Origin of the sequence: Caballeronia sp. LZ035 (assembly GCF_031451175.1) — a bacterium.
Lineage (GTDB): Bacteria > Pseudomonadota > Gammaproteobacteria > Burkholderiales > Burkholderiaceae > Caballeronia.
On sequence record NZ_JARUXS010000003.1, the window covers coordinates 624,393 to 720,219 of the forward strand.

88 protein-coding genes and 1 pseudogene (1 of these 89 running past the window's edge) are annotated in these 95,827 nt (G+C 65.2%); 53 read left to right on the forward strand and 36 right to left on the reverse strand.

The genetic code is table 11. The annotated features are described in order from the left end of the window. Positions 1 to 914, forward strand: partial view of a YeeE/YedE family protein gene (locus QCE88_RS25760; RefSeq protein WP_309907642.1) — the 3' portion only. 301 nt of this gene lie to the left of the window's left edge; only the last 914 of its 1,215 coding nucleotides appear in the window; its start codon lies off the left edge, out of view; it ends in the stop codon at positions 912 to 914. 39 nt (positions 915 to 953) lie between these two features. Here the strand turns inward: QCE88_RS25760 and QCE88_RS25765 are convergent, their stop codons facing one another. The 4 genes from QCE88_RS25765 to QCE88_RS25780 form a co-directional block, all read right to left on the reverse strand. After that, positions 954 to 1,823: a type II secretion system F family protein gene (locus QCE88_RS25765; RefSeq protein ID WP_309907644.1), complete on the reverse strand. Its 870-nt coding sequence runs from the start codon at positions 1,821 to 1,823 to the stop codon at positions 954 to 956. A gap of 235 nt (positions 1,824 to 2,058) precedes the next feature. Continuing rightward, complete coding sequence (locus QCE88_RS25770) at positions 2,059 to 3,753, reverse strand: POTRA domain-containing protein (protein WP_309907647.1); 1,695 nt, start codon at positions 3,751 to 3,753, stop codon at positions 2,059 to 2,061. Between the two features lie 115 nt (positions 3,754 to 3,868). After that, positions 3,869 to 5,314, reverse strand: a complete 1,446-nt coding sequence (locus tag QCE88_RS25775) for a collagen-like triple helix repeat-containing protein (RefSeq protein ID WP_309907649.1) — start codon at positions 5,312 to 5,314, stop codon at positions 3,869 to 3,871. A 229-nt stretch (positions 5,315 to 5,543) separates the two neighbouring features. Next, on the reverse strand, positions 5,544 to 5,714 hold the full coding sequence (locus QCE88_RS25780) for a Flp family type IVb pilin (RefSeq protein ID WP_309836266.1): 171 nt from the start codon (positions 5,712 to 5,714) through the stop codon (positions 5,544 to 5,546). Between the two features lie 531 nt (positions 5,715 to 6,245). On the opposite strand from QCE88_RS25780, the gene QCE88_RS25785 reads away from it, so the two are divergent. From QCE88_RS25785 to QCE88_RS25805, 5 genes are all read left to right on the forward strand, one after another. Next, positions 6,246 to 6,500 (forward strand): hypothetical protein, encoded by a 255-nt coding sequence (locus tag QCE88_RS25785; RefSeq protein ID WP_309907651.1) that lies wholly within the window; start codon positions 6,246 to 6,248, stop codon positions 6,498 to 6,500. A 303-nt stretch (positions 6,501 to 6,803) separates the two neighbouring features. Further along, positions 6,804 to 7,127, forward strand: coding sequence for a DUF3649 domain-containing protein (locus QCE88_RS25790; RefSeq protein WP_309907654.1), 324 nt, complete (start codon positions 6,804 to 6,806; stop codon positions 7,125 to 7,127). Positions 7,128 to 7,174: 47 nt separating this feature from the next. Next, positions 7,175 to 8,752, forward strand: a complete 1,578-nt coding sequence (locus tag QCE88_RS25795; RefSeq protein ID WP_309908770.1) for a PepSY-associated TM helix domain-containing protein — start codon at positions 7,175 to 7,177, stop codon at positions 8,750 to 8,752. After that, positions 8,749 to 9,030: a DUF3325 domain-containing protein gene (locus QCE88_RS25800; protein ID WP_309907656.1), complete on the forward strand. Its 282-nt coding sequence runs from the start codon at positions 8,749 to 8,751 to the stop codon at positions 9,028 to 9,030. Before QCE88_RS25795 ends, QCE88_RS25800 begins: the two co-directional genes overlap by 4 nt. A 71-nt stretch (positions 9,031 to 9,101) precedes the next feature. Next, positions 9,102 to 10,271 carry an L-dopachrome tautomerase-related protein gene (locus QCE88_RS25805; protein WP_309907658.1) on the forward strand — a complete coding sequence of 390 codons (1,170 nt, stop codon included), beginning with the start codon at positions 9,102 to 9,104 and terminating at the stop codon, positions 10,269 to 10,271. 10 nt (positions 10,272 to 10,281) lie between these two features. On the opposite strand, the gene QCE88_RS25810 is transcribed toward QCE88_RS25805, so the two are convergent. Together QCE88_RS25810 and QCE88_RS25815 are read right to left on the reverse strand one after the other, a co-directional pair. Beyond that, the gene (locus QCE88_RS25810) at positions 10,282 to 11,406 is read right to left on the reverse strand and encodes a DSD1 family PLP-dependent enzyme (protein ID WP_309907659.1); all 1,125 of its coding nucleotides are present in this window, start codon (positions 11,404 to 11,406) and stop codon (positions 10,282 to 10,284) included. Positions 11,407 to 11,422: 16 nt separating this feature from the next. After that, positions 11,423 to 12,325, reverse strand: a complete 903-nt coding sequence (locus QCE88_RS25815) for a DMT family transporter (RefSeq protein WP_309907661.1) — start codon at positions 12,323 to 12,325, stop codon at positions 11,423 to 11,425. A gap of 189 nt (positions 12,326 to 12,514) precedes the next feature. Between QCE88_RS25815 and QCE88_RS25820 the strand changes: the two genes are divergently transcribed. From QCE88_RS25820 to QCE88_RS25880, 13 genes are all read left to right on the forward strand, one after another. Next, positions 12,515 to 12,820, forward strand: coding sequence for a non-heme iron oxygenase ferredoxin subunit (locus QCE88_RS25820; RefSeq protein ID WP_309907663.1), 306 nt, complete (start codon positions 12,515 to 12,517; stop codon positions 12,818 to 12,820). Positions 12,821 to 12,845: 25 nt separating this feature from the next. Continuing rightward, on the forward strand, positions 12,846 to 14,090 hold the full coding sequence (locus QCE88_RS25825; protein WP_309907665.1) for an FAD-dependent oxidoreductase: 1,245 nt from the start codon (positions 12,846 to 12,848) through the stop codon (positions 14,088 to 14,090). Beyond that, positions 14,077 to 15,369, forward strand: coding sequence for an aromatic ring-hydroxylating dioxygenase subunit alpha (locus QCE88_RS25830; protein ID WP_309907667.1), 1,293 nt, complete (start codon positions 14,077 to 14,079; stop codon positions 15,367 to 15,369). The genes QCE88_RS25825 and QCE88_RS25830 overlap by 14 nt, the downstream gene beginning before the upstream one ends. Next, positions 15,370 to 15,879 (forward strand): aromatic-ring-hydroxylating dioxygenase subunit beta, encoded by a 510-nt coding sequence (locus tag QCE88_RS25835; protein WP_309907669.1) that lies wholly within the window; start codon positions 15,370 to 15,372, stop codon positions 15,877 to 15,879. Positions 15,880 to 15,909: 30 nt separating this feature from the next. Continuing rightward, positions 15,910 to 18,315, forward strand: coding sequence for a xanthine dehydrogenase family protein molybdopterin-binding subunit (locus QCE88_RS25840; protein ID WP_309907671.1), 2,406 nt, complete (start codon positions 15,910 to 15,912; stop codon positions 18,313 to 18,315). Next, positions 18,312 to 19,148: an FAD binding domain-containing protein gene (locus QCE88_RS25845; RefSeq protein ID WP_309907673.1), complete on the forward strand. Its 837-nt coding sequence runs from the start codon at positions 18,312 to 18,314 to the stop codon at positions 19,146 to 19,148. The genes QCE88_RS25840 and QCE88_RS25845 overlap by 4 nt, the downstream gene beginning before the upstream one ends. 19 nt (positions 19,149 to 19,167) lie before the next feature. Continuing rightward, on the forward strand, positions 19,168 to 20,352 hold the full coding sequence (locus QCE88_RS25850) for a 2Fe-2S iron-sulfur cluster-binding protein (RefSeq protein WP_309907674.1): 1,185 nt from the start codon (positions 19,168 to 19,170) through the stop codon (positions 20,350 to 20,352). Between the two features lie 79 nt (positions 20,353 to 20,431). Further along, positions 20,432 to 21,397, forward strand: a complete 966-nt coding sequence (locus QCE88_RS25855) for an amidohydrolase family protein (RefSeq protein ID WP_309907676.1) — start codon at positions 20,432 to 20,434, stop codon at positions 21,395 to 21,397. A gap of 46 nt (positions 21,398 to 21,443) precedes the next feature. After that, a complete protein-coding gene (locus tag QCE88_RS25860) occupies positions 21,444 to 22,196 on the forward strand; it encodes an Asp/Glu racemase (RefSeq protein ID WP_309836284.1) in 753 nt (250 codons plus the stop codon). An 11-nt stretch (positions 22,197 to 22,207) separates the two neighbouring features. After that, positions 22,208 to 23,044 carry an alpha/beta hydrolase gene (locus QCE88_RS25865; RefSeq protein ID WP_309907678.1) on the forward strand — a complete coding sequence of 279 codons (837 nt, stop codon included), beginning with the start codon at positions 22,208 to 22,210 and terminating at the stop codon, positions 23,042 to 23,044. Further along, positions 23,031 to 24,065, forward strand: coding sequence for a 2,5-dihydroxypyridine 5,6-dioxygenase (locus QCE88_RS25870; protein WP_309907680.1), 1,035 nt, complete (start codon positions 23,031 to 23,033; stop codon positions 24,063 to 24,065). The genes QCE88_RS25865 and QCE88_RS25870 overlap by 14 nt, the downstream gene beginning before the upstream one ends. An 18-nt stretch (positions 24,066 to 24,083) precedes the next feature. Continuing rightward, positions 24,084 to 24,707 (forward strand): N-carbamoylsarcosine amidohydrolase, encoded by a 624-nt coding sequence (locus QCE88_RS25875; RefSeq protein WP_309907682.1) that lies wholly within the window; start codon positions 24,084 to 24,086, stop codon positions 24,705 to 24,707. 43 nt (positions 24,708 to 24,750) lie between these two features. Next, entirely contained in the window at positions 24,751 to 26,346 is a 1,596-nt protein-coding gene (locus tag QCE88_RS25880; RefSeq protein WP_309907684.1) for an MFS transporter, read from the forward strand. Between the two features lie 12 nt (positions 26,347 to 26,358). Here the strand turns inward: QCE88_RS25880 and QCE88_RS25885 are convergent, their stop codons facing one another. Further along, on the reverse strand, positions 26,359 to 26,865 hold the full coding sequence (locus QCE88_RS25885) for a MarR family winged helix-turn-helix transcriptional regulator (RefSeq protein ID WP_309836290.1): 507 nt from the start codon (positions 26,863 to 26,865) through the stop codon (positions 26,359 to 26,361). A 396-nt stretch (positions 26,866 to 27,261) separates the two neighbouring features. Here QCE88_RS25885 and QCE88_RS25890 point away from each other — a divergent pair, with 396 nt between their 5' ends. Together QCE88_RS25890 and QCE88_RS25895 are read left to right on the forward strand one after the other, a co-directional pair. Then, positions 27,262 to 28,584, forward strand: coding sequence for an MFS transporter (locus tag QCE88_RS25890; protein WP_309907686.1), 1,323 nt, complete (start codon positions 27,262 to 27,264; stop codon positions 28,582 to 28,584). Positions 28,585 to 28,654: 70 nt separating this feature from the next. Continuing rightward, a complete protein-coding gene (locus QCE88_RS25895; protein ID WP_309907688.1) occupies positions 28,655 to 29,866 on the forward strand; it encodes a benzoate/H(+) symporter BenE family transporter in 1,212 nt (403 codons plus the stop codon). Positions 29,867 to 29,969: 103 nt separating this feature from the next. Here QCE88_RS25895 and tssM read toward each other — a convergent pair whose 3' ends face one another. From tssM to tssH, 10 genes are all read right to left on the reverse strand, one after another. Continuing rightward, complete coding sequence (tssM, locus tag QCE88_RS25900; RefSeq protein ID WP_309907690.1) at positions 29,970 to 33,947, reverse strand: type VI secretion system membrane subunit TssM; 3,978 nt, start codon at positions 33,945 to 33,947, stop codon at positions 29,970 to 29,972. A gap of 93 nt (positions 33,948 to 34,040) precedes the next feature. Then, positions 34,041 to 35,423: a type VI secretion system protein TssL, long form gene (gene tssL, locus QCE88_RS25905; protein WP_309907691.1), complete on the reverse strand. Its 1,383-nt coding sequence runs from the start codon at positions 35,421 to 35,423 to the stop codon at positions 34,041 to 34,043. After that, a complete protein-coding gene (gene tssK, locus QCE88_RS25910) occupies positions 35,420 to 36,766 on the reverse strand; it encodes a type VI secretion system baseplate subunit TssK (RefSeq protein WP_309907693.1) in 1,347 nt (448 codons plus the stop codon). Before tssK ends, tssL begins: the two co-directional genes overlap by 4 nt. Before the next feature lie 11 nt (positions 36,767 to 36,777). Beyond that, the gene (gene tssJ, locus QCE88_RS25915; protein WP_309907695.1) at positions 36,778 to 37,308 is read right to left on the reverse strand and encodes a type VI secretion system lipoprotein TssJ; all 531 of its coding nucleotides are present in this window, start codon (positions 37,306 to 37,308) and stop codon (positions 36,778 to 36,780) included. Between the two features lie 352 nt (positions 37,309 to 37,660). Next, positions 37,661 to 38,143, reverse strand: a complete 483-nt coding sequence (locus QCE88_RS25920) for a type VI secretion system tube protein Hcp (protein ID WP_309907697.1) — start codon at positions 38,141 to 38,143, stop codon at positions 37,661 to 37,663. 29 nt (positions 38,144 to 38,172) lie between these two features. Further along, positions 38,173 to 38,709, reverse strand: a complete 537-nt coding sequence (locus QCE88_RS25925) for a hypothetical protein (RefSeq protein WP_309907699.1) — start codon at positions 38,707 to 38,709, stop codon at positions 38,173 to 38,175. After that, the gene (locus QCE88_RS25930) at positions 38,706 to 39,068 is read right to left on the reverse strand and encodes a tlde1 domain-containing protein (RefSeq protein ID WP_309907701.1); all 363 of its coding nucleotides are present in this window, start codon (positions 39,066 to 39,068) and stop codon (positions 38,706 to 38,708) included. Before QCE88_RS25930 ends, QCE88_RS25925 begins: the two co-directional genes overlap by 4 nt. A 20-nt stretch (positions 39,069 to 39,088) precedes the next feature. Then, complete coding sequence (tssC, locus tag QCE88_RS25935) at positions 39,089 to 40,591, reverse strand: type VI secretion system contractile sheath large subunit (RefSeq protein ID WP_309907702.1); 1,503 nt, start codon at positions 40,589 to 40,591, stop codon at positions 39,089 to 39,091. A 75-nt stretch (positions 40,592 to 40,666) separates the two neighbouring features. Then, positions 40,667 to 41,206 carry a type VI secretion system contractile sheath small subunit gene (tssB, locus tag QCE88_RS25940; protein ID WP_309907704.1) on the reverse strand — a complete coding sequence of 180 codons (540 nt, stop codon included), beginning with the start codon at positions 41,204 to 41,206 and terminating at the stop codon, positions 40,667 to 40,669. A gap of 51 nt (positions 41,207 to 41,257) precedes the next feature. Further along, positions 41,258 to 43,957, reverse strand: coding sequence for a type VI secretion system ATPase TssH (gene tssH / locus QCE88_RS25945; protein WP_309907707.1), 2,700 nt, complete (start codon positions 43,955 to 43,957; stop codon positions 41,258 to 41,260). A 706-nt stretch (positions 43,958 to 44,663) separates the two neighbouring features. Here tssH and QCE88_RS25950 point away from each other — a divergent pair. From QCE88_RS25950 to QCE88_RS25970, 5 genes are all read left to right on the forward strand, one after another. Continuing rightward, a complete protein-coding gene (locus tag QCE88_RS25950) occupies positions 44,664 to 45,320 on the forward strand; it encodes a TagK domain-containing protein (protein WP_309907709.1) in 657 nt (218 codons plus the stop codon). Continuing rightward, positions 45,317 to 45,835: a type VI secretion system baseplate subunit TssE gene (gene tssE / locus QCE88_RS25955; RefSeq protein ID WP_309907711.1), complete on the forward strand. Its 519-nt coding sequence runs from the start codon at positions 45,317 to 45,319 to the stop codon at positions 45,833 to 45,835. The genes QCE88_RS25950 and tssE overlap by 4 nt, the downstream gene beginning before the upstream one ends. Positions 45,836 to 45,926: 91 nt before the next feature. Continuing rightward, the gene (gene tssF, locus QCE88_RS25960; RefSeq protein WP_309907713.1) at positions 45,927 to 47,822 is read left to right on the forward strand and encodes a type VI secretion system baseplate subunit TssF; all 1,896 of its coding nucleotides are present in this window, start codon (positions 45,927 to 45,929) and stop codon (positions 47,820 to 47,822) included. Continuing rightward, the gene (gene tssG / locus QCE88_RS25965; protein ID WP_309908771.1) at positions 47,822 to 48,928 is read left to right on the forward strand and encodes a type VI secretion system baseplate subunit TssG; all 1,107 of its coding nucleotides are present in this window, start codon (positions 47,822 to 47,824) and stop codon (positions 48,926 to 48,928) included. Before tssF ends, tssG begins: the two co-directional genes overlap by 1 nt. Next, positions 48,925 to 49,977 (forward strand): type VI secretion system ImpA family N-terminal domain-containing protein, encoded by a 1,053-nt coding sequence (locus QCE88_RS25970; RefSeq protein ID WP_309907715.1) that lies wholly within the window; start codon positions 48,925 to 48,927, stop codon positions 49,975 to 49,977. Before tssG ends, QCE88_RS25970 begins: the two co-directional genes overlap by 4 nt. A 24-nt stretch (positions 49,978 to 50,001) precedes the next feature. Here the strand turns inward: QCE88_RS25970 and QCE88_RS25975 are convergent, their stop codons facing one another. Then, positions 50,002 to 50,184, reverse strand: coding sequence for a hypothetical protein (locus QCE88_RS25975; protein ID WP_309907718.1), 183 nt, complete (start codon positions 50,182 to 50,184; stop codon positions 50,002 to 50,004). Between QCE88_RS25975 and QCE88_RS25980 the strand changes: the two genes are divergently transcribed. The 7 genes and pseudogenes from QCE88_RS25980 to QCE88_RS26010 all read left to right on the forward strand — a co-directional run bounded on the left by QCE88_RS25980 (position 50,156) and on the right by QCE88_RS26010 (position 56,741). Next, on the forward strand, positions 50,156 to 50,656 hold the full coding sequence (locus tag QCE88_RS25980; protein WP_309907720.1) for a hypothetical protein: 501 nt from the start codon (positions 50,156 to 50,158) through the stop codon (positions 50,654 to 50,656). The two genes, QCE88_RS25975 and QCE88_RS25980, sit on opposite strands and share 29 nt — an antisense overlap. Next, positions 50,653 to 51,756 (forward strand): non-hydrolyzing UDP-N-acetylglucosamine 2-epimerase, encoded by a 1,104-nt coding sequence (gene wecB / locus QCE88_RS25985; protein ID WP_309907722.1) that lies wholly within the window; start codon positions 50,653 to 50,655, stop codon positions 51,754 to 51,756. Before QCE88_RS25980 ends, wecB begins: the two co-directional genes overlap by 4 nt. 716 nt (positions 51,757 to 52,472) lie before the next feature. Beyond that, positions 52,473 to 53,855 carry a hypothetical protein gene (locus QCE88_RS25990; protein WP_309907723.1) on the forward strand — a complete coding sequence of 461 codons (1,383 nt, stop codon included), beginning with the start codon at positions 52,473 to 52,475 and terminating at the stop codon, positions 53,853 to 53,855. Between the two features lie 117 nt (positions 53,856 to 53,972). Further along, a pseudogene (locus QCE88_RS25995) lies at positions 53,973 to 54,186 on the forward strand (glucose-1-phosphate thymidylyltransferase); the annotation flags it as partial. Further along, positions 54,171 to 54,722, forward strand: coding sequence for a dTDP-4-dehydrorhamnose 3,5-epimerase (gene rfbC, locus QCE88_RS26000; protein ID WP_309907725.1), 552 nt, complete (start codon positions 54,171 to 54,173; stop codon positions 54,720 to 54,722). The pseudogene QCE88_RS25995 and the gene rfbC, both read left to right, overlap by 16 nt. Next, positions 54,719 to 55,618, forward strand: coding sequence for a dTDP-4-dehydrorhamnose reductase (gene rfbD / locus QCE88_RS26005; RefSeq protein ID WP_309907727.1), 900 nt, complete (start codon positions 54,719 to 54,721; stop codon positions 55,616 to 55,618). The genes rfbC and rfbD overlap by 4 nt, the downstream gene beginning before the upstream one ends. Positions 55,619 to 55,757: 139 nt before the next feature. Beyond that, positions 55,758 to 56,741, forward strand: coding sequence for a LacI family DNA-binding transcriptional regulator (locus QCE88_RS26010; RefSeq protein WP_309907729.1), 984 nt, complete (start codon positions 55,758 to 55,760; stop codon positions 56,739 to 56,741). 9 nt (positions 56,742 to 56,750) lie between these two features. Here QCE88_RS26010 and QCE88_RS26015 read toward each other — a convergent pair whose 3' ends face one another. Both QCE88_RS26015 and QCE88_RS26020 read right to left on the reverse strand, forming a co-directional pair. Continuing rightward, positions 56,751 to 57,491 (reverse strand): enoyl-CoA hydratase/isomerase family protein, encoded by a 741-nt coding sequence (locus QCE88_RS26015; RefSeq protein WP_309907731.1) that lies wholly within the window; start codon positions 57,489 to 57,491, stop codon positions 56,751 to 56,753. 41 nt (positions 57,492 to 57,532) lie between these two features. Beyond that, on the reverse strand, positions 57,533 to 58,849 hold the full coding sequence (locus tag QCE88_RS26020; RefSeq protein ID WP_309907734.1) for an MFS transporter: 1,317 nt from the start codon (positions 58,847 to 58,849) through the stop codon (positions 57,533 to 57,535). A 272-nt stretch (positions 58,850 to 59,121) separates the two neighbouring features. Here QCE88_RS26020 and QCE88_RS26025 point away from each other — a divergent pair, with 272 nt between their 5' ends. Beyond that, a complete protein-coding gene (locus QCE88_RS26025) occupies positions 59,122 to 60,000 on the forward strand; it encodes an isocitrate lyase/PEP mutase family protein (protein WP_309836317.1) in 879 nt (292 codons plus the stop codon). A gap of 49 nt (positions 60,001 to 60,049) precedes the next feature. After that, positions 60,050 to 60,835 (forward strand): carboxymuconolactone decarboxylase family protein, encoded by a 786-nt coding sequence (locus QCE88_RS26030; RefSeq protein WP_309907736.1) that lies wholly within the window; start codon positions 60,050 to 60,052, stop codon positions 60,833 to 60,835. Here the strand turns inward: QCE88_RS26030 and QCE88_RS26035 are convergent. Further along, complete coding sequence (locus QCE88_RS26035; protein ID WP_309907738.1) at positions 60,807 to 61,505, reverse strand: GntR family transcriptional regulator; 699 nt, start codon at positions 61,503 to 61,505, stop codon at positions 60,807 to 60,809. The two genes, QCE88_RS26030 and QCE88_RS26035, sit on opposite strands and share 29 nt — an antisense overlap. A gap of 101 nt (positions 61,506 to 61,606) precedes the next feature. Between QCE88_RS26035 and QCE88_RS26040 the strand changes: the two genes are divergently transcribed. From QCE88_RS26040 to QCE88_RS26050, 3 genes are read left to right on the forward strand one after another with little or no spacing between them, the layout of a single operon-like run. Further along, positions 61,607 to 62,917, forward strand: a complete 1,311-nt coding sequence (locus tag QCE88_RS26040) for an MFS transporter (RefSeq protein ID WP_309907740.1) — start codon at positions 61,607 to 61,609, stop codon at positions 62,915 to 62,917. A 22-nt stretch (positions 62,918 to 62,939) separates the two neighbouring features. Continuing rightward, on the forward strand, positions 62,940 to 63,896 hold the full coding sequence (locus QCE88_RS26045) for a D-2-hydroxyacid dehydrogenase (RefSeq protein WP_309908773.1): 957 nt from the start codon (positions 62,940 to 62,942) through the stop codon (positions 63,894 to 63,896). A 24-nt stretch (positions 63,897 to 63,920) separates the two neighbouring features. Further along, positions 63,921 to 65,315 (forward strand): MFS transporter, encoded by a 1,395-nt coding sequence (locus tag QCE88_RS26050; protein WP_309907743.1) that lies wholly within the window; start codon positions 63,921 to 63,923, stop codon positions 65,313 to 65,315. Positions 65,316 to 65,481: 166 nt separating this feature from the next. Here the strand turns inward: QCE88_RS26050 and QCE88_RS26055 are convergent, their stop codons facing one another. Continuing rightward, positions 65,482 to 65,766 carry a hypothetical protein gene (locus QCE88_RS26055; RefSeq protein WP_309907745.1) on the reverse strand — a complete coding sequence of 95 codons (285 nt, stop codon included), beginning with the start codon at positions 65,764 to 65,766 and terminating at the stop codon, positions 65,482 to 65,484. Positions 65,767 to 65,955: 189 nt separating this feature from the next. Between QCE88_RS26055 and QCE88_RS26060 the strand changes: the two genes are divergently transcribed. Then, positions 65,956 to 66,435, forward strand: coding sequence for a hypothetical protein (locus QCE88_RS26060; RefSeq protein WP_309907747.1), 480 nt, complete (start codon positions 65,956 to 65,958; stop codon positions 66,433 to 66,435). Positions 66,436 to 67,036: 601 nt separating this feature from the next. Continuing rightward, positions 67,037 to 67,792 (forward strand): class I SAM-dependent methyltransferase, encoded by a 756-nt coding sequence (locus tag QCE88_RS26065; protein ID WP_309907749.1) that lies wholly within the window; start codon positions 67,037 to 67,039, stop codon positions 67,790 to 67,792. Here the strand turns inward: QCE88_RS26065 and QCE88_RS26070 are convergent. From QCE88_RS26070 to QCE88_RS26115, 10 genes are all read right to left on the reverse strand, one after another. After that, a complete protein-coding gene (locus QCE88_RS26070) occupies positions 67,765 to 68,238 on the reverse strand; it encodes a hotdog family protein (RefSeq protein WP_309907751.1) in 474 nt (157 codons plus the stop codon). The genes QCE88_RS26065 and QCE88_RS26070 overlap by 28 nt on opposite strands. Then, positions 68,232 to 69,038, reverse strand: coding sequence for a beta-ketoacyl synthase chain length factor (locus QCE88_RS26075; RefSeq protein ID WP_309907753.1), 807 nt, complete (start codon positions 69,036 to 69,038; stop codon positions 68,232 to 68,234). Before QCE88_RS26075 ends, QCE88_RS26070 begins: the two co-directional genes overlap by 7 nt. Then, entirely contained in the window at positions 69,035 to 70,243 is a 1,209-nt protein-coding gene (locus tag QCE88_RS26080) for a beta-ketoacyl-[acyl-carrier-protein] synthase family protein (protein WP_309908774.1), read from the reverse strand. The genes QCE88_RS26075 and QCE88_RS26080 overlap by 4 nt, the downstream gene beginning before the upstream one ends. A 65-nt stretch (positions 70,244 to 70,308) precedes the next feature. Then, positions 70,309 to 71,031 (reverse strand): class I SAM-dependent methyltransferase, encoded by a 723-nt coding sequence (locus tag QCE88_RS26085; RefSeq protein WP_309907755.1) that lies wholly within the window; start codon positions 71,029 to 71,031, stop codon positions 70,309 to 70,311. A 588-nt stretch (positions 71,032 to 71,619) separates the two neighbouring features. Further along, the gene (locus QCE88_RS26090) at positions 71,620 to 72,441 is read right to left on the reverse strand and encodes a polysaccharide deacetylase family protein (RefSeq protein WP_309907757.1); all 822 of its coding nucleotides are present in this window, start codon (positions 72,439 to 72,441) and stop codon (positions 71,620 to 71,622) included. Continuing rightward, complete coding sequence (locus tag QCE88_RS26095) at positions 72,438 to 74,840, reverse strand: MMPL family transporter (protein WP_309907759.1); 2,403 nt, start codon at positions 74,838 to 74,840, stop codon at positions 72,438 to 72,440. Before QCE88_RS26095 ends, QCE88_RS26090 begins: the two co-directional genes overlap by 4 nt. A gap of 5 nt (positions 74,841 to 74,845) precedes the next feature. After that, positions 74,846 to 75,439: an outer membrane lipoprotein carrier protein LolA gene (locus tag QCE88_RS26100; protein WP_309907762.1), complete on the reverse strand. Its 594-nt coding sequence runs from the start codon at positions 75,437 to 75,439 to the stop codon at positions 74,846 to 74,848. A 4-nt stretch (positions 75,440 to 75,443) separates the two neighbouring features. Beyond that, on the reverse strand, positions 75,444 to 76,424 hold the full coding sequence (locus QCE88_RS26105; RefSeq protein ID WP_309908775.1) for an acyl-CoA synthetase: 981 nt from the start codon (positions 76,422 to 76,424) through the stop codon (positions 75,444 to 75,446). Positions 76,425 to 76,444: 20 nt separating this feature from the next. Next, positions 76,445 to 78,112, reverse strand: coding sequence for an AMP-binding protein (locus QCE88_RS26110; RefSeq protein WP_309907764.1), 1,668 nt, complete (start codon positions 78,110 to 78,112; stop codon positions 76,445 to 76,447). Between the two features lie 20 nt (positions 78,113 to 78,132). Continuing rightward, the gene (locus tag QCE88_RS26115) at positions 78,133 to 78,783 is read right to left on the reverse strand and encodes a hypothetical protein (protein ID WP_309907767.1); all 651 of its coding nucleotides are present in this window, start codon (positions 78,781 to 78,783) and stop codon (positions 78,133 to 78,135) included. 469 nt (positions 78,784 to 79,252) lie between these two features. Between QCE88_RS26115 and QCE88_RS26120 the strand changes: the two genes are divergently transcribed. From QCE88_RS26120 to QCE88_RS26145, 6 genes are all read left to right on the forward strand, one after another. Then, positions 79,253 to 79,513 carry a phosphopantetheine-binding protein gene (locus QCE88_RS26120; RefSeq protein ID WP_309907769.1) on the forward strand — a complete coding sequence of 87 codons (261 nt, stop codon included), beginning with the start codon at positions 79,253 to 79,255 and terminating at the stop codon, positions 79,511 to 79,513. Between the two features lie 117 nt (positions 79,514 to 79,630). Then, the gene (gene fabG, locus QCE88_RS26125; RefSeq protein WP_309907771.1) at positions 79,631 to 80,347 is read left to right on the forward strand and encodes a 3-oxoacyl-ACP reductase FabG; all 717 of its coding nucleotides are present in this window, start codon (positions 79,631 to 79,633) and stop codon (positions 80,345 to 80,347) included. 42 nt (positions 80,348 to 80,389) lie between these two features. Beyond that, positions 80,390 to 81,718, forward strand: a complete 1,329-nt coding sequence (locus tag QCE88_RS26130) for an NAD(P)/FAD-dependent oxidoreductase (RefSeq protein ID WP_309907773.1) — start codon at positions 80,390 to 80,392, stop codon at positions 81,716 to 81,718. Next, on the forward strand, positions 81,715 to 82,575 hold the full coding sequence (locus tag QCE88_RS26135; RefSeq protein WP_309907775.1) for a MipA/OmpV family protein: 861 nt from the start codon (positions 81,715 to 81,717) through the stop codon (positions 82,573 to 82,575). Before QCE88_RS26130 ends, QCE88_RS26135 begins: the two co-directional genes overlap by 4 nt. Then, entirely contained in the window at positions 82,568 to 83,383 is an 816-nt protein-coding gene (locus tag QCE88_RS26140; RefSeq protein ID WP_309907777.1) for a lysophospholipid acyltransferase family protein, read from the forward strand. The genes QCE88_RS26135 and QCE88_RS26140 overlap by 8 nt, the downstream gene beginning before the upstream one ends. Positions 83,384 to 83,445: 62 nt before the next feature. Then, the gene (locus QCE88_RS26145) at positions 83,446 to 84,222 is read left to right on the forward strand and encodes a glycosyltransferase family 2 protein (protein WP_309907780.1); all 777 of its coding nucleotides are present in this window, start codon (positions 83,446 to 83,448) and stop codon (positions 84,220 to 84,222) included. Positions 84,223 to 84,660: 438 nt separating this feature from the next. Here QCE88_RS26145 and QCE88_RS26150 read toward each other — a convergent pair whose 3' ends face one another. Genes QCE88_RS26150 through QCE88_RS26160 form a run of 3 tightly spaced genes read right to left on the reverse strand, consistent with a single transcriptional unit; the run spans position 84,661 to position 86,892 of the window. After that, positions 84,661 to 86,025, reverse strand: a complete 1,365-nt coding sequence (locus QCE88_RS26150) for a HAMP domain-containing sensor histidine kinase (RefSeq protein ID WP_309907781.1) — start codon at positions 86,023 to 86,025, stop codon at positions 84,661 to 84,663. Continuing rightward, on the reverse strand, positions 86,022 to 86,762 hold the full coding sequence (locus QCE88_RS26155) for a response regulator (RefSeq protein ID WP_309907782.1): 741 nt from the start codon (positions 86,760 to 86,762) through the stop codon (positions 86,022 to 86,024). The genes QCE88_RS26150 and QCE88_RS26155 overlap by 4 nt, the downstream gene beginning before the upstream one ends. Beyond that, a complete protein-coding gene (locus QCE88_RS26160; protein WP_309907783.1) occupies positions 86,749 to 86,892 on the reverse strand; it encodes a hypothetical protein in 144 nt (47 codons plus the stop codon). The genes QCE88_RS26155 and QCE88_RS26160 overlap by 14 nt, the downstream gene beginning before the upstream one ends. A gap of 367 nt (positions 86,893 to 87,259) precedes the next feature. On the opposite strand from QCE88_RS26160, the gene QCE88_RS26165 reads away from it, so the two are divergent. The 5 genes from QCE88_RS26165 (at position 87,260) to QCE88_RS26185 (ending at position 91,570) form a co-directional block, all read left to right on the forward strand. Next, on the forward strand, positions 87,260 to 87,532 hold the full coding sequence (locus QCE88_RS26165; protein WP_309907784.1) for a hypothetical protein: 273 nt from the start codon (positions 87,260 to 87,262) through the stop codon (positions 87,530 to 87,532). Positions 87,533 to 87,573: 41 nt separating this feature from the next. After that, positions 87,574 to 87,993, forward strand: a complete 420-nt coding sequence (locus QCE88_RS26170) for an organic hydroperoxide resistance protein (RefSeq protein ID WP_309907785.1) — start codon at positions 87,574 to 87,576, stop codon at positions 87,991 to 87,993. A gap of 69 nt (positions 87,994 to 88,062) precedes the next feature. Beyond that, complete coding sequence (locus QCE88_RS26175) at positions 88,063 to 88,977, forward strand: LysR family transcriptional regulator (RefSeq protein ID WP_309907786.1); 915 nt, start codon at positions 88,063 to 88,065, stop codon at positions 88,975 to 88,977. A gap of 122 nt (positions 88,978 to 89,099) precedes the next feature. Next, positions 89,100 to 90,338, forward strand: coding sequence for a YbfB/YjiJ family MFS transporter (locus tag QCE88_RS26180; protein ID WP_309907787.1), 1,239 nt, complete (start codon positions 89,100 to 89,102; stop codon positions 90,336 to 90,338). Next, complete coding sequence (locus tag QCE88_RS26185) at positions 90,335 to 91,570, forward strand: MFS transporter (protein WP_309907788.1); 1,236 nt, start codon at positions 90,335 to 90,337, stop codon at positions 91,568 to 91,570. Before QCE88_RS26180 ends, QCE88_RS26185 begins: the two co-directional genes overlap by 4 nt. Positions 91,571 to 91,647: 77 nt before the next feature. On the opposite strand, the gene QCE88_RS26190 is transcribed toward QCE88_RS26185, so the two are convergent. Continuing rightward, complete coding sequence (locus QCE88_RS26190; protein ID WP_309907789.1) at positions 91,648 to 93,111, reverse strand: hypothetical protein; 1,464 nt, start codon at positions 93,109 to 93,111, stop codon at positions 91,648 to 91,650. A gap of 275 nt (positions 93,112 to 93,386) precedes the next feature. Between QCE88_RS26190 and QCE88_RS26195 the strand changes: the two genes are divergently transcribed. Further along, complete coding sequence (locus QCE88_RS26195; RefSeq protein ID WP_309907790.1) at positions 93,387 to 94,730, forward strand: hypothetical protein; 1,344 nt, start codon at positions 93,387 to 93,389, stop codon at positions 94,728 to 94,730. Positions 94,731 to 94,735: 5 nt separating this feature from the next. Next, positions 94,736 to 95,827, forward strand: a 1,092-nt coding sequence (locus QCE88_RS26200) for a DUF6531 domain-containing protein (protein ID WP_309908777.1), incomplete at its 3' end; no start/stop codon positions are given.

Below are 95,827 nucleotides of genomic sequence, written 5' to 3' on the forward strand. Positions count from 1 at the left end.
TGTTCGGCATGCCGGTCACGGGACTGGTGTCGCCGGCGGGGACGTCGGTGGTGGTGGGCGCCTTCCTGTTCGGCATCGGCATGCAACTCGGCGGCGGCTGTGCGTCGGGCACCCTGTACACGGTCGGCGGCGGCAGCACGCGCATGATCGTGACGCTGGTCGCGTTCGTTGCCGGGTCGGTCATCGGCACTGCGCACATGCCGTTCTGGACCTCGCTGCCGCAATTGCAGCCCGTGTCGATCGTCAAGACGTTCGGCGCAGGCCCGGCGCTCGCGCTCAACTGGCTCGTCTTCGCGCTGATCGCCGCACTGACGGTGGTGATCGAGAAGCGCCGTCATGGCAGGCTCGTCGCGGCGCACGTGCAACCGGCGCACACGTCGCCGTGGCTGCATGGTCCGTGGCCGATGATGGCGGGCGGCATCGCGCTCGCCGTGCTCAACTTCGCAACGCTGGCGCTGTCGGGAAGGCCGTGGGGTATCACGTCGGCGTTCGCGCTGTGGGGCGCGAAAGCGGCGGCACTGATGGGCGTCGATACCGCGAGCTGGCCGTACTGGATGAGCAAAGCCAACGCGGCCGCCCTGGCAGCGCCGATTTCACGCGACGTCACGTCGGTGATGGATATCGGCATCGTGCTTGGCGCCATGCTCGCCGCCGCGCTTGCGGGCCGCTATGCGCCTGTGTGGCGCTTGCCGCTGCGCTCGCTGGTGGCGGCCATCGTCGGCGGCCTGCTGCTCGGCTATGGCGCGCGGCTCGCCTATGGCTGCAACATCGGTGCGTATTTCAGCGGCATTGTTTCGGGCAGCCTGCATGGCTGGTTGTGGCTCGTCGCTGCGTTCTTCGGCAATGTTCTGGGCACGCGCCTGCGCCCCTGGTTCGGCCTCGAAGTGGAACGCGTGCGGCCGACTTCCTGCTGATTGTTTCTGCAAGCGCGGCCGTCTCTGTGGTCGCGCGTCTCAGTCGTCCTGCCGCGCCTGGCGAAACAGCAAATACGCGCCGATTCCCTGCATGAGGACCGTGGCGTAGACGAGCTTCCTGTCGAGCATGTCGGTCCACATCGAGTCGAAATATTCCGGATTGAGCGCGATGACGGCGCAGCCGAACACCACCGGTAACAGCGCGGGCACCCATGCCAATGCGCGGGGAGCGGTCGGCGCGCGCTCGTCCGGTTCAAGGTCGCGCAGGGTCGACGCCATGCGTTCGAGCACTCGCTCCGAGCCTCCACCGAATTTCATCGAGACTTGCAACACCGCGCCGATCAGTTCAAATTCCTGAACGCGATAGGTACGCGCGGCGGTCGCCAGCGCCTGATCGATGTCCGCGTCGATGCGCAAATGTGGAACGACTCGTTCCAGACATGCGGAAAGCGGCGCCTGCATGCTCGCTGCGGCCGCCTGGAACGCGGCCGGAATACTGTGACCCGTATCGACCCGGCGCGTGATCCCTTCGAGGAACGCAGGCAACTGGCGCACGATATGCCGCTGGCATTGCCGCGCACGCCATGCGAGCCATGAGTAGCATGTCAGCGTCGAGGCCGTCAGCGCGAGGGCGGCCGCCAATGATGCATCCTGCGTGACGCAAAGAATGGCGATTGAACCGGTAATGAGCGCCCAAAGCGCCAGCGCCAGACAGGGATGCCGCACGTTGGCGCGCTGCATCAGATCGTCGAACTCGCGCAGCAGGTACGCCGGCGACGCGATACAACGTCCGAGGATGCGAGTCGCGAGTCGCGCGTCGTGCCTGAGCGCGCCGCAGACCCCCATCATGACGGCGCTCGCCGCGCACAGCATGGCGAGCGTGAAGACCAACACGATTCCAGTGGGCACCGAAGCCTCCGGCAAATGAGCAGCGGCCCGAAAGCGGGCGTTTTGTGTAGTCGATCAGGCTGCGGTACACGTCTCCCCGAGGTCGCGTGTTTCACCGTGAAGCAAAGCCTGTCGATCGGGACGATACCGGCGATCGTCTCCGCGATCTGTTTTCTCACGCTCATTTCCGCGCGCCGAAATTCGGCGTTTCCCGCCAGCTCGAGCGAGGTGGCGCAAAACGCCGGGACGGGTCCGCTCAATACAACTGATACGAGAACGTCGCATTGACGCGCGGACTGCGTGACGGGCTTTCGATCGGCGCGTCGCCGATGGCCCGCGCCAACGACAAATCGATGCTGTAGTGCTTCGCATCCGACACCCGAAAGCCCACGCCCACCGACGACAGCCGGCGCGGACTCGGCGTGCCGCCATGCAGGTAGACGCGCGCGGCGTCGATCGACGCATACGGCGTGAGTGATTTCAAATAGGTCCATTCGAGCGCGATCGGACGGTTGACTTCGAACGACGCGCCCCAGCCCGAATCGCCCGATACCTCGCCCGGCTGATAACCCAGCGCGAAACGTTGGGCGCCGAACGCAATCTGCTCGGATGTGGGCAGCGTGTCGGGCGAGAACTGACCTGTCATCGACACGACCGAGCCGATCTTCCAGGGCCATTCATTGGTCTGCGAGAAGCTCGCGCCGGTGCGCAGGAATGTGAGCGACACCGGATTCGTCAGCGCCAGTCCCGAGATATTGGTTTCAGCCGTCTTCGAGGCGCCGAGGATGTTCATCGCCTTCGCCACATTCAGGCTGGCACGGCGCGTCATGCCGGTGTCGATGCCCGTGTAGTCGAGCGACAGTTGCGCCACGCGGATCTGCGATCGGTTCGTGAGCTGCGGATTGCTTGCCACCGCCATGTTCTTCAGGCGATCTTCGTCGTGGGTCGCATAGACGCTCGCAGTGCCGAGCAAGCTGCGCTTGTTGCTGAGCACGAACGGATAGACCGCCGAGAAGGCGAGCTTGTCGTTGATGACCGTGCGTTCGATGTACGACGGCAGTCCCGGGTTGTCGACCGGATGACCGTAGTAATGCGAGGCGTCCACCTTGAAGGCGAAGCCGTCGGCGCCCACGGGCACCATCGCGTTGACGCCGTAGTAAGTCTGATCGTTGCGTCCCGGGGGCGCGAGCGCGGATGCGGTGATCGATTCGCCCAGACCGAGCAGGCCGTTCTCGGTTGCGCTGAAAATGCCCTGCACGCCCGGATGATTTACGTCGATGCCGCTCGACAGATTGAAACGCTTGCGCGTGACGTTGAGTTCGAGGGTGGTCTTGCCATCGGTGTTCTGCGGCGGCGCGATGGTCGCGTCGATCTTCGCGCCGGGAATCATGCCGAGGAGGTTGATCGTGCGCTCGAACGTGCTCTGACGAAGCGGGCGGTCCGCGGCGATATGCTGCACGACCGCGCGAATCCGCTTTTCCAGGTTGCCGGGTTCACCCTTGATCCTGATGTCGGCCACGTAGCCTTCGACGATCGTCACGCGCACGACGCCGTTCTCGAAGGTCTGCGCGGGCACGAACGCAAACGACAGCGCATAGCCCCGCTCCTTGTAGAGTGCGGTGACGCCGTTGGCCGTCTCCATCAACTGCGCAATCGTGATGTCGGTGCCGACCAGGCTCTTGAAGCGTTGCGCGACTTCCTCGAAAGGCAGGGACTTCACGCCCTCGATCTGGATCGATTGCGGCGTGATGTGCCGCGCGAGCAGATCCTGGAGTTGTTGCTGCGGCGCCTGCACCTGAACCTCGATCGCTGGCGCGCGTGCCGGCGCATTGACCTGAGGCAGGGCTTCGAGCGGATTGCCGCCGACACTCGTGCGCGGCGCGTTCTGCGCATGCGCGGCCTGGACGAACGCGAGCGTCGCCGCGAGTGCGGCCGCTTTCCAGTTGAACATTTTTTTAGCTTGGATCGTGATTGATTTTTTTTGCAACGCACGGCCCGGGCGCCGCACATCGAATGCGTCATGCAGCGTTCGATGTGAGGCGCCCGGGCCGCTGTGCGCCGTTGCCTTACTTCTTGATTCCGCCGCCGCCGAGGACGCTGCCGAGCGTCGACGTCAGGCCGCCGAGCAGGCCCGTCGAGCCGCTCGTGCCGCCCGTCGTGGTGCTCGCCGTGAGTGCCGTCGTCGCCGAGACAGTAGAGGTCGTCGTCGTGGTCGCGGTTGCCGGGACCGGCGCGGCCATCGTCATGGGGGCGGTCGTGGCCGGCGCCTTCACGCCGGTCGTTACCGTGTTGACGAGCGACGTGACCGGCGCGAGGGCGCCCGCCAATGCCGTTGATCCCGTCACGGCCGACACCGCACCATTGACAGCGCCCGTGACGGCGCCGAGCACCGGCGCCGTGCCGGTTGCCGTGGTCACGCCGGACAGCACGCCGCTGACCGCGGCAGGCATCGAAGTCGCCGGCGTGCCGCCGACGAGCGTGCCCGCCGATGCCACCGTGGTGCCCGTCGCCGAGACGAGCGAGCCGACGCCGGATGCAACCGGATTGCCGCCTGAGGAGAGTTTCTGTCCGCCGCTGACGAGGCCCGCGCCGACGTTCGACAGCAGCGTCGAGACGGGCGCGCCAAGACCCGTCGCGGCGCCGACGGTCTGCGTCGTCGTGCTGACGAGGGAGGTGATCGGCGTGATGGTCGTGCTGACCTGTTGCGTCAACTGCTGCACGGGGGCGCTCGTGAGCGCGGTCGTCAGATTGCCGCCCAACTGGTTCACGCCCGTGCCGACGCCGCTGACCAGCGCGCCGACCGGGGTCGTCACGGCGGCGAGCGGGGCGAGGGCGCCGCTGTTCAGGCTCGTCACGGCGTTGCCGCCGCTCGTGACCGCGTCGCCGACGCGCTGCACGACGCCGCCGACGCTCGCCACGGTCGTGCCGACCGGATTCGTCGTCGCGCCGATCGAGCCGATGCCGTTGCCGACGCCATTGCCGAGCGTCGTCACAGCCGCGCCCAGGTTCGAGACCACGCCACCCAGGTTCTTCGTGGTGTTGTCGCCAAGACCGGTCAGCTTTGTGTCGCCGAGCGCGTTGCCGAGATCCGTCACCGTGCCGCCCGCGGCCGTCACGATGTTGCTCGTCTTGTCGACGACCTGCGCGATCGGTTGCGCTGTCGGTCCGGTCTTGATGACGGGCGTACCGCCGCCGTCGCCGCCGGTGTCTTTGCCACCGTCGCCGCCGTTATTGGCAGTGGTCGTGACCGGCGTCGTCGGCGTACCCGGATTGGTGCCGCCGGTGCTGGTGCTGAGCGTTCCGCCGTTGCCCTCGGTGCTGGACGTGTCGCGTGCGCCGGAAGCGGATGAGCCATCCGCGCCGGTGGTGCTGGCCGTATGATTTGCCGTTCCGCCAGTCGATTTGTTGACGGAGCCTGAACCGCCGCAGGCCGAAAGTGCGAGAAGTGCCGCCACAGCCCCGGCCAGGGCGGTCATGCGGATGGTTTCGCTATAAAACGTGGGTGTCTTCATTTCTCAGATATCTGTTTATTGTTTGCTGCACCGATTTCTTCCCGGCATACGCTGAAAAAACGGCGGACTGCGTAAAAGCACGAATATCAAGACCAGTCGGATCCTTAATGACGTGCTGAGATAACCGCGCGCTCCTGTGCGATTGCGACAGGCGAGCGCGGTCCCCCGCGACTTGTAATCGCGGTTTGCCCGAAGGCGAGTTAATTACCGGTAGGCGCTTTAAAGCGAATCAAACGCTTTTTAACGCGGTGGAGATATTCTGGAAGGTGCTTTTGAGCTGATCGGCCACGCCGCCCACGGCAGTCATGATGCCAAGAGCCAGCACACCGGCAATGAGTCCGTACTCGATGGCGGTGATGCCGCGTGTGTCCGCGAGATAGCGTTTGAAGACGCGTTTCATGATTTTCCTCGGTTCTTTCTGATCGCCGGGTCATCGGCCAGAGATTCACGCGCCGGACTTCTCCATCTTCTCTCGAAGACGGGTCCGATATGTAAGGCGTTTATCGCTGGCCGTTGACTGGCGTCTGCTCTCAGGTTCTGTTTTAAATCTTCCCGTGTGCCCGGGTGCAAAGCCCCATTCAGCATTTTTCCGGAATGTGTTCCGGTAAAAAATAGAACAGGTACTTCTTGAGCATGATATCGGCCCGCTCTTCCCTGGCCTGAGCCCGGCTTTAACGAATCTTTAATCTTTTTTTTGCACGAAGTAATTTCTTCTTCCTGGTGCAGAGCCCGTGTGTGAATAGTTAGGGTTTTCCGACTTGCCTTTCTGCGCGAAGGATTCTAGGAATTGGGAAATCGAGACGTTCGACGAACAGGGCTCGCCATTTGCAAGCGGGCAAAGGCAGCGCTCGCCTGTACAGCTCGCGGCTCACCCGCTCACCCGCTCACCAGATCACGAAGCAAACCGAAGGCTTGTGCGAAAATGCGATCCATGAACAAGACGACGTTCCTCATCCTTCCGCTCGTGCTCGCTGCGCTCAGCCCCCTCGCTCACGCCAGCGTCGCGGAGGGCGCCCACGAGTTCAAGGAAGACGTCAAATCGGCCGGGCGACAAACCGGTCATGCCGCGCGCGATGCGGCCCACGCCATCGGCCAAGGTGCGAAATCGGCGGGGCACGCCGTCGCAGACACTTCGAAGCGCGGCTACCACGCCACCAAAAAATGGATCTCCGGCGATAGCGAATAGCCCGCGTCGCCCGAGCGCTTCATTCCGGTTTTTAAGCGTCGCTTGACAAGTCTCGACGCGCGTTAATAATAAGCGTTATCATTTAGGCTGCTTCCTGGCTCATCGGGCCGGAGCCGGACATCGCGCGTTTTCGTTACGGCGCAGCGCATTCGGCGAGCGGCGACATCAGCAGTTTCAGTCACGCATCCGGGCTCGATCGACGCCCGAACACCATCACTCACGGCTTTGATACCGCGCAAAGCGATCCGGCGTCCCGGCTCGCTTTGCGCGGGCGCAGTGACGCACAGCATCTGAGGAATTGACTTGAGAACACACGCCACGGCGGGCAGGACGGGACGTCCCGCAGCAATCGGCAAGTACGGGCCGCTGATCTCCCGCATCGTTGCCGCCATTCTGGGCGGCTATGCACTTGCCTCACTGACCAGCGTCGCGGCGCTTGTTCTGCCCATGAGCAAGCCGCAGGCGGTGCTCACCGGCATGCTCGCGAGTTTCATCGTGTATGTGTGCGCAGTGATCTGGGTGTTCGCCGTGCGCAGCGCGCGGCGGGCCTGGGGCGGTTTGCTTGTCGCGGCGCTGCCTTTGCTGCTTGCGTCGTGGAGCGTGTGGTCCGGAGGAAGCGCATCGTGAAACACACGCATGACGCGAAACCGCGAGCACGCGGCATCCGCCAGACCATGTCGGACCTGCATACATGGGCCGGTTTGCTGGCGGGCTGGATTCTCTATGCCATGTTCCTGACCGGCACCGTCAGTTACTTCAAGGACGAGACCTCGCAATGGATGCGCCCCGAGCAGCCGCATCAACAGAACCTGCCGGATCCTGCACAGGTCGCGCAACGCGTGACGACAACTCTCGGTTCGATTGCCGCAGGCAGCCCGCAATGGAGCTTTGGATTACCGGATGAGCGCACCAGCGTGATCGACTCGTTCTGGCGCGCGCCGCCCAAGGCGAACGGCAAGCGCGCATTCGAAGAGGCGAGCTTCGATCCCGCCACGGGCGAGCGCAGCAGCGCGCGCAAGACGCTCGGCGGCGAATTTTTTTATCGGTTTCATTTCCAGTTTTATTACATGCCGGTGCTATGGGGCCGCTGGCTCGCAGGCGTGTGCGCGATGTTCATGCTCGTCGCGATCGTGAGCGGCGTCATCACGCACAAAAAAATCTTTACCGATTTCTTCACGTTTCGTTGGGGCAAGGGCCAGCGTTCCTGGCTCGACGCGCATAACGCGCTCTCGGTCTTCGGCCTGCCGTTCCACGCGATGATCACCTACACCGGCCTCGTCACGCTGATGGCGATGTATATGCCGTGGGGCGCGCAGACCGCGTTCAAGACGCCGGCAGAACGTCAGGCGATGATGTCGCAACTGAGCGCGTTCATCCAGCCCGGCAAGCCTTCCGGGCAGAAGGCGGCGCTTGCGCCCGTCGATGCAATGGTGCGCGAAGCCGAAGCGCGCTGGGGCCGCGACAAGGTCGGCCGCGTGACGATCACCAATCCGGGCGACAGCACGGCGCGCGTGGCGGTTTCGCGCGGCGAGGCGCAGCGCGTGTCGATGAGCCCGCAGTACCTGCTCTTCGACGGTGTGAGCGGCAAGCTCATCGACGTGAAGGACAGCGTCGGCGGCGCGGCTGAAACGCGCGGCGTGCTGTACGCACTGCATCTCGGACGCTTCAGCGATCTGCAGTTACGCTGGCTGTATTTCATCGTGAGTCTCGCGGGTACGGCGATGGTCGGCACCGGGCTCGTCATGTGGACCGTCAAGCGCCGTCAGAAGCTGCCCGATCCGGCGCGGCCTTACTTCGGCTTCCGGCTGGTCGAGCGCCTGAACATCGCGAGCATTGCGGGACTTTCGGTGGCCATGACGAGCTTCCTGTGGGGCAACCGGCTGCTGCCGGTGGGGATCGCCGCGCGCGATGAAGCGGAGATCAATGTGTTCTTCACGGTATGGGCCGCCACCTTGCTATACGCAGTGATGCGTCCGGCCAAACGCGCGTGGATCGAACTGCTATGGCTTGCCGCCGCGCTGCTCGCGTTGCTGCCCGTGCTCAATGCGCTGACCACGGACCGCCCGTTCTGGCGCAGTGTCGCGCAAGGCGATTGGGTCTTCGCGGGATTCGATCTCATGATGCTGGCCTTCGCGCTATTGCACGCCGCGTTGGCGCTGCGCGTCATGCGTCATCGTCCGCGTGTGAAGGCAGCGCGAAAGGAAGCGCCTGCGCGCGTGACGACCGTTGAACGCGAAGAGGAGAATGCATGATGCATCTCTTGACCTTCCTGTTCTGCCTGTTTGCTTTCGCATGTCTGGCTGCCTCAATGGACCGCCACCAGCAAGCCGTATGGCACCGTGAATGGTCGCCGCGAACGTCACGTGGCTTGCGCGTCGCGGGATGGTGCGGGCTCGTGCTCGCGTTGCGCCTGATCGTCGATCAGGACGGATGGGGGCTCGGTCTCGTTCGTTACAGCGGCTTGACAAGCCTGGCCGCAGGACTCGTGTTCGGCTCGCTCATCATGTGGCAGAGGCGCGCTGCGCCTTGACAGTCCCCGCATGCCTTCCTAGCATCAAGCGGTACTCGAAGAATCCACCCTGATACACGAGGAGACGCTTGATGAAGGATCGGGATGCGCACCGCACGATGCGTCGTCGCGTGCTGGCTTCACTGGGCGCGGGCACGCTTGCGACGTTAGGCTTTGAGCAAGCGGCGCACGCCGCTATGCCAAGGCTGGAAACGGTGGCCACCTTCGACGATGACTTCCGCCTGGTGGGCATCGGCGCATCGAAGCAGGGGCGCGTGTTCGCGACCGCGCCTTCGTCCGTCAAGCGCTCGCGCTACAGCATGGTCGAGGTCGATACGAACACTGGCGCGCTCACACCCTTTCCGGATGAAAGCTGGAACGTCTTCAAGCCCGATGAAGACGGTGCACATCAGTGGATCTCACTCCAGGCGCTATGGGTCGATGAGCACGATCATCTCTGGGCGCTCGACTCGTCATTGCCTTCGGTGGACCAGACCCGTCAGCCGCCGAAACTTGTCGAGTTCGATCTCGCCACGCGCAAGGTCGTGCGTCAGTTCGATTACGGCCAGCTCGTCACGCCCAAGGATTCGCTTAACGATATTCGTGTCGATCACACGCATGGCTTTGCGTACATCAGCAATGCGGGCAATCAGGGCGGTGTGGTGGCCACGAACCTCAAAAGCGGCGCTTCACGCCTGCTGCTGGCGGGCGATCGTTCGAGCGTGTCGGATCCCGCGCAACATCTGATGTTCGGCGACCAGCCCGCGCGCAAGCTCGACGGCAGCGTGCTGGTGCTGCAAACCGATGGCATAGCGCTGTCTCCCGAACGCAAGTGGCTGTACTACCGGCCGCTGACGGATCATCACTACTGGCGCATCGAGACCGCTGCGCTCATCGACGAAACGCTGCCGGCCGAGGCGCTCGCGCAGCGCGTGCAATATCTCGGCGACGGCGCGCTGACCGGCGGCCTCATCATGAGTCCAGCGGGCGTGCTGATTGGCGGCGATCTCGAGAAACGCACGGTGGTCGGGTTCGATGTGATCGAGCGCAACGGCAAGCCCGCGCTCAGGGAGCACACGCTGGTGGGCAAGCATCGCGAGCTGTCATGGGCCGATGGTTTCGCGTACTCGAACGGCTACTTCTACATCGCGGATTCCCATCTGCACGAAACCAATTTTTCCAACGGCTATCCGCGCGAAGGAAAATTTGCAATCTTTCGCGTGCGCTTGCCGAAGCAGCCTGCGCACGGTCTGGCAGGATGAAGTCCTGCCCTCACCAGCCGTGAAAACGCGGCCATACGGCGGTGCTTCCGTCGCTCGATAGCGCGTGGTACTCGGGGTACTGGGCGCCGGTCGCGCAAGCGTGATTCGGCAGGATGCGCAGCTTCATGCCGATGGGAAAACGTCGCGTGAGATCATCGGCTGAGGAGACGGCGATGATGCCGTGCTCCTGATTCGCGCCGACCACTTCGCAGCCCGGCAGCGGCGTCCCATCCAGCGCGCAGGCCAGACCATATCCGAAGTCGTGCGTCTGCTTCGACGTGCCGCGGTCACGACTCATCGCCATCCACCCCGCATCGACGATGACCCAGCCCTTGTCGGGCTGATGTCCGATGACACTCGTCAGCACGCTCAACGCAATCTCGTCCGTCGTGCATGCGCCGACATTCGCCATCACCAGGTCGAAGAACACGTAGACGCCCGCGCGCACTTCATCGACGCCTTCGAGATGGGTCGCGGCGAGCGCGGTCGGCGTGGAGCCGATGCTCACCGTCCTGCAAGCGATGCCCGCTTCACGGAGACGTTCGGCCGCGCGCACGCAGCCGTCGCGCTCCTGAGCGGCCAGTGCGGCGAGCGCGTCGGGCTCGTTCAGTTCATAGCTGGAACCGGCATGCGTCAACACCCCGCCGACCCCGATGCCACCTTCCTGCAAGATGCGGCCGATGTCGATCAGCGCGTCGTCTTCGGGTGCGAGGCCCGAGCGGTGGCCGTCCGTGTCGATCTCCAGCCAGACCTCGAACGATGCGCCTTCCGCTTTGCAGTATTCGACGATCGCACGCGCCGCCGCGGCGTTATCCGCGATGATCTTCAGATCGCAGCCGCGCTGCCTGAGCGCGCATGCGCGCGGCAGCTTCGCGGGCGCGATGCCGACCGCATAAAGAATATCGGTGATGCCGGCCGAGAAGAATTGTTCCGCTTCCTTGAGCGTCGACACCGTGATGCCGCGCGCACCCGCCGCAATCTGCGCGCGCACGACATCAAGGCACTTCGTGGTCTTCACATGCGGGCGGAAGCTGACGCCGAGCGCGTCCATGCGCGATTGCATTGCAGCGATATTGCGCTGCATCCTGGCGATATCGATGATTGCCGCGGGTGTGTCGAGTTGAGCGAGTTGCATGATGTTCGTGAAAGTGTCAGGCGATGGGACCTTCGGGCAGCTTGCTTTGCCACGCCACGGCGATCGCGCTGCCGACGAACAACGCGATACCCGCAAGCGACAACGGCGCGATCGTCTCGCCCCACGCCAGATAGGCGAAGAGCGCGGCCCACACGATGCTCGTGTAGTTGAAGGGCGCGAGCGTGCCGGCGTCCGCGCGGCGAAATGCAACGGTCATCAGGACCTGTCCGGCGGTGGCAAGTGAGCCGAGCAGGGCCATCAGGAGCAGCGCGTCGAGCGTCGGCGCTTTCCAGCTGAATGGAAGTGTCGCGGCCATGACGACCGTACCCACCGTGGTGAAGAACAGCACCGTGGTGCGGGAGTCGTCGCTGGCGCGTATGCGCTTGATCTGGATGATCGACAGCGCGCCGCACAATGCGCTCATGATCAACAGCGCCGGGCCGAGCCAGTTCGATTCACCGCCGCCCGGACGCACGACCAGCAGCACGCCGGCGAAGCCGATCATGGCCGCTATCGCCGCGCGTGGCGTGAGCCGTTCCTTGAGCAGGAAGGGCGCGAGCACGACGACCAGCAGCGTCTCCGAATACGCGATGGCCACCGCCTCGCCGAGCGGAATATAGGGCAAACCCGCAAAGAAAAATCCGGACGCGCCGAGCAGCGTCAACGCGCGCCACATCTGTCCCCGGATGTCGAGCCGCCTGACGCGCTGGATGAGCGAGCGCTCGCCGATGCAGCACATCGCGACGGCCGGCACGAGACCGAACAGCATGCGAAAAAAAGTCAGTTCGTTTGCCGGATAGTGCAACGCGACGGCCTTGGCCAGCGTATCCACGATGGCGAAGCAGAGCATCGACACGAGGATGTATCCGATGCTCGCAAGCGGAAGGTGTCCGGCGCGGGTGGCGACAGTCGAGGGCATGACGCGTGAAGTCGTGACAGAACCCTGAATCATCGCATGACGGCATCGCACACGTTCCGGTCCGCGCCGTTCCGGTTTTTTCCGATACGGGAAAGCACTATTTTTGATCAGCTTGACTCGCAGAAAAGTCCTGCTAGGATACCTTCATCAGATTCGTCAGCATACTGAACATATCGGAAGGAGCGACAGATGGCTCTCAAGTACGCGGCAAAGTTCGCCGACCTCGTGGAAGACGAGCCCCTCGGCGTGACGATCGGCGAGGAACGCATCGCGCTCTATCTGCTGGACGGCGAAGTGCATGCCACGCACAACGTCTGCACGCATCAGTTCGCGCTGTTGAGCGACGGCTATATGGAAGACGGCTGCATCGAATGTCCGCTGCATCAGGGGCGTTTCGACATCCGCACAGGCGCCGCGCAGTGCGCGCCCGTCACCGAGCCGCTCCGTGTCTACGGTGTGCAGGTGGAAGGCGGCGAGATCTTCGTCGATCTTTGAACCACGCGAAGCGGAGCCGCGAATCATGACCCAGACGGTATTGATCATCGGTGCAGGGCAGGCTGGCGCACGCGCGGCCGAGGCGCTGCGCACGCACGGCTTCGACGGCCGCATCGTGCTGGTCGGCGATGAGGCGCACGCGCCCTATGAAAGGCCGCCGCTGTCTAAAGACGTGTTGACCGCGCAGACCGATGCAGACTGCTTCAAGGGGTGGGTGCATCCGGCGCAGTTGTATGCGGACGCACGCATCGAATGGATCAGTGACCGCGTACAGCAACTCGATCCGCAACGTCACGTCGCGACGCTGGAGCAAGGCGGCGAACTGCGCTACGACCACTGTCTCCTGACGACAGGCGGGCGCGCGCGCCAGTTGCCCGGCATGCCCGAAGGCCCGCATACCTTCTATCTGCGCACACTCGACGATGCCATGCGCCTGCGCACACGCCTTGCGGACGCGCGTTCCGCGGCGGTGATCGGCGCCGGCTTCCTGGGGCTCGAATTCGCCGCCAGCGCACGCAGCCGTGGACTCGATGTGAGCGTGTTCGAATCGGCGTCGAGCTTGTTGAGCCGCGCGTTGCCGCCAGCGATGGCAGAACGCCTGCGCCTGAAGCACGAGGATCACGGCGTGCGCTTCTTTTTCGACGCAAAGCCGCTGTCGTTGCAGGCGCATGCAACGAACGTGCAAGTCAACGACATGTCATTCGACTTCTGCGTGATCGCCATCGGCCAGGAACCGGACGATGCGCTCGCACGGGCCGCAGGCATCGCGACGGACAACGGCATCCGTGTGGATCGCCACTGCCGCACATCCGCGCCCGATGTCTACGCCGCCGGCGATTGCGCGAGCTTCCCATACGGCCTGACGGATCGCGCGGTGCGCCTCGAATCGTGGCAGAACGCGCAGGAACAGGCGGTCATCGCAGCACGCAACATCGCGGGCGAGTCGGTCGCCTACGCTCCGACGCCATGGTTCTGGACCGATCAGTACGACTGGAACATCCAGATGCTCGGCTGGCCGGGCATCGGCGTGGAGCAATGGATCGAACGCGCGAGCGCGGACGGCAAGACCGTGCTGATGGGTTTGCGCGAAGGCGTCATCGTTCAGGTGCTCGCCATCAATCAGGGCGGCGAGTTGCGCGCACTCCGGCGGCTCGTCGAGGACGCATTGCCGGTGGACGCGAACGTGCTGTCCGACCCCACGATCAAGCTGCGTCAGCTCGAACGGCTGATTCGCTCAACACAATCGGGAGATCAAGGTGTACTCGTCTGAAACGGTCATCGGGGTTCATACACCCCAAACAAAAAATCCTCCGATCGAAGGGCTCGCATGGCCCGAAGAAGGGCTGCAGTGTATCCCCGACTGGGTGTACACGAGCGAAGCGGTCTACACGCGCGAAGTGGAACGGATCTTTCATGGACGCACCTGGAACTTCGTCGCGCTCGAAGCGGAAGTGCCGAATGCGGGCGACTACAAGCGCTCCTATATCGGGCCCACGCCGGTGGTGGTGTCACGTGCCGAAGACGGTTCGATCAACGTCTTCGAAAACCGCTGCGCGCATCGCGGTGCGGAGTTCTGCCGCCATAGCCGCGGCAACAACAAGGAATTCGTCTGTCCGTATCACCAATGGTCGTACGACCTGAAGGGCAATCTTCAGGGCGTGCCGTTCCGGCGTGGCGTCAACAAGCTCGGCGGCATGCCGAAGGACTTTCGCACCGATGAGCACGGCCTGCGCAAGCTCGCCGTCGCGACCCGCAACGGCGTGGTGTTTGCATCGTTCACGCATGACATGGAGCCGCTCGAGGACTATCTCACGCCCGAGATCCTCACGGACTTCGACGCCGTGTTCAACGGCAAGAAGCTGCGCGTGCTCGGTTTCTACAAGAACGAGCTGCCGTGCAACTGGAAGATGTATCACGAGAACCTGAAGGACCCGTATCACGCGACCCTGCTGCATTCCTTCCTCGTCGTGTTCGGCCTGCTGGTGGCGGGCAACCGCTCGGCGATGGTCGCGGACAGCAAGTACGGCATTCACGGCACCATGGCCTCAGCCAAGAGCGACACGCTCTACGCGACCGTCGACGAAGACAAGAAGAAGGAGATGCGTTCGTTCCATGACGGCATGGTGTTGCAGGACGAACGCTTCCTCGAATTCGTCAAGGAGTTCGATTCCGAATGGTCCGTGACGATGCAGACCATCTGGCCCAATCTGATCGTGCAGCGCGAGATGAACACGCTGGGCGTCCGCCATATCGTGCCGAACGGCCCGAACAGCATGATCATGCTCTGGACCATGTTCGGCTATGAAGACGACACGGAAGAGATGGTGCGTCACCGTCTGCGCCAGGGCAATCTGATGGGCCCGTCAGGTTTTCTCGGTCTCGAAGACAACGAAGCGATGAAGTTCGTTCAGGAAGGCGTGCGCCGCTCGGTGACCGACCGCAGCATCATCAAGCTAGACGGCGACAAGATCGGCACGGCGGACAACCTGATCTCCGAGGCGGCCATTCGCGCCATGTACAAACACTATCGTGAAGTGATGGAGTTCTAGATGTTGCCAGGATTCGAGAAACAGCCCATTGCGCACGACAAGGCGCTGATCGCACGCGCCGCGGTGGAGGACTTTCATGCCGAGTATTGCGCGGTGCTGGATAGCGGCGATATCGAGCGCTGGCCCGAGTTCTTCACCGAGAACTGCCTGTATCGCGTGACCGAATACGAGAATGCTGCGAACGGCTTTCCGGTCGGGCTCGTGTATGCGGAAGGCCGCAACATGCTGCGCGACCGGGCCGTGGCCATCTCCCGCACGCAGATGTTCGCGCCGCGCCAGATGCTGCATTTCGTGTCGAACGTGCGCATCCTGAACGCGACCGATGAAGAGATCGTCGCGCAGAGCAACTACATGCTGTTGCAGACGCTGGTGGAAGGCGCGACCACGCTGCATCAGGCGGGCAGGCTTTTTGACCGCTTCGCGCGCAATGGTAACGTGCTTCTGCTGAAGGAAAGGCAGGCGGTGTACGACACGGCGATGATCGCCAACGACCTGGCTTATCCGGTCTGAACTTCAGTGCCGATCCGGGAGAGTGCGCATATGAATCACACGGAAAATACGGAAGCACCCGTCGAGACTGGCGGCGTCGGCGCGCGCGTCAGGCGTCGAGAAGACGAACGGCATCTGCAAGGCAAGGGCAAGTTCGTCGCCGACTACACGTTTCCCGATCTGCAGGAGGTCGCGTTCCTGCGCAGCCCCGTGGCGCATGCGCGCATCGTGCGTATCGCCAAGCCGGAGCGCTACGCACAACAGGTGATCCTGCGCGACGACATGCAAGGCGCGACCGATATCGTCGCTGACTCCAGCCTGCCATCGTACAAGCCCTCGTCGCATCCGCCGCTTGCTTCAGGCAAGGTGCGCTTCGTCGGTGAGCCAGTGGCGATGTGTTTCGCGAAGACGCGTGCGCAGGCGGAAGACATCGCCGAGGAAATCGAACTCGATCTCGATGAACTGCCGGCCTTCGCCAATGCGTTCACGGCGCGCGAGCGGACCGACATACGCGTGCACGATCACTGGACGGACAACCTTTTCCTCGACCTCAAGGCGGACGTCAACTTCGACGAACTCTCCAGGAACGCGCCCATCGTCGTGAAGCAGAAAGTGGATCTCGCGCGTCAATGCATGGTGCCGATGGAAGGCAAGGCCGTGCTCGCGTACTGGGACGATACGCATGGGCAACTCGTCGTGATTACGTCGACGCAGGTGCCGCACATGATTCGCACGGTGCTGTCGCAGTGTTTGGGCATCGACCATGCGCAGGTGCGTGTCATTTCGCCCGACGTGGGCGGCGCGTTCGGCTACAAGTGCGTGCTGCAGCAGGAAGAGCTGTGCATCGCGTGGCTGGCGCTCACTTTCCGGAAACCGTTCCGTTTTATTGAAGACCGCCGCGAGCATCTGATCGCCGGTGCGAATTCGCGTCAGCACCACTACGAACTCACCGCCTACGCCGATGAAACCGGCCGCCTGCTCGCACTCGATGCCGAACTGCTGATCGATGGCGGCGCCTATTCCGCGTGGCCCTTTACCATCGGACTGGAAACCGGTCAGGCGCTCGGCAATCTTCCGGGACCGTACGATTTCAAGGGTTATCGCTGCCGCACGCAATGCGCGGCGACCAACAAGCCGGGCTTTCTTCCGTATCGCGGCGTGGCGCGCACGGGCGTGTGCTTCGCGATCGAACTGACGATGGATGCGATTGCGCGTGCGGTCGGGCGCGAGGCGTGGGAAGTGCGTCACGACAATCTCGTGCGCGGCGCGGATATGCCTTACACGAACGTCGTGAAGAAGCACTACGACAGCGGCGACTTCCAGGAAAGCCTGCGCCGCGCGGTCGAGCAACTCGACGTGCCGAAGTGGCGCGCGCGTCAGCAAGCGGGCGAGAAGGATGGGCGTCTCGTCGGCGTGGGCTTTGCGACTTTTACTGAACAATCCGCGCACGGCACGGCGGTGTTCGCATCGTGGGGCCTGCCAGTGGTGCCAGGCTACGATCTCGCGACGGTGCGCATCACGGCAGACGGCGGCCTCGAAGTGCGCGCGGGCATTCACTCGCATGGCCAGGGCATGGAAACGACGCTCGCGCAGATCGCAAGCGAGGTGCTCGGCGTGACCCTGCAGAAGATCAAGGTCGTACACGGCGACACAGCGCTGACGCCGTACTCCACCGGCACCTATGCATCGCGGAGCATCGTCATGGCGGGCGGCGCGGTGGCCGCGACCTGCCGCGAGCTCGTGCCGCGCCTGCTGTTCATCGGCGCGCATTTGCTCGGCGAGCCGCAGGACGCGGTCCGCTTCGAGCAGGGCGAAGTGATCGGCACGCAAGGCCGTGTGTCGATCGGCGAGATCGCGGCCGCATGGTATCTGCGTCCCGAGCGGCTGCCCGCCGGCGTGAACCTCGCCGGTCTGGAGGCGACGCAAGGCTTCAAGCCCAAGGTGGACACCGGCGCGTTCAGCTACGCAACGCATGCCGCCGCCGTGGCGGTCGATCCGAAGACGGGCCATGTCGAGATTCTCGATTACGTGATCGTCGAGGACTGCGGTCGCATGATCAACCCGATGGTGGTCGAAGGACAGACGATCGGCGGAACGGCGCAAGGTATCGGCACCGCGTTCTATGAGGAAACGCTCTACGACGACAACGCGCAGCCGCTGACCTCCACGCTCGCCGACTACATGCTGCCCGGGCCGACCGAATTGCCGCCGCTCAGGATCATTCACATGGAAACGCCGTCGCCTTATACGGAGTTCGGCGCAAAGGGCGTCGGCGAAGGCGGTGCGATTGCTCCGCCCGCCGCGCTGTTCAACGCGGTGAACGATGCGCTCACGCCGCTCGGCGCGACTGTATCGGAGACGCCACTCACGCCGCGCCGCCTGCTGTCGGCGATCGAAGCCGCTCGAGTCAAGAGCCAGGCGAAGCGCGAGGAACTGAGTCAGGAGGTGGCGGGATGAAAGCCGCTGCGTTCGATTATGTGAGACCCGCGTCCCTGCCGGAAGCGCTTCGGGAATTGAGTGACGCGAAGCCCATCTCCGGCAGTCAGTCGATGGGACCGATGCTGAACTTGCGCCTCGCACGTCCGTCGCGGGTGATCGATGTATCGCGCATCGCTGACCTGCGCAGCGTGACCGAGAGCGGCGACTTCGTGCGCGTCGGCGCGGCGGTGACACATGCGGAGATCGAGGACGGCAAGCACGAACTGCTGCGCCATCCCTATCTGCAATACGTGGCGAGCGGCATCGCGTATCGCGCGATCCGCAATCGCGGCACGATTGGCGGCAGTCTCGCGCATGCCGATCCGGCGGCGGACTGGCCACTCGCGCTGTCTGCGCTGGATGCACGACTGGAATTGGCGAAGGCAGGCAGCACGCGGCAAGTGCGCGCGAGCGGCTTCATGCTCGGCGCCTTCACGACGCTGCTCGAAGAGGGCGAAATCATTACCGCGGTGCTGCTGCCGAAGCTGGCGCCGACGTTGCGCTGGGGCTACTACAAGCTGTGCCGCAAGACTGGCGAGTTTCCCCATGCCAGCGCGGCTGCCGCGTTCGATGCACGCTCGGGACTCGCACGCGTGGTGCTCGGCGCGCTCGATGGGCCGCCCGCCGCGCTCGATGAACTCGCGCGCCAGATCGCCCAGCGCGGGCCGTCCGCCGTTACAGAAACCGCACTCGCGCAAGCGGTGGCCGGTGCGATGCCCAACGCCGACAGCATCGACCGCTCGATCCATGCCGCCGCGTTGCAGCGCTGCCTGGCGCAAGCGCTCGGCGACGCCAGCACCACTCAAGCCTAGAAGAGACTGAGAGACTGCAATGTCCGTCATCGAACTCACCATCAACGACCGTTCCGTGCGCAGCGACGTGGAGTCGCGCGTGCATCTCGGCGACTTTCTCCGTGAAACGCATCACCTCACGGGCACGCACCTCGGCTGCGAGCATGGCGTGTGTGGCGCATGCACCGTGCTCGTCGACGGCGAGCCGGTCCGTTCCTGCATCACCTTCGCCGTGGCATGCGATCAACAAAAGGTGCGCACGATCGAAGGCTTCGACGATGACGAACTGATGCGCCGTCTGCGCCGTTCGTTTTCGATTCATCACGGGCTGCAATGCGGTTACTGCACGCCGGGCATGCTGATCACGGCGCGCGATATCGTGCGACGTTTTCCCGACGCCGACGAAGCGCGCATCCGCCTCGAACTCTCGGGCAACCTGTGTCGCTGTACGGGCTACATGGGCATTGTCGCAGCGATCAAGGCGGTGCTCGCGGATCTGAAGGAGAACCCGATCGCGGATGCACCTGCCGCGCGCAAAGTGGTTAGCGATGCAACCATCGCCGCGCCCGCATTCGAGACTTTCGCGGCTGCGCCCGCCAGCGCGCCTCAAGCTGCTGCGCCCACGGCGGCGACCGTCAACGAACCCGCCGGCACACAGCGCAAGGGCTGGACCGCGATCGACGACAGCTTCGTCGTGCCGTTCCCGCTCGATCAGGTCTGGACCTTCATGGGCGATCTGCCTTCCGTCGCGCGCTGCCTGCCGGGCGCGGAACTGCTGGATCACGACGGCGAGTCGCTGAAGGGCAAGATCGCGATCAAGTTCGGTCCGATGTCGGCGAACTTCGCCGGCGCCGCACGCCTTGAACGCGATGACGCCGCGCATCGCGCGGTGATGCGCGGCGCGGGGCAGGACAACATCAGCCGCTCGCGCGCCAATGGCGACGTCACCTACGCCTTGTCCAGCGAGGCGAACGGCGCGCAGACGCGCGTGGCGGTCACGCTCGAATACATGCTGCAAGGCCCGCTCGCGCAGTTCTCGCGCTCCGGGCTCGTGAAGGATTTCGTGCGGCGCATGATCGCGGACTTCGGCGCGCGCATCACGGCACAACTCGGCGGCGGCGATGCGCCGGAAGCATCGGCAGCGTCGGCCAAGTTCAATGCGGGCGGTCTCGTCTGGAGCGTGATCTGGAGCCGCATCAAACAGCTTTTCGGCAAGAGCGATTGAACGGGACATGACCGGCCACGCACCGGTTTTTTCGATCATATCGTCAGCCTACTGATCAAATAATCCATTGAGGTTCTACATGAGCAAGCGGATTCGCAAGATCGCCCTGGAAGAACATTTCAGCACGCCGGGCTTCCAGGGATATTCGAAGAGCTTCACGCAGCACATCGCGCCCGACGTGCTGCGCGATCTCGCGGCGCGCCTGAACGATTTCGACGAGCAGCGCATCGTCGAAATGGACCGCGCCGGGATCGACTACACGATCCTCTCGCAAACGGGTCCGAGCGTGCAGGGCGAGCCCGACGCCGCGCTCGCCATCAGCCGCGCGCAGGAGAGCAACGACTTCCTGGCCGCGCAGATCGCGCGGCATCCGGCGCGCTTCGGCGGCTTCGCCACCTTGCCGATGCACACGGCTCAGGCCGCATCGAATGAACTGACCCGCGCGGTTCGCGAACTCGGCTTCAAGGGGGCGCTGGTCAACGGCCATACGCTCGGCGTCTATTACGACGACCGCGCCTACGACCCGTTCTGGGCGACGATGCAGGAACTCGACGTGCCGCTCTACCTGCATCCCACCGACGCATTCGTCAGCCCGCGCGTGCTCGACGGTCATCCGGAACTCACCGGCGCGACCTGGGGATGGGGCGTCGAAACCGGCAGCCATGCGTTGCGCCTGCTGTTCAGCGGCGTCTTCGACCGCTTTCCGAAGCTCAAGCTCATTCTCGGTCACATGGGCGAGGGCCTGCCTTATCTGCGCTGGCGCTTCGACAGCCGCTTCGCCGTGTACTCGCACGGCTTGACGCTGGAACGTGCGCCTTCGGAATACATCGGCACGAACATCCTCATCACGACCTCGGGCGTGTGCTCGGCGCCCGCGCTCATGGGCGCGATCGGCGAAATGGGCGCGGAGGCGGTGATGTTCTCGGTGGACTACCCGTACGAGTCGACGGCCATTGCGGCGGACTTCATCGAACAAGCGCCGCTGGACGATGCCACGCGCGCGCTCGTCTGTTACGGAAACGCGGAACGCCTGTTCCGCCTTTGATCGGTCGCAAGCAATCAAGCAATCAATCAAGCACAGGGAGCAGTACATGACGAAGCCATACCGTATCGGCCAGATCGTGCCGAGTTCGAACACGACGATGGAAACCGAAATCCCCGCGATGTTGCTCGCGCGCCAGTCGATCCGGCCCGAGCGCTTCACGTTTCATTCGAGCCGCATGCGCATGAAGAAGGTCGTCAAGGAAGAGCTGGCGGCCATGGATGCGGAGTCGGACCGCTGTGCCGTCGAGCTGTCCGATGCGCGCGTCGATGTGCTCGGTTATGCCTGCCTCGTCGCGATCATGGCGATGGGACACGGCTATCACCGCGTGTCGCAGAAGCGCCTGCACGAGCGCACGGTTGAAAACGGCGGCGATGCGCCGGTCATCACGAGCGCGGGCGCGCTGGTCGATGCGTTGCAAGTGATCGGCGCGAAGCGTGTCGTGGTGGTCGCGCCGTACATGAAGCCGCTGACCGAACTCGTGGTCGACTATATCCGCAACGAGGATTACGAAGTCATCGACTATCGCGCGCTGGAGATTCCGGACAACCTCGAAGTGGGCCGCCACGATCCGAGCCGCCTGCCCGAGATCGTGATGTCGATGCGTTATCAGGAAGCCGATGCCATCGTGTTGTCGGCGTGCGTGCAAATGCCGTCGCTGCCGGTCATTGCGAAGGTCGAGGCGTTGACGGGCAAGCCGGTCGTCACGGCAGCGGTCGCGACCACCTATGCGATGCTCAAGCAACTCGGTCTCGAAGCCGTGGTGCCGGGCGCGGGCGCGCTGCTGTCGGGCGCTTACTGAGCGAGGCGTATATGTCCACCTTCGTCTGCGGCGCGAATCTTCACGCCAACGGTATCCGCCAGCATTATCTCCGTTACGGCGGCGAGCGCGCCGGGCGCGATCCGGTCATCATCGTGCCGGGCATCACGAGCCCGGCTGTGACCTGGGGATTCGTTGCGGAACATCTCGGCCAGATCTTCGATACATATGTGCTCGACGTGCGTGGCCGTGGATTGTCATCGGCATCAGACACGCTCGACTACAGCCTCGATGCACAAGCCGCCGATCTGATTGCATTTGCAACTACCTTGGGTCTGAAACGCTACAGCGTGCTGGGCCATTCGATGGGCGCGCGCATCGGCATTCGCGCCGCACGATCGGCGCCCACGGGCATGATGCGGCTCGCGATGATCGATCCGCCGGTGTCGGGTCCGGGACGGCGCCCGTATCCGTCGCAATTGCCGTGGTACGTCGATTCGATCCGCCAGTCGCGCGAAGGCATGGGCGCACAAGCGATGCGCGCGTTCTGCCCGACGTGGACCGAGGCACAGCTTGCATTGCGCGCGGAATGGCTGCATACCTGCGATGAACGCGCGATTCGCGCGAGCTTCGAAGGCTTCCATACTGACGACATTCACGCCGATCTCCCAAGCCTGAAGATTCCCGCACGGCTGGTGACGGCGGGACGCGGCGACGTGGTACGCGACGAGGATGTCGAGGAAATTCGCGCAAGCGTGCCGCAGCTCGAACACACACGCGTGCAGAACGCCGGCCACATGATTCCGTGGGACGACGAGGCCGGGTTCTACGCGGCGCTCGGCGAGTTCCTTGGTGCGTCCGTTCAAGGAGGCCGTCATGCCAGTCAGTGACTATCAAATGGTCGATGCCTGGACCCGGGTTCTGAAGCTTTCACGTCTCGAGGCCGGGCAGACCGTGACGATTCTCACGAGCGCGTCCACGCATCCGCAGACGCTCGCCACCGCGTTGATCGCGACGCAGGCGCTGGGCGCTATCGTGAACCGTCTCGACTTGCCGCCGGTGAACGGGGAGAAGTCCTTGAGCCGCGATTCGCTTGCGTATCTCGGCACGACGCCGCTCACGGGCAATCGCGCCGCTATCGCCGCGCTCAAGGAAAGCGATCTCGTGCTCGATCTGATGACGCTGCTGTTCTCGCCCGAGCAGCTGGAGATCCTCAAGACCGGTACGAAGATCCTGCTGGCCGTGGAGCCGCCCGAAGTGCTCACGCGCCTGGTGCCGACCGAAGGCGACCGGACCCGCGTGCTCGCGGCGCAGGCGCGCATTGCGCGCGCGAAGAAGATGCACATCGTGTCCGCGGCAGGTACGGACTTTCATTGTCCGCTGGGCGAATTCGAACCGATCGCGGAGTACGGTTTCGTCGATGAACCCGGCCGCTGGGATCACTGGCCGAGCGGCTTCGCGCTGACTTTCCCGGACGATCGAACAGCGCATGGACGCATCGTGATCGATCGCGGCGACATCCTGCTGCCGCAGAAGCGCTACGTGCAGGACGGCATCGAACTGACGGTGGAGGGCGGCTATGCGACGCGCATCGAAGGCGGCATCGACGCGCAATTGCTGAGCGAATACATGGCCACTTTCAACGATCCCGAGGCTTATGCGATCTCGCATATCGGCTGGGGTCTGCAACCGCGCGCGCATTGGTCGGCGCTCGGTCTCTACGATCGCGAGGCAACCATCGGCATGGATGCGCGCGCGTTCGAAGGCAATTTCCTGTTCTCGCTCGGACCGAACAACGAAGCGGGCGGCAGCCGCACGACGACCTGTCACATCGACATTCCGCTGCGGCACTGCGACGTCTTCCTTGACGGCGAGGCAGTCGTGCGCGACGGCGTCGTGCTCGATCGATAAATCACGAAAGGACCCCACATGTCCCACGATATCGAAACCTATCAGCGTCAGAGCTTCGGCACGACGCTCGAGCCGAAAGCGCCGTTCGGTCTGTTGATCGTCGATCTGGTGAACGGCTTCGCGGATCCCGAGGTGTTCGGCGGCGGCAACATTCCGCAGGCCATCGAGAACACCGTGCCGCTGCTGGCCCATGCGCGCGCGAAGGGCTGGCCGGTGGCGCACAGCCGCATTGTGTTCGCCGACGATGACGCCGATCACAACATCTTCACGATGAAAGTGCCTGGCCTGCTCACGCTGAAGGAGGCGGCCCACAACAGCGCAATCGTGCCGCAACTGACCCCACGCGACGGTGAACTGGTCGTGCGCAAGACCGTGCCGTCCGCGTTCTTCGGCACGCCGCTCGCGGCATGGCTGACGCAGCATGGCGTGCGCACGCTGTTGATCGCGGGTGCGGTGACGAGCGGTTGCGTGCGTTCGTCCGTCGTCGATGCGATGCAGTACGGCTTCCGTCCGTTCGTGCTGGCGGATTGCGTCGGCGATCGTGCGATCGGGCCGCATGACGCGAACCTGTTCGACATGGCGCAGAAGTACGCGGCCGTGATGAAGCGCGACGAAGCCCTGGAGCTGCTCAAGGGACTCTGATCGTCCGCATGGACGGCGCGCACGTCAACCGCTTGGGATCGACATGGACACCTCTGTTTCCGGACAGTCGCACCGCTCCGTCACGCGTCACGAGTTCACGCTGATCGTCGCGTCTTCGTTCGGCGCGCTGCTCGAATGGTATGACTTCTACATCTATGCGGCGCTCGCGGGCACGTTCGGCGCATTGTTCTTCCCGAGCGGCAACGATACCGTGGCCTTCCTGGCGAGCCTCGCCACCTTCGGCGCCGGCTTTCTCGTGCGGCCGCTCGGCGCGCTGTTCTTCGGCCGGCTCGGCGACCGCATCGGCCGCAAATATACGTTCATGGCGACCATCGTGCTGATGGGTGTCGCGACGATCGGCGTCGGACTGCTGCCTTCGTACGAGCGCATCGGCATGCTGGCGCCGGCCTTGCTCGTCGCGTTGCGGCTGTTGCAGGGCTTCGCGCTCGGCGGCGAGACCGGCGGCGCGGCCACCTATCTCGCGGAGCATTCGCCGGCCGAACGGCGCGGTTTCTACACGAGTTCGCTGCAAACCACGGCCACGCTCGGATTGCTGGCATCCATTGCTGTCGTGAGCATCAGCCGCGCGGCCATGGACGAAGCCGCGTTTCGCAGCTGGGGCTGGCGCATGCCGTTCCTCGTCTCGATCGTCCTGCTCGCGGTCTCGGTCTATCTGCGCACGAAGCTCGCTGAATCACCCACGTTCCGCGACATGAAACGCGCCGGGCGGCTGTCGACGTCGCCGATCGGAGAAAGCTTCGGCACGTGGGGCAATCTCAAGTATGTGCTGATCATGTTGTTCAGCACGGCGTCGGGTGTCGGAGTCGTGTTCGGCACGGGCCATTTCTATTCGATGGTCTTCCTGCAAAACACGCTCAAGGTCGCGCCGAACACGGTGAATCTCTTTCTCGCCATCGCGCTGATCGGCGTGTTTCCGTGCTATCTCGTGTTCGGGTGGCTGTCGGACCGCATCGGACGGAAGTGGATCATGATGCTCGCGTGCCTGCTGCTCGCCGCGACCACCCAGCCGATCTTTCACGCGCTGACGCACTATGCGAACCCGGCGCTCGAAGCCTTCCAGAAACAGGCACCTGTCACCGTCCGCGCCGACGATTGCCGCTTCACGCTGTTCTCGGCTCCGGTGACGGACTGCGACCGCATCCGGGCGTTCCTGAGCGCGTCGGGCGTCTCGTATGAGCAGGCGCGGCCGGCGGCGGGCGAGGGCGCATCGACGACGATCGGTGCGCGCGTGGTGCACGGCAGCGACCGTCCCGCGCTGGAGCAGGCGTTGATCGCGTCCGGCTGGTCGCCGCATGCGGATCCCGCCCGCATCGACGCACCCATGGTCGTCTTCCTGATGTGGCTGCTGCTGCTCTATCTCGCGATGATCTACGGCCCGATGGCGGCGTTCATGGTCGAGCTGTTTCCCGCGCGCATCCGCTACACCTCGCTGTCATTGCCGTTTCACTTAGGCTCCGGCTGGTTCGGCGGCATGCTGCCTTTCGTGGTGTCCGCGATGGCGGTGGCGCGCGGCGACGTCTACTTCGGGCTCTGGTATCCGGTGGTGATTGCGCTGGTGTCGTTCGCGGTCGGCGTGCTGTTCGTGCCCGAGACGTTCCGGCGCGACATCACTCAGTGACGAATGCAGAAGTCAGTCGAAGTGCTTGAGCGAAGTCCGGCCGTACTGATTGTTTCCCTCGACGAGCTTCATCATCATGCGCACGAAATGAACGCGATCTTCGGCACTCAGCGGTTCGAGAAACTTGACCTGAGCCTGGCGCATGCTGCCGTACATGTCCTTCATCGTGCGGCGGCCCTTCGCGGTGATGTTGGCGAGCTTCAGGCGGCCGTCGTGCGGGCTCGGCTCGCGCTTGACCAGGCCGCGTTCCTCGAGACGGCGCAAGACGTCCGCCATGGTCGTGCGATCGACGCCGACCTCCGCGCACAGCGAAGTCTGGTCGAGGCCGGGACGTTCGCTCAAGGTGGTCAGCAAGCCGTATTGCACCGGCGTGATGGCGAAATCCTTGCAGCACTCGAAGAAGAGCGCGATGTGAATCTGGTTGAGCCGCCGGATCAGGAAGCCCGGGCGTTGCCACAAATGTCCGGTCTCGATGCCGCTGTCGGCGACGGCCGCTTTTTTCTCGGCTGCGGTGCCCATCCTTTACCTTTTTCGAAGAAGTTTCGTCACACGGGAGTGTAGCGTTCGGACGCGGAGTCTGTCACAGGCGCGGTCACGAGCATGCTTGTACACGGTGCCCGATGCACCGCATCAGGGACCACGACGGTCGCGTCGATTGTAGGGGCAATCATGCTTGCGCCGCCATTTTTTTCCGGATACAAAGCTATCAATCAGCGTACTGACGAAATGCGTTGAGTTGCATTGCAGCAAGTCGATGATGGATGTCGGAACACGAAGTCAATAGAACGGCGCGTCGTGCAATGATCGGTGCGACTGGTTCATGTGCAGCGTCCCGCAATGCGCATGAATGGTCAGCATGCTGATCAAATGGCGAATGCGTTGAACATCACCTCACCCAGTGCCTTGGAGTTTCACATGAGTTCTACCCCTGTAAGGACGGACGACGTCGCCATCAAAGGGCGGTCGATGTCAGGCAACGATATCAAGACGCTGATGCTGGCGTCGCTGGGCGGTGCGCTCGAATACTACGACTTCATTGTCGCGGTGTTCTTCACCAAGCTGCTCGCGACGGTGTTCTTTCCGCCGCAGACGCCCGAGTGGCTCGCGCAGCTCGAAGTGTTCTGCATCTTCGCGGCGGGCTATCTGGTGCGGCCGATCGGCGGCATCTTCTTCGCGCACTTCGGCGACCGTATCGGCCGCAAGAAAATGTTCGCGCTGAGCCTGTTCCTGATGGCCGCGCCGACGCTGCTCATCGGCCTCCTGCCGAGCTACGCGATGCTCGGCATGGCCGCGCCGCTGCTGTTCCTGTTGTGCCGGGTGCTGCAGGGACTGTCGGTGGGCGGGGAAGTGCCGGGCGCGTGGATCTTCTGTTCGGAACACGTGAGGCGCGACCGCATCGGGCTCGCGTGCGGCCTGCTGATGTCGGGGCTATGCACGGGCATCCTGCTCGGCGCGCTGTCGGCGAAGTTCCTGATCGGCAACATGGATCCGGCCGAACTCAAGACCTGGGGCTGGCGCGTGCCGTTCATCGCGGGCGGCATTTTTGGCCTGATTTCGGTCTATCTGCGCCGCTATCTGCAGGAGACGCCGGTGTTCGAAGCGCTGCGCGCCAAGCGTGAGGCCGATGCGCGCCTGCCGCTCGCGGTCGTGCTGAAGGAGCATCGCGGCGCGGTGGTCGTCTCGCTCTTGGCCACGTGGGTCTTCTCGGGCATCTTCGTGCTGTACTTCCTGTACACGCCGACCTTCCTCCAGACGCAATTCCACTTCGCGCCGAAGGACGTCTTCACCAACAACTCGTGGTCGATCTTTGGCCTGATCCTCGGCAGCACCTTCGCCGGATGGGCCGCGGACAAGATCGGCGGAGGGCGCGCGTATGCCATCGGCAGCGTGGCGATGCTACTCGTGACCGGCGCGTTCTATCTGAGCCTGAATGCGGGCAGCACGTCGGTCTGGGCGTTGTATATCGCCGGTGGCTTCCTGATCGGCACGATCACGCTCGGGCCGTACATCATCGTGAAGAGCTTTCCGGCGGAAGTGCGCTTCACCGGCTTCGCGCTCTCGTACAACACGGCCTATGCCATCTTTGGCGGCACCGCGCCCGCCATCGCGTCCTTCATGGTGGGACGGCAGGGCATGACGATGGCGCCCGCATGGTACATTGCCGCGTTGTGCGTGCTCGGCGTGATCATCGGCCTCGTCTGGCGCGCGCCGGTGCACGCCGAAGCGGCCGCGCACTGACGCACGGCCTTGATCCCGTCGCGGTCTTGCACGCTTCCGGTGCGAGACCGCTTGCGCAAGAGCATTCTCCATGTCCGTTGGCGACACAAGCGGCAATAGCGGCGATCACGGCCTCGGCCGCTCGTGGCTTCTCTATCTCTCACTCGCGTTCGCGAGCATGAGTTTCTCCGCGACCGGCCCGGTCGCCATCATCATCGCGGCGTCGCGTGAAGGCGGCTTGAGCTTCGCGCAGACGTCATCGTGGCTGTTTGCGTCGATCGGCATCAACGGGCTCGCCAGCATCGCGATCAGCTGGAAGACGCGCCAGCCGCTGCTGTTTCTATGGACGATTCCCGGCGCGGTGCTCGCCGCACCGGTGATCGCGCAATACGGTTTCGGGGCCGCCGTCGGGACCTATCTGGTGTGCGCGGCCGTGCTGCTCGTGCTGGGTGTGACGAACCTCGTCGGCCTGCTCGACCGCTGGGTGCCGATGCCCATCGTCATGGCGATGATCGCCGGGCTCTTCCTCAAGTACGTGCTGGCCGTGGTGCATTCGACCGTGGCCGCGCCGCTCATCGGCGGCTGCATGCTGCTGTGCTTCTTCGGCCTGTTGTGGCTCGAACGGCGCAACGCGGCGCCGATCCCGCCGCTGATCGGCGCGATGCTGGCGGGCGCCGCCGTGCTCTTCGCGACCGGCTTCAAGCTGCCGAGCCACAGCGGCGGCGCGTGGCTCGCGACGCCCGCGCTGATCGTGCCGCGCTTCGATCTTCACGCCATCTCGCAACTGCTGCTGCCGCTGCTCATCACCGTGCTGTTCGTGCAGAACGCGCAGGGCATCGCGGTGACGCGCGCATCGGGTTATCGGACGTCGTTGCGCCTCGTGACGCTCGTCAGCGCGGCGCTCACGGCGATCACCGCGCCCTTCGGCGGCTGTCCCTCGGTGCTGGCCGGGCCGAGCAATGCGATCCTGGTGTCGGGCGGCACGCATGGACGGCATTATCTCGGCGCGTTGATGGCGGGCGTCATTTGCGTGGCGATCGGCGTGTGCTCGACGGCTTATGTGTTCCTTCTGACGAGCCTGCCCGGCGCGTATATCGCGATCCTCGCCGGACTGGCGATGATGGGCGTGCTCGAAAAGTCGTTCGTCAGCGCGTTCCGGTCGGCCTTGCCCTTGAGCGCGATGATCGTGTTCGTCGTCACCTTGAGCGATGTCACCCTGCTGGGCGTGGGCGCGGCCTTCTGGGGCGTGGTGGCCGGTTGTCTGGTGTATTACGCGATCGAACAGCCGCGCCAGGCAGATTGACCCGGAAGATGCTGCGCCAGCCTAAGGCCGCGATCAGCAGGCCTCCGGGCAATCGACACCGCGCGGGGTCGGGACACGTTCCCGGTCTTGCAGGGGCTCGTGCTCAAGGCGAGGCCGGCATGGTCGAAGCCGCCGGCAGTCCGGGCGGCGGACCGCTGTCCGCGAGGTCGAACAGCGGGACAGCGGCAGGGCAATGAAAGGCCGTGAGCAGGTCGCTCGTCAACGGATTGGCGAGGCTGCCGGTGCTCGCGATATCCAGCGCCGCCTTGCGCCCATCGAAATCGAACACGACGCGCACGCGTCCCGGCGTCGCAGTCGGCACGATCTGGCCGCGTCCGAGCAGGCGCATCAGCGCCCACGGGCCGTCCACCGAGAGCGTCGAGGTGTCTGCCCGGATCCGCGGGCTCGCCGTGAGTTCGACATGCACGCCGCCGCGCGGTCCGGGCCACGCGATGCGCAGCGGCGTCACCGGGCCGTGCTGATACAGCATGCCTTGCCCGTCGATGTCGATCGCCAGGCTCAGGATCGTGGGATCCAGCTCGGGCACGCGCACGTCCGCTTTCCAGGCAATCTGCTTGCCCTGTTCGCCGAAGAAGACCTGACGGATCGCCAGCGCGCGCTGGAAAGGCGCGAGGTCCGGGCCTTGCACGGGCGCGGTGGAGCCGGGCAGGGTGCGGTAGCGCCAGGGCTGTGAGGACGTATCGACGAAGGGCGCCAGGTTCTTCGTGAAGAAGTCGTCGAGCAGGCCGCCTTGCGCGAACATGCGCGTGAAATCGTCGATGCTGATATCGCGCGCGCTGTCCCGCACGAACGGATAGTTGCCTTCGACGGCCAGCCGGCACGCGTCGCCGACCACCGCCTGCGTCTGGCGCGACAGCAGTTGCCCGACGCCCTGGTTCACGTCGCGCGATCCCTGCAAGGCGAGCGCCTGCAACACGGCGCGAAACGGCGCGGGCATGGTGTCGGCGGCCATCTTGAGCTTCGCGGAGGCGTCGTTCGGCGGCGGCAGGCCGTTGTTCGCGAGCGCGCTTTCGGCGATGGTCAGCGCCGTGTAGGTGTCGTTGAGCAAAGTGGCGACGCCGTCGAGTCCTGTGCGGCGTGCCTGCGGTGCAGACGGTGCATCGTGTGCCGCTCGCGCCGGCGTGTCCGGTTGGACCTGCGCCTCGCCCGTCACCATCTCGCGCAGCGCGGCGAAGCGGTCGTCGACGAGTTCGCGCTCCACGCGTTCCTGCGCACGCATGCCGAATCCCTTCGCCTTGCCTGCGAACGCGGCGTCCGCCTGATCGAGCAGTGAACGCTTTTCCTCCGTCAGGCTTTGGGTGAGCGTGGTTTCGCGCGCGGCGGCGAATGCCAGTCGCGCGAGCGGCGAGTCGGGCGCCGCGAACTGACGCATGATCTGCAAGTTGAAACCGGCACTCGATCCGGTCACCGGACGAATATCCGCCAGGAACGCGCTCCAGTGCTGCTGATATTCCGTCAGATACAGGCGGCGGATGGCGTCGGTCAGCGCATCGTCTCCGCCGCCGGCGGCGCTCACGAATTCAGCCGTTTTTTTTTGAGCTTCGCGTGCGCCACCGGTCCAACCCGCGAGATACGCCCGGCCCATGACCCAGGCGTCGTCGTCGCGTGCGATCTTGAGGAATTCCGCCAGGCGACGGTCGAACAGGGCGCGGTAGCCATCGAACGTGAAGAGGCCCGGCACGCCGCGCGAAAGCGGTTCTCCGCTCGCGCGCGTGAACGACATGCCCGCCTGCGGCCCCACCGCGCGCAGCAGCGTGAAGTCGTCCGGAGCGTCGTCCTGCATCGCGGCCTTCGCGCGGTCATAGAGCCGTTGCGTGCCGTTGCTCTGGTCGAGAAAGCTGCGCGCGCGCTCGATCAGTGCGTCATTGCGGATGAGCGGCGACTGAACGACGCGCTGCCCCGCGAAAAGCCGGTCGAGATGATCCAGCATCGACGCACGGCCGCCGTAGGCCGATGCGCTGTCCGTTCTCGACCAGTCGTCGAGCACCCAGGCCTTGATTTCGCTGCCCTTGGACTTCGCTGGCTCGTACAGCATCAGATAGACCCGCAGCGCGCCGTAGGCGGCCTTCGGATCCTGCCGCGCGATGGCCTGCGCGATGACCGCCTCGACGCGATGCACGATCTGCGGCAGCAGCAGGCTGGCTTCGAGGGCGCGATAGGTGGCGCCGCTCGCATCGACGATCTGGGGCGCCACGTACAGCCCATAACGATAGCTTGCGTCGGGATGAGCGAGATCGAGGCCTGTCCGGGCGGGCAGGTGAAGGGCGTCGGTCAGGGCATCGGGCACGCCGTCCGGCCTGGGCTCGCGATACAGTTGCGCGACCTTCGCGGAGAGCGCCTGGGTCTTGCGCATGACGGCTTCCAGATAGTTGCTGTTGTTGCCGAAGCTTTCGACCACGGCGACGGCCAGCCAGGTGAACAGCAGCACCGCGAGCGCATGGCCGATCAGCCGCAGCAGGCGGAAGCGAACCTCCCAGCGCAGGTTGGGCTGCACCAGATGCGCTTCGGGCAGGATCACCTTCCTGAAGACATCGTGCAGGAAGTAACTTCGGTTGCCGGCCGGACTCGCTGACGTGGGACGGCCCGGGAGCTCACGTTCGACACCGTCAGCCAGACGCCGGGCGATCGTCGCGGGTTCGGCCGGCAGCGGGAGGCCCTCTTGCGCCGCGCTCGTGAAATACACGCCGCGCAGCATCGCGTGACGTTCGGTGTTGTCGTAACGCGTGCCGGTGAACAGCCGCGCGAAGCACTCCGCAAGCGGCGCGGCGAGCGCGGCGAAGGCCTCGGGAAAGGCCACGAGACGGCGGCGACGGTCCAGGTCGAATTCGTCTTCGAGGCGCGTGTTGAGGCCGTCGGCCAGACGCGCCGCCAGCAACGCGAGCTCTTCGCGGCAGCGCGCTTCGGTCGCCGGCGACGCGACCGGCAGCGTGAAGCCCCAGATCTGCGCGCGATGTTCCTCGGTCAGCGCGGCAAAGTAATCGGCAAAGCCGCTCAGGCGGTCCATCTGCGTGACGATCAGATACACCGGAAAGCGAATCCCGAGCGTGCGGCGCAGGTCCGTGAGCTGCGTGCGGAGGGCGTCGGCTTCCGCTTCGCGCAGGGTGGCATCGGCGGCGGTGAGCAGGTCGAGCCGGATCGTCAGCAGCGCGCCGTTGATCGGTGCGCGCGGACGGTGGCGGCGCAGCATTCGCAGGAAGCCCAGCCATTCCTGCGTGTCGGTTTCGCGCTGGCTCAGTTCATTCTTTTTGATGCCGGGATACAGCGGCGCGACGGTCGCGGTCCGTGTCTCGCCGGCCAAAGTCAGCGGGCGGGAGGACTGGCCTGGACGCGTGTAATAGCCCGGAGTGTCGATGCACAGGGCTTCGTCGGTGAGCCACCAGTCGACGGCAGGATCGGCAGCCGCATCCGGGCGCGCCTGCCGGAGCGCGACGCCCGCAGGCACCGGGAGGCCGGCGTTGAGCAGTGCGCGGGTCTTGCCCGAGCCCGCCGAACCGAGCGCGATGAACCAGGGCACCTCATACAGATAACGGGTGCGCTGGAACAGACGGGCGAAGCCGCCCGCGCGCGTGCTCTTGAGGCTCTCCAGCAGGGTCCTGAAACTCGTTTCGAGTTGCTGGAGCCTGGGGTTCGCGGGCGATTCCTGTTTGTTGCCGAAAGCGAGTGCGCGGCGCAGGAACTGTTCGTCGCTGCGCATGCGGCACCAGATGCGGTACAGCAGCCAGCCCACAAAGACCGCGACGACGGCGGCAATCGCGACGATGCGCGCGTCCGTGGACGCGAACGGTTTCTTCTCGCCGAAGCTCAGCAGCGGGGCGGCATGCCAGATGAGCAGGCAGAGCAGCGCGCCGAACACGACTGCCAGCGACCCGTGCCTGAGCCGGAGCAGCGCGCCGCACAAGATCAGCGCGATCACGATCACGCGCAACGCGACGCTTTCGAGCGGCTTGAGTCCGCCGAACGCGAAGTACGGCCCGATGAACCATACGGCCAGCACGAGCAGCAGTAGCGCGATGATCGCGAGAAACATGCGTGAAAACAGGAACGACAACAGCTTCTTCATTCTTCGGGTCCACTTCTTCAAGTCCGGCAGCGACGATTGCGACGCTCGGCGTGATGGCTCGCGCGAGTGCAAGCGGGTGCGCCGTGAGGGCCGTTACGGCACGACGGCGATCTCGACGCGCCGGTTCAGCGCGCGTCCCGACGCCGTACGGTTGTCGCCGAGCGGACTGGATGCGCCGCGGCCGACCGCTTCCAGCCTTCCCGCCGGGACGCCGGCCGCCTGCAGTTGCTGGACGACCTGCGTGGCGCGTTCGAGCGAGAGCGCGTCGTTGGAGCCGTAACGGCGGCTGCGGATGGGAAGGTTGTCGGTGTAGCCGGTGACCGTGACGCGGCCGGGAACCCGGGCCACTTCTCCGGCAATCTTTGCGATGAGCGGGTTCATCGCGGCGTTCACGTCGATGCCCCCCGGCGTGAACATCGCGTCGCCCCGGAAGGTCACGGTGCTGTGTCGGGCATCTTCATCGACGCTCACCATGCCGGCTGAAATCTCGTTCGTCAGCAGTTCGCGCAGGCGTGGAACGCGCGGCGCGGGCGGCGGCGTCATGCGGCCGATGTCGATGATCTGCGTCTCGAGCGAGGCGCTTTCGTTGAGCAAGTGATATTTGAACCAGCCGAACAGGCCAAGCAACGCGAGTCCGAGGACGGCGAAACTGATCCATGCGGGGAAGTTCCATAAGGACAGGCGTTTGCCGCGGGCGCTGGAGTTGGCGTGGGGGGAGAGGGCGAGGGGGAGGGGGGCACGGGTTTGCTGAAGCTGGTTGAACAGACTGCGGCGGATTTCGTCGTGCTTGCGCGCGCCGTCTGCGTCCTTTGCATACATGCCTATGAAACCCAGGTTGAGAACCCGGTAGATAACTTCGATCAAGTCCAGGTATTCGTGAGGTTCCGCTGACAGACGGCCGATGAGGTAGAAAATCTTTTCTCCACCATCGCGATCTGCGTGGAACTTCGCCGCCAGAGCTTCATTGCTCCACATCGCGCCGATGAACTTCTTGCCCCATGGGGTTTTCATGGCCGCTTCATCAAGAGCGGTACATAGGCAATAGCGCGCACCGAGCATGTGGTCGCGCCGGATATTGGCCTGTTCGCACAGGCGCTGAAAATCGCGCACTTCGTCCTCGAGCAACTGCCGAAACGCCCTCATTTCGGTTTGATCGAGGTCGTCGGGCATGTCCGCGAGCGCGCGCAGAAGTGGACGAGCCGCTTCGAGCAATGGATTACGCGCCGCGAGAATCACACGCAGACGTGCCGCGGGGACTTCGCCTGGTGGTATGCGGCCCATGAGACGTTTGAGCGCTTCGGCTTCTGCTTTTGCTTTTGCCTTTGCCTCCGCTTCCGCTTGCTTGTCCGGAGCCAGTTTCGCGGACGTCTCATTTTGCCGCAATGCCTTGTCAGTATCCGTCGTGGTATCAGCGTGTGTAATTTTTTGCCTCCCGATGCCTGCACTAAGTTCTTCCCGCACCTGCCGCTGCTTCAACCGCGCACGCCCCACAACTGAAGCTGCAAACCAGGAAAATCGCCTGCGACGTGCAGCGCGATGCCGCCATGTTTCTCGACGACACTCCAGAGCGGCCCGCCGCGCGCGATTTCGAAGTAGACGAAGCCCGTGTTGAAGGGAATCTGGCGCGGCGGTACCGGCAGGCTTTGCAGCGGAATGCCCGGCAGATGCGCGCGCACCAGATCGGGCAGACGCTCGGACGGCCCGACCTTGGCCTGGGACGCGAAGCGGTCCGCCAGCGCATCCGGCGGCATGTTGGCGAACACGGCGAGCACCACGGCGGAGAATGAACGCATTTCGCCCGGATCGACGACGGCATTGCTCACGCCATAGCCCGCATCATCGAGCGGAATACGCTGCGCGCTGCGCACCAGCACCGCGTTGAGCAGCCACTGCGTGTCTTCGACGATCGGCCGCAGACACAGATGGGGCGTTTCATGCCGATACGGCGGATGCGTGTCGAGCGGCCGACGCGTGGCTGGCCGGACATAGGTGGACAGTTCGCCGGCCATGCTCAGCAACAGCGCATAAAGCTCCGCCGGCGACGTGGTCGGCACGCGGCGCAGATGCTGCAACAGCGGTTCATAGCGATTGAGCGTCTGCAACAGCAAATAGTCCGATACTTCGGCCACGGAACCTGCTTGCCCGTCGCTGCCAGTGAGCCGCTTCGCGAGCTTGTCGGCGCGCATGTGGAGCAGATCGTGGACGTCGCCGAGCCAGGTGGTCAGCAACGCGCTCGCACCGTATCCGCATACGGGCGGGACGAGGGACTCGTCCAGTTCGATACTGCCGTCGGCGCGCAAGGACTTGACGCGTGCGAGCGGCAAGCCGATCCAAGCGCCGGTCATCTCCTTGCGGGGCAACAGGCGCACGCGCAGGTTCGACAGCTGAACGGTCTTGGATCCCAGCCCGGTTGAATTGGCATCGCGCAAGTCGGCGGCGAACACGGAATGACGTGCGAGCGAATCCGCCGCATCGTCGAAGGTAGTTTCTTCGCCGTTGGGCACGCGCACCGGCACCGCAAGGCAGATCTCCTGTTCGAGATGCTCCTGGCGGATGGTCAGCGGCGCGGGCGGGGGCGTGCTGCCGGGCATGTCGAAGGGCGTGCCGTCGGCGAACAGACCGCTCGCCGATTTCACGATGACCTTGCCGAGCGCGAGCGCCTCGGAATCGATCGCATAGTGCGAGAAACCGAAGAAGAACGGTGACAGCGGCGCGGCGCGCTTGTGCGCGAACTGTTCCAGATACCGCTCCTGTTGCTGGAACAGTTGCGGACTGAGGAAAAGGCCTTCGCTCCAGGTGACTTTGTTGTGCCAGCTCATGCGCTAGGTACTCATTCGTTGTGTGGCTGGTTGCCGGGTGAGGCGCTCGAAGGGGCGCGCGATGGATTGCTCGCCAGAGGGTCGCTGATCCGGATGGCATCGGTATCGAGGTCGATGGCGAGCTGCAGTTTCGGTGCGCGCCGGTACCATGCCGCCGGCGGTGTGGCGGGCAGCACGGTTGTCGCGCGCCACACGGCGTGGGGCAGGTCGCGGTACGCCGCGAGCACGCCCAGCGCCGTGCTGGCACTCTGGGCGTTGCGCGCGATGCTCCTGCTTTCGCCCGGCCGCAACATGAACTGGTCCCGCACCACGAGATCTGTCGCGAGCACGGTCTTGTCCTTGTCCTGAAGCGATTGGAAATCCGCCTCGTTGAATGCGTCGACACTCTTCAGTTCGTACACGCGCACGAGAATGGGCGCGGCGCGTTTCTGGTCGTCGGGATTCACCGTCGATGACGCGCGAATGGCCAGGTCGAGCTTCAGCGGCTCGCGTCGGGGCGGGGCGTCGGAGCTTGCGCAAGCGCCGAGTGCAAGCGCGCACATGAGCGTTGATAAGAGCGAGCACACGGACGAAGCGCCGGACGAAGAACCGGACGAAGCACTGGACGAAGCGCCCGACGAAGCACTGGACGAAGCGCCCGACGAAGCACCCGACGAAGCACCCGACGAAGCACCCGACGAAGCACCGGACGAAGCGCCCGACGAAGCACCGGACGAAGCACCGGACGAAGCACCGGACGAAGCACCGGACGAAGCACCGGACGAAGCACCGGACGACCACGCGGGCGCGGCGACGGATCGGATGAAACGAGTCGGCGGAAGTCGCATGAATGGCGTGCAGGTCGGAACCCGATGCGTGTGCGCCGGGTTCCGTGTGGAAAGGCGTCAGGTTCGTTCAGGCTTCCTTGTTGCCCTTGATGTCGAATGCCGCCGTGACGGCTCCGCCGCTGCCGCCCTGGGCGTTCTGCACGATGTACTCCTGCTTCACCTTGGAAAACGCCAGGCGCACTTCCTCGCGGACACCGTTCTCGCCATGGGAGCCCGAAGGCTGCACCTTGGTGACCATCACGTCGCTCATGGTGATCTTCAGATATTCGAGCGGATTGCCGCCCGCCTTGCGCACGGTGAGGACGGCCTGATCGATGTGCTTGCCGGTCAGGCAATACTTCATCAGGTTGGGACTGGCGCGATCCATCAGATGCTCGAAACTGAGATCGTCGACGCTTGCCTTGCCCGCGCCGCCGCCACTGCCTGCATGCATCATCGAATCCTGCGAGACGCGCCAGCCCCAGCTCGCCACTTCGATTTCGCTCTTGTGCGCGGCATCCTGGGACTCGCCGTCGATACCGTTGATCTTGATGAAGATGTCTTGTGCCATGGTTCTCTGTTCCTTGAGGTTGGAAAGGGTTATTGAAGCTGCGTCGGGCTCGTTTCGAGCAGCCGCTGTATGTACGCGAGTCGGTCCAGGCAGGGGGCGCGCCGGACCGCATCGCCTTCCGGCACGTCCGATACCGCTGGAATCGTGCGGTCCAGATAGGCCTTCACCTCGCCCGGCGCCGGCTCGATGAACGGCGCGCCGCACACGGCGGAAGTGCCGATTACCGGCCCGTCGTCGAGCACGCGCAGGACGGCCGCAGGATTCTTCGGCAGCGCCGTGGCAAGCGCGATGGTCAGGCCGATGGAAGCGCTCGCGTCTGTGCCCTGCGCGAGCCGGGGCGCGAGTTCGACCCAGGCCGCGTTGCCGGTGGCGATGCTGTCGAGCACCGCATCGAACTGACCGTCGCGGTCGAGCGAGGCCACGGCCGGTCGGGCGCCTTGCGTCTCGATCTCCCCGGCGATGCGCGCAGCGTCCGGCGCAACCTGAGCGCTGGCGCATGCGGAGGCAAGCAGCACGCAAGCGAAAGACGCAGGCAGTCTGAGTTTGAGCAACAGGAATCGCATCATTGGACGATCAATCCTCTGTCTGCGCTCCGGTTGATCTGTTCGCGCACGGGCCGCCCGAGAATCACGCATCCGGTGGATGCCGTGTGTTCCAGGTTGTCGCCGTGAATCATGAAGGCGGATCGTCCGAAGGTCGTGGTGCCGACTTCTGGCGTGAGGTCCATCGAGACGGCGCCTGTGCGTACCGAATGACGCGCATTGCCGATCCGATAACTGCCTCGCGGAATCGGGCCCACGTTTCGGATGTTTTCCATGACGGGGTTGTTGCGCCCGTCTCCTGCGCCGGAGTAGCCGTTTCGGGCGACGATGTTGCCGTCCGGGTCACTGAGCGTGCCGGTGGTGCGGGTATAGGTCCAGGGCATGACGGTTTCTCCAGACTGATTCAGGCGGTTTCCTTCACGGAAGGCAGACGGGCGACGAGCCTCAGCGATACCGTCAGTCCCTCGAGCTGGAAATGCGGACGCAGGAAGAACTTCGCCTGGTAGTAGCCCGGGTTGTCCTCGAGATCCTCGACGACGACCTCGGCAGCCGCGAGCGGACGGCTGGCCTTCGTGTCCTGCGAGGAGTTGGCGGGGTCGGCGTCGACGTAATTCATGATCCAGCCGTTCAGCCACTGCTGCATTTCCTCGCGTTCGCGGAACGAGCCGATCTTGTCGCGCACGATGCACTTCAGGTAATGCGCGAAACGCGAACACGCAAACAGATACGGCAGACGGGCCGAGAGATTCGCGTTCGCGGTGGCGTCCGGGTCGTGATACTCCGCCGGCTTTTGCAGCGATTGGGCGCCAATGAACGTGGCGTGGTCGGTGTTCTTGCGGTGGATCAGCGGGATCAGGCCATTCTTCGAGAGTTCTGCTTCGCGACGGTCGGAAATGGCGATCTCGGTCGGGCATTTCATGTCGACGCCGCCGTCGTCGGTCGGGAAGGTATGGCAGGGCAGGCTGTCCACCGTGCCGCCCGACTCGACGCCGCGAATCAGCGAACACCAGCCATACAGCTTGAAGGAGCGGTTGATGTTCACGCCCATCGCATAGGCGGCGTTGGCCCAGGCGAAGCGTTGATGATCCGCACCGTCGGTTTCCTCTTCGAAATCGAATTCGTCGACCGGATTGCTCTTGGCGCCATAGGGCAGGCGCGCGAGGAAGCGCGGCATGGCCAGGCCCACATAGCGCGCATCCTCGGTGGTGCGCAACGAGTTCCACGGCGCGTATTCGAGGTTCTGCGCGAAGATCCGGGACAGGTCGCGCGGGTTGGCGAGTTCCTGCCACGATTCCATCTGCAGGACAGCGGGCGAAGCACCCGAGATGAAGGGCGTGTGCGCGGCCGCGGCGACCTTGGCGATCGACCCGAGGAGGTCCACGTCGGGCGGTGTATGGTCGAAGTAGTAGTCGGCGACGAGACAGCCATACGGCTGGCCACCCAGTTGCCCGTACTCCTCCTCGTAGATCTGCTTGAACAGCGGGCTCTGGTCCCACGCAAGCCCCTTGTAGCGCTTCATCGTGCGACGCAGGTCGTTCTTGGACACATCCATGAAGCGGATCTTGAGGCGCTCGTCCGTCTCGGTGTTCGACACCAGATGATGCAGCCCGCGCCAGGCCGATTCCAGTTGCTGAAAATCGGCGTGATGCAGGATCAGGTTGATCTGCTCGGAAAGCTTGCGGTCGATCTGCGCGATGATGGCTTCAATGCTCTTGTAAGCGTCGTCGCTGATGGTGAGCGTCTGCTGCAAGGCCTGCTCGGCCAGCGTCTGCACGGCCTGTTCCACCGCCTCGCGCGCGGCCGCCGTCTTGGGGCGGAACTCGTGATTCAGCAGGGCGGAAATGTCGCTGTGGGCGAACGGGGCTGTCGGGGCGGCTGCGCTCGCCTGGACCTGGTTGACTGTCATGACGGGTCTCTGTCGTGTCTCGGTCGGGTTCGGTGTGCCGGAGCCGCGCGTGCGCGCGATTCATCCGGCGGCGGATCAGTTCAGCGTGGCTTCAATGGCGTCCGGCGCGCTGTCGGCGGCCGGCTTCGGCGCGGCCGTGAGGGACTTGAGCAGCGCCGGGTCGCGCAGAAGCGCGTTGACGAGTGCTTCCGCGCCGGATTTGCCGTCCATGTAGGTTTGCAGGTTGGCAAGCTGAGTGCGTGCCTCGAGCAACTGGCTCAGTGCGTCCACCTTGCTCGCGACCGCAGCAGGCGAGAAGTCCTCGATGCTTTCGAAGGTCATGTCCACCATCAACTGGCCCTCGCCCGTAAGCGTGTTGTGCACGGGGAACGCCACACGCGGCTTGATGGCCTTCATGCGCTCGTCGAAGTTGTCGATATCGATTTCCAGGAGACGCCGGTCCGCCACGGCCGGCAGCGGTTCGACCGGCTTGCCGGAGAGGTCCGCGAGCACGCCCATGACGAAGGGCAGTTCAACCTTCTTCTCGGACCCGTAAAGCTCGACGTCGTATTCGATCTGTACGCGTGGCGGGCGATTGCGCGCGATGAACTTCTGGGAATTATTGGCCTGCGACATACGTGCCTCCGTGATCTAAAGAGCGGTGGAATGGTTGGATAACGTTGAGCGCTAAGCGGTGTACGCGACGTCCGCAACCTGCGACGGCGCGGTGAGCGCGAAGACGATGGCCTCGGAAGGGTCGAGCAGCGGATCGCCGACGTCGACGTCGATTCGCGTGATCGGTCGCTGCGCTGACATCGCGTCGAGCCACAGCCCGGACAGACGTGGCAGCACGTGTTTTTCAATGAAGCCGATAAGCACGCGCGCACCGGTTTCCTGCACGAGACAGCGGCTGACGATGTAGTCCGTCAGGCGTTCGCTGCAGACGAGCGAGATGCCGTGGCCTTCCGCCATGCGGCATACGACGCGATTCAGATGCAGCCGCACGATGACGGCAAGCGACGCTTGCGCGAGCGGCCGGTAAGGCACGACGGTCACGCGGCCGAGGAATGCGGGCGGGAAGGTCTTCAGCAGTTCGGGGGTGAGCGCCGTCTGCAATGTGTCCTGATCGGGCGCATGCGCGGGGTCGGCGCACAGGCTCGCGATGCGTTCCGCGCCGGCATTGGTCGTGAGCAGAATGGTGGTGTTGCGGAAGTCGATATGACGCCCGTCCGCGTCTTCCATGTAGCCCTTGTCGAACACCTGGAAGAACATCTCGTGCACGTCGCGATGCGCCTTCTCGATCTCGTCGAGCAATAGCACCGCGTAGGGACGGCGCCGCACCGCCTCCGTGAGCACGCCGCCCTCGCCGGAACCGACGTACCCCGGTGGCGCGCCCTTGAGGCCGGAGACGCTGTGCCCTTCCTGATACTCGCTCATGTTGATGGTGATGAGATTCTGCTCACCGCCGTACAGCGCTTCGGCCAGCGCCAGCGCAGTTTCCGTCTTGCCGACGCCGGATGGCCCGGCGAGCAGGAACACGCCCACCGGCTTGTGGGGATCGGCAAGCCCGGCGCGCGCGGTCTGGATGCGTTCGCCGATGAGGGCGAGCGATGCACACTGACCGATCACGCGCGCCGCCAGCGTGCCGGACAGCGCGCGGATGGCCATGATTTCGTCGGTGACCATGCGGCCCACGGGAATGCCGGTCCAGTCCGAAACGACCGCTGCCACGATTGCCTCGTTCACCTCCGGAAACACGAGCGGCGTTTCGCCTTGCAGTTCGTGCAGGCCCTGTTCGAGCTGGCGAAGTTCGGCGGGCGTGGGACGGCGTTCGGCCGAAGCCGCGTCGGGGACCGGCGTCAACGCCGCTTCGCGGGCACTGACGAGCGCTTCCGCCGCGGCGGACTGCGCCTGCCAGTACGCTTCGAGCGCGCGTTGCTCGGCCAGCAAGGTATCGATGCGCGCGCGTGCCTCTTGCATGGCGCGCCCCGACTCCAGGCCGATACGCGCCTCTTGTTCGAGGAGCTCGAGTTCGATTCGTGCGGCCTGCAAGCGCTCAGTCAGTTGCAGGAGTTCACGCGGCGGCGCTTGCTGTGAGAGCGCAACGCGCGCGCAGGCGGTATCGAGCAGGCTGATCGCCTTGTCGGGCAACTGGCGTGACGGGATATACCGGTGCGAGAGTCGGACCGACGCGCGGATCGCTTCGTCGCGCACGATCACGCGATGATGACGCGCGAACATCCCGGCAAGCCCGCGCACCATCTCGATTGCCGCGGCTTCCTGCGGTTCGCCGACCTGCAGGACCTGGAAGCGCCGTGTGAGCGCCGGGTCTTTTTCAATATGACGCTTGTATTCCGCCCAGGTCGTCGCGCCGATGATCCGCACCGCACCGCGCGCCAAGGCGGGCTTGAGCAGGTTGGCCGCGTCGCCGGTGCCGGCCTGGCCACCCGCGCCGACCAGCGTATGAATCTCGTCGACGAACAGGATGACCGGCACGGGCGATTTTCTTGCTGCTTCGAGCACGCCCTTGAGGCGGGCCTCGAATTCTCCCTTCATGCTGGCGCCCGCCAGCAGCGCGCCCACATCGAGCGACAGCAGGCGGACATCGGCCAGCACGCCTGGCACGTTGCCGCTTGCGATGGACAGCGCGAATCCTTCGACCACGGCGGTCTTGCCGACGCCAGCCTCGCCGGTCAGCAACGGATGATTCTGACGCCGGCGCAACAGGACGTCCGTCAGTGTGCGGATTTCCTGGTCTCGGCCGCTGATGGCGTCGATTTCGCCGCTGCGCGCAAGCGCGGTGAGGTCAGTGCAATACTGTCCGAGCGCGCCTTCAGGGGTTGCGCTCACGGCTTGTGACGCCTCGCCCGGCAGGGCTGGATTGAAAGCGCTGCCGTCGTAGGGCGGGTCGGCGGCCTCAGGCGAGCCGGCAGCCCATGAGGCAAAGGTTTCGTCGAGGTTCTCGGAGGGAAGACGCATGAACTCCCGTGATACCGCCAGCAGCTCCCGCCGTAATTCCGGCGTGCCCGCAAGCGCCGCCAGCAGCCACGCGCCACGAATGCGCTGCTCCTTGCGCCCGAGCGTCGCGATCACCCAGGCGCGTTCGATCGCCATCTCGACCGGGTGTGAGAAATCGCTGATGGAACTCGCACCCGCCGGAAGTGAGCGCAGTGTGCGCACCAGGTCCTGTTCCAGCGTCTCGTACTCGATGCCGGCATGCCGGACGATCCGATGCAGGTCGCTGTCGGTCAGTTGAAGCAGTTGATGAATCCAGTGCGCCAGTTCCACATAAGGATTTCCGCGCAACTTGCAGAACGTGGTCGCGGACTCAATGCCGCGAAACAGCGTCACACCCAGTTTTCCGAATAACGTCTGGCGAGAAATCATTTTCGTACGCGCGCCTGATTCACGCCCGTGAATGTTCGTTCAGGGCGTAAGTTGAGTTTATGTTTTATTTCCAGTCCGAATAAAGACAGGTGCCGGTGCAATCCTTGTCTTCTGGTTCGGAGTCGATGTTATGAAGCCAATCATGAATTTCGATTCTGTAAACGTCAAGCCGGCCTTATGGCTCACCTTATCCCAATTATTCGGATGACAGAAAGCAGCGTATTAGCTTGTGGGGCCGTTAAATCGACTAATTTAATATTTAAAATCAATGTGATATTCATATATTGCCATGCCGGCCGCAGCGGCCTCTTGTCAGCGCGAGCAGCAAATGCCGATTGAGTAAAATCCTAATTTGAGGATTTTCCGAATGGTAGATGGTACAAAAAATCACAATCAAGCGATGCCGAATATTCCGATTAAGCTGAATCGAGGTTTTGAGGTCTGGACAGACATATTCGATTCGTGCGCTAATTCTCTTAATCGGGAGCAGGCTGAATTAAAAGACTGTTCAGGCTAGTTTTAACCTGCGGATATTTCTGCGGGCATCAAGGCGCGCCACCCCGGCGGTGAGCGCGCGGAGGGTTATCGAATGCGGTTTGAATTACGCTTCAGGCGTCGCTCTTCCATGCGCGAATGCGTGGAGCCCACGTTATCCGCCGCGCCGTCGCCTTCACTCGGCCGCTCGGAATCGGGAGGTGGTGCGTGGATGGACGGGGTGCAACCAGGTGTCGACACGCGCGCTTTCGTTCCGGTTCGCAAGGACGGCGATCTCGACGCGGCGCGGAAGGCAGCATCCGCAAGGTCCACGCTTTCCGCGAGTTCCGAAGCAAACGCCCTGATCGCCGCCTTGCACACGGGTTATTACGAGGCACTTCATTCAGCGCGCGGTCAGGCCGGTGGCGCGTGGGAGGCGGCGGTGGCAGTGTCCGATCCCGGGCATCAGGAGGCCGCGTCATCCGAAAGCGGCAGCGCCGGTGAAGAGATTGACACGGAATCGATCAGTGCGTTCCTGGGTGAGGCACAGCGCGTCGAAGAAGCTTTCGGCCCGCTGAACGACACGCTTGCGCCAGGCGACGTGGACATGAGCATTCCGCCCACGCCGGAAATCTTGCGGCTCTTCGCGCCGGCCGAGCATAACGGCGATCACGGCGATCACGGCGGTGACGCCCATCACGCCAGCCATGCGCATGCGCCGCCCCGCAGGTTTACGGCGCCGCCCGCGCTTGCGCGTCGCGAGCATCATGCACTCGCCCTCGACAGCTGGTTGCCCGACCTTCACGCCGTGACCGAACGGAACGCCGCCTGCACCGTCAGCGACTCCGGCGCGCGTACGCCGGACCTGAGTTGCGAGCAGCCGGCATGAGCGAAGCCAGGCCGCCACGTCGCGCCGAAAGCCATCTGCTGCCTACGCTGATCGATCGCCTGCGCGACGACGCCCCGCAGCGTCAGGCGGAAACGCCTGGCGAGTACACAGTGACTCGCGCGCAACTCCGCGACATCATCCAGCGCGACTTGGCCTATCTGCTGAACGCGACCAGTCCCGGGGCGCTGATCGACGCCGTGCGCTACGCGCATGTCGCGGCCTCGACGGTCAATTTCGGCGTGCCGCCGCTGGCGGGCGCCTTCGTCGCGTCGCGTCAGTGGGCGCACATCGAGAAAGCCGTCAGGGTGGCCATCGTGCGCTTCGAACCGCGCCTGCTACCCGAGTCGCTGCGGATCGTGCCGCGTGTGCAGGGCGAGCGCCTGGCACGGCATGGCGAAGTGGCCTTCGAGATTCACGGTCTGGTGCAGGCCGAGCCGTATCCGCTCGAATTCATGGTGCAAAGCTCGCTTTGCCTCGAGTCGAGCCGCCTGCTGGCCTCCTCGAAGCAAACCTGAGACTGCTCCAAAACCGAACCGAACCGAACCGAACCGAACCGCCGAACCGAACCGAACCGAACCGAACCGCCGAACCGATACCGAACGCCGCATGGACCCGCGACTCCTCGATTACTACAACCAGGAACTGATCTATTTGCGCGAGAGCGCAGGGGAATTCGCGCAGGCTCATCCGAAGATCGCGCGGCGTCTGGGACTGCAATCCGGCGAAATGACCGATCCCTACGTGGAACGCCTGATCGAGTCCTTCTGCTTCATGTCCGCGCGCATGCGCCTCAAGCTCGACGCGGAGTTTCCACGCTTCACCCAGCGCCTGCTCGAGGTCATCTACCCGAACTACGTGTCGCCGACGCCTTCGATGGCCGTCGTGCAGATCCATCCGTCGGGTAGCGCTGGCAATCTGAACGACGGACCCGTGTTGCCCCGCGGCACGACGCTGAAGACCCGCAAGGCCGATGGAGAAACCACGTGCTGTACGTTCCGCACGAGCCAGGACGTGGTCCTGTATCCGCTGGAGATCGTGGACGCGCGGCTGACCGGCGTTCCGCCCGATATCCCGCGGCTCGACCGGTACGTGCCCGGGCAGGCGCAGATTCGCGGCGCGCTGCGTCTGCGCATCCGCACCACGGACAAGTCGAACATTGCCATGCTGACGAAGCTGGACCGCCTGCCGGTCTACCTGGCGGGCGACGAAACCGTGGCGTCGCACCTGTTCGAACTCGTGCATGCGGCAGGCATCGTGTCGATCGTCGGCGAGCCGGGCCACTTCGGCGACGCGAGCCAGCCATTCGCCGCGGTCCAGACGAACGCCGTGGCGCACGAGGGACTTGGGCTCGATCAGGGACTGCTGCCGCTCACGTGGTCGAAATTTCATGGCCATAACCTGCTGCACGAATACTTCGCGTGCCCCAGCCGCTTTCTGTTCTTCACGCTCACCGGCCTGAGAGAAGGGCTCGCCCGGACTCGCGGGCAGGAAGCCGAAATCGTCGTGCTGCTCGACCGCGTGTCCGGCCAGCTGGACAATCTCGTCGACGCGGCGCGCTTCGCGCTCTTCTGCACGCCAGTCGTCAATCTGTTTCCAGACAGGCTGGACCGCATCGACGTCTCGGCCGCCGACACCGAAATCCACCTGGTGCCGAAGCGCCTGGCCCCGCTCGACTACGAGATCCATTCGGTCGAGCGTGTGTATGGGCGTCAGTCGGCGTCTTCGAAGCGGCTCGAATTTCGCGCGCTCTATCAGACGCTCAACCACGACGAAGGCAATCACGGACGGTATTTCTCCGTGCGCCGCGAACGGCGTCTGTTGTCGGACAAGACCCGGCGCTATGGCACGCGCACGTCCTATATCGGCAGCGAGACCTTCGTTGCGCTCGTGGATCAGCACGAGGCGCCGTATCACGAAAACCTGAGGCTGCTCGAAGCCGATGCCTGGCTGACCAACCGCGACTTGCCCCTGCTCGTGCCGCGCAATGGCGTGGACGACTTCGCGCCGCTCGAGGAGAGCAGTGCGCCGGTCGACAGCATCGGCCTGATCCGGCGGCCGAGCGCGCCGCGTCCGCCCTGCGCGGAAGGCGAGATCGCCTGGCGGCTGATCCGCCAGTTGAACTTCAACTATCTGCCGCTCGAGGCGCTCGATCACCGGCCCGGAGGACAAGGCCTGCGCGACATGCTCAGGCTCTTTCTGGGCAGTCACGACGTCGAACAGCACCGGCAGGTGGAGAGTCTCATCGGCGTGAAGACGAACGCCGTCACGCGCAAGCTGCCCGGCAATGGGCCGCTTGTGTTCGGACGCGGCATCGAATGCCGGCTGACGGTGGACGAAAGCGGCTTTTCCGGCGCCAGTCCTTATCTGTTCGGCCTGATCCTCGAGCATTACCTCGCGCGTCACGTGTCCATCAACTCGTTCACGCAAACGGAACTGGTGTCGATGCAGCGCGACCGCATCATGCGCTGGCCGGTCCGCATGGGCACACGCGGGGTGGCGTGATGGAGCGCAGGCCGTCCACGATGCTGTTGCGCGAATCGGCCCTGTCGGCGGCGCTGCTCGAACGCCTTCAGAACGAGCCTTGGCGCTTCGGTTTTCTCGCGCTCGTGCGCCGGATCAGCGCGGACACGCGCATTCATCCGGTCGGCACCGCAGCGCGTCCGGGCGCCGAACCGTTCCGGCTCGGACAGCAGCCTAGCCTGGCATTCGCACCGCGCGAGATTGCGAGCGTCGGTGAAATTGACGGCCGTTTGCATCTGCGCCTGTTCGGACTCGGCATGCTGGGGCCGAACGGGCCGTTGCCCATTCATGTCACCGAGATCGCGCGCGAACGCGAGGAAGCCCGGCGCGACTCGACCCTGAGCCGCTTCCTCGATATTTTTCATCATCGCTATCTGACGCTGCTGTACCGCGCATGGAGCAAGGCGCAGGCAGCGGCCGGACTGGACCGCGCGGACGACGAAGCCTTTTCGTTTTATGTGGCGTGCCTGACCGGGCAGGAGCGCGGCGAGATCGCCGGGCGACGCTGGCCCGCGCATGCGCATCTGGCCGCTTCCGCCAATCTGGTGCGCGAGGCACGCAATCCCGACGGCCTGCGCATGACGCTCGAACATTACTTCGGCGTGCCGGTGAGTCTCGACGAATACGTGTTCCACTGGGTCAAGGTCGAACGCGAGGAACAGACCCGGCTGGGCTTGCCGAGCCCGGCGTCGGTGATGGGTGACGGCGCCATGCTCGGCGAACAGGCGCCAGACCGGCAATTCCGCTTCCGGATCGTGATCGGGCCGGTGGGAATCGACGAATACTTGCGCTTCACGCCGCAGGGCGCGGCCTTGCCGGAACTCGTCGATATCGTGCGCAGCTTCGTGGGCCGGGAGTTCCAGTGGGAACTCGTGCTGCGTATCAGGGCGGACAGTGCGCCTTGCGCGCGAATCGGCAGCAACGAGCAACTGGGTTGGTCGGGCTGGCTCAATTCTTCGCCCGACGGCGAGCCCGTCACCGGAATGCGCTTCGATCCCGAAGACTACGCGGGGCAGGTCGAGCCGAGCGTCGCGGGCATGCACGGCGGGGCAGCGCCGAGCGGTTCGCCGATCAGGAGAACATCATGAGCAAGAAGCCCGGATCGACGTCGCCACCGGACGCGCAAGACGACTGGATGACGCCGCTCGACCCCGCCGCACCGTGCGGCGTGGACCTCGAATACGACCCCGAGTGCGTGGTGCTGTTCGCTCAGGCCGTCGCGCGCGCCGATGCCCAATACGGCGACTTCGTCGGCACGGCGGAGCCGGTCAACTGGAGCGAGATCGAACGCGATTGCCGCCGGCTCATGCGGCGCAGCAAGGATGTCCGTCTGGCGGTCCTGTTCACGCGTTGCCGCACGCGGCTGGCGGGCGCGCGGGGGCTCGCGGAAGGACTCGGCGTGCTGTCGGCGTGGCTGACATCTTATGGCGAGACGATTCATCCGCAAACGGGGGTGGATGAAGACCGGGACGCCGCGCTGGAGATCCGCATGAACGCGTTGCAAACGCTGACCGATACGAACGCTCTGCTTGCCGATGTGCGGGATATCGCGTTCGTGCGCTCGTCGGTGGCGCGTTTGCAGGTACGCGACGTCGAGCGCGCCTTTGCGCAGCCGAGACCGAGCGACGCGTTGTCGGCGCAATCCGTGACGCAGCAACTGCGCGATCTGCGCATCCGGCAGCCCGACGTGCTGGCCGGTTTCGATCTGGCGCTGCACAGCCTCGGCCTCATCGATGCATGGAACCGCGAGCAGCTGGCCGCGTTCGCAGCCGATCTGGCGCCCTTGAAGCGTGCGCTTGAACGGGTGGTCGGCGAGGGGCCGGTTGAGCGGGCAGGGATGGAGGCCGACGAACTCAAGGAGCCCGACGAACCCAAGAAGGCCGCGCAGGCGTCAAACCCGGCAAAGCCCGCCACGCCACCCGACGACCCGCACAACGAAAGCACATTGGCGGGACGCGACGCAGCGATGCACGCCATTCGCGATGCCCGCCACTGGTTCGAAGCGCATGAGCCCAGCAGTCCGATCCCCGTGTTGTTGCGCCGCGCGGAACGGTTCGTCGGCAAGCGCTACGGGGAAGCTGTGAAGGCTATCCCCGCTGCCGTGCTCGCCGAGTGGGACGCGGAAGAGTCGCCCTAGCGGCGTGCATGCCGGATCCGGTCTTCAACGGGACGCGCGGAAGCGGTCGGCGGTCGATGGCCGATGGCCGCTTGACAAGCCCAGCGGCATCTCGGTTAGCGCGCCGCTCGACAAGCCCTTCAGCGGCATCTCGGTCTGCGCGCCGCTCGACAAGCCCATCAGCGGCATCTCGGTTGGCGTGCCGCTCGACAATCTCACCAGCAGCATCTCGGTCTGCGCGCCGCTCGACAAGCCCTTCGGCGGCATCTCGGTCTGCGCACCGCTCGACAAGCCCATCATCAGCATCTCGGTTAGCGCACCGCTCGACAATCTCACCCGCAGCATCACGGTCCGCATGCCGCTCAACAAGGCCACCCGCAGCATCTTGGTCTGCCTTTATGTGACGAATCTTCTTCCGTCGACGCCAATGCTTCTTTCGCCCATTTTCTATTCGCTGGATAATCTCTCACGAAATGCGCTGACGTTCATCGTCGAGCAGACGCGGGTCGTGCTGGTGAAGAGCGGCCTGTCGGATTTCACGGGCGTTGGCTCGTATAGTGTGGGGATCATCATCTTCGCGCGACTGTGCCTCACCTGTTTCCATAAAGCGCAGAACGCGCAAAGCACGCGAAGGTTTCCCGAACCCACTCCAGTCCTCAATCCCACTCATCACCAAGCTCTTTTTTCGGAATCGTCGTGAACAAACGCAAGATCTTAGTCACTGTCGGGACGCGTCCCGAAGCCGTCAAGATGGCGCCGCTGATCGGGCGGCTGCAGAAGGAAGACTGGGCGGAATGCCGCGTGCTCGCCACCGCCCAGCATCGCGGCATGCTGGACCAGGTGCTCGACCTGTTCAAGATTCACGCGGATGTGGACCTCGACATCATGCAGCCCAACCAGTCGCTGCCCGAACTGACTTCGCGGCTCATCACGCGGCTCGACCAGGTTCTCGACGTGGAGAAACCCGATGTCCTGCTCGCTCAGGGCGACACCACGACCGTGCTGACGGCCGCGCTCGCGTGCTTCTACCGGCGCATTCCGTTCGGCCACGTCGAAGCGGGGCTGCGCACCGGCGACCTCGACAATCCGTTTCCCGAAGAAATGAACCGCGTCGTCGCGAGCCGGCTGGCGCGCTGGCATTTCGCGCCGACGCAAAGCTCGCGCCAGAACCTGTTGCGAGAGGGCGTGGACGATGCCTCGATCTTCGTGACCGGCAACACCGTGATCGACGCACTGCTCGACGTGGCCAGCCGCTGCGACGGCGAGGCGCCTTATCAGGGCGAGCGTCGCCTGATTTTGGTGACGTCGCATCGCCGCGAGAATTTCGGTGAAGGGTTTCGCAACATCCTGCGCGCGATCAAGGCGGTCGCGGACGCCAACGAGGACACGCACATCCTCTATCCGGTGCATCCGAATCCCAACGTGCGCGATCCGGCGTACGAACACCTGGGCGGGCATCCGCGCATCACGCTGTGCGAGCCTTTGGCCTACCTGCCGTTCGTCGCGGCGATGAAGCAGGCCTACCTGATCCTGACCGATTCGGGCGGCGTGCAGGAGGAAGCGCCCGCGCTGGGCAAGCCGGTGCTGGTCATGCGCCGCGAGACCGAGCGTCCCGAAGCGGTCGAGCATGAAGTGGTGAAGCTCGTGGGTACGGACCATGACGAGATCGTATCGAGCGTGCAGCGTCTGCTCGACGACCCGGCCGAGTACAAGCGCATGGCGCGCGGCGTGTCGCCTTATGGCGACGGGCTGGCGTCGGGACGTATCGTCGATGTCCTCAAGCAGTATTTCGGCGCGTAGGCGCACCGCAGACGTATCCGCATGGTTTGGTGCGGGTGGGCGGGACACGGCGGCTCACCCATCATCTGCGCCACCCTCCGGAGATCGTGATCATCCGGTTGGTGACCAACCTATCGGCAACGAGAAGCGCCTGACGACGCACTGTTACGGCATCGCTGACGGCGCCCTGCTTGGGCGAATGGTTGGAACTGAGCATGGCCGCGTCCTGCTGCGCGATGCTGCCGCGCAGCCCAGACTGGCGTTGAGGGCCAGTCAGCAAGGACTACGGCATCGGCTTCCGTGGACACGACGACCATTGCCGGCTGGTAGAATCGCCGGGGTCATGCGTCGCCCGCGCGGAAGACGCGTTCGTGCCGCACTGTCTCTCCGCATCCTTCAACACGCAGGGCGAGGAGCGGATGCTCGCTTGCTCGCGACGAACAAGACTGTCCATGAGGCCAAGTGAGGCCTCGTGGATGCCGCACAAGTCACGCGAGCGTGCCACGGTCTAGGCAGCCGCGGTCTGCATCGCGCACTGCACGGATTCGAAGCGGCTCGCCCGCCTGTGCAACCCGCCGCACCCCGCCGCAACCTGCCGAAGGCCAGCGCTGCGTGCGTCGGCTTCGCACTTGATCCATGTCATTCGGGCGTTGAGCCAACCCGGGTCCGGGGCCGGCGCCCGCCTGCGACTATCCGGCGCGCGCTGACGCGCCGGCCATCAGAACGGAGTTTCAAACATGCAGGTCTGGTCCCGCACAGCCTCGGGAGAAGGGCGCGCCACCTTGCCCATGATCATCGGCGTCGCGTTCGTTGCTTTCCTCATGACAGGCTTTTATCTGTCGTACGCGCACTCTGCCTGGTTCTTCCAGGACGACTTTGGCTTCATCGAACATTATGCGGCGGAGGTCAAACTCCCACAGCTGTGGGACTTCACCAACTTCGGCCGCTTCGTCACCCGCAACGTCTACTGGCACTACGGCCAGCAGCTGTTCGCGCTCGACGCGCAGTATTTCTATCTCTTCAATCTCTTCTGCATTGGCGTGACGAGCGTGCTGGCCGGGCTGATCGTCTCGCGCGGCCATGATCGCTTCGCGGGTGTCGTGGCGGGCCTGTTCTACTATGCGCTGCCCGCGACCGCCGCGGCCTACGTGTGGCTGTCGAACTCGCAGCATCTGATCGGCCATCTGTTTGTGGTGCTGTTTGTCTATCTCTTCGTGAGCCGTGCGCCATCCGCTGATGGCCGCACCCGCTTCGGCACCCTCCTCGCGCTGCTGATCGTCCTGACGCTCGGCTACATGTCGAACATCTTCATGTGCATGGCGGTCAGTCTGCCCATCTGGATGCTGGTCGCGGATGCCCGGCACCGCCGGGACTGGCGCAACTATGTGGTGCCCCTGGCCGGCATCGTCTTGTTCGTCATCTTCTATCTCAAGCTCAAGGCACAGCAGTCGGGCGCGTATGGCACGTCGTACAAGCCTTCGGTTTTTTGGGAGAACGCCGCCTACTATTTCTACGGCAACGCGTCGCGGGTCGTGTGGTCGATCGCGGTGGTGGCCGGCGCGGCGTTTTCATGGGCCAAGGGCAGGCTGTTCACGGCATGGCTGTTTCTTGCCTCCCTCGCGTTCTTCCTGCCCTTCGCGTTCCTGGTCCACCAGCGCTACGAACAGTACGGCGATCTCGCGCAACTGTTCTTCCTGATGGCCGCCCTGTGCGCGCTGCACGAGTCGCTGCCGGCGCGGCGCGTGAATCTGGCGCGCTGGATCGCGGTGGCGGCGTTGTTGTTCGTCTTCGGCGCGGCATTTCGCGGCCCGATCGCCTATTTCAGCCGCGAGCCTTATGGCGCGGGCGTGCGTGCCGACATCGAAACGCTGCGCAACTATGATCGCGCTCATCCGGAAGTCTCCGTGTATTGCTTCCGTCCGAGCCAGGCAACGGTCAATACGTCAGGTGTGAAGACCTGGGATATTCCACCGGAATGGTGGTTCTCGGGCTTCGGCATGGCCTATACCGTATTCGTGAATCATGGCAAGACCTTCAGGCTCGCGTCCGGACCGGAAGCGCCCCCATGCGACGTCACGTTCCTGCTCGACAACGGACACGTGCGGATTCCCGCGAACTGATGCCGCGCGGGCCAGGGCAAGCGTCCGTCGCACGGTGCGCGGTAACATACGAACCCGCGCGCCAGACCGGTACTTCGCAAGGCGAAAAGCTTGAGGCGTGCATGGCATGGCGCTTCGGCCTGGCTCGACACCGCCACGCATGATTCGCTGATCGAAGCCGTCACGTTGCAGAAGCGTCAGGCGCTCGTTGCATGTCCGGGAGGAGATCGCCTTCCGCCGCTGGATCGAGGAAGAAACCTTGCTCGCGCTCGCCCGGCCGCTCGCAAAGAACGCGTACGGACACGCTCTGCTCAATCTACCGAAGGACCCATTCGCATGGCCATCAGCGTAACCGCCACGGCGTTGCCCGAAGTCAGGATCATCGAACCGAAGGTCTTCGGTGACGCACGCGGCTTCTTCTACGAAAGTTTCAACGCCCGCGAATTCAGCGAACTCGTGGCGCCCGGCGTCGAGTTCGTGCAGGACAATCACTCGCGCTCGGCCCGCGGCGTGTTGCGCGGCCTGCATTATCAGATCGAGCATGCGCAGGGCAAGCTCGTTCGCGTGGTGGAAGGCGAGGTGTTCGATGTCGCCGTCGATATCCGCAAGCATTCGCCGAACTTCGGCAAATGGGTGGGCGTGACGCTCTCGGAAGCGAACCATCGGCAATTGTGGGTGCCGCCGGGCTTTGCACATGGCTTCGTGGTGCTGTCGGAGTCGGCCCAGTTTCTCTACAAGACCACCGACTACTGGTATCCGGAACACGAGCGCAGCCTCGTCTGGAACGACGAGATGATCGGCATCGAATGGCCCATCGACTTCGAGCCGATCCTCGCCGCAAAAGACCGCGACGGCAAGCGTCTCACCGACGCGGAGTGCTACGCATGAGCGCACCCTTCCTGCGCACGATTCTGCTGACCGGCGTGAACGGTCAGGTCGGATACGAACTCGCGCGGACCTTGCAGGGTCTGGGGCGCGTCGTGGCGCTGGATCGCCAGGCGCTCGACCTGCGCGATCTCGACCGAGTGCGCAACGTGATGCGCGAGATGCGGCCGGCTATCGTCGTGAATCCCGCTGCCTATACGGCCGTGGATCGCGCGGAAGACGAACGCGACGAAGCGCATCATCTCAATGCAGCCTTGCCCGCGCTGCTCGCCGAGGAATGCGCCCGCGCGAATGCGTGGCTTGTACATTACTCGACGGATTACGTCTTCGACGGCACGAAGGGCACGCCTTACGAGGAGACCGACGCTGTCGCTCCGCTCAACGTTTACGGCGCAACCAAGCTCGCCGGCGAACAGGCGATTGCGGCCAGCGGCTGCCGGCATCTGATCCTGCGCACGAGCTGGGTCTATGGCGCGCGCGGCGCGAACTTCATGCGTACCATCCTGCGGCTGGCGGAGCAGCGACCGGAACTGACGATCGTCGCGGACCAGTTCGGTGCCCCGACCTGGAGCCGGAGCATCGCCGAACTCAGCGCGGGCATGCTGAGCCAGATTGCGCACGCGGAACGCACCCAGCCCGGCTCGGCCGATGCGCTCGGCGGTCTCTATCACCTGACCAACGGCGGGCGGACCTCGTGGTGCGAGTTCGCCGGCGAGATCCTGCGCGTGTGGGGCAAGACGGAACAGACCCGCGTGACGCCGATTCCGGCCAGCGCCTATCCGGTGAAGGCCCGCCGGCCGGTGAACTCGTGCCTGTCCAACGCGAAGCTCGCGGCGATCTTCGGCCTTGCCGCGCCCGACTGGCGGCATGCGCTCGAACTGTGCGCGCAGCAGACCTGATTCCCGCCTGCATCGTCATCCAGTAACATGGCCGCACGGCGCACAGTGCGGCCGGTTCAGGCGCGGACATGACCTTGTCTCGCGCCGCCTCAGGAGCCAGATCAGGGTGGGAAGAAAAGGAGCGACTCAGGCGACCTCGATGAAAGACGTCGCGCGTCTCGCCGGCGTATCGACGATGACCGTTTCGCGCGCCATGCGCTCGCCGGGCAGCGTGTCGCCACCCGTGCTGGAGAGCGTGCGCGCGGCCATCGAGGCGAGCGGCTATGTGCCGAACCGCATCGCGGGCAGTCTGTCGTCCAATCGCTCCACCGTGGTCGCGCTCGTCGTGCCGAGCCTGCGCAACGCGCTCTATGCCGAAACCATCAAGGGCATATCCGAAGTGCTCACGCGCAACGGCCTGCATCTGATGATCTCCGACAGCGGACTCGATCTCGAAGAAGAAGAGAAGCTCGTTGCCGAATACATCGCGATGCGCGTCTGCGGCGTGATCCTGCACAACACGAAGCACACGCCGCGCACCGTCACCATGTTGCGTAACAACGGCATTCCCTGCGTGGAAACCGGCAATCTCAGCAGCGATCCCATCGACATGGTGGTCAGCTACTCGAATCATGCCGCGGGCAAGGCGATGGCGCGCCATCTGCTCGACCTGGGCTACCGGCGCTTTGCGTTCGCGAGTCTCGCGGTGGCAGGCAGCGACCGGCTGCGTCAGCGGCGCAACGGCTTTCTCGCGGAACTCAAGCGCGCGGGGGCGGGCATTGCGCCGGGGCTCGTGCTCGAAGTGGAGCCGGGACTCGAAAGCGGTTCACGCGCGCTGGCGCGCATTGTCGAACAGGAGCCTTCGGTGCAGGCCGTGTTCTTCGCCGGCGACGTGCTCGCCGCCGGCGCCGTCTTCGAATGCCAGCGGCGCGGGATCGCGGTGCCTGGACGCATCGCGGTAGCCGCATCCGATGACAACGAGCTGATGCAGAACATCGTGCCGCCCATCACCACGGTCGCGTTTCCGCGCTATGAGATCGGCGTGCGCAGCGCGAGCATGATCGTCGCGCGGACCAAGGGGGTGACGCTGGCGGTGTCGAGCGTCGATGTCGGTTTCGAAGTGATCCAGCGCGGCAGTACCTGAGCGCGCTGTTTAACCCAGCCCGCTCTCGTCCATGGCCTTCAGCGCCGCGATCAACGCGAAGCGCGACTGCTCGACCGCCTCGTTCGGATTGCTGCAACGCGTGTTGTAGTAGAGATCGCGGCCGAGGCTCACGATATCGCGATTCCATTGCGCCGTGCATCCCGCCAGTTCGATAGCACGCTCCAGCACGGTGTCCGCCGGCACGATCTCGTTGACGAGATGGAACTGCTGCGCCTCCGCCGCGCTCAACAGCCGTGCGCGATAAACCATGTCCCACAGCACCTTCTTCGGCAGACTGTCTTTCACGATGGCCAGCGCGAGAAACGGAAACAACCCGTGCGCGATTTCCGGCAGGCCGAAGGTCGCGCCTTCTTGCGTGACCGCGAGATCGCACGCGGTGAGCAGGCTGAAGCCGCCCGCATGCGTGGGGCCGTTGTTCGCGCAGACTAGCGGCTTGCCGACGCGCGTCATCGCGCGTTCCATGTCGCTGAACGCGCGCGCGAAGCCGAGCCGTCCTTCGCTCGTGCCGCCCGCGCTCATGTAGTCGCCGCCGGTGCAGAACACCTCGCCGTGGCCAGTGAGCACGACACCGCTCACCGACTTGTCGATGCGCGCCGCCTCGAACGCGCGCACGGCCTGTTCGGCCATGGCCTGCGTGACGCGATTGTTTTTGTCGGGCCTGCACATCGTGAGGATGCGGACGCTGCCGCGGTTGTCGATTTCGATCGTGCCTTCCTGCGCTGCATTCATAGCGGGTTTCCGTTTGAGTGGTCGATGGGAAGATGGAAGCGTCAGCCGCGCGCCTCGCGAAGCGCCTGCGCGGCGTCCTGCATGTTCGCGTCCTGGCGATAGTGCCGGCTGACCACGGCAAGAATCAGCCACGCGATCACGCCATACGCGCCGATGGCCTGCAATCCGCCCGCCGTGCTGCCGGTCGCGTCCTTGATGACGCCCACGACGTAGGGCGCGGCGAAGCCCGACAGATTGCCGAGCGAATTGATCGCCGCAAAGCCGATGGCCGCGACCGCCGGTCCGAGCAAGCCGGGCAGCAGCGCCCAGAAGACCGGCAGCGCCGAGAACACGCCGAACGAAGCGAGGCACAGCAAGGCGAGCTTCAGCGCGGGCACGGCGACGAGTGTCGAGCCGACCAGCCCGACGATGCCGAGCGCCATCGGCAGCAACACATGGAAGCGTCGTTCGCCATGACGGTCCGAGCGCCGGCTCCACCACATCATGCCGAACGCGCCGACGGCAAACGGAATCGCGGCGACGATGCCCACCTGCATCAGACTCAGATGGAACTCGCGCACGATCTGCGGCAGGAAGAAACTCAGGCCGAAGTTGATGCCGACAATGCCGAAGTACGCGGCCGCCAGCATCAGCACGAGCGGCCGTTTGACGATGTTGAAGAAGCCGTGTTCGTTGAACGCGACGCTGCGCTGGCGTTCCGCATCGAGCGTGGCATTGAGCCACGCGCGTTCGTCGTCGGCGAGCCATTCGGCTTGCGCGGGGGAATCGCGCAGCACTTTCAGCACGACGACCGCGAGCACGAGCGAGGGCAGCGCCTCGGCGATGAACATCAACTGCCAACCCTTCAGGCCGAAGACGCCGTCGTGGCTCAGCAGCCATCCTGAAAGCGGCGCGCCGAACACGCTGGCGAACGGCATCGCGGCCATGAATACGCCCACTACGCGGCCGCGATGACGCTCCGGCACCCAGTAAGTCAGGAACAGGATCACGCCAGGAAAGAACCCCGCTTCGGCTGCACCGAGCAGCACGCGCACGATGTAGTAGCTCCATGGCCCGGTAATGAACGCCGTGGCTCCTGACAGGATGCCCCACGTGAGCATGATGCGCGCGATCCAGCGGCGCGCGCCCACGCGCTCGAGCGCGAGGTTCGACGGTACTTCGAAGAAGAAGTAGCCGATGAAGAACAGTCCCGCGCCGAGGCCGAACACGGTGGAAGAGAACTTGAGATCCGCGCTCATGGTCAGCGCGGCGAAACCGACGTTGACGCGATCGAGGAACGAGATCACGAAACAGATGATGAGCAAGGGCACGAAGCGGCGCGTGACCCGGCGCATGGTTCGCGATTCGATGTCGGACATGGGCTTGTCTCCTGAGGGCGGCCGGGCGCTTTGGGTTCGGCTTTGTGCATGCATTATCGCGAGCGAGCGGTGTCTTCGAGGAATAGGGGAATACCCTTCGAACCCGTTTCATATAACCCGTTTTATGGATTCAAGGCATTGATATTTAACGAGAAAATTAAATGTACCCTGGCGTGATATCGATATCAAAAACTTGCCCGCGCATCTTGCCTCAATGGCTGAGTTATCGATATCATGAAACCTCGTCATTCACGCAAGCAGGGGAGAAGACCTTGAACCGTTCCGCCCAATTTCGCGAGTTGCTCAAATCCCCGCCGTTCGTGTGCCTCGGCGCACACGACGCCGTCACCGCCATGCTGGCCGAACAGGCCGGCGCGAAAGCCATCTATGTGAGCGGCTTCGCGGCGTCGGCCATCGTCGCCGGGCAGCCCGACGTGGGCCAGCTCACGCAGACGGAAATGTTCGATCACATCCGCCGCATCTGCCGCGTGACCAAGGTGCCGGTCTTCGCCGATGCCGATACCGGTTACGGCGGCGTGCTCGATTGCCAGCGCACCATCAAGCTGTGGGAAGAAGCGGGTGCATCGGTGCTGCATCTGGAAGATCAGGCCGTACCGAAGAAGTGCGGGCACTTCGCCGGCAAGCAGCTGGTGCCGAAGGAAGAGATGCAGCAGAAGCTCGCCGCGATGCTGGCCGCGCGCACGGATCCGAATTTCTTTATCGTCGCGCGCACCGATGCGATCGCGGTAACGGGTCTGAACGACGCCATCGAGCGGCTCGAATCGTATGCCGCGATCGGCGCGGACGGGCTGTATGCCGATGCGCCGGAAAGCATCGATCAGATGCGCGAGTTGATCCGTCGTCTCAAGCCGCTCGGCAAGCCGATCCTGTTCAACATGGCGCGTTCGGGCAAGAGCCCGTATCTGTCGCTGAAGGAAGTGCACGAGATCGGTTTCGACTACGCACTGTGTCCGATCGAACCCATGTTCGCGATGCACAAGGCCGTCAAGGAAATGATGGAGATCTTCATGCGCGAAGGGTCCACCAATGCCGTGGCGGACCGCCTGACCTCGTTCGAGGACTTCAACAAGTTCGTGGGTCTCGACAAGGCCGTCGCGGAAGAGGCGCGCTACGCGAACATCGGCCGCTGATCGTCCGGTGTTATCGGGCGCCAAGACGCCCGCCAAGCCTGGAGGAGACATGCACATCAAGGACCGCATCAGGCATTTTGCCGCTCAGGGCGGGACCTGGAACGCCTCGCTCGATGCGCTCGCGGAGACGGCGCCCGAGTTCATCGACGCGTGGCTCGACTTCGCGGGCAAGCCGCTTCGGCACGGACCGCTCGCACCGAAGACCAAGGCGCTGATCGGTCTTGCGCTCAATGCGGCGATGACGCATCTGCACGAAGACGGTATCCGCGAACACCTGCGCCGGGCGCTCGAACACGGCGCGACGCGGGAGGAACTGGTCGAAGTGCTGCAACTGGTCAGCGTGATGGCCGTGCATGCATGCACGCTGGGCGTGCCGATCCTCGCCGAATGCCTGGCGCTCGATCCGCATCAGGCCGACGAACTCCAGCGCAGCGACGCACGCCGCGACGCCTTGCGCGCGGAGTTCGAGGCCAAGCGCGGCTACTGGAATCCGCTGTGGGAAACACTGCTCGCGCTCGATCCGGAGTACTTCAAGGCCTTCATCGATTTTTCGGTGGCGCCGTGGCTGTCGGGTGCGCTGGAGCCGAAGGTCAAGGAGTTCGTGTATATCGCGGTGGCGGTATCGGCGACGCATCAGTTCGCGCCGGGAACGCGCATCCACATGAAGAACGCTTTGGGGTATGGCGCGAGTGCGGCCGAACTGCTGGAAGTGATGCAGCTTGCCAGCGCGATGGGCATTCAGAGCTTCACGGTGGCGTGGCCCTTGCTCGACGAAGCGATCGCGGAGCATGCGGCGGCGGACGCGTTCAGACCTGATCGAGGCGGAAGTCCCTGAGCGTGTCGAGCTGCTTCTGCACGCCGCGCGCGCGATGTTCGCGAAACAGGCGTTGCGCGGTATCGGCATCGGCGCGGGCGAGCGCGGCGACGATCTCGCGATGTTCGCCCGCCGATGCATGCGGTTTCGGCCCGAGCTTCAGCGTGATGAAACGCACGCGATGAATCTGGTCCCAGTACTTGCGCACGATCTGTTCGAGCCGCGCGTTGCCGCACAGTTTGAGCAGATGCAGGTGGAAGGCTTCGTCGGCGGCGGCCCAGGCTTCGAGATCGTCTTTTGCGAGCGCGCGGTCCATGGCGACGCACGCGCGTTCGAGCGCTTGCAGGTCCTTCGCGGCGGGCTTGCGCGTGGCGACGAGTTCCGCGGCGGTCGCTTCGAGGCTGGTGAGGATCTGATAGATCTCGCGCATGTCCGCGACGGATACCGGCAACACGCGCATGCCACGACGCGGCACGAGTTCGACCAAGCCTTCGTCGCGCAGACGCACCATCGCCTCGCGAACCGGCGTGCGGCTCACGCCGAAGGACTCGGCGAGATCCTGTTCGGTGGCGTAGGCGCCGGGGCGCAGCGCGTTGTCGAGAATGCGCGCGCGGATCTGCGCGAAGACGGTGTCGGAGGAAGTCGTGCGGGAAGAAGGAAGGGCGGTCTCGTTCGCTGGAGTCTTCGGCATGGAGGTCGCTCGATGATGATGCGCGCTGTCGCGGGCGTGCCAGGTTGAACGCATTATAGCCAGCGTGTTCACGCTGCATGACGATGTTCCAGGAGACCTGCATGGATGAACTCGAAGTCCGCACCATGCGCCGGGTGCTGCGGCGCTATGTGCCGCTGTTGATTGTGTGCTTTGTCGTGTCGTTTCTCGACCGCGTGAACATCGGCTTCGCTGCACTCACGATGAATCGCGCGCTCGGTTTCTCGGCGACGACCTTCGGCATCGGCGCGGGCCTGTTCTTCATCGGCTATGTGATTTTCGAGGTGCCGTCGAACCTGATTCTCGAAAGGGTCGGCGCGCGCCGCTGGATTGCGCGGATCATGCTGACCTGGGGCGTGCTGTCCGCCTGCATGGCCTTCGTGCAGGGACCGGCGAGCTTCTTTACGTTGCGCGTGCTGCTCGGCATCGCCGAGGCGGGGTTCTTTCCCGGCATCATGCTGTACTTCACGTACTGGATTCCGGGCGCGTGGCGCGCGCGCGTCGTGAGCGTCTTCATGGCCGCGATGCCGTTCGCCAACGTGTTCGGTTCGCTGTTGTCGGGCTGGTTGCTCGGACTCGACGGCGTGTTCGGCCTGCATGGCTGGCAGCTGATGTTCATCGCGGAAGGTTTGCCGGCCGTATTGCTCGCGTTCGCCGTGCTCGCCGTGTTGCGCGATACGCCCGCGCAGGCGCAGTGGCTTGCGGCGGACGAGCGCGCATGGCTTGCGAACACCATCGCCGCCGAACGCGCCCGCGTGCCCGCCGCGCCACACGGCGGCTGGAGCGCAGTGCGCAACCCGGTGATCGTCGCGCTGGCGCTGGCGTATTTTGGCATCAACCTGTCGATCTTCGGACTGAGCTTCTTCCTGCCACAGATCGTGCGCGAGTTTCATCTGAGCCTGTCGATGGTCGGCGTGGTCGCGGCCATCCCGTTCTTCATCGCCGGGTTCGGCATGATGTGGTGGGGCAGGCGCTCCGACCGTCACGACGAACGCCGCTTCCATGTGCTGCTGCCGATGGCGCTCGCCGTCATCGGACTCGGCGGCTCCACGCTCGCGGCCGCGCCGGTCCTCAAGCTCGCTTGTCTCTGTCTCGCGGCGTTCGGCACCTTCTCGGCGGTGGCGATCTTCTGGTCCACCTTGCCATTGCTGCTCGGACCTGCGGTCGCGGCCATCGGCTTCGGCGCGATCAATTCGTTCGGCAATCTCGCGGGCTTCACCGCGCCCTATGCGATCGGCGTCGTGAAGGACGCCACCGGTCATTTCGACGCCGGCATCCAGCTGATCGCGCTGTACGGCTGCTTTGCGCTTGCGGCGCTGGCGTGGGCCATGCGCGGCCGGCATGGCCGCACCGGAAACGACGCGAACGAACTCGCCGCCACCGAGCGTCCCTGATCCACGAACCTCAATGACATCGATGAACATCGTCTTTCTCGACCGCGCCACCCTCGCTCCGCAGACCCGCTTGCGCCGTCCGGATTTCGCGCACGTGTGGCGCGAGTATCCGGCGACTGCCGCGCATGAAGTCGCCGAACGCATTCGCGATGCCGACATCGTCATCACGAACAAGGCGCCGATCAGCGCGGCCGCGCTCGACCACGCGCCGCGCGTGAAGCTGGTGGCGGTGGCGGCGACCGGCACGAACGTCATCGACCTGGAGGCGTGCAAGGCGCGCGGCATCGCTGTCTCGAACATTCGCGACTATGCGCGGCACACGGTGCCCGAACATACCTTCGCGCTGATTTTCGCGTTGCGGCGCAGTCTGATCGCGTATCGCGAGTCGGTGCGCGCGGGCCGCTGGGAAGAGAGCGGCCAGTTCTGTTTCTTCGATCACCCGATCCGCGACCTCGCCGGCTCGACGCTCGGCGTCATCGGCGATGGCGCGCTCGGACGCGCGGTGGCCGCACTGGGACAGGCGCTCGGCATGCGCGTGCTGATGGCGGCGCACAAGGGCCGCGAAGGCATGGGTTCGCTGTACACGCCGTTCGACACGGTGCTGCGCACGAGCGATGTCATCACGCTGCATTGCCCGCTCACGCCCGCGACGCGCAACCTGATCGACACGCCGGAGTTCACCGCGATGGAGCGCCGCCCGCTGCTCATCAACACGGCGCGCGGCGGGCTTGTCAACGAGCATGCGCTGGGGCCGGCGCTGCGGGAAGGGCGGATTGCCGGCGCGGGCTTCGACGTCGCGACGTCCGAGCCGCTCGCCGCCGAACACCCGTTCCGCGCCTTGCTCGACCTGCCGAACTTCATCCTGACGCCGCACGTCGCGTGGGCCAGCGAGGAGGCCGTGCAGGCGCTGGCCGATCAGTTGACCGACAACCTCGAAGCGTTCGCGCGCGGTGCGCCGCGCAACCTCGTCATCGTCTGACAGACACCGTTTCCGGAGACCGACATGCAGGCTGACACCCGTATCGGCGCACGCCTCGACAGCGTGCCGCTGTCCCGCTATCACTGGAAGTTGCTCGCGTTGATTGCGGCGGGCATGTACTTCGATTCGTTCGACATCTACATTGCCGGCACCGTGCTCGCCGCGATGATCAAGAGCGGCGAGTCCACGCTGCAACTCAACGCGACTTTTGTGTCGGTGACCTTCATCGGCATGATGGTGGGCGCGTGGCTGTCGGGCGTGATGGGCGACCGCTACGGACGACGCTTCTGCTATCAGTTCAATCTGCTGATCTACGGTCTTGCTTCCATTGCGGCGGCGCTCGCGCCCTCGATGACCTGGCTCATTTTCTTCCGGCTTGTCATGGGCATCGGGATGGGCGCGGAGATCGTGGTCGGCTACGGCACACTGAGCGAGTTCATTCCGCCTGCGTGGCGCGGCCGCTTTGGCACGATCGTCAATCTCATCATCAACTCGTCGCTGTTTCTTTCGACGCTGCTCGGCTGGATGATCGTGCCGCATTACGGCTGGCGCTGGATGTTCGCGATTGCCGGCGTGGGCGCGCTGGTCGCATGGTTCCTGCGCAAGCGCATGCCGGAATCGCCGCGCTGGCTGGCGTCGAAAGGGCGCGAGCGCGAGGCGCTGGCTGTGGTCGAGTCTATCGAGGCGGCTTGCGGGGTGACGGCTGCTGTGTCGCCTCCGGTTGCGCGTGAGAGCGTGCCTGAGGCGAGCAGCCGCCTGCGCGATTTGTTCGCGCCGGGCATGCGGGCGCGGACCATCAGTGCAATCACTGTGCTCGTGGTGCAGTTCGTCGCGCAGTTCGCGTTCGTCAGCTGGATCCCGACGTTTCTTGTCAAGGAAGGTCATACGATCTCCAGTTCGCTCGGGCTGACGGCCATCATGTTCGCGGGCGGACCGGTTGGATCGCTCATCGCGTTCCTGTTGACCGAGCGCATCGGGCGCAAGTGGGGCATCGTCGCGTTCTCGCTGATCTGCGCGGCGCTCGGGGTGGGTTATCCATTCGCGCAATCCGAAGTCGTGATCGCCGTGCTCGGGTTCGCGATCACCGCGTGTCTCTATGTGCTGTCGTCGTTCACGATCGCCAGTTATGTGCCGGAGCTGTTTCCCACTGCATTGCGGCTGCGCGGCACGGGGCTCGCGAATACCATCGGGCGCGCGGTCAGCATCGCGCTGCCGTATGCCGTGGCGGCGGCGTATGCGGGTACCGGCATCGCGGGCGTGCTGACGCTGATCGTCGGGACGCTGATGGCGCAGGCGTTGATCGTGGGGATGTTCGGGCCGGAGACGAAGAACCGTTCGCTAGAGGATATTTCGGTGGGGACGGCGGCGGCGGCGCGGGAGCATGAGGAAGGGATGGGGGCGTTTGAACGGGGCAGGTGAGGTGCTTGCGTCGGCAGAACGCAAGCGAAGCGGACAGTCCGAAGGCTCCGTCACTCACGGTACGCGGCATGGCATGGACGCCAGGAGCATGAATGCGATTCTTTCGTGGCTTGCCTGAGTGCGGTGCTTCTGCTTCTCTTCACTGACTTAACAATTCGGAATTTAATCATTCCGTTGCAGTGCCGGATGCAGCAGGCTCGATAGCTTCGATCAACGAGGCTTCGAGCAAACGATGCAGACATGGCACCTCACCCATCCGGTAGAACGTCGCCTGATGGCGGTGCATGAAGATTGGTTGCGCTTTCGCAGTAGGCTGCGCGCGTGTCTTTTCTATGGGCCAGCGAACTTTCGTGCGCTTGATTGTGGCCTGTGGATCGATCCGGCACTGCGCGCGAACAGCAATGTTCAGCATGTGGCGCAGCAGGCGCTTGGCCGCGTTGGTATTCTCCACCGACACCGCAGCGAACTTACAGCATGTTTTTGAACACGTCCCGCTTGGCGTCGATTATGGCCTGTTCAATTGATCTCGCGTATTGACAATAGTATCGATCCCGGTCGAGCATTTTATGACGATGCAGTTTCATGGGGGCGGAGCTGGCTCAGGGAGAACGGGTGGGAACATCTTTTGGAGTAAGTCAGGATGCGAGTTAAGGACATTATTGATTTATTGGAGGGCGGCGCAAAGTCCGATCCGAAGCAGGGGGATTGCTTTGTCATGCACTTGAGAGGAGTCGGCTTCATTCCCGGACTCGTTGTAAAGGATGACTTCAGATATGGGAAGGAAGATCTCTTGTTGATCTATATTTACAATGAGTTCGGTACAAAGAAAAACGCGAAATTCGAGAGGAATAAAAATAACCTGCTTGTTCCTCCCGCGCTCGTGACCAAGCTGGATTGGAGAGCGAACGGCGGATTTGAGAATGTGGCCTGCTCCCAGGAGGGAATGGATGTCTTTGACGATCACTGTTTTTTCGATGATCTGAGAATGCGCTACATTAACGAAGAAAAGAAGGTATGCGAAAAATTCGAACCATGTAGCATTTATGCTATTTCGAATGTCGGAGCGGAAGCTGTAGCCATTTATGAGAAACTTAATCCCGATATCGATGTTGTCGAATAGATGACGTTTCGATGAAAAGGGGGCGCTGAAATGGCCTTTCATTTGTTCGCTCAGCGGCAATACCAGCTGCCCCTGTTCAAGGGCGATCCTCACACGCTGCCTCGGTGCAAAGCCGGTTGGCTCAATTCACGGTCCCGTGCGCTCGATTGATGACGCAATGGCCTCGGACTGAATGCCATCATGTTGGCGGACGGCTCGACCATCGCAAACCTGCTGACCGAACGCGGCGGGCCCTGACCGGGCATCGTCGCGGTCTCATTGAGCTGTGGAGCGTCATTGGCAGGCGGTCAGCATTGTGTTTCTGTATGCCGTCGCCAATCCAACGCCAATCACGCTCGGCCCATCTCGAATTCACGCGCGCACGCTGCCCCGTGCCTCAAGGCGTGCCCGGCTGGAAAGCTCAGGCAAGAACCGCAACGCGACGTGTCGGACCAAAGTCCAAACCCCCATTTACGCCACCCCGCTCAACCGCGATACTCCCTTGTCGACCCTTACAGCGGATCTCTCTTCATGATTCTCATGACTCAGTCGCTGCAACTGCGTGATCATCAAACGTGCGCGCCGGCCATCGCAACGAAGGCCATGCCGGGCCCCGACCACCATGCGTGAACCCTCCCGCCCCGAAGTCCCGCACGAACCCCTTACGGCCTACTACCCCGACGAATCCAATCGCCGCACCTGGCTGCGCGGCATGTTCGACCGCACCGCGAGCGACTACGACGCGATTGAACGCGCGATGGCTTTGGGTTCCGGCCCGTGGTATCGCAACCGTGCGTTGCGCTCGGCGGGCCTCAGGCGCGGCATGCGTGTGCTCGATGTCGGCATGGGAACGGGTCTCGTCACAAAGGAGGCCGTCGCGATCACCGGCGACGCAGCGCTCGTCACCGGCGTCGATCCCAGTCCGGGCATGGTCGGCCACGCGCAGTTGCCGGTTGGCGTGGAGACGCGCATCGGCAGTGCCGAACAGTTGCCGTGCGATGACGCCTCGTATGACTTCCTGAGCATGGGCTTCGCGCTGCGTCACGTCAGCGACCTTTCCTGTGTGTTCGATGAATACGCGCGCGTGCTCGCGCCGGGCGGCCGCCTGTGCGTGCTTGAAATCACGCGCCCCGAACATGGCCTGGGCCTCGCGGCGCTGAAGTTCTACATGCGCGGCGTGGTGCCGCTGATCGCGCGAGTCGTGGGGAAGAAGGGGGAGAGCGTCGAGCTGATGCGCTACTACTGGGACAGCATCGAAGCCTGTGTGCCGCCTGCGACCGTACTGGCAGCGATCCGCGGCGCGGGTTTTATCGACGTGCGCCGCGAGGTGGAACTCGGCATCTTCTCAGCCTATTGCGCAGTAAAGCCAGCGACCTGACCCGCATCGAGAATCACAGCAGCGCGGCCGCTCAACAGCGGCCGCCCGGCGCATTGCACGCTGAAGCGATACAGCACGGTGTTCTCATCCCCACCGATACGCTCAGCCTCGATATCGAGCGGCGCGTCCAGCGCGTCGAGCCGATCGACGAACATCTCCACGCCGCGCACGCTCGTCAGCAGCCCGGCGCGCGGACGCTGCCCGTGCTCCGTCCCGACCAGCGCACCGTGCGTCGCCATGGCCTGCGCCGCGTATTCGATGCCGCACACCGACGCGAGCCGGTCCTTGAAGCGCAACGGGTTATCGGTGGCAAGGTGGCTCGTCGCCGTGCAGCGGATGCGCTCCGCATCCCATGCCACGACGGACTCCAGCAAGCACATCGCGCCGTCGTGCGGAATGCGCGCCGCAATATCGTCGCGGTTCAAGGTTTGAGCAGCAGTCAACATATCGATTCGACCGCCACGGCAAGCGGCGTGTCGTCGAGATAGTCGAGCACCACGCTCGCGGTCCGCGAGGCGGCGATCGCTTCGAGCAAAGGCAACGCCCGCGCCGCCGGATTCGACGTGCGCAGCGCTTCCAGCGCGACATCGGCGAGCGCGGACACGGACCCGGGCGCCGCGCACAGCCGCGCCTCGATGCACGCCAGCGAGCGCTCGCTCCGCTGCGGCGCGAGCACGAGCGCAACGCCGAAGGCATCGTCGATCGGCCGCACGCTGCGCAACGGTTCCGGGTAATCCGTGTCGTAGGCGACGAGCAGGGTCGCCACGCCATCGACGCTCACTTGCGCGAGGCCCTCCAGCAGCCCCGCCGCGAAGCTGCCGTCGTACGCGCACAGCACGTTCGACGCCGCCATCGCGCGCGTCGCGATGCTCCAGTAGCCGGCCGGCGCGTTGTGTACCGAATTGTGGAAGCGGGTCGGCGAGAGTTGCGGCTCGTCGCTCGCGAGGGTTTCGCAGATCGCGTGAAAATTGCCGCCATCGCCGCCGGATGCCGCGAACACGGCCGCGAGCGTCGCGGCGTCGCGGCCGCTCTGCGCCACCGCTTCATGCGCGGCGGCGAGCGCTGCGCGCACCACCGGCCCCGTTCTCCGACGTTCGGCGGACGGCAGCCCGGCTGGCGCGGGCAGCGCAGTCCGGGCGGCGTGCAGGGCGGCGCGATGCGTCAGCACCTCCGCGGCCTGCGGCCAGTCCGCGAGCCCCGGCCCGATCACCCCGATCCCTTCGATATACGCGCGCAGCGGAATCATGCCGATCCCCCTTCTCGCGCGCCCACTCCAAACACCAGGCTGCAATTGGTGCCGCCAAAACCGAACGAGTTGGACAGCACCGCGCCCAGCGGCGCGTGGCGCGTCGCCGTCACGTAATCGAGACCGAGCGCCGGGTCCGGTTCGGTCGTGTTCGCGCCCGCCGGGATCATCTGATGCCGAAGCGCCAGCGCCGCAATGACGGCTTCGAGCGCGCCCGCCGCGCCGAGCGTATGCCCCGTCGCGCCCTTGGTGGAACTGCACGGCACGCGGTCGAACACGCTGTTCATCGCGAGGCTTTCGGCGGCGTCGTTGCTCGGCGTCGCGGTGCCGTGCAGGTTCACATAACCGATGTCGCGCGCATCGAGCCCGGCGCTCGCCAGCGCCTGTTCCATCGCCATGCGCGCGCCGAGACCCTCCGGATGCGGCGAGGACATATGATGCGCATCGCTCGTTTCCCCGATGCCCAGGAAGCGGATCGCTTGAGCGCCGGCCTCGGGGGTATCGCGTTCCAGCAGCCCGAAGGCCGCCGCTTCGCCGATGTTGATGCCGTTGCGATGCAGATCGAACGGCCTGCACGGTCCCGGCGCAAGCAGTTCGAGCGAGTTGAAGCCATAGAGCGTGGTGAGACACAGCGTATCGACGCCGCCCACCACGGCCACGTCGATGAGGCCGGTATCGAGCATGCGCCGCGCCGACCCGAACACCTTCGCTCCCGACGAGCACGCCGACGATACCGACACCGCCGGCCCGCGCACGCCGAAATACGCGCGCACGAAGGCGGCGAGAGAGAACGGATTGTGGGTGGCCGCGTAGTTGAAGTCGGCGGGCAGCGCGCCGGTGAGCGGGTCGCGGCGCTGATAGGCGAGTTCGGTTTCGAGGATGCCCGCCGTGCTCGTGCCCATGAACACGCCGACGCGCGCCGTGCCCACCCGCGCGATGGCTTCCCGCACGCGCGCATCGAAGGCGTCCTGCGTCAGCGCGATTTGCGCGAGCCGGTTGTTGCGGCAGTCGAATACGGACAGATCAGCGCGGACGGGTTCGTCCTCGATGCCGGCGACACGGCCGGTGTACGTATTGAGATCGGCCCCGTCGAAGTCACATGGGGCGAGTCCGCCGCGTCCCTCGACGAGCGCGGCGCGCGTCGCCTCGAGGCCGCGTCCCGCGCAACTCGTGGCGGTGAAGTGCGTCAGCAGAAAAGGGTTCACTACGAGCTCGGGCATTCAGAATTCGATGAATTGTAACAAACGCCCCGTCGTGAGCCGGGCGGCGCTCAGCGTTGGAGGCGGGCGATCATCAGGCGATTCGCCTCGTGCGCGCCGTCGCCCATCGGACGCGTCGTCACGTGAAAACCCAGCGCATCGAGCAGGGCCAGCCATTGCGCCTCGCTGCGGCAGGTGAGGCCGTTCGCGCGGCCGGAGCGCGCAATCTGCATGCCGAAATCGACGGCGCGATCGAGGCCCGCCCGCCAGCCGGCGGCCGCGTCGCTGACGCGCAGCAGCAGCACGCCGTCCGCCGCGAGACTTGCGCGGATGCGGCGCAGGATCGATTCCTGGGCGTCGGCATCGACGTAATGCAGCACGTCGCACGCGACGATCACGTCCGCTGGCGGAAACGGCGCGGCGCGGATGTCGTCGCAGACGAACTGCACGCGCGTCTGATGCGCCCGCAAGCCGATGCGCGCACGTTCGATATCGCGCGGCGTCAGCTCGATGCCATGCAGCGAGCCCAACAGCGGCGGCGCGGGCCAATGTCTGGGCCATGTACCGGGAGCGCCATCGCGATGCCATGCATGCGCGGCCATCAGCCACGCGGCCAGCAGACCCTGGCCGCTGCCGAGATCGAGAATGCGCGCGCCGTCCGGAATCAGGCTGTGCGCGAGCAGGTGGCCGAAGAACGGATCGTGCCGCAGCTTGGCGGCCGCGAAATGCCACGCGAAGCGCCCTGCGGCGCGAAAGGGACGACGGGCTGTCTCGATGAGCTCGGCCGGGACCATGCGGGACTCGATGAACGATGGGCCCGTGCAGTCTACGCGATCGCCTCGCGCAAGGTGACGGTCGCGAGGCCGCGTGCGATGGCGGCGTGCATGACCGATGGGCCCGTGCGATCTACGCGATCGCCTCGCGCAAGGTGACGGTCACGAGGCCGCGCGTGGCGGCGGCGTGCATGACCGATAGGCCCGTGCGGTCTATGCAATCGCGGCGCGCAAGGTGACGGTCGCGATGCGCGTGCGATGGCGGCGTGCATGACCGATGGGCCCGTGCGGTCTATGCAATCGCGTCGCGCAAGGTGACGGTCGCGATGCCGCGTGGGATGGCGGCGTGCATGACCGATGGGCTCGTGCGATCTACGCGATCGCCTCGCACAAGGTGACCGTCGCGAGGCCGCGCGCGATGGCGTGCATGACCGATGGGCTCGTGCGATCTACGCGATCGCCTCGCACAAGGTGACCGTCGCGAGGCCGCGCGCGATGGCGGCGTGCATGACCAATGGGCCCGTGCGATCTACGCGATCGCCTCGCGCAAGATGACCGTCGCGATGCCGCGCACGATGGCGGCGTGCATGACCAATGAGCCCGTGCGATCTACCCAATCGCCTCGCGCAAGGTGACGGTCGCCAAGCCGCGCCCGGCGGCGGCGCGGAGCACGGTATCGAGCGTGGCGAGGATGACCGGTGCGCCGGACGCATCGCGGGCCGCGTGGCCATCGTGCAGCAGCAGGATGTCGCGCGGTGCGAAACCGTCCAGCAGCCGGCGCGCGACGAGCGCCGCGTCGCCGGTGCGGGTGTCGAAGCCGCGCCGCGTCCAGCTGGCGAGATGCAGGCCGAGGCGGCACAGCACCGGCTCCAGGAACGGATTGCGCAAGCCGGCCGGGGCGCGGAAAAACAGCGGCCGCGTGCCTGCGATCTCGCCCAGCGTGTCCTGCGCGGCTTCGATCTCGCTTCGCATCGCGCGCGGCCCCAGCAGCGAAAAATCATGCCGATGCCGCTGGCTGTGGTTCTCCACCGCATGCCCGCGCGCGACGATCTCCCGCACGATGCCCGGATGTTCGCGCGCCCGTTCGCCGATGCAGAAGAAGGTCGCGCGGGCGTGATGCCGGTCGAGCAGGTCGAGCACGCGCGGCGTGACGTCAGGAGAAGGCCCGTCGTCGATGGTGATCGCCACGCACGCGCCGGCCGTGTCCGGCAGTGTCGTCCAGTTGTGGCCGAGCAGCGTGCTGCGCGGCCAGAGTCCCGCCGCCGTCAGCGCCAGATGCGAGGCCACGACGCCGCCCGCCGCCCAAGGCCAGCTTGCGGGCGCGGCCAGCAGCGCCGCCAGCGCGCCCGCATGCACGGCTGCCGCGCCGCCGACGAGCGGCGCAGGCCGCCAGCGGCGCGCCTGCCCAGGCGGTGCAATCCGAAAACTCATCGCCGGGACTCCGGACGCGGCGCGAGAATCGCCGAGAACAGCAGCGCGAGAATCGCGCCGGGGCCGACCGTGAGCCCGAAGGTTTCGAGCATCGACACATGGGACAGCGCAAGCAGGCCGAAGCCTAGCACCGTCGCCAGATTGGCAATCAACAGCGAGACGAGCGTCTGCGGCGAAACGGCGCCGCGGTCGCCGTGTGCCCGGTAATTGAAGAACAACGCGTAGTTCGAGCCGACCGCGACAATCAGCAGCATGCCGATCAAATGCAAAATCGTCAGCGCCTTGCCCGCCGCCGCCAGCCCGGCGATCACGACGATCACCGCCGCCACCAGCGGCGCCAGCGTGCGGGCCGCGCGCACCGGCGAGCGCAGCGCGAGCACGAGCAGCACGACAATCGCCGCGAAGCCGCCCAGCGAGAGCCGGATGTCCTCGTGCACATAGTTCTGGTAGAGCCGGTCGGCCTCGGCTTTCATATCGACGAACAGCGCGTCCGGCACGTGCGCCTCCGCCAGCGCCGCGCGAATCCGCTGCGCCTGCAGGTCCGATTCCGCGGCGGCGCGCAGCGGCAGCATCGCGGTCCAGCGGCCGTCGTGTCCGGTGAGGAGCGAATCGACGGCCAGCGCCATCGACGTGCCTTGCAGGTCGGCGCGCCGCAATGGCGGCTGGGTGCGGGCCGTGTCGACATCGGCGATGAACGGCTCGAACACCTCCGGCCTGATGCGGATGGTCTGCTCGCGCAACGCGGCGGCGAGCCGCGTGCGCAGCGTGTCGGCGGGCGGCAGGCTCGCGATGCGCGCGCGCTGCGCGGCCTCGCTCGGCAGGTAGCGCGCGGGGCTTTCGAAGCCTGCGATCACGCGTGCATCGACGAGCGGCTGCAAGCGGCGCGCGACCATCTCCGCGCGTTCGAGCGCTGCCTGCTCCGTCGCCGCCGACACCACCACGAGATAACGCACGTCCGGCGCACCGACATCCGCGCGCAGGCGGGCATCGAGATCCTGGCTGGCCTTCGGCACCGGACTCAGTGCCGCGAGTTCCTGGCTCCACAGGCCGTGGCGCTGCATCAGCAGCACGGCGAGCGCGGCGACCAGCAGCACCGCAAGCGCGCCGCGCAGCTTCGAGGCGCGCGCCGCGCCGCGCGCGAGCAGGTTGCCGAGGCGCGAGACATCGCGGATCGCGAAGCCGGCCGGCAGCAGATAGGGCAGCACGAAACGCGTGACGATGCCCGCCGTCGCCAGGCCGACGATCGAATACAGCCCGAGCTGCACGAGGCCCGGAAAGCCCGAGAAGAGCATCGACGCGTAGCCGCAGATCGACGTCAGCACGCCCAGGCGGATGGTCGGCCAGAAGCCCGCGACCCAGTCCTTGAGCGACTCGCGCCGGCCGCCGAAACGCATGCCGGCCGATTGCACGAAGAGGTAGATGGAATAGTCGACGGCCTCGCCGATCAGCGTCGTGCCGAAGCCCAGCGTCAGTCCATGCACCGTGCCGAACACGAGGCTCACGGCGGCGACCCCGGCCGCGACGCCTGTCAGCACCGGCATCAGGCCGAGCAGCAGGGTAGGCAGCGAGCGGTACACGGCCAGCAGCAACACGACGATCAACGCGATGCTCGCCGCCGACAGCCAGCGTACCTCGCGCATGATGGTGTCGCGGGTTTCGACGGCGAACACGCCCGGTCCCGTCAGCAGCAGCCGATACGGCGACGCCGCCGGCGCAGCCTTTTGGAAAGCGTCGCGCAGGGCGCCGAGCGCGGCGGCCTGCGCGTCGGTGTCGGAGCCGGCCGCTGAAGTCTGCGCGAGCAGCACGGCGCGCCGGCCGTCGCGCGAGGCCCATGCGCCATCTTGCAGCGGCGGCTGCGCGCTGCTGTCGAGCTGACTCACGAGCGCGGTGACTTCGCCGGTCGGATCGTGCGGCAGCAGGTCTTTCGCCATCATGCCCGCCGACGATTCCAGCAGGTCGAGGCTGCCCGCCAGCGCATCCTTCAATCCTGTCTCGCTGAAACGCTCGGGCGTGACATCGGGACTCAATTGATAGCGATGCTCGAACACGAAGCGCTCGTCGCGCGCTTGCGCGACCGGCTCGCCGTTGTGAATCGCGGAGAAACGCGGGTCTTCGCGCAGCGTGCCCGCCAGCTTGCGCGACACCTCGGCGCGCCCGGCCGCGTCGCCGCCCTCGATGCCGACGAGAATCAGCCGCGACACCAGCCCGTCGCGCAGTTGCTCGACCAGCACGCGTTGCTGTTCGCTCGGCGTGCGCGGCAGGAAAGCGGAGAGATCGGCGGAAAACTGCGTGCGCGCAATCACGCCCGCGCATGCCGCGAGCAAACACAGCCAGAGGATCACGGCGGGCTGGCGCAGCACCCGCCACACCGCGACGAGGCCGCGCGCGCCCGAGGACATCGGCGTCAGTGGGAGGAGGCGTCTTGCAGGCGCATCAGCGAATGATCGCCGTCGGCCTGCCTGATCTCGACCCGTGCCAGCGCCGCGCCGGTTCCGGCCAGCGTGATCTCGCTGACTTTCTTCTGCATGCGCGAATCGATCGGCACGAGTGTCAGCGTCCAGTCGTTGCCCTTGCCCGTTACCGACACCCGGTACGCCTGTTCCAGCGCGAAGCGATTGCCGGCGAGCGTCGCGCGAATGCTTTCGATGAACGCGCCCAGCTCCGGGTAATTGCGCAGCGGAATGGTGACGGTATGGCCGTTGCGATCGACGGTGAGCATGTCGCCATCGACGACCAGGTTCTCAGGCTTCGGACTGACCGTGTGCTTTTCCAGATGATCCGGCGCGACGAACACCAGTTCGCCCGACGATTCGAGCGGCTCCTGCGCGATCTTCAAATAGCGCGTCTCCGTGAAATGTGCGCGGCCCGACTTCTTCGCGCCGAGCGTGTTCATCAGGCGGTCGAGCGTCCATGCGGAAGCGGGTGCGTCGGCGGCGGTGGCGAGTGAGGAAGCGCCGCACACCAGCGCAGCGGTCAGGGCCGCGATCAAAACTCGCATAAGCTCAGGAATCCCGTGCGACTTCCGGCACGCAGGCGTCGGACGCCTTGGCCGCGCGGGCCGCGCGCTGCGGCGCGGACGCCGCATTGGCCTGCCAGAAGTCGAAATAGTTGAACCAGTTGTACGGCGCCGCCCGGCAGTACTTCTCCAGCAGGGCCACGTAACGCGTGAGCGCGGCATCGACGGCGGCGGCGCGCTCGCCGCGCTCCACCTTGGAGAAATCGGCAAGCGTTTCGAAGTGGATATCGTAGCGATTGCCGCCGAGATACAGCCCCGTCATGAAAACGACCGGCCGCCTCAGCACCGCGGCCATGTGCAGCGGGCCGAGCGGAAACGCGGCGGGCGCGCCGAGGAAATCGCGTTCCTTGAGCGTGTCGCCGGCCTCGCGCAGCGTGCGGTCCGCCAGGATGCCGACCAGGCTGCCCGCGTCGAGCCGCTCGCGCACCTTGAGCATCGCGTCCACCTTGCCGAGGCCGATTACGTCGTGATGCGCGGCGGGATTCACGGCGGCGAGGATCGCGTTGATCTTGCGCGCGTTCTCCTCGTACATCGTGATGGCGATTCGAATGTGCGGCTGTGCCCGGCCAATGGCCCGCACCACCTCGAAGCTGCCGAGATGCGCGCCCATCAGGAACGCGCCGCCGCCGTCCGCGAGCGCGGCCTCGACGTCCGCGACGCCGTGGGTGCGGATGTCGAACAGGTCGAAGCGTTCGTTGAGCAGGTAGATGCGGTCGTGAATCGTCGAGGCGAACGAGAACACATGCCGATAACCGTCGCGCCAGCCTGCATGGCGCCCGAGCGCCCGGTTCAGATAGCCACGCGATGCGCGACGCGCCGCCGGGGAAAACAGCACGAAATAGGCGGTGATGAGCCGCAGCAGCACGCGCCCGGCGCGGCGGCCGAAGCGCAGCGATATCCACGTCATGAAGCGCAGCAACGCAAAGTTGCTGCGTTCCTGGCGCTCGGCCCAGTCGTCGCGATTCATGCGGGCGCGCTTCATGTCGGTCACGGCGCGGAAGGTGCGGACGGTGCGGTGAGCGAGCCGCTCGCCACCGCACGCGCGCCCGCGCGGATCGTGAAGCGGATCGCGCCGCTCGCCGCCGTTTCATACGCGACGTCCAGCGCCTCGCCCGGCGCTACCGGGCTCAGAAACTTGGCCGAATCGATCCGGCAGGCGTCGAAACGCTGTCCGAGCGCGCTGCCGAGCGCATCGAGCGCGTGATCGAGCAGCACGACGCCCGGCACGATCGGACGCCCCGGAAAGTGCCCGGCAAGCGCTGGATGGCCAGGCGGCACGGAAAACGACAGCGCCGCGCGCCGCTCGCGTTCCTGTGCGACGAGTTGCGTCAGCACGTCGCGCGGCAGCTTGCCGGTGGCGTTGCGCGGCAGCGAATCGAAGAACAGCAGCGGACGCGGCATGAACGCGGCGTCGATGCGTTCGCGCAGCGCGCGCTGCAACTCGGCCGCGTCGAGCTCCGGCGCGACCACGAGGGCCATCAGGCGGCGCACGGGTTCGTCGTCACTATGGGTGTCGTCGGGCATGTGGAACACGCCGTCGATGACGCCCGGGATCGCATTCAGCTGATGATTCAGGTAAGCCAGGGACGTGCGCTTGCCCGCGATGTTGATCAGGTCCGCGCGCCGTCCGTGCAGCAGGAAAAACGCGCCGTCGATGAGTTCGAGCGCGTCGCCCATCGGCACCGGCGTCTCGACGTGTCCGCCCGAGGCCCACATGGTGGTGTCGCCGTTGTCATCGGCGCGCGGCGTCAGCGTGACATCGGGGAACAATTCCCACGCCGCTCCGCGCGAGGTGCGGCGCGTCGCGATCTGGCCGGTTTCCGTGCTGCCGTAGATTTCCATCAGCGGCGCGGCGAGCCGTGCTTCGGCGTCCAGCGCCAGTTTCTCGGAAAGCGGTGCGGTGGCGGACAACACCAGTGCGGCGGGCGGCAGCGGCGCTTCATTCGCGAACAGTGCGCGCAGGTGAATGGGCGAACTCACCAGCACGCGCGGTTCGGGCACGGCGGCGAGTTCGGCGCGGATATCGACGGGATAGAACGGCTGGCGGTTGCTGAACGCAAGGCCGCCGAGCAGCGCGAGCAGCACGGTCGATTCGAAACCGTACATGTGCTGCGGCGGCACCGTGCCCACCAGCGTGGCGGGCGTGCCGTCGAGCAGACCGAGGCGCGCCGCCGCCGCGCGCACGTTCTTCACCAGGAAGCCCCAGGTCTTGCGATGCGGCACCGGCGCGCCGGTCGAGCCCGACGTGAACACATAGGCCGCGACGCGCGCGCCGTCGATCATCGGCACGTCGGCATCGCTGTCGTCGGCGGGCGCGGCGTCTTCCGGATAGCGCATGCGCGGCAGGTCGATCGCGCAGTCGTCGCTGTCGTGAAGGCAGAACGCGTCCGGCGCGAACGACGCCAGTGCGCGCACCATTTCGGGCGTGTGTGTGGACGGCAGCAGGCTGATGCGGCCCGATATCAGCGTCGCGCACAGGCTCACGGTGAAGCGGTAGCGGTCGGCGCAGACATTGAACACATGCCCGCCCTCGGGCAGCGCGGCGGCCACGCGGCGCACGTCGGCGAGGAACGCGCGGACGCTGACGGGCGTACCGTCGCGCCAGGCGAGCGTCTGATCGGGCGATGCGTGAAAAACCAGCGGAAAGGTCTGCATGAGTAACGGGCCCGGCGGGATCATGGCGCGCCGCGGCGCATCTGCGTGGACTGGGAATACGCGTGGACGGCGTCCATGATGCTCGACGGCTTCATGCCCGGCAGCGCGATGCGTCTGCACGCATATTCGACGACAAACATCAGTCCGACGAGCGGCAGCGCGAGATAGTTCGCGAACGTCGACCACGTGACGATGGACGCGCACGCGAACAGCACGGTGGAAACCAGCGCGGTGGCGCTGAAGAACAGCGTCCAAGCCAGCGTGACATGGCGGGTGTAGCGCATGACGCGCGGCTCGATCCGGCCGTGGACCAGCGTGGCGAACTGGGTGCAGAGCGGCTCGCGGCCGGCCGTGAGCGTACGCCCGAAGGTCCAGGCGAGCGCCAGGTTGAAGCCCGCGTGCTCGATCCACAGGCCCCAGCCGAAGTGATCGACGAGCGGTGCGCGTCCGAGCCACAGCGCCACGCCGGCCAGCGCCCAGAGCGGCAGCAGCCAGGCGCGCGCCCTGGAACGCGCGGCGGCGTTGAGAAGAATCAGCGCGAGCGGTGCAAGAACGAGCGCCAGTCCGATGCCGTGCGCGCCCGGCGTAGACACCGCGTAATGCGCGGCGCACTGGTACGCGACGATGCCGGCCACGACGCCCGCCGTGCGCAGGACGCGGGCGGCCTTCACCGGCCGGACTCCGGCGAGGGCGGCATCGCAAGCACCATCGGCAGCGAGCAGGCTCGCGGAAGAAAAAGAGTACGCACCATGAATTGCGGCTGCGGCGTTGTCGAAAACGCCCGTTTGTTGAACAAAAATGCGGCAGTCGCCTGCCTGACGCTTATTTTCTCGTGCGGGTGCGCGCCCGGTCTGTAACCGATTGTTCGATGCTCTTACAACCGTCGGACGGGCCGGATTCTACCCTACGGCCACCCGCGCCCGGCCCCGCATGGAAATCACTGATTCTTCTCAGAAATTTCGTGTAGGGAGCTGCCGCACGAGCAGTTACCTTTCCTACTAGGCGTCCCAAGGGGCTTCGTCTAGAATTTCGCGAACCGCAATTATCTCGAAATCAGGCCGCGGGAAGCGTGCGCAAGCGCGCGGGGCATCACCGCCGGGCGGCCTTTGGCGCGTTTTTTCGCGCCGCTCTGTCAATACGATGAACGAACTGGAAAGAGAGCTGGCCGAGCTGATCGTCGCCGATTTGAATCTCGAAGACGTCGATCCCAAGGCCGTATCGGCCGACACGCGCTTGTATGAAGAAGGTTTCGGGCTCGATTCCATCGACATTCTCGAGATCGCGCTGCTGATCTCGAAAAAATACGGGTTCGAGCTGCGCTCGGACAATCCCGACAACCAGAAGATTTTCGCCAGCCTGGGCGCGCTCGCGGCACACGTCGCCGCGCATCGCACGCGCTAGGCCGCGTCCCGGCCCCCAGCCTTTGGCACGGGCGCCTTCACGCGGCTGAAATCCAGGGCGTCGAGACTGGACGGCGCAATCAACCAGCGGAGTGCAATCGATGACACAAGCCGAGCCATGCGCGCGCTCGTGACGGGCGGCAGCGGCGCCATTGGACAGGCCATCAGCCGGACGCTGGCTGCCGCGGGGCACGAAGTCTGGGTCCACGCGCACGGCGGCATCGGGCGGGCCGAAGAGTGCGTGCAGGCGATTCGCGCGGCGGGCGGCACGGCGCAGGCCATCGCCTTCGACGTGACCGACCCCGACGCCGCCCAGCAGGCCGTCGAACGCATCCTGGCGGACGGGCCGGTGCAGATCCTGGTGAACAACGCCGGCATCCATGACGACGCGCCGATGGCCGGCATGACGCGCCAGCAATGGAAACGCGTCCTCGACGTCACGCTCGACGGCTTCTTCAACGTCACCCAGCCCCTGCTCCTGCCGATGATCCGCACGCGTCACGGACGGATCGTCAATCTGTCGTCGGTGGCGGGGTTGATGGGCAATCGCGGGCAGGTCAACTATGCGGCGGCGAAGGCCGGGCTGATCGGCGCGACGCGGGCGCTGGCGCAGGAACTGGCGTCGCGCGGCATCACGGTCAATGCCGTGGCGCCCGGCGTCATCGATTCGCCGATGCTCGGTGCAGCTTTTCCGCCCGAGCGCATCAAGCAGCTGGTGCCAGCGCAGCGCGCGGGCACGGCGGAGGAAGTCGCGGGCATGGTCGCGTACCTGGTGTCGGACGCGGCGGCCTATGTCACCGGGCAAGTGTTGTCGATCAATGGCGGGATCGCCTGAAGCGGCGCATCCGGCAAAACGAGACCAAAACAAGGAGCGTGGATGACTGAAGCGACGCAGGCCTGGGACGTGGCCGTGATCGGCGGCGGACCGGCTGGATCGACAGCGGCGACGCTGCTCGCCAAGCGCGGCTATCGCGTGCGCGTGCTGGAGAAGGCGCGGCATCCGCGCTTTCATATCGGCGAGTCGCTGTTGCCCGCGAACCTGCGCCTGTTCGAGCAACTCGGGGTAGCCGACGAGGTCCGCAGGATCGGCATGGTCAAGCTGGCGGCGGAATTCGTGTCGCCGCAGCACGACGGCCGCATGCAGCGCTTCCTGTTCGCCGACGCCTGGGACAAGTCGATGCCGAGCGCCTATCAGGTGCGCCGCTCCGAACTCGACGACATCCTGCTGCGCAACGCGGCCCGCCACGGCGCGGAAGTGAGCGAAGGGTGCCGCGCCCGCGAGGTCGTGTTCAACCCGGACGGTGCGAGCGCCACCATCCACGCGGAGCACGACGACGGCCGCAGCGAGACCGTGCAGGCGCGCTTTGTCGTCGATGCTTCCGGCCGCGACACGCTGCTCGCCAATCACTTCAGGACCAAGCGCCGCAACGAGCGGCACAATTCGTCCGCGCTTTACGCGCACTTCCGCCATGCGCAGCGCAACCCCGGCGAGAACGAAGGCAACATCACCGTGTTCTGGTTTGAGCACGGCTGGTTCTGGTTCATTCCGCTCGTGGACGGCACGACCAGCATCGGCGCGGTCGTGTGGCCCGCGTATCTCAAGCAGCGGCCAAAGGGCACCTCGGTGGAAGCGTTCTTTCGCGACACCATTGCGTTGTGCGCGCCGCTCGCGGAACGCCTGAAGGACGCCGAGCTCGTCAGCGAAGTCCACGCCACCGGCAATTATTCGTACACCGGCGAGATGACGCACGGACCGAACTTCCTGTTGCTCGGCGATGCCTTCGCTTTCATCGACCCGGTGTTCTCCTCCGGCGTGATGCTGGCGATGCAAAGCGCCTTCGCGGGCGCGGAAGCCATCGATACGGCGCTGGCGCATCCGGCGCGTGCCCAGGCTGCGCTCGCAAAATTCGACCGCGATGTGCGGCATGGTCCGCGCGAATTCTCGTGGTTCATCTATCGCATGACGTCGCCGACGATGCGCAATCTCTTCATGGGCCCGCGCAATCCGCTGCGCATGAAGGAGGCGCTCCTGTCGCTGCTGGCGGGCGACATCTTCGGCAAGACGCCGATCTGGCATTCGCTGCGCGCGTTCAAGGGGATCTATTACGTTTCGGCGGCAATCGACTGGCGCAATTCGCTGCGCGCCTGGCGCATGCGGCGCCGCAACCTGAGCGAAGCGGAGCACATGGAGCGGCCGGCCAATTGACCTCGCCGACCGTGTTCCGTCCCGCGCGTCTTGCCTGGCTCTCGTTGCTCGTGACGGCTTCCGCCGCCGCAGCCGACGAAGCGCCGCCGCCCTCCAAGCCGCTGTGGGAAGTGGGCGTCGGCATGGGCGTGGCCGCGTTTCCGCACTATCCCGGCTCGGACCAGACGCGCGCGTGGGTCTTTCCGTTTCCGTACATCGTCTATCGCGGCAAGTATCTGCGCGCCGATCGCGACGGCGTGCGCGGCCAGCTGCTCGATACCGACCGCGTGAATTTCAACATCAGCGTGCTCGGTTCGCTGCCCGTGTCGAGCCGCGACGACAACGCCCGCGCCGGCATGCCCGACCTGAAGCCGACCATCGAGGTCGGGCCTTCGGTGGAGGTGCATCTGTGGCGGTCGGCGTCGCGAGACATGCAGCTGGACCTGCGCATGCCGGTGCGGCTGGGCATCACGCTGGAGTCGTCGCCGAAGACGGTCGGCTGGCAGTTCACGCCGAACCTGAACCTCGATTTCACCGACGTGGGCCACGTCTCCGGGCTGCATGCGGCCGTGTTCGCCGGCCCGATGTTCGCCGACAGCAAGTACAGCGACCACTACTACACCGTCGCGCCGCAATACGCGACCGCCGCGCGTCCGGCCTTCCACGCCAGCGGCGGTTATGCCGGCTCGCAGGCGCTGGTGTCGATGTCGCGGCGCTTCAGCCGTTACTGGGTCGGCGCGTTCGTGCGCTACGCGAATCTCGCGGGCGCGCATTTCGACGACAGCCCGCTCGTGCGGCAGAAGAGCGTGCTGTCGGGCGGCATCGCGGTAGCGTGGGTGTTCGGGCAGTCGTCGAAGATGGTGGCGAGCGATGAGTGACGCGCAGCGCAAGATCGGCGGCGCGGGCGCCCGCATCACGCCGGGCGGCGCGCTCGAATGCGCGTGGCAATGCGTGGCGTTCTATTTCGCGCTGCTGGTGCTGGCGCTCGTGTGTCTCGCGTGGTGTCCGCTCGCGTGGCTGCTGCGGCGCGTGCTGTCGGCCGCTGACGGGCGGCTCGTGGGCCGCGCGGCCGTGCAGCGCGTCTGGCATCTGTATTTTGTCCTGCTGCGCTCGCTGGGCGCGTGCCGTTTCGATCTCTCGGCCCTCGATGCGCTCGCCGGCCAGCCGGCCATGATCCTCGCGCCGAACCATCCGTGCCTGCTCGACGCGCTGTTGATTGCGTCGCGCGTGCCGGACACCTGCTGCGTCATGAAGGGCGATGTCGCGGGCAACGTGTTCCTCGGGCCGGGCGCGCTGCTCGCCGGTTATATCGTCAACGACTCGCCGGTGGGGCTGGTTCGCGCCGCCGTCGGCGAATTGCAGCGCGGCAGTCCGCTGCTGCTGTTTCCCGAAGGCACGCGCACCGGCACCGGCCTCGGTTCGGTGAATCCGCTGAAGGGCGGTATCGCGCTGATCGCGGCGCGGGCGCAGGCGCCGGTGCAGACGCTCATTATCGAGACGGATTCCGGCTTTCTCGGCAAGGGCTGGCAGATTTTCCGCAAGCCTGCGCTGCCGATCACCTACCGCGTGACGCTCGGCCGCCGCTTCGCGCCGCCAGGACGCGATCACGCCGCGCTGCGAGGCTTCATCGCCGAACTGCAGCGTTTCTATGCGGGCGAACTTGACTCGCACCGTCCACGGGGCTGAACGGCAGGACCGGCCGCAGCCGTTAAAATTCGTCGCATCCCGTTCCGTTCGATTTTTTCTCAATGCCTTCGTCACACGCATCGTCCACGCATCTCGTCCTCATTCCGAGCTACAACCCCGGTGTGAAAGTCGAGGAAACCGTGCGCGGCGCGCGCGAGCAATGGAATCCGGTGTGGGTCGTCGTGGACGGAAGCACCGACGGCAGTGCAGAGCGACTGACACAGATGGCCGAAGCCGATGCGGGCTTGCGCGTGATCGTGCTGCCGGAGAACCGCGGCAAGGGCGCGGCGATTCTCGCGGGGCTGGAGGAAGCGGCTCGGCTGGGCTTCACTCACGCGCTGACGATGGACTCCGACGGCCAGCATCCCGCCGCGCTGATCCCGCGTTTCATGGAAAGCTCGCGCGCTGCGCCGGACGCGATGATCCTCGGCCGTCCGCGCTTCGATGCCAGCGCGCCGCAACTGCGTGTGCAGGGCCGGCGCATTTCGAACGGCTGGGCGAATCTGGAGACGCTGTGGATGGGCATTGGCGATTCGCTGTACGGCTTTCGCGTCTATCCGATCGCGCCGCTTGCCGCCGTGATGCGTTCGCAGCCGTTCATGCGCCGCTTCGACTTCGATCCCGAAGCGGTGGTGCGGCTGTGCTGGCGCGGCGTGCGTCCGATCAACCTGGACGCGCCGGTGCGTTATTTCACGGCGGAAGAGGGCGGCGTGTCGCACTTCCAGTATGGCCGCGACAACCTGCTGCTGACGTGGATGCATTTGCGACTGCTGGCCGGCTTCGTGCTGCGGCTGCCGCTGCTGGTTTGCCGCAGGCTCATGGGTCTTGCGAGTCGGTGAGTACGCTGGTTTGAGCACCCGCTGCGCCGTGAGCCCGCTGGCTTCGTCCTGCGGCTGCCGCTGTTCGTCTTGCTCAGGCTCATGGGATAACTACGCCGGCCTGAGCGCCAGCCGCGCTTCGAGGCCGCCGCCTTCGCGCCTGTGCTACTGGCCGTCCGCAGACTCATGGGTCTCACGAGTCGATGAGTACGCCGGCCTGAGCGCCAGCCGCGTTTCGAGGGTGCCGCCTTCGCGCTGCCGCTGTTCGTCTTCCGTAGCCTCATGGGATAACTACGTCGGCCTGAGCACCAGCCGCGCTTCAAGGCCGCCGCCTTCGCGCTTCCGCTGTTCGCGTTCCGCAGCCTCATGGGATAACTACGCCGGCCTGAGCGTCAACCGCGTTTCGAGGCCGCCGCCTTCGCGCTGCCGCTGTTCGCCTTCCGTAGCCTCATGAGATAACTACACCGCCCTGAGCACCAGCCGCGCTTCCAGCCCGCCGCCTTCGCGCCGGTGCAGTGTCAGCGAGGCGTCCATCGCGAGCGTGAGCTGACGGGCGATCGCGAGTCCCAGTCCGGTGCCGCCCGTCTGCCGGTTGCGCGACTCCTCCAGGCGCACGAACGGCTCGAACACGGCGGCGAGCGATTCCTCCGGAATGCCCGGCCCGCGATCCAGCACCGCGATAAACGCGCGGCCGTCGTCCTGCCGACCGGTCTCGATCTCGGCGGCGCCCGAATACTTCAGCGCGTTGTCGACGAGATTGCCCACCACGCGCTTGAGCGCCTGCGGCGGCGCCATCAGCGCGCCACCGATGCCCCCACGCAGCGTCACGTCCTGCCCGGCGTCGCGATAATCATCGGCGATGCTCTCGAACAGCGCGTCCGGATCAATGCGGCGCGGCGTTTCCTGCGTGCCGTGCAGTGTGCGCGCGTAAGTCACGCCTTCCTTCACGAGCGATTCCATCTCCTGCAAGTCCTGGCGCAGGCGTGCGCCGGTGGCATCGTCGTCCATCGTGTCGACGCGCAGGCGCATGCGCGTGATCGGCGTCTGCAGGTCGTGCGTGATGGCCGCGAGAATCTGCATGCGCTGGGTCATGTACATCGCGACGCGGTCCTGCATCGCGTTGAACGCTTTCGCTGCGTGCGCCACTTCTTCAGGACCGGTTTCCGGCAGGCGCCGGGCCTTGAGATCGGGGCCGAGCGTGTCGGCGGCGCGCGCGAGCTGCTTGAGCGGCCCGGTCGCGATGCGCACCGCGAGCCAGCAGCACGCGCCCAGCACGACGAGTTGCAGCAGCAGCACCAGCGGCAGCCAGTCGGACAGCGGCATGCCGACCATCGGCCGCATGTCGATGGTGAGCGGCATGCCGTCCGAGAGCTTCATATGGACCTGGAAGTGTTCCTTGTCGCCGGGCACGGCGTTGACCGTCGGCGGAACGTGCGTGCCGAGGCCCGCTGCGGCGCCCGCGACCATCGATTGCGCAAAGCGCGCCGAGAGCGGCGCACCGGGCGGCGTGCCGCTCTCGCCCGGTCCGAGGACGAACGTGTAGCTGCGCCGCGCGAGACGCGGCAGCCATTGCGCGCGTTCGTCCGGCGGCAGGTGATCGAGCAGCGCGACCGACGTCGCGACCTCGCGCTGGACGTAGCCGACCATCATGTGAGTCATCGAGTCGTCGCGTTCGTGCATGGTCAGCAGGAACGAGCAGGTCTGCGCCAGCGCCAGCCCGACGACGAGAATCAGCGCAAGGCGCGCGAACAGCGTGCGCGGCGCGCGCAGCAGCGCCGAAGCGGAAGCGGCGGGCGCAGCGGAAGCAGTGGATAGCGTACTCATTCGGATGGCCCGAGCGGTTTGACTTCGGCAGAAAACACATAGCCCTCGCTGCGCAGCGTCTTGATGTAACGCGGCTCGCGCGCCGTGTCACGCAGCCTCTGGCGCACCCGCGAGACCAGCAGGTCGATGCTGCGGTCGAAGGCGTCGGCCTGGCGACCCTGGGTCAGGTTCAGCAATTGATCGCGCGTCAGCACGCGCTGCGGATGATCGAGAAACACGCGCAGCAGCCGGTATTCCGCGCCGGACAGCGAGACCATCGTGCCTTCGGCGTCGAGCAGATGACGTGCGGTGGTATCGAGCTTCCAGTCGCCGAAGCCGAGCATCGGGCTCGCTTCGCTCACCTCCATGCCCGGCGGCAGCATGCGCGTGCGGCGCAACACCGACTTGATGCGCGCCAGCAGCTCGCGCACCGCGAAGGGTTTCGGCAGGTAGTCGTCGGCGCCCATTTCGAGGCCGAGAATCCGGTCCGCTTCCTCGTTGCGCGCGGTGAGCATCAGCACCGGCACGTCGCGGAACTTGCCGGCGCGCAGTTCGCGGCACAGCACGAGACCGTCTTCGCCGGGCAGCATCAGGTCGAGCACGATCAGGTCCGGCGCGCCTTGCTCCAGCACCGTGCGCATCTGCCGGCCATTGGCGGCCAGCGACACGCGCATGCCGTTCTTCTCGAGATAGGACGCGAGGAGTTCGCGGATCCCGCGATCGTCGTCGACGATCAATACGTGGTCAGTGGTTTCCATCGTTGGACCGTGGTCGTTGACGCCAGGGTTGCATCCGGCCCGGATTGACGAGCAGGCACTGGACCGGATGGGCCAATTCGGTGGCGAGGCCGCCTGCCAGGAAGGCGAACATCGCGAGCAAGCGTTTCATGTTGGAAGCTCCGGCGGGTGACGCGTTGTGTGCGTCGATGAATGCGTTATAGCGCGTCCCGGCGGAGGGTTTGTATCGCAGTGTATCCCGCCTGCCGGGCGATACATAAGGTTGCCAATGCGTGTTGCGGCGATTCCCGGCGCGGGCGCGGCCTTCGTATCCCACTGTATCTGCCGCGCGGCGGATACAAAACATTGCAGCGAACCCGCTTGCCAGACACATGCCGGATACCTCCGGGCATTCAAATGCATCCACCGACGGCGCAGGAGTGAACCGCAGATTCAACACTCCGACGCCCGGGCGCAGTCAGCACTTTCAGCCGACGCATCCGTCACCACCAGTCACCATCACGCATGGAGCACCGATCATGATCAAGCACTACGTTACCGCCGCACTCATCGCCGTCAGCGCGGCCGCCGCCGGTTCCGCTTTCGCCAGCAGCGGCTACGGCCCCGCGCCGCATTACGACCCGCTGGCCGGCGCGCCCGCCTCGCAGCGTGGCGTGAGCGTACAGACCCTCGCGCAGGAAGCCGCAGCCGCGCCGACGCAGGCCTACGGCGGCATGGACGACACCCGCTCGCAATCCGGCGGGCGCGCCGTGGCGGTCAGCGACACCGCCCGGCTGTTCGCTCATCACTAATCAAGCCGACTCAATTCACCCATAGAGAAAGAGGATCCATCATGACCACCCAGATCGATACCGTGCTGTACACCGGCAAGACCCGCGTCGTCGGCGGCCGCGAAGGGCATGCGCGCAGCACTGACGGCCGTCTCGACGTCAAGCTCTCGCCGCCGGGCTCGACCGGCCCGGGCACCAATCCCGAGCAGATGCTGGCCGCAGGCTGGTCCGCGTGCTTCATCGGAGCGATGGGCAAGGCCGCCGCGAAACTGAAGACGCGCCTGCCCGCCGAGACGGCGGTGGAAGCGGAAGTGGATCTCGGCATGAACGGCGACGCCTATCTGCTGCGCGCGCGCCTCAACGTGAGCCTGCCGGGCATCGAGCGCGCGCTGGCGGAAGAGATCGCGCAGATGGCGCATCAGACCTGTCCTTACTCGAAGGCGCTGAAGAGCAATATCGACGTGACGATCACCGTCCTCTGACGCGGCCTGGGAAGGGCGCCCGCGTTAGACTGGGCGCTTCTTCGAACGACGCGGCGCGGCCGCTCCCCCATGGACCGAATCGACGCGATGAAAGTCTTCATCGCCACGCTGGACGAAGGCAGCCTGGCAGGCGCGGGACGGCGGCTCGGCCGTTCGCCCGCCGCCGTGAGCCGGGCCATCGCGTTTCTGGAAGAGCACACCGGCACGGCGCTGCTGCATCGCACGACGCGCACCATCAAACTCTCCGAAGCCGGCGAGCGCTATGCCGCCGCGTGCCGCCGCATCCTCACCGATCTCGAGGAAGCCGATCTCCTGATTGCCCACGAACGCTCCGCGCCGCGCGGGCTGTTGACGCTCACCGCGCCGGTCGCCGCGGGCGAAGATCTGCTGCGTCCGCTGCTCGACGACTTCATCGCGCGCTTTCCGGCGGTTTCCGTGCGGCTGCAACTGCTGGACCGGCCCGTGAGCCTGATCGACGAGGGCATCGATATCGCGCTGCGCATCGGTCACCTGCCGGACTCGACGCTGGTCGCCGTGCCGGTGGGCGAAGTGCGGCGCGTCGTGGCGGCGTCGCCGCGTTATCTGGCCAAGCATGCGCCGATTCTCCAGCCCGCCGATCTCGCCCGCCATGCGATCGTCTCGATGACCCATTTCGGCCTGGATTCGTGGAGCTTTCCGACGGCCGGCGGTGCGGCCATTCCGCAGGTCGTGCAGTTCGCGCCGCGTTTCATCGTCAACACGGTGCGGGCGGCGGTTGCGTCGGCGGTGGATGGACATGGCCTCGTGCGGCTGTTTTCGTACCACGTCGCGAGAGAAGTGCGCGACGCGTCGCTGCAGATCGTGCTCGACGATCGCGAGCATGCGCCGCTGCCCGTGCATCTCCTCACGCCGCACGGACGCCTGGCCGTGCCGAAGGTGCGCGCATTCGTCGATTTCGCGACGCCCCGCCTGCGTCGCGAATTCAAGCGGCTGCAACTGGACTGATTCGACCGTTGGGCGGAAGAGTGTCTTCCATTGAGCGCTGATTCTCTCGACGCGCGGTCGAATATATATTGACTTCACGGGCAGGATGCGTAAGCCGCGTCCGCCGCAGTCGTGGAGGCGGTATGAGTGATGCAGTTCTCGATCGGGTGGAACGCGGAACGTTCCAGGTGTGGCGCGGCGTGCTGGCCGGCGCGAGTGCGAGTCTGGTGGGCATCGGGCTCGCGCGCTTTGCGTACACGCCGCTGTTGCCGGCGATCATCGGCGCGCACTGGTTTCCGGCCTCGACGGCCGCCTATCTCGGTGCGGCCAATCTCGGCGGTTATCTCGCCGGCGCGCTGATGGCCGGTATCTTCGCCCGCCACGCGCGCGCCGCGACGGTCCTGCGCGCGATGATGGCGCTCGCCACGCTCGCATTCGTCGCCTGCGCGATTCCGCTGTCGTTCGCATGGTTCTTCGCGTGGCGCTTTCTCTCGGGCATCGCGGGCGGCGCGCTGATGGTGCTCGCCGCGCCGACGATCATCGCGCACGTCGCGCCGTCGCGGCGCGGCTTCGCGAGCGGGGCGATCTTCGCGGGCATCGGGCTGGGGATTGCGGCATCGGGCACGATCGTGCCGTTGCTGCTGCAGCAGGGACTCACGGCGACGTGGCTCGGGCTGGCGGCGGTCTCGCTGCTGCTGACCGTCGTGGCATGGCGGGGCTGGCCTGCGCAGGATGCACCCGCTCATGCGGCTCAATCGGCTCATGCGGCTCATGCGGCTCAAGCTGCGCCGCGCCGTCACGCGAAGGCTGCACGGCCGCCCGCGTTGCGCGCGCTCTTTGCCGAATACGCGTTGAATGCGGCCGGTCTGGTGCCGCACATGATCTTCCTGGTCGATTTCGTCGCGCGCGGTCTCGGCAAGGGTGTCGATGCCGGCGCCGAGTTCTGGGTGCTGTACGGCATCGGCGCGATTGCCGGGCCGCTCTTGGCCGGTCATCTCGCCGATCGCGCCGGCTTCGGGCCCGCCTTGCGCGTGGCTTATCTGCTGCAGGCCGTAGCCGTCGCGATTCCCGCGCTGACCTCGAACACGGCGTTGCTGATGGTGTCGAGCGTGGTGGTCGGCGCGTTCACGCCAGGCATCGTGCCGCTCGTGCTGGGACGCGTCAACGAACTGCTCGCGCATCATCCCGCGGAGCAGAAGGGCGCGTGGCGCACCGCGACGACGTCCTTCGCCATCCTGCAGGCGCTCGCCGCGTACGGCATGTCGTTTCTCTTTGCGAACAGCGGCGGCGACTACCGGTTGCTGTTCGGCATCGGTGCGGGGGCGCTCGTGATGGCCCTTGCCATCGACCTGTTCACGGCGACGAAGGGAGCAGCGCGATGAGCCAGATCATGTCAGCGGCCGTGCCGCACACCGGCTACGCCGAACGCAACGCGCAGTACTGGCGGCGCAATCTCGCCGTCTGCGTATTCGGTTCATTCACGACGCTCGTCAGTCTCAGCATGCTGCTGCCGTTCCTGCCCCTGTATGTGCGGCAACTCGGCGTCGAGTCGCAGGCGGGCGTGATCCAGTGGTCGGGCGTCGCGTTCAGCGCGACCTTCCTCGGCACCGCCGTCACCGCGCCGCTCTGGGGCCGTCTCGCCGACCGCTACGGCCGCAAGCCGATGCTCGTGCGCGCGGCCCTCGGCATGGCCGTCGTGATGTCGCTGATCGGCGTCGCGGATTCGGTGTATCAGCTCGTGGCGCTGCGGCTGCTGGCGGGACTGGTGGGAGGCTATGCGTCGGCCTCGACGGTGCTGATCGGCACGCAGGCCCCGCGCGAGCGCGCGGGCTGGGCGCTGGGCGTGCTGTCGACGGGCGCGCTCGCCGGCAATCTCGCCGGGCCGCTGGTGGGTGGCTTCCTGCCGGGGCTGATCGGCATTCGCGGGACGTTTTTTGCGGGCGCGGGGATGATCGCCGTGGCCGCGCTGCTGAGCATCGTGTTCGTCAGGGAGGACTTTCACCCCGGCGACGCGAAACAGCGCGGCGCGCGTCATCCCGCCGAGCCGGGCCGGCGCACGAATTACGCGGTGGTCGCCGCGCTGCTTGCGACGGCGATGATGGTGCTGCTCGCCAACATGTCGATCGAGCCGATCATCACGGTGTACATCAGCGGTCTCGGCGTGGCGGGCGATCATGTGACGCGTATCGCGGGCCTCGTGATGGCGTGCTCGGCGCTCGGCAGCATGCTGACGGCGGCGCGGCTGGGCGCGCTGGCGGACCGGATTGGCAGCTGGAATGTGATCGTCGGCTGTCTCGTGCTGACGGGCCTCGCGATGCTTCCGCAAGCCTTCGTGCATCACTGGTGGCAGCTCGCCGGACTGCGTGTGGTCATGGGCATGACGCTGGCGGGACTGCTGCCGTCGATCGCCAAGCTGGCGCGCAGTGCCGTCGACGAGAACAGCAGCGGCACGCTGCTCGGCTATCTGCAATCCGCGCAGTTCAGCGGACAGGTGATCGGGCCAGTGATCGGCGGGCAGATCGGCGTGATGCTTGGCCTGCATTCGGTGTTCTTTGTCACGGGCAGCCTGTTGATCGCGTGCGCGGGACTCGCTCGCTGGGCGCGCACGCGGTGAGGCGTGGCGCCCGGCGAGCGCGCGCGTTGGAGCGCGGCGCCCGGGGTGCGTGTGGCGCGCAGGGGCGCGTTGGACGATCAGTCGCTCTGGTTGGCGGCCGTATCGACAGGGTTCGCGCCCGACTCTGAAGCGGCGCGGGCTTCTGGATCTTTCGTGGGCGGAGCGTCGCTGTACAGATCCGGGGAGCCGTCGGACTGCTGCGAGGTATCGGTCATGTCGGGCGATTCATCACGGGCAAGTTGGGTGGTCGGCGTCTGGGCAGACGGTTGCGGGTTGCGCGTGGTCGGAGCGGATGCGGTCGCGGGGGCGTCGGACTGTGCTGTTGCTGTCGGCTGCTGCGCCGGTGCCGGAGCCGGTGCGCTGGTGGGCTTTTGTGTCACGGTCGCCGGCGGCTGCCATGTCGCGTAGTTCCCGGCGTTCTGCTTCGTCAGCGGCCCGCCGTGAACGTTCGACTCCACGCCGCTGGCATCGACCGAATAGTTCGTCATGCCGGCCCGACTGGCCTTCGTCACATCACGGCCGTCATCCTTGTGATCGGCCACCGTCAACGTCCCGCCCGGACCTTCGTTCCGATCGTAGCCAATGTCACGCGTAAGCCGGCCGCTGCTGTCATAGTCGTTCCGCGCCGCTTCCTGACCATAGTCGTTGAACGAAATGAGCGATCGGCTTCCGTCGGGCCGGGTGACGACGCGGTTCAGTTCGCGGCCGCTATCCGGATCGAGATAGCTCTGGGTAGTCTGCTTCAACGGCTGGGCTGCGGTTTGCTGAGCCGCAGCCGTTTGCTGCTGCGGTGCCGTTTGCATGGCCGTCGGCGGCTGCGGTTGTCGGGCGCTCTGAGGAGCCGTTTGCGTGGCCGCTGCCGTAGCCTTCTGCTGCTGCGGAGTTGGAGCGGTTTGCCGCTGCGGTGGCGTTTGCGCGGCCGTAGCCGGCTGTTGCTGCGGTGCCGTTTGCGGAGCCGAAACTGGCTGCTGCGGTGCTGCGGTCTGCTGAGCCGTAGCCGGCTGCTGCTGGCCTGCACTCTGCGGGGCAGCAGCCATCGATTGCTGCGCCATGGGCTCGGAAGCCGGAGCCGTCTGCGGCTGCGTTGCTGCCTGAGGCGCAGGGGCGGTCAGGGATTGCGATTGCGATGCGTCCGCCGTCGCCGGCGTGTCAGCCTCCGATTGCCACTGCGCGAACTCGCGGTACTCATTCGCCGTCATCGGTCGACTTTGAACGTTGGACTCCCTGCCGTCCTTGCTCACGGTGTAACTCGTGACGCCCGAGCTGCCGAACTTGGAAACCGTGTGGCTGTCGTCGGCGTTGAATTTGACTTTCGTGAGTGTGCCGTCCTTGCCCTCGCCAGGGTCGAAGCCAGTCGAACGTACCGGCTTGCCCGAGACATCGTAGTCGTGCGTCGTGCCAAGCTTGCCGCGTCCGTTGAACTCCTGTGTGCTGACGCCGCCGCCCGGATCCCGGACGACGCGGTTCAGGTTCTGATGACTCTCGGGATCGGAATAGTCGGTTGTGGTTTGCTGAGGGTAAGAGCTTTGACCAACGCGCATGGCATTCTCCTGCCAGAGAAAATGGGATGCGTGTCGCCGCTAATCGGCAACACGGCCGCACGACGCGCGGCCATTGCAGTGTCGGTTCGAAGCAGTGGGCCAGGGCGGTATCCGGGCATCGGTCAGGCGTTGCGAAGGGCCGTCAAGGACCTGTTCGCCAGAATGCCGCCTCTCTGCTTCGGTTCTCTGATTTCACATTTCGGAATTTAAGCATTCCGTTGCATTGATGGATGCAGCAGGCTCATAGCTTCGATCAACGAGGCTCCGAGCGCACGATGCAGACATGGCAACCCACCCATCCGGTAGAACGTCGCTTGATGGCGGTGCATGAGGATTGGTTGCGCTTTCGCGCTAATTCACGCGCATCGCTTCTCTACTGGCAGGCGAACGAAGCCGACCTGCGCATGATGGAGATCTATGTTCAGCGTCAATACACGCTGTCGAACGCGGTGTTGCAACTGACCCCGCGCTTCGATCACGCGGATCAATACGTTCGTGCGCTCGGTCAGGAAATTATCGCGTTCTATGAGGCCAATCGCGAGAGCGCCCTCAAAAATGGCATTGCCGCCGACTGGCATCCACCGAACCCGCAAGGCGCAACGCCGACGGCTTATCTGCTGACGCTCACACGTAGCTTGTTGCAGCATCACCCGGACGTGTTTCCGGAACTGGTGCTGATTCTCGAACCCGAGCCGGTCAGCAAGCCGAACGCATTCGAGCGCTGCTTGAACGAACTGCTCGATGGCATCGAACGCGACGCATGGCAAGCCGAGCGCATGCGCTTCGTGTTGATTGGCAGCGATGCCGATGCTTTTGCATGGCTGCGCCAGCGCAAGCCTGAACAAATGGTCGTGGTGCATGGGCGCTACGGGATGGAAACGCTGCCGCGCGAACTGTTTGTCGAGTCCGGTCAGCGTGGTCCGCAAGGTGACTTTCCGCGTCTCTTTGTGGAACTGGGAGAAACGCTCGCACAGGGCGATGCGGTGCGGCTTGAATCGGTGCGCGCCGAGGCGCTGGCCATCACGAGCAATCATGGCTGGTTCGATCAGAGCGTGACCGTGCATCTGCTCGCGGGCGCTGCGTATCTGAAGTGGAATGAAGCTGCTCAGGCGCTCGATGCTTACGAACAGGCCACGCAAGCCGCGCTTCAGGCGGTGAACGCCGGACATTCGGCAGGCAACAAGCTGGCTGTCAACAGTCTGTTCGGTGAAGCGAGTGTCCACTGGATGCAAGGCAAATACACCCGCGCCGCCGAGCGTTACGAACAGGCCGCCTCGTTCGCACAAGCCGAGCATGACGGCATTCTTTGCGTCGAAGCGTGGCGCATGGTGGGCGAGTGCATGAGTCAGATGCGTCGTCAGGAAGAAGCACTGGAGGCGAATTTTCGGGCGCTTGATTGTGGTCTTTGGATCGATTCGGTGCTGCGCGCGAACAGCAATGTCCAGCATGTCGCGCAGCAGGCGCTTGGCCGCGTTGGTATTCTTCGCCGGCAACGTGGCGAACTTACGTCGCGACTATGCGCCCTGTTCGGCGAGAACTGGCCCGAGACGATCAAGCCACTGCCGCCTGAAGCGATCACCGCGCAGATCGAAGCGGATCTCGGCGGGGAGCAAGCGTAGTGGGCATGCTGGCGGTCACGCACCTGACGCCAGTGGTCGGCGTGGACGTGCATATGATTCAGACGCCTGCGGGCGTCGTCTTGCCGCTGCCGCATCCGCACGTGGGCTTTGTGCTCGATCCGATGGAATATCTGTCGATGCTGCCGGAAGGGGTGGGCAGCATGGTGTCCACCGGAATGATGGCGATGAGTGCGGGGTCCATCGTCAAGTTGGGGATGCATAGCGTGAGCGCGGCGGCGGTCGCTGCCGGTGCGATGGCCGTCTCGGTGACTTCAGGCGGAGGCGGTGGCCCGATCTGGATCAACGGTCTGATGCGCTCGACCGCCGGCACGCAGACCATGCACGTTCCCGGCCTGCATTTTCCGATGGGCGGTGTGTTCACCGGCCCCGATGCGCCCAAGCCAGCAGGCAATGGCGAAGCCGTCCTCGGCAGCATGACGGTGCAGGCCAATGGCGATCCGATGGCCTATGCGGTTCTGCCTGCGTTGACCTGCTGGTTCACGGGAATGCTCTCGCTGTCGCACAACAGCGCGCACACACGGCGTGGAAGCACGTCGCTGCCGACTTCGGTCATGCTGCCGATTCCGGCATCCCGCCCGGTGCTGGTGGGCGGTCCGCCTGTGCCCAGCATCGCGGCGCTGGCGGGCATGGCGATGCGCGGGGCTTTTTCGCACGGCATGTCCAGGCCGTCGCGGGGCTGCGCGGTGTCCAGGGCGATTCAGGATCGCATGGGCAACGGACGGTGGGGCAACTTCGTCAGGCTGGTCGCCAAATGGGCCTTCGGCGAACCGGTCAACGGCATCACGGGTGAAGTGGTCGTTCAGCAGCACGATTTCACCGTGCCGGGACGCTTGCCGCTCGTGTGGGATCGTCGTTACGCGAGTCACGACATTCGTCTAGGCGCAGTGGGATGCGGCTGGCAATCGCCGGCCGATATCCGCATCGAACTCTTCGAGCACGATGATGAAATCGGGGGCATCGTCTATTTCCCCGACAAATGGGTGTGCTTCGACCAGATGCCCGCCGATGAAGGTTGGGCGGCGCGCATCATCGAAGGCGTCGGCGGTCATGCGCTTTATCTCGACGGCGTGCATTTG

Excerpts from the sequence above, each read along its gene's own strand:
- QCE88_RS26110 (WP_309907764.1), bottom strand. The coding sequence starts at position 78,112 with ATGCAGACCTTTCCGCTGGTTTTTCACGCATCGCCCGATCAGACGCTC.
- QCE88_RS26185 (WP_309907788.1), top strand. The coding sequence starts at position 90,335 with ATGAGCCAGATCATGTCAGCGGCCGTGCCGCACACCGGCTACGCCGAA.
- QCE88_RS26085 (WP_309907755.1), bottom strand. The coding sequence starts at position 71,031 with ATGGTCCCGGCCGAGCTCATCGAGACAGCCCGTCGTCCCTTTCGCGCC.
- tssF (WP_309907713.1), top strand. The coding sequence starts at position 45,927 with ATGGACCCGCGACTCCTCGATTACTACAACCAGGAACTGATCTATTTG.
- QCE88_RS25805 (WP_309907658.1), top strand. The coding sequence starts at position 9,102 with ATGAAGGATCGGGATGCGCACCGCACGATGCGTCGTCGCGTGCTGGCT.
- QCE88_RS25800 (WP_309907656.1), top strand. The coding sequence starts at position 8,749 with ATGATGCATCTCTTGACCTTCCTGTTCTGCCTGTTTGCTTTCGCATGT.
- QCE88_RS25895 (WP_309907688.1), top strand. The coding sequence starts at position 28,655 with ATGTCCGTTGGCGACACAAGCGGCAATAGCGGCGATCACGGCCTCGGC.
- QCE88_RS26045 (WP_309908773.1), top strand. The coding sequence starts at position 62,940 with ATGAACATCGTCTTTCTCGACCGCGCCACCCTCGCTCCGCAGACCCGC.
- QCE88_RS26060 (WP_309907747.1), top strand. The coding sequence starts at position 65,956 with ATGCGAGTTAAGGACATTATTGATTTATTGGAGGGCGGCGCAAAGTCC.
- QCE88_RS26160 (WP_309907783.1), bottom strand. The coding sequence starts at position 86,892 with ATGAAACGCTTGCTCGCGATGTTCGCCTTCCTGGCAGGCGGCCTCGCC.
- QCE88_RS25880 (WP_309907684.1), top strand. The coding sequence starts at position 24,751 with ATGGACACCTCTGTTTCCGGACAGTCGCACCGCTCCGTCACGCGTCAC.
- rfbC (WP_309907725.1), top strand. The coding sequence starts at position 54,171 with ATGGCCATCAGCGTAACCGCCACGGCGTTGCCCGAAGTCAGGATCATC.
- QCE88_RS26165 (WP_309907784.1), top strand. The coding sequence starts at position 87,260 with ATGATCAAGCACTACGTTACCGCCGCACTCATCGCCGTCAGCGCGGCC.
- QCE88_RS26015 (WP_309907731.1), bottom strand. The coding sequence starts at position 57,491 with ATGAATGCAGCGCAGGAAGGCACGATCGAAATCGACAACCGCGGCAGC.
- QCE88_RS25950 (WP_309907709.1), top strand. The coding sequence starts at position 44,664 with ATGGACGGGGTGCAACCAGGTGTCGACACGCGCGCTTTCGTTCCGGTT.
- QCE88_RS26010 (WP_309907729.1), top strand. The coding sequence starts at position 55,758 with ATGAAAGACGTCGCGCGTCTCGCCGGCGTATCGACGATGACCGTTTCG.
- tssG (WP_309908771.1), top strand. The coding sequence starts at position 47,822 with ATGGAGCGCAGGCCGTCCACGATGCTGTTGCGCGAATCGGCCCTGTCG.
- QCE88_RS25845 (WP_309907673.1), top strand. The coding sequence starts at position 18,312 with ATGAAAGCCGCTGCGTTCGATTATGTGAGACCCGCGTCCCTGCCGGAA.
- tssC (WP_309907702.1), bottom strand. The coding sequence starts at position 40,591 with ATGACAGTCAACCAGGTCCAGGCGAGCGCAGCCGCCCCGACAGCCCCG.
- QCE88_RS25785 (WP_309907651.1), top strand. The coding sequence starts at position 6,246 with ATGAACAAGACGACGTTCCTCATCCTTCCGCTCGTGCTCGCTGCGCTC.
- QCE88_RS26150 (WP_309907781.1), bottom strand. The coding sequence starts at position 86,025 with ATGAGTACGCTATCCACTGCTTCCGCTGCGCCCGCCGCTTCCGCTTCG.
- QCE88_RS26035 (WP_309907738.1), bottom strand. The coding sequence starts at position 61,505 with ATGCCGAAGACTCCAGCGAACGAGACCGCCCTTCCTTCTTCCCGCACG.
- QCE88_RS25795 (WP_309908770.1), top strand. The coding sequence starts at position 7,175 with ATGTCGGACCTGCATACATGGGCCGGTTTGCTGGCGGGCTGGATTCTC.
- QCE88_RS26105 (WP_309908775.1), bottom strand. The coding sequence starts at position 76,424 with ATGAATCGCGACGACTGGGCCGAGCGCCAGGAACGCAGCAACTTTGCG.
- fabG (WP_309907771.1), top strand. The coding sequence starts at position 79,631 with ATGCGCGCGCTCGTGACGGGCGGCAGCGGCGCCATTGGACAGGCCATC.
- QCE88_RS25780 (WP_309836266.1), bottom strand. The coding sequence starts at position 5,714 with ATGAAACGCGTCTTCAAACGCTATCTCGCGGACACACGCGGCATCACC.
- QCE88_RS26140 (WP_309907777.1), top strand. The coding sequence starts at position 82,568 with ATGAGTGACGCGCAGCGCAAGATCGGCGGCGCGGGCGCCCGCATCACG.
- QCE88_RS26075 (WP_309907753.1), bottom strand. The coding sequence starts at position 69,038 with ATGATTCCGCTGCGCGCGTATATCGAAGGGATCGGGGTGATCGGGCCG.
- QCE88_RS26090 (WP_309907757.1), bottom strand. The coding sequence starts at position 72,441 with ATGAGTTTTCGGATTGCACCGCCTGGGCAGGCGCGCCGCTGGCGGCCT.
- QCE88_RS25920 (WP_309907697.1), bottom strand. The coding sequence starts at position 38,143 with ATGGCACAAGACATCTTCATCAAGATCAACGGTATCGACGGCGAGTCC.
- QCE88_RS25820 (WP_309907663.1), top strand. The coding sequence starts at position 12,515 with ATGGCTCTCAAGTACGCGGCAAAGTTCGCCGACCTCGTGGAAGACGAG.
- QCE88_RS25990 (WP_309907723.1), top strand. The coding sequence starts at position 52,473 with ATGCAGGTCTGGTCCCGCACAGCCTCGGGAGAAGGGCGCGCCACCTTG.
- tssM (WP_309907690.1), bottom strand. The coding sequence starts at position 33,947 with ATGAAGAAGCTGTTGTCGTTCCTGTTTTCACGCATGTTTCTCGCGATC.
- QCE88_RS26020 (WP_309907734.1), bottom strand. The coding sequence starts at position 58,849 with ATGTCCGACATCGAATCGCGAACCATGCGCCGGGTCACGCGCCGCTTC.
- QCE88_RS25890 (WP_309907686.1), top strand. The coding sequence starts at position 27,262 with ATGAGTTCTACCCCTGTAAGGACGGACGACGTCGCCATCAAAGGGCGG.
- tssK (WP_309907693.1), bottom strand. The coding sequence starts at position 36,766 with ATGAGCTGGCACAACAAAGTCACCTGGAGCGAAGGCCTTTTCCTCAGT.
- QCE88_RS26120 (WP_309907769.1), top strand. The coding sequence starts at position 79,253 with ATGAACGAACTGGAAAGAGAGCTGGCCGAGCTGATCGTCGCCGATTTG.
- QCE88_RS25775 (WP_309907649.1), bottom strand. The coding sequence starts at position 5,314 with ATGAAGACACCCACGTTTTATAGCGAAACCATCCGCATGACCGCCCTG.
- QCE88_RS25875 (WP_309907682.1), top strand. The coding sequence starts at position 24,084 with ATGTCCCACGATATCGAAACCTATCAGCGTCAGAGCTTCGGCACGACG.
- QCE88_RS26040 (WP_309907740.1), top strand. The coding sequence starts at position 61,607 with ATGGATGAACTCGAAGTCCGCACCATGCGCCGGGTGCTGCGGCGCTAT.
- QCE88_RS26050 (WP_309907743.1), top strand. The coding sequence starts at position 63,921 with ATGCAGGCTGACACCCGTATCGGCGCACGCCTCGACAGCGTGCCGCTG.
- QCE88_RS25930 (WP_309907701.1), bottom strand. The coding sequence starts at position 39,068 with ATGCCCTGGACCTATACCCGCACCACCGGCACGCTCAGTGACCCGGAC.
- QCE88_RS25850 (WP_309907674.1), top strand. The coding sequence starts at position 19,168 with ATGTCCGTCATCGAACTCACCATCAACGACCGTTCCGTGCGCAGCGAC.
- tssJ (WP_309907695.1), bottom strand. The coding sequence starts at position 37,308 with ATGTGCGCGCTTGCACTCGGCGCTTGCGCAAGCTCCGACGCCCCGCCC.
- QCE88_RS25835 (WP_309907669.1), top strand. The coding sequence starts at position 15,370 with ATGTTGCCAGGATTCGAGAAACAGCCCATTGCGCACGACAAGGCGCTG.
- QCE88_RS26195 (WP_309907790.1), top strand. The coding sequence starts at position 93,387 with ATGCAGACATGGCAACCCACCCATCCGGTAGAACGTCGCTTGATGGCG.
- QCE88_RS25925 (WP_309907699.1), bottom strand. The coding sequence starts at position 38,709 with ATGATGCGATTCCTGTTGCTCAAACTCAGACTGCCTGCGTCTTTCGCT.
- tssH (WP_309907707.1), bottom strand. The coding sequence starts at position 43,957 with ATGATTTCTCGCCAGACGTTATTCGGAAAACTGGGTGTGACGCTGTTT.
- QCE88_RS26065 (WP_309907749.1), top strand. The coding sequence starts at position 67,037 with ATGCGTGAACCCTCCCGCCCCGAAGTCCCGCACGAACCCCTTACGGCC.
- QCE88_RS26070 (WP_309907751.1), bottom strand. The coding sequence starts at position 68,238 with ATGTTGACTGCTGCTCAAACCTTGAACCGCGACGATATTGCGGCGCGC.
- QCE88_RS25815 (WP_309907661.1), bottom strand. The coding sequence starts at position 12,325 with ATGCCCTCGACTGTCGCCACCCGCGCCGGACACCTTCCGCTTGCGAGC.
- QCE88_RS26130 (WP_309907773.1), top strand. The coding sequence starts at position 80,390 with ATGACTGAAGCGACGCAGGCCTGGGACGTGGCCGTGATCGGCGGCGGA.
- QCE88_RS25825 (WP_309907665.1), top strand. The coding sequence starts at position 12,846 with ATGACCCAGACGGTATTGATCATCGGTGCAGGGCAGGCTGGCGCACGC.
- QCE88_RS26100 (WP_309907762.1), bottom strand. The coding sequence starts at position 75,439 with ATGCGAGTTTTGATCGCGGCCCTGACCGCTGCGCTGGTGTGCGGCGCT.
- QCE88_RS26095 (WP_309907759.1), bottom strand. The coding sequence starts at position 74,840 with ATGTCCTCGGGCGCGCGCGGCCTCGTCGCGGTGTGGCGGGTGCTGCGC.
- QCE88_RS25970 (WP_309907715.1), top strand. The coding sequence starts at position 48,925 with ATGAGCAAGAAGCCCGGATCGACGTCGCCACCGGACGCGCAAGACGAC.
- QCE88_RS25860 (WP_309836284.1), top strand. The coding sequence starts at position 21,444 with ATGACGAAGCCATACCGTATCGGCCAGATCGTGCCGAGTTCGAACACG.
- QCE88_RS26190 (WP_309907789.1), bottom strand. The coding sequence starts at position 93,111 with ATGCGCGTTGGTCAAAGCTCTTACCCTCAGCAAACCACAACCGACTAT.
- QCE88_RS25870 (WP_309907680.1), top strand. The coding sequence starts at position 23,031 with ATGCCAGTCAGTGACTATCAAATGGTCGATGCCTGGACCCGGGTTCTG.
- rfbD (WP_309907727.1), top strand. The coding sequence starts at position 54,719 with ATGAGCGCACCCTTCCTGCGCACGATTCTGCTGACCGGCGTGAACGGT.
- QCE88_RS25770 (WP_309907647.1), bottom strand. The coding sequence starts at position 3,753 with ATGTTCAACTGGAAAGCGGCCGCACTCGCGGCGACGCTCGCGTTCGTC.
- QCE88_RS26155 (WP_309907782.1), bottom strand. The coding sequence starts at position 86,762 with ATGGAAACCACTGACCACGTATTGATCGTCGACGACGATCGCGGGATC.
- tssE (WP_309907711.1), top strand. The coding sequence starts at position 45,317 with ATGAGCGAAGCCAGGCCGCCACGTCGCGCCGAAAGCCATCTGCTGCCT.
- QCE88_RS25975 (WP_309907718.1), bottom strand. The coding sequence starts at position 50,184 with ATGCTGCTGGTGAGATTGTCGAGCGGCACGCCAACCGAGATGCCGCTG.
- QCE88_RS26030 (WP_309907736.1), top strand. The coding sequence starts at position 60,050 with ATGCACATCAAGGACCGCATCAGGCATTTTGCCGCTCAGGGCGGGACC.
- QCE88_RS26175 (WP_309907786.1), top strand. The coding sequence starts at position 88,063 with ATGGACCGAATCGACGCGATGAAAGTCTTCATCGCCACGCTGGACGAA.
- QCE88_RS25810 (WP_309907659.1), bottom strand. The coding sequence starts at position 11,406 with ATGCAACTCGCTCAACTCGACACACCCGCGGCAATCATCGATATCGCC.
- QCE88_RS25855 (WP_309907676.1), top strand. The coding sequence starts at position 20,432 with ATGAGCAAGCGGATTCGCAAGATCGCCCTGGAAGAACATTTCAGCACG.
- QCE88_RS25885 (WP_309836290.1), bottom strand. The coding sequence starts at position 26,865 with ATGGGCACCGCAGCCGAGAAAAAAGCGGCCGTCGCCGACAGCGGCATC.
- QCE88_RS25865 (WP_309907678.1), top strand. The coding sequence starts at position 22,208 with ATGTCCACCTTCGTCTGCGGCGCGAATCTTCACGCCAACGGTATCCGC.
- QCE88_RS26145 (WP_309907780.1), top strand. The coding sequence starts at position 83,446 with ATGCCTTCGTCACACGCATCGTCCACGCATCTCGTCCTCATTCCGAGC.
- QCE88_RS26170 (WP_309907785.1), top strand. The coding sequence starts at position 87,574 with ATGACCACCCAGATCGATACCGTGCTGTACACCGGCAAGACCCGCGTC.
- QCE88_RS25840 (WP_309907671.1), top strand. The coding sequence starts at position 15,910 with ATGAATCACACGGAAAATACGGAAGCACCCGTCGAGACTGGCGGCGTC.
- tssB (WP_309907704.1), bottom strand. The coding sequence starts at position 41,206 with ATGTCGCAGGCCAATAATTCCCAGAAGTTCATCGCGCGCAATCGCCCG.
- QCE88_RS26180 (WP_309907787.1), top strand. The coding sequence starts at position 89,100 with ATGAGTGATGCAGTTCTCGATCGGGTGGAACGCGGAACGTTCCAGGTG.